The 115343-nt window shown below is 48.3% G+C and carries 97 protein-coding genes (1 of these 97 running past the window's edge); 59 read left to right on the top strand and 38 right to left on the bottom strand.

All coding sequences use genetic code 11. The annotated features are described in order from the left end of the window. The 4 genes from DFQ00_RS15020 to DFQ00_RS15005 all read left to right on the top strand — a co-directional run. Positions 1-4: the 3' end of a galactose ABC transporter substrate-binding protein gene (locus DFQ00_RS15020; RefSeq protein WP_110897314.1), read on the top strand. Its footprint begins 1070 nt before the window's first position; the window shows 4 of its 1074 coding nt (coding positions 1071-1074); its start codon lies beyond the left edge, outside the window; its stop codon occupies positions 2-4. Positions 5-79: 75 nt separating this feature from the next. Further along, positions 80-1603 carry a sugar ABC transporter ATP-binding protein gene (locus DFQ00_RS15015; protein ID WP_110897282.1) on the top strand — a complete coding sequence of 508 codons (1524 nt, stop codon included), beginning with the start codon at positions 80-82 and terminating at the stop codon, positions 1601-1603. Further along, positions 1600-2619: a galactose/methyl galactoside ABC transporter permease MglC gene (gene mglC, locus DFQ00_RS15010; RefSeq protein ID WP_110897281.1), complete on the top strand. Its 1020-nt coding sequence runs from the start codon at positions 1600-1602 to the stop codon at positions 2617-2619. The genes DFQ00_RS15015 and mglC overlap by 4 nt, the downstream gene beginning before the upstream one ends. 419 nt (positions 2620-3038) lie before the next feature. Further along, positions 3039-4505, top strand: a complete 1467-nt coding sequence (locus DFQ00_RS15005; RefSeq protein ID WP_110897313.1) for a sensor histidine kinase — start codon at positions 3039-3041, stop codon at positions 4503-4505. Between the two features lie 200 nt (positions 4506-4705). On the opposite strand, the gene DFQ00_RS15000 is transcribed toward DFQ00_RS15005, so the two are convergent. Next, the gene (locus DFQ00_RS15000) at positions 4706-5854 is read right to left on the bottom strand and encodes a DUF418 domain-containing protein (RefSeq protein WP_110897280.1); all 1149 of its coding nucleotides are present in this window, start codon (positions 5852-5854) and stop codon (positions 4706-4708) included. 198 nt (positions 5855-6052) lie between these two features. On the opposite strand from DFQ00_RS15000, the gene DFQ00_RS14995 reads away from it, so the two are divergent. The 5 genes from DFQ00_RS14995 (at position 6053) to DFQ00_RS14975 (ending at position 10349) form a co-directional block, all read left to right on the top strand. Further along, the gene (locus DFQ00_RS14995; RefSeq protein WP_110897279.1) at positions 6053-7060 is read left to right on the top strand and encodes a helveticin J family class III bacteriocin; all 1008 of its coding nucleotides are present in this window, start codon (positions 6053-6055) and stop codon (positions 7058-7060) included. Positions 7061-7392: 332 nt separating this feature from the next. Beyond that, a complete protein-coding gene (locus DFQ00_RS14990) occupies positions 7393-8280 on the top strand; it encodes an NUDIX hydrolase (RefSeq protein WP_110897278.1) in 888 nt (295 codons plus the stop codon). A gap of 187 nt (positions 8281-8467) precedes the next feature. Then, positions 8468-8776 (top strand): NADAR family protein, encoded by a 309-nt coding sequence (locus DFQ00_RS14985; RefSeq protein WP_341866268.1) that lies wholly within the window; start codon positions 8468-8470, stop codon positions 8774-8776. A gap of 61 nt (positions 8777-8837) precedes the next feature. Continuing rightward, positions 8838-9830, top strand: a complete 993-nt coding sequence (locus tag DFQ00_RS14980) for a TIGR02452 family protein (RefSeq protein WP_110897277.1) — start codon at positions 8838-8840, stop codon at positions 9828-9830. A gap of 96 nt (positions 9831-9926) precedes the next feature. Further along, complete coding sequence (locus tag DFQ00_RS14975) at positions 9927-10349, top strand: macro domain-containing protein (RefSeq protein ID WP_110897276.1); 423 nt, start codon at positions 9927-9929, stop codon at positions 10347-10349. A gap of 191 nt (positions 10350-10540) precedes the next feature. Here the strand turns inward: DFQ00_RS14975 and DFQ00_RS14970 are convergent, their stop codons facing one another. The 4 genes from DFQ00_RS14970 to DFQ00_RS14955 form a co-directional block, all read right to left on the bottom strand. Continuing rightward, positions 10541-11497, bottom strand: coding sequence for an iron-hydroxamate ABC transporter substrate-binding protein (locus DFQ00_RS14970; RefSeq protein ID WP_110897312.1), 957 nt, complete (start codon positions 11495-11497; stop codon positions 10541-10543). Positions 11498-11597: 100 nt separating this feature from the next. Next, on the bottom strand, positions 11598-12662 hold the full coding sequence (locus tag DFQ00_RS14965; RefSeq protein ID WP_425271029.1) for a FecCD family ABC transporter permease: 1065 nt from the start codon (positions 12660-12662) through the stop codon (positions 11598-11600). A 2-nt stretch (positions 12663-12664) separates the two neighbouring features. Beyond that, the gene (locus tag DFQ00_RS14960) at positions 12665-13636 is read right to left on the bottom strand and encodes a FecCD family ABC transporter permease (RefSeq protein WP_110897275.1); all 972 of its coding nucleotides are present in this window, start codon (positions 13634-13636) and stop codon (positions 12665-12667) included. A gap of 201 nt (positions 13637-13837) precedes the next feature. Then, positions 13838-15577, bottom strand: coding sequence for an AraC family transcriptional regulator (locus DFQ00_RS14955; RefSeq protein ID WP_110897274.1), 1740 nt, complete (start codon positions 15575-15577; stop codon positions 13838-13840). On the opposite strand from DFQ00_RS14955, the gene DFQ00_RS29535 reads away from it, so the two are divergent. The 4 genes from DFQ00_RS29535 (at position 15540) to DFQ00_RS29530 (ending at position 18537) form a co-directional block, all read left to right on the top strand. Continuing rightward, the gene (locus DFQ00_RS29535) at positions 15540-16151 is read left to right on the top strand and encodes a hypothetical protein (protein WP_208643787.1); all 612 of its coding nucleotides are present in this window, start codon (positions 15540-15542) and stop codon (positions 16149-16151) included. The two genes, DFQ00_RS14955 and DFQ00_RS29535, sit on opposite strands and share 38 nt — an antisense overlap. A gap of 165 nt (positions 16152-16316) precedes the next feature. Beyond that, on the top strand, positions 16317-17315 hold the full coding sequence (locus DFQ00_RS14945; protein WP_110897310.1) for a Gfo/Idh/MocA family protein: 999 nt from the start codon (positions 16317-16319) through the stop codon (positions 17313-17315). A 261-nt stretch (positions 17316-17576) separates the two neighbouring features. Continuing rightward, positions 17577-18230 carry a pyroglutamyl-peptidase I gene (locus DFQ00_RS14940; protein WP_167433736.1) on the top strand — a complete coding sequence of 218 codons (654 nt, stop codon included), beginning with the start codon at positions 17577-17579 and terminating at the stop codon, positions 18228-18230. Between the two features lie 118 nt (positions 18231-18348). After that, a complete protein-coding gene (locus tag DFQ00_RS29530) occupies positions 18349-18537 on the top strand; it encodes a hypothetical protein (RefSeq protein WP_146236180.1) in 189 nt (62 codons plus the stop codon). Between the two features lie 678 nt (positions 18538-19215). On the opposite strand, the gene DFQ00_RS14930 is transcribed toward DFQ00_RS29530, so the two are convergent. Together DFQ00_RS14930 and DFQ00_RS14925 are read right to left on the bottom strand one after the other, a co-directional pair. Further along, a complete protein-coding gene (locus tag DFQ00_RS14930) occupies positions 19216-20058 on the bottom strand; it encodes a 1,4-dihydroxy-6-naphtoate synthase (RefSeq protein WP_110897272.1) in 843 nt (280 codons plus the stop codon). After that, positions 20055-20957: a futalosine hydrolase gene (locus tag DFQ00_RS14925; protein ID WP_110897308.1), complete on the bottom strand. Its 903-nt coding sequence runs from the start codon at positions 20955-20957 to the stop codon at positions 20055-20057. Before DFQ00_RS14925 ends, DFQ00_RS14930 begins: the two co-directional genes overlap by 4 nt. Positions 20958-22743: 1786 nt before the next feature. Here DFQ00_RS14925 and DFQ00_RS14910 point away from each other — a divergent pair. The 5 genes from DFQ00_RS14910 (at position 22744) to DFQ00_RS14890 (ending at position 27184) form a co-directional block, all read left to right on the top strand. Then, on the top strand, positions 22744-23133 hold the full coding sequence (locus DFQ00_RS14910; RefSeq protein ID WP_110897269.1) for a GntR family transcriptional regulator: 390 nt from the start codon (positions 22744-22746) through the stop codon (positions 23131-23133). Then, the gene (locus DFQ00_RS14905) at positions 23126-24028 is read left to right on the top strand and encodes an ABC transporter ATP-binding protein (RefSeq protein ID WP_110897268.1); all 903 of its coding nucleotides are present in this window, start codon (positions 23126-23128) and stop codon (positions 24026-24028) included. Before DFQ00_RS14910 ends, DFQ00_RS14905 begins: the two co-directional genes overlap by 8 nt. Continuing rightward, on the top strand, positions 24003-26042 hold the full coding sequence (locus tag DFQ00_RS14900) for an ABC-2 transporter permease (RefSeq protein ID WP_110897267.1): 2040 nt from the start codon (positions 24003-24005) through the stop codon (positions 26040-26042). Before DFQ00_RS14905 ends, DFQ00_RS14900 begins: the two co-directional genes overlap by 26 nt. Before the next feature lie 249 nt (positions 26043-26291). After that, entirely contained in the window at positions 26292-26813 is a 522-nt protein-coding gene (locus DFQ00_RS14895) for a hypothetical protein (protein ID WP_110897266.1), read from the top strand. Positions 26814-26821: 8 nt separating this feature from the next. Continuing rightward, on the top strand, positions 26822-27184 hold the full coding sequence (locus DFQ00_RS14890) for a hypothetical protein (protein WP_110897265.1): 363 nt from the start codon (positions 26822-26824) through the stop codon (positions 27182-27184). Between the two features lie 150 nt (positions 27185-27334). On the opposite strand, the gene DFQ00_RS14885 is transcribed toward DFQ00_RS14890, so the two are convergent. Continuing rightward, the gene (locus tag DFQ00_RS14885) at positions 27335-28513 is read right to left on the bottom strand and encodes a MalY/PatB family protein (RefSeq protein WP_110897264.1); all 1179 of its coding nucleotides are present in this window, start codon (positions 28511-28513) and stop codon (positions 27335-27337) included. Between the two features lie 346 nt (positions 28514-28859). Here DFQ00_RS14885 and DFQ00_RS14880 point away from each other — a divergent pair, with 346 nt between their 5' ends. Continuing rightward, a complete protein-coding gene (locus tag DFQ00_RS14880) occupies positions 28860-29549 on the top strand; it encodes a stalk domain-containing protein (protein WP_167433735.1) in 690 nt (229 codons plus the stop codon). Between the two features lie 278 nt (positions 29550-29827). Here DFQ00_RS14880 and DFQ00_RS14875 read toward each other — a convergent pair whose 3' ends face one another. After that, complete coding sequence (locus DFQ00_RS14875) at positions 29828-31846, bottom strand: S9 family peptidase (RefSeq protein WP_110897262.1); 2019 nt, start codon at positions 31844-31846, stop codon at positions 29828-29830. A 233-nt stretch (positions 31847-32079) separates the two neighbouring features. Here DFQ00_RS14875 and DFQ00_RS14870 point away from each other — a divergent pair, with 233 nt between their 5' ends. The 5 genes from DFQ00_RS14870 to DFQ00_RS14850 all read left to right on the top strand — a co-directional run bounded on the left by DFQ00_RS14870 (position 32080) and on the right by DFQ00_RS14850 (position 35280). Further along, positions 32080-32625, top strand: coding sequence for an STM3941 family protein (locus DFQ00_RS14870; RefSeq protein WP_341866267.1), 546 nt, complete (start codon positions 32080-32082; stop codon positions 32623-32625). Between the two features lie 144 nt (positions 32626-32769). Continuing rightward, positions 32770-33165 carry a GntR family transcriptional regulator gene (locus tag DFQ00_RS14865; protein WP_110897260.1) on the top strand — a complete coding sequence of 132 codons (396 nt, stop codon included), beginning with the start codon at positions 32770-32772 and terminating at the stop codon, positions 33163-33165. After that, complete coding sequence (locus tag DFQ00_RS14860) at positions 33158-33856, top strand: ABC transporter ATP-binding protein (protein WP_110897259.1); 699 nt, start codon at positions 33158-33160, stop codon at positions 33854-33856. The genes DFQ00_RS14865 and DFQ00_RS14860 overlap by 8 nt, the downstream gene beginning before the upstream one ends. After that, on the top strand, positions 33853-34590 hold the full coding sequence (locus tag DFQ00_RS14855; protein ID WP_110897258.1) for a hypothetical protein: 738 nt from the start codon (positions 33853-33855) through the stop codon (positions 34588-34590). Before DFQ00_RS14860 ends, DFQ00_RS14855 begins: the two co-directional genes overlap by 4 nt. A 189-nt stretch (positions 34591-34779) precedes the next feature. After that, entirely contained in the window at positions 34780-35280 is a 501-nt protein-coding gene (locus tag DFQ00_RS14850; RefSeq protein ID WP_110897257.1) for an LURP-one-related/scramblase family protein, read from the top strand. Between the two features lie 37 nt (positions 35281-35317). On the opposite strand, the gene DFQ00_RS14845 is transcribed toward DFQ00_RS14850, so the two are convergent. Together DFQ00_RS14845 and DFQ00_RS14840 are read right to left on the bottom strand one after the other, a co-directional pair. After that, on the bottom strand, positions 35318-36178 hold the full coding sequence (locus DFQ00_RS14845; protein WP_110897256.1) for a WYL domain-containing protein: 861 nt from the start codon (positions 36176-36178) through the stop codon (positions 35318-35320). Further along, positions 36126-37481: a helix-turn-helix transcriptional regulator gene (locus DFQ00_RS14840; RefSeq protein WP_110897255.1), complete on the bottom strand. Its 1356-nt coding sequence runs from the start codon at positions 37479-37481 to the stop codon at positions 36126-36128. Before DFQ00_RS14840 ends, DFQ00_RS14845 begins: the two co-directional genes overlap by 53 nt. 331 nt (positions 37482-37812) lie before the next feature. On the opposite strand from DFQ00_RS14840, the gene DFQ00_RS14835 reads away from it, so the two are divergent. The 4 genes from DFQ00_RS14835 (at position 37813) to DFQ00_RS14820 (ending at position 40145) form a co-directional block, all read left to right on the top strand. Then, positions 37813-38607 (top strand): nucleotidyltransferase domain-containing protein, encoded by a 795-nt coding sequence (locus DFQ00_RS14835; RefSeq protein WP_110897254.1) that lies wholly within the window; start codon positions 37813-37815, stop codon positions 38605-38607. A gap of 46 nt (positions 38608-38653) precedes the next feature. After that, positions 38654-38875, top strand: coding sequence for a hypothetical protein (locus tag DFQ00_RS14830; RefSeq protein WP_110897307.1), 222 nt, complete (start codon positions 38654-38656; stop codon positions 38873-38875). Positions 38876-39089: 214 nt separating this feature from the next. Next, positions 39090-39644: a GNAT family N-acetyltransferase gene (locus DFQ00_RS14825; protein ID WP_110897253.1), complete on the top strand. Its 555-nt coding sequence runs from the start codon at positions 39090-39092 to the stop codon at positions 39642-39644. Between the two features lie 249 nt (positions 39645-39893). After that, positions 39894-40145, top strand: coding sequence for an RNA-binding protein (locus DFQ00_RS14820; protein WP_110897252.1), 252 nt, complete (start codon positions 39894-39896; stop codon positions 40143-40145). 178 nt (positions 40146-40323) lie between these two features. Here the strand turns inward: DFQ00_RS14820 and DFQ00_RS14815 are convergent, their stop codons facing one another. Beyond that, on the bottom strand, positions 40324-41244 hold the full coding sequence (locus DFQ00_RS14815; RefSeq protein ID WP_110897251.1) for an AEC family transporter: 921 nt from the start codon (positions 41242-41244) through the stop codon (positions 40324-40326). Between the two features lie 119 nt (positions 41245-41363). On the opposite strand from DFQ00_RS14815, the gene DFQ00_RS14810 reads away from it, so the two are divergent. Further along, positions 41364-41879, top strand: a complete 516-nt coding sequence (locus DFQ00_RS14810; RefSeq protein ID WP_110897250.1) for a mismatch-specific DNA-glycosylase — start codon at positions 41364-41366, stop codon at positions 41877-41879. Positions 41880-42235: 356 nt separating this feature from the next. Here DFQ00_RS14810 and DFQ00_RS14805 read toward each other — a convergent pair whose 3' ends face one another. Further along, positions 42236-43297: a LacI family DNA-binding transcriptional regulator gene (locus DFQ00_RS14805; RefSeq protein WP_110897249.1), complete on the bottom strand. Its 1062-nt coding sequence runs from the start codon at positions 43295-43297 to the stop codon at positions 42236-42238. Positions 43298-43498: 201 nt separating this feature from the next. On the opposite strand from DFQ00_RS14805, the gene DFQ00_RS14800 reads away from it, so the two are divergent. After that, entirely contained in the window at positions 43499-44818 is a 1320-nt protein-coding gene (locus tag DFQ00_RS14800; protein WP_110897248.1) for a glycoside hydrolase family 125 protein, read from the top strand. A 110-nt stretch (positions 44819-44928) separates the two neighbouring features. On the opposite strand, the gene DFQ00_RS14795 is transcribed toward DFQ00_RS14800, so the two are convergent. Further along, the gene (locus DFQ00_RS14795) at positions 44929-45279 is read right to left on the bottom strand and encodes a MerR family transcriptional regulator (protein WP_110897247.1); all 351 of its coding nucleotides are present in this window, start codon (positions 45277-45279) and stop codon (positions 44929-44931) included. Between the two features lie 133 nt (positions 45280-45412). Between DFQ00_RS14795 and DFQ00_RS14790 the strand changes: the two genes are divergently transcribed. Beyond that, positions 45413-46165 carry a hypothetical protein gene (locus DFQ00_RS14790; protein WP_110897246.1) on the top strand — a complete coding sequence of 251 codons (753 nt, stop codon included), beginning with the start codon at positions 45413-45415 and terminating at the stop codon, positions 46163-46165. Between the two features lie 103 nt (positions 46166-46268). Here the strand turns inward: DFQ00_RS14790 and DFQ00_RS14785 are convergent, their stop codons facing one another. Continuing rightward, positions 46269-47321, bottom strand: a complete 1053-nt coding sequence (locus DFQ00_RS14785) for a Gfo/Idh/MocA family protein (RefSeq protein WP_110897245.1) — start codon at positions 47319-47321, stop codon at positions 46269-46271. A gap of 54 nt (positions 47322-47375) precedes the next feature. Further along, positions 47376-48263 carry a sugar phosphate isomerase/epimerase family protein gene (locus DFQ00_RS14780; RefSeq protein ID WP_110897244.1) on the bottom strand — a complete coding sequence of 296 codons (888 nt, stop codon included), beginning with the start codon at positions 48261-48263 and terminating at the stop codon, positions 47376-47378. A gap of 129 nt (positions 48264-48392) precedes the next feature. Here DFQ00_RS14780 and DFQ00_RS14775 point away from each other — a divergent pair, with 129 nt between their 5' ends. Beyond that, entirely contained in the window at positions 48393-49289 is an 897-nt protein-coding gene (locus DFQ00_RS14775) for a helix-turn-helix transcriptional regulator (RefSeq protein WP_110897243.1), read from the top strand. A 172-nt stretch (positions 49290-49461) separates the two neighbouring features. Here DFQ00_RS14775 and DFQ00_RS14770 read toward each other — a convergent pair whose 3' ends face one another. Continuing rightward, positions 49462-50145 carry a serine/threonine protein kinase gene (locus DFQ00_RS14770; protein WP_110897242.1) on the bottom strand — a complete coding sequence of 228 codons (684 nt, stop codon included), beginning with the start codon at positions 50143-50145 and terminating at the stop codon, positions 49462-49464. A gap of 624 nt (positions 50146-50769) precedes the next feature. Here DFQ00_RS14770 and DFQ00_RS14765 point away from each other — a divergent pair. Next, positions 50770-51687: a RecB family exonuclease gene (locus DFQ00_RS14765; RefSeq protein WP_110897241.1), complete on the top strand. Its 918-nt coding sequence runs from the start codon at positions 50770-50772 to the stop codon at positions 51685-51687. A 164-nt stretch (positions 51688-51851) separates the two neighbouring features. Here the strand turns inward: DFQ00_RS14765 and ald are convergent, their stop codons facing one another. Continuing rightward, on the bottom strand, positions 51852-52985 hold the full coding sequence (ald, locus tag DFQ00_RS14760) for an alanine dehydrogenase (RefSeq protein ID WP_110897240.1): 1134 nt from the start codon (positions 52983-52985) through the stop codon (positions 51852-51854). Between the two features lie 188 nt (positions 52986-53173). Between ald and DFQ00_RS14755 the strand changes: the two genes are divergently transcribed. Further along, positions 53174-54844: a PucR family transcriptional regulator gene (locus tag DFQ00_RS14755; RefSeq protein WP_110897239.1), complete on the top strand. Its 1671-nt coding sequence runs from the start codon at positions 53174-53176 to the stop codon at positions 54842-54844. On the opposite strand, the gene DFQ00_RS14750 is transcribed toward DFQ00_RS14755, so the two are convergent. Beyond that, complete coding sequence (locus tag DFQ00_RS14750) at positions 54841-55071, bottom strand: hypothetical protein (protein WP_110897238.1); 231 nt, start codon at positions 55069-55071, stop codon at positions 54841-54843. The two genes, DFQ00_RS14755 and DFQ00_RS14750, sit on opposite strands and share 4 nt — an antisense overlap. Before the next feature lie 332 nt (positions 55072-55403). Here DFQ00_RS14750 and DFQ00_RS14745 point away from each other — a divergent pair, with 332 nt between their 5' ends. Further along, positions 55404-57476, top strand: coding sequence for an nSTAND1 domain-containing NTPase (locus tag DFQ00_RS14745; RefSeq protein ID WP_110897237.1), 2073 nt, complete (start codon positions 55404-55406; stop codon positions 57474-57476). A gap of 111 nt (positions 57477-57587) precedes the next feature. Here DFQ00_RS14745 and DFQ00_RS14740 read toward each other — a convergent pair whose 3' ends face one another. Next, entirely contained in the window at positions 57588-59447 is a 1860-nt protein-coding gene (locus tag DFQ00_RS14740) for a sigma-54 interaction domain-containing protein (RefSeq protein ID WP_244213850.1), read from the bottom strand. Between the two features lie 518 nt (positions 59448-59965). Beyond that, entirely contained in the window at positions 59966-60889 is a 924-nt protein-coding gene (locus DFQ00_RS14735) for a proline dehydrogenase family protein (RefSeq protein ID WP_110897236.1), read from the bottom strand. 196 nt (positions 60890-61085) lie between these two features. On the opposite strand from DFQ00_RS14735, the gene pruA reads away from it, so the two are divergent. Next, positions 61086-62633, top strand: a complete 1548-nt coding sequence (pruA, locus tag DFQ00_RS14730; protein WP_110897235.1) for an L-glutamate gamma-semialdehyde dehydrogenase — start codon at positions 61086-61088, stop codon at positions 62631-62633. A gap of 63 nt (positions 62634-62696) precedes the next feature. Beyond that, positions 62697-64001 carry an RNA polymerase factor sigma-54 gene (gene rpoN / locus DFQ00_RS14725; protein ID WP_110897234.1) on the top strand — a complete coding sequence of 435 codons (1305 nt, stop codon included), beginning with the start codon at positions 62697-62699 and terminating at the stop codon, positions 63999-64001. A 143-nt stretch (positions 64002-64144) separates the two neighbouring features. Here rpoN and DFQ00_RS14720 read toward each other — a convergent pair whose 3' ends face one another. Further along, the gene (locus tag DFQ00_RS14720; RefSeq protein WP_110897233.1) at positions 64145-65578 is read right to left on the bottom strand and encodes an aspartate ammonia-lyase; all 1434 of its coding nucleotides are present in this window, start codon (positions 65576-65578) and stop codon (positions 64145-64147) included. A 336-nt stretch (positions 65579-65914) separates the two neighbouring features. Between DFQ00_RS14720 and DFQ00_RS14715 the strand changes: the two genes are divergently transcribed. The 3 genes from DFQ00_RS14715 to DFQ00_RS14705 all read left to right on the top strand — a co-directional run bounded on the left by DFQ00_RS14715 (position 65915) and on the right by DFQ00_RS14705 (position 69283). After that, positions 65915-67192 (top strand): methyl-accepting chemotaxis protein, encoded by a 1278-nt coding sequence (locus tag DFQ00_RS14715; RefSeq protein WP_110897305.1) that lies wholly within the window; start codon positions 65915-65917, stop codon positions 67190-67192. 295 nt (positions 67193-67487) lie between these two features. Beyond that, positions 67488-68330, top strand: a complete 843-nt coding sequence (locus tag DFQ00_RS14710; protein ID WP_110897232.1) for a hypothetical protein — start codon at positions 67488-67490, stop codon at positions 68328-68330. Between the two features lie 245 nt (positions 68331-68575). Continuing rightward, entirely contained in the window at positions 68576-69283 is a 708-nt protein-coding gene (locus DFQ00_RS14705; RefSeq protein WP_110897231.1) for a stalk domain-containing protein, read from the top strand. 209 nt (positions 69284-69492) lie between these two features. On the opposite strand, the gene DFQ00_RS14700 is transcribed toward DFQ00_RS14705, so the two are convergent. Next, entirely contained in the window at positions 69493-70467 is a 975-nt protein-coding gene (locus DFQ00_RS14700; RefSeq protein ID WP_110897230.1) for a ring-cleaving dioxygenase, read from the bottom strand. Between the two features lie 320 nt (positions 70468-70787). Between DFQ00_RS14700 and DFQ00_RS14695 the strand changes: the two genes are divergently transcribed. Beyond that, positions 70788-71570 (top strand): YwaF family protein, encoded by a 783-nt coding sequence (locus DFQ00_RS14695; RefSeq protein ID WP_110897229.1) that lies wholly within the window; start codon positions 70788-70790, stop codon positions 71568-71570. A 172-nt stretch (positions 71571-71742) separates the two neighbouring features. Here the strand turns inward: DFQ00_RS14695 and DFQ00_RS14690 are convergent, their stop codons facing one another. Beyond that, positions 71743-72009, bottom strand: coding sequence for a YqkE family protein (locus DFQ00_RS14690; protein WP_110897228.1), 267 nt, complete (start codon positions 72007-72009; stop codon positions 71743-71745). A gap of 437 nt (positions 72010-72446) precedes the next feature. Then, on the bottom strand, positions 72447-73109 hold the full coding sequence (locus tag DFQ00_RS14685) for a peptidylprolyl isomerase (protein ID WP_110897227.1): 663 nt from the start codon (positions 73107-73109) through the stop codon (positions 72447-72449). 219 nt (positions 73110-73328) lie between these two features. On the opposite strand from DFQ00_RS14685, the gene DFQ00_RS14680 reads away from it, so the two are divergent. Beyond that, positions 73329-74540 carry an MFS transporter gene (locus DFQ00_RS14680; protein ID WP_110897226.1) on the top strand — a complete coding sequence of 404 codons (1212 nt, stop codon included), beginning with the start codon at positions 73329-73331 and terminating at the stop codon, positions 74538-74540. Positions 74541-74817: 277 nt separating this feature from the next. Here the strand turns inward: DFQ00_RS14680 and DFQ00_RS14675 are convergent, their stop codons facing one another. The 3 genes from DFQ00_RS14675 to DFQ00_RS29215 all read right to left on the bottom strand — a co-directional run bounded on the left by DFQ00_RS14675 (position 74818) and on the right by DFQ00_RS29215 (position 75553). Continuing rightward, entirely contained in the window at positions 74818-75015 is a 198-nt protein-coding gene (locus DFQ00_RS14675; RefSeq protein ID WP_110897225.1) for a hypothetical protein, read from the bottom strand. 40 nt (positions 75016-75055) lie between these two features. Further along, positions 75056-75286, bottom strand: coding sequence for a hypothetical protein (locus tag DFQ00_RS14670; RefSeq protein WP_110897224.1), 231 nt, complete (start codon positions 75284-75286; stop codon positions 75056-75058). Positions 75287-75391: 105 nt separating this feature from the next. Further along, positions 75392-75553, bottom strand: a complete 162-nt coding sequence (locus DFQ00_RS29215; RefSeq protein ID WP_017690239.1) for a hypothetical protein — start codon at positions 75551-75553, stop codon at positions 75392-75394. Between the two features lie 147 nt (positions 75554-75700). On the opposite strand from DFQ00_RS29215, the gene DFQ00_RS14665 reads away from it, so the two are divergent. Both DFQ00_RS14665 and DFQ00_RS14660 read left to right on the top strand, forming a co-directional pair. Continuing rightward, positions 75701-75982, top strand: coding sequence for a hypothetical protein (locus DFQ00_RS14665; RefSeq protein WP_110897223.1), 282 nt, complete (start codon positions 75701-75703; stop codon positions 75980-75982). A gap of 187 nt (positions 75983-76169) precedes the next feature. Further along, a complete protein-coding gene (locus tag DFQ00_RS14660; RefSeq protein ID WP_244213849.1) occupies positions 76170-78044 on the top strand; it encodes a sensor histidine kinase in 1875 nt (624 codons plus the stop codon). A gap of 94 nt (positions 78045-78138) precedes the next feature. On the opposite strand, the gene DFQ00_RS14655 is transcribed toward DFQ00_RS14660, so the two are convergent. Then, complete coding sequence (locus DFQ00_RS14655) at positions 78139-78399, bottom strand: NHLP leader peptide family RiPP precursor (protein WP_244213848.1); 261 nt, start codon at positions 78397-78399, stop codon at positions 78139-78141. A 7-nt stretch (positions 78400-78406) separates the two neighbouring features. Then, the gene (locus DFQ00_RS14650; RefSeq protein ID WP_110897220.1) at positions 78407-79384 is read right to left on the bottom strand and encodes a hypothetical protein; all 978 of its coding nucleotides are present in this window, start codon (positions 79382-79384) and stop codon (positions 78407-78409) included. Between the two features lie 307 nt (positions 79385-79691). Here DFQ00_RS14650 and DFQ00_RS14645 point away from each other — a divergent pair, with 307 nt between their 5' ends. Beyond that, a complete protein-coding gene (locus tag DFQ00_RS14645; RefSeq protein WP_110897219.1) occupies positions 79692-80402 on the top strand; it encodes a hypothetical protein in 711 nt (236 codons plus the stop codon). Positions 80403-80486: 84 nt separating this feature from the next. On the opposite strand, the gene DFQ00_RS14640 is transcribed toward DFQ00_RS14645, so the two are convergent. After that, entirely contained in the window at positions 80487-81716 is a 1230-nt protein-coding gene (locus DFQ00_RS14640) for an acyltransferase (protein ID WP_110897218.1), read from the bottom strand. Positions 81717-81851: 135 nt separating this feature from the next. After that, the gene (locus DFQ00_RS14635; protein WP_110897217.1) at positions 81852-82850 is read right to left on the bottom strand and encodes an LCP family protein; all 999 of its coding nucleotides are present in this window, start codon (positions 82848-82850) and stop codon (positions 81852-81854) included. Positions 82851-83181: 331 nt separating this feature from the next. On the opposite strand from DFQ00_RS14635, the gene DFQ00_RS14630 reads away from it, so the two are divergent. The 5 genes from DFQ00_RS14630 (at position 83182) to DFQ00_RS14615 (ending at position 92962) form a co-directional block, all read left to right on the top strand. Then, positions 83182-84918: a methyl-accepting chemotaxis protein gene (locus DFQ00_RS14630; RefSeq protein ID WP_244213847.1), complete on the top strand. Its 1737-nt coding sequence runs from the start codon at positions 83182-83184 to the stop codon at positions 84916-84918. Between the two features lie 336 nt (positions 84919-85254). Continuing rightward, complete coding sequence (locus tag DFQ00_RS14625; protein ID WP_244213846.1) at positions 85255-88176, top strand: glycoside hydrolase family 9 protein; 2922 nt, start codon at positions 85255-85257, stop codon at positions 88174-88176. Between the two features lie 151 nt (positions 88177-88327). Then, on the top strand, positions 88328-91603 hold the full coding sequence (locus DFQ00_RS14620) for a glycoside hydrolase family 48 protein (RefSeq protein ID WP_110897215.1): 3276 nt from the start codon (positions 88328-88330) through the stop codon (positions 91601-91603). 23 nt (positions 91604-91626) lie between these two features. Beyond that, positions 91627-91788: a hypothetical protein gene (locus DFQ00_RS29525; protein WP_208643786.1), complete on the top strand. Its 162-nt coding sequence runs from the start codon at positions 91627-91629 to the stop codon at positions 91786-91788. A 331-nt stretch (positions 91789-92119) separates the two neighbouring features. Next, a complete protein-coding gene (locus DFQ00_RS14615) occupies positions 92120-92962 on the top strand; it encodes a C40 family peptidase (RefSeq protein ID WP_110897214.1) in 843 nt (280 codons plus the stop codon). Positions 92963-93120: 158 nt separating this feature from the next. Here the strand turns inward: DFQ00_RS14615 and DFQ00_RS14610 are convergent, their stop codons facing one another. Further along, a complete protein-coding gene (locus DFQ00_RS14610; RefSeq protein WP_425271028.1) occupies positions 93121-94041 on the bottom strand; it encodes an ArsR/SmtB family transcription factor in 921 nt (306 codons plus the stop codon). Positions 94042-94222: 181 nt separating this feature from the next. Here DFQ00_RS14610 and arfA point away from each other — a divergent pair, with 181 nt between their 5' ends. Continuing rightward, positions 94223-95728, top strand: a complete 1506-nt coding sequence (arfA, locus tag DFQ00_RS14605; RefSeq protein ID WP_110897212.1) for an arabinosylfuranosidase ArfA — start codon at positions 94223-94225, stop codon at positions 95726-95728. Between the two features lie 608 nt (positions 95729-96336). Further along, entirely contained in the window at positions 96337-99885 is a 3549-nt protein-coding gene (locus DFQ00_RS14600; RefSeq protein WP_208643785.1) for an S-layer homology domain-containing protein, read from the top strand. 196 nt (positions 99886-100081) lie between these two features. Here the strand turns inward: DFQ00_RS14600 and DFQ00_RS14595 are convergent, their stop codons facing one another. Beyond that, a complete protein-coding gene (locus DFQ00_RS14595; protein ID WP_110897210.1) occupies positions 100082-100846 on the bottom strand; it encodes an MBL fold metallo-hydrolase in 765 nt (254 codons plus the stop codon). 131 nt (positions 100847-100977) lie between these two features. On the opposite strand from DFQ00_RS14595, the gene DFQ00_RS14590 reads away from it, so the two are divergent. Then, on the top strand, positions 100978-101412 hold the full coding sequence (locus DFQ00_RS14590; protein ID WP_110897209.1) for an Lrp/AsnC family transcriptional regulator: 435 nt from the start codon (positions 100978-100980) through the stop codon (positions 101410-101412). A 132-nt stretch (positions 101413-101544) separates the two neighbouring features. Here DFQ00_RS14590 and DFQ00_RS14585 read toward each other — a convergent pair whose 3' ends face one another. The 3 genes from DFQ00_RS14585 to DFQ00_RS14575 form a co-directional block, all read right to left on the bottom strand. Next, positions 101545-102063: a hypothetical protein gene (locus DFQ00_RS14585; RefSeq protein WP_110897208.1), complete on the bottom strand. Its 519-nt coding sequence runs from the start codon at positions 102061-102063 to the stop codon at positions 101545-101547. A gap of 121 nt (positions 102064-102184) precedes the next feature. Next, a complete protein-coding gene (locus DFQ00_RS14580) occupies positions 102185-104026 on the bottom strand; it encodes an ABC transporter ATP-binding protein (protein WP_244213854.1) in 1842 nt (613 codons plus the stop codon). A 133-nt stretch (positions 104027-104159) separates the two neighbouring features. Then, on the bottom strand, positions 104160-105902 hold the full coding sequence (locus DFQ00_RS14575; protein WP_110897207.1) for an ABC transporter ATP-binding protein: 1743 nt from the start codon (positions 105900-105902) through the stop codon (positions 104160-104162). A 450-nt stretch (positions 105903-106352) separates the two neighbouring features. Here DFQ00_RS14575 and DFQ00_RS14565 point away from each other — a divergent pair, with 450 nt between their 5' ends. Beyond that, entirely contained in the window at positions 106353-107276 is a 924-nt protein-coding gene (locus DFQ00_RS14565) for an S-layer homology domain-containing protein (protein ID WP_110897205.1), read from the top strand. Between the two features lie 521 nt (positions 107277-107797). Here the strand turns inward: DFQ00_RS14565 and DFQ00_RS14555 are convergent. Continuing rightward, positions 107798-108715: an ArsR/SmtB family transcription factor gene (locus DFQ00_RS14555; protein WP_110897203.1), complete on the bottom strand. Its 918-nt coding sequence runs from the start codon at positions 108713-108715 to the stop codon at positions 107798-107800. 334 nt (positions 108716-109049) lie between these two features. Between DFQ00_RS14555 and abnA the strand changes: the two genes are divergently transcribed. From abnA to DFQ00_RS14530, 5 genes are all read left to right on the top strand, one after another. Further along, entirely contained in the window at positions 109050-110036 is a 987-nt protein-coding gene (gene abnA / locus DFQ00_RS14550) for an arabinan endo-1,5-alpha-L-arabinosidase AbnA (RefSeq protein WP_110897202.1), read from the top strand. Positions 110037-110174: 138 nt separating this feature from the next. After that, positions 110175-111527 (top strand): ABC transporter substrate-binding protein, encoded by a 1353-nt coding sequence (locus DFQ00_RS14545; RefSeq protein WP_110897201.1) that lies wholly within the window; start codon positions 110175-110177, stop codon positions 111525-111527. 324 nt (positions 111528-111851) lie between these two features. Then, the gene (locus tag DFQ00_RS14540; RefSeq protein ID WP_110897200.1) at positions 111852-112742 is read left to right on the top strand and encodes a carbohydrate ABC transporter permease; all 891 of its coding nucleotides are present in this window, start codon (positions 111852-111854) and stop codon (positions 112740-112742) included. A 27-nt stretch (positions 112743-112769) separates the two neighbouring features. Continuing rightward, positions 112770-113612, top strand: coding sequence for a carbohydrate ABC transporter permease (locus DFQ00_RS14535; RefSeq protein ID WP_110897199.1), 843 nt, complete (start codon positions 112770-112772; stop codon positions 113610-113612). 155 nt (positions 113613-113767) lie between these two features. Continuing rightward, positions 113768-115180, top strand: a complete 1413-nt coding sequence (locus DFQ00_RS14530; protein ID WP_110897303.1) for an arabinan endo-1,5-alpha-L-arabinosidase — start codon at positions 113768-113770, stop codon at positions 115178-115180. The last annotated feature ends 163 nt before the right edge of the window (positions 115181-115343 follow it).

Genomic DNA, 115343 nt, shown 5'->3' with positions numbered 1-115343 from the left:
ATAATAGCAGCAGAGAGGGACGTATGTCATTGGGGCAGCGTCCCTTTTTGACCGGTCAGATGAAAGGGGAGAATATGAAATGCAGTCACCTTATCTGCTGGAGATGAACGGAATTTCGAAGGCTTTTCCCGGGGTGCAGGCACTCAGTGAAGTGACGCTGAAGGTGAAGCCGGGAACCGTTCATGCGCTGATGGGCGAGAATGGAGCGGGCAAATCAACCCTGATGAAATGTTTGTTCGGGATGTACCGTGCCGATGCAGGCACGATTCATATCGAAGGAAAGCATGCAGACATTCCTAATTCCAAGGTTGCTCTGGAGAAAGGAATTTCCATGATTCATCAGGAGCTGAATCCGGTTCCGCACCGTCCTGTGATGGAGAACATATGGCTGGGACGTTTCCCCATGAAGGGGTTGCTGATTGATGAGAAGCGCATGTATGCCGATACTAAGACGCTGTTTCAGGACTTGAATCTGGATATTGAGCCGAAGGCATTGGCCGGGACATTGTCTGTATCCAAAATTCAATCTATGGAAATTGCCAAAGCGGTCTCGTTTCATTCCAAAGTCATTGTCATGGATGAACCAACCTCCTCGCTGACGGGCAAGGAAGTAGAGCAGCTGTTCACGATTATCAACAAGCTGCGTAGCCGCGGTGTGTCGATTATCTACATTTCACACAAGATGGAGGAAATTTTAACGATTTCGGATGAAGTAACCATCATGCGAGATGGATGTGTGGTGGGAACCTGGGATGCCGCTGATCTGACCACGGATCTCATCATTACGCGGATGGTTGGTCGTGATCTGAGTGAACGCTTCCCCGAACGGCTCAATGTACCCGGTGAAGTCATTCTTCAGGCCGAAGGACTGACATCGAATCAGCCCAATTCGTTTCGGGATGTATCGTTTAATTTGCGTAAAGGTGAAGTGTTAGGCATTGGCGGTCTGGTGGGAGCGCAGCGTACGGAGCTGATGGAGTCGCTGTTTGGCCTGCGCGGATTTGCTTCCGGCACAATATCCATTCATGGACGCAAGGTGAAAATTAATTCGCCCGCCGCAGCGAAACGTCATAATATAGCGCTCTTGACCGAGGAGCGGCGAGTGACCGGTATATTCCCGGTGTTGTCCGTCTATGAGAACACGATTATTGCCAGCCTGGGTCGGTATCAGAATCGTCTTGGCCTGCTGGATGAAAAAAAGGGACGTGAAGAGGCAAAAGAGCAGACGCAGAAGTTCAGAACCAAAACACCTTCGGTTAACACGCTGATTCGCAACCTTTCGGGCGGTAATCAGCAGAAGGTGCTGCTGGCTCGCTGGCTGTTAACTGAACCGGAAATTTTGCTGCTGGATGAGCCTACACGGGGAATTGACGTCGGAGCCAAGTTCGAAATTTATACGATTATTATTGAACTGGCCCGTCAAGGCAAAAGCATTATTATGATTAGCTCGGAAATGCCTGAACTGCTAGGCATGTCGGACCGCATCATGGTGATGAGCGAAGGTCGTCTTACAGGCATTGTGGACGGAGCCGAGGCCACCGAGCAGCATATTATGAGGCTGGCCGCCCAACAGCGGATGGCTGGTCAGGAGGAACACAGATGAATACAACTCTAGTTAATCAAGTGAAGCAGTATGTAGCTCAGCGTGCAATCTTTATTGTGCTGATCCTGCTCGTTATCGGAATCGCGATTGCCGATCCCAACTTTCTCGCTTTTTCCACCCTGCGGGACATTTTGCAACAATCCTCAACACGGGCCATTATTGCACTGGGGGCAGCCTTCATTCTCGTGACAGGAGGCGTCGATCTGTCAGCCGGGCGTGTTGTCGGTTTGACAGCTGTTGTGTCCGCATCCATGCTGCAGATTGACACCTATGCCAACAAATTTTTTCCTGATCTGCCGCAGCTGTGGGTAGGATTGCCCATCGTCATTGGCATTGTGGCAGGCCTGCTCGTCGGATTGGTCAATGGCATTATCGTAGCGAAGCTGCATGTCCCGCCTTTTATCGCTACACTGGGTACGATGGTTGCCGTGTACGGCTTGAACTCCATCTATTTTGATACCGAACCGAACCAGTCACAGCCGATTGGAGGACTTAGACCCGATTTTACAACGATAGGCTCGGGGTACATTGATCTGGGCGGAGGGTACTCCATCCCTTACATCGTGCTGATCGCGATTGGCGTTGCGCTGATCTGCTGGGTTGTTTTCAACAAAACCCGTCTGGGTAAAAATATGTATGCAATCGGTGGAAACATCCAGGCGGCCCACGTATCCGGCATTCATGTCGCTCGCAATCTGATTGCACTGTATGCAATTGCGGGTGCACTTTACGGGTTGGGCGGTGTGCTGGAAGCGGCTCGGACCGGTGGAGCCACGAACAATTATGGCAACATGTACGAACTGGATGCTATTGCCGCTTGTGTTGTTGGTGGTGTCTCGACAGCCGGAGGCATCGGAACGGTGCCGGGGGTTATGGCCGGAGTGCTGATCTTTGGCGTCATTAACTACGGCCTCACCTTTATCGGTGTCAGTCCATACTGGCAGCTGATCATCAAAGGGTTAATCATTGTCGCCGCTGTTGCATTCGACATTCGTAAGTATATGGCCAAGAAATAACAGGCCAGTCCTATAATCTCTCTTTATCTATAGCGAAAAGCAGCAAAGAAGCCAGCCCTCAAATTAGGAGAGCTGGCTTTTGGGCATGGGCCATGACATTTCGTGGTTATGAATACATATTGACTTCGAAATGCACAATCATACATTTTAATATATTACAATTACTTCATATGCCCTATTGTTTTAGAAAATTATACATCCTTACGAATTTTGTTAGCTTCCAATAATCGACAACATCAGCTAATCATAATAGATATAATATTTGTGGATATGTTGTTAGTGTGACTTTTGTCTAAGGGGGCGAGGCTATTTTGCTAAGTTACACAATGAAAATGGTAATATTCCCGCTAGGTTGTCTGCTTGTCATAGTATCCTCATATATACTGGGACAATCATCTCATCCGATCCTGATGCTGTTCATGGGTATATTGCTTGTTGCGAGTATCTGGGGGGAGCGGCGTTATCCGGCATTCCGAGTGATCCAATGGCTTATCCTCGGTGCTTTCCATTATTTCAGTCAATTGAATTGGTGTAACATGCTCTATTATATGCTTATTCTCTCTACGATTCAGAACAAACTAAAGGTCATAGAAACGTTGCCGATATCTATGCTGCTTATGCTTCAATACACCGTCATTCGATTGTTTTATGTTTCGGTGATGGATACGTACAGCTTGCTGGTGTCTGTATTTGATCTGATAACCTCTGTTGTCATTGTTGTGTTATACCATACGTCGATGAATAGTGAGGCGGAAAAGCGCAGGCTTCGGGAAAAAAATCAATTTCTTACTCTCCACGATCCTCTCACAGGGTTGCTGAACTATGAAGGATATATGGAGGTACTTCATAAGACGATGGAGGAAGAACGTTCTTTCCTGTTAGTGCTTCTGAATGTACATAATTTCAGCGGATACAAAAAAGCTTCAGGGGACCCTTGGTGCTCGGTCATCACGGGTACAGGAAGTATGATCACGAATCAGTTCCCGGAAGCCTACGGCATCTCTCGGTATGCAGGGGATCGCTTTGCCATAGTGCTTCCACAAATAGATCATATTGAAGAACGCCTATCCTCCTTGTTTAATGAGCTTCAGGGACTGGAAATCAGTTATAGCATTTCACTTTATCCCAGATTATCACAGACATTGCAGCAATTCATGACCGTTGCGGAGGACCAGCTGTTACAGCAGCAGCGCAGCCAATGGATTAAAAATGAGGAGGAGCTATTTCGCTCCGAAAGATTGCGGGCGGTAGGGGAGCTGGCCGCAGGCATGGCTCATGAGATTCGTAATCCACTTACTGCAATTCGGGGATTCCTGCAGCTGTCACGTGGACAAGCTTTTAATATTGCACCGTGGTATGAAGTTATTATGAGTGAGGTGACCAGAGTCACCGATCTGACGGGTGAATTTTTGCAATTTTCCAAGCCGCAAGTCAATCACATGAAGCCGGAGAAGCTGGCACAGTGCCTGGAGCGTGTAATGTCTTTGACCGAATCGGACGCCGCCTCAAGAGGGCATCGGATTACCCTTGATATGAAGGATGAGTCGGTGAGTGTGAACATGGACCGGGATAAGATTGTACAGGTTCTGATCAACCTGATTCGTAATGCGTTTGAAGCAATGCCGGACCCTGGCGAGGTACGTATGGATATGCTGAAGGAAGGGGATAGGGTACTCATCTCGGTATCGGATACAGGCAGCGGAATTCCTGAAAGCTCACTTTCTTCTATTTTTAATCCGTTCTTTACCACCAAAGAGGAGGGGACAGGTCTGGGACTTGCGCTTTGTCAAAAAATAGTTCAGGATCATAACGGTAAAATTACCGTACAGAGTGAGCCTGGTACAGGATCAACGTTCACGTTGTGCCTGCCTGTTGAATCGAATTAAACGCGGGAGAAATGTGGACGCCCTCGGGCTATACAAGAGAGAAACGGTAAACGCGGTATAGTAAATAGCAGGGCCAGCGCACAAAGGAGGGATTGCAGCTTGCTGGGTTCGTTATTGAATGTTTATCAGGCAGGGCTGTCTCGCATCCATCGCGATTGTTGATCATGATGGTCCGGGACAGCCCCTCTTGGCATGGAAGGTTATATTGAGGTTTTCTGTGACTTGCCTCCAGGTGAGGGGGAGATGGACAGCTTACGCCACAGCCATTCCACCGGGCCTTGTTGATATTTTCGCAGCCAGAAGTGAGAGAAAAGCATTAACCATAGACAGATGCCAACCCACATCAACAAAATGAAGAGGGAGGATGGACGTCCGCCGAGTCCGAAGCCCCATCCGTAGAAGATTACAGAGGCGATGATGTTCTGTAATATGTAACAGCTCAGCGCCATCCTGCCAATCTCCCCGAAGCGGCGCATCAGTCGGGGGATGTTTCCTTTTTCCAGAGTCATTGCAATCATTCCGACGTAACCGAGCGTTAGCAGGGGCGCACTGATGTAGCGTACCCATAGATCCATGATGCCGCCTGGCACAAGCAGCAGCAGATTCAGAGGAATACCCGCTCCAAGCCCGATGATCATCAGCTTTCGTCGCTGGAGTCGTCCAGACTCATCGTTTGAGAATGCTCCGGTTCGCATAAGCAGTGATCCCAGCAGGAATAGAAAAACATTCAAAGGCATGATCGCGATAGATTCGGCCCGGAAAAATCCGAAATGGCTTATCCGAAACATGACCTGCTCCTGCCATGTACCCGAGGCGTACAGCCGGGTAATGATATCCATCCCGTTGAAGGCTGAGCCTGGCTCAAGTGCAAGCAGGGCTGTTATTCCTGTAACGCCAATCATATGTATGCTACCCGCAATTCCCATCATTATCAGAATAAAACGCCGGGAACGATGAATGATCAGGGCAACAATCATACCTGTGACAGCGTAGCTCATGAGCACATCATACTCCATCACAAACAGGTAGTGAATTAGACCATCCAGCAGCAGCAGTATGCATGACCAGATGTAAACTCCAGGCCAGTTGTAGCCTTCACGAACTGCTTTTTGACGTTTCAATTCGATGCCAGCACCGAATAACAGCGTAAGCATACCTAGAAATTTCCCGTTCACCAGTATAAGCATGATGGTTTGCAGCAAACGATCTCCTGAACTCCACCACGGCTCAAGTGCATGGCCGAAAACCAGATTGAGATCACCGAGATAAGCAAAAATCCAGATGTTTGTTCCTAATGTCCCCACAATGGCGAAACCTCGAAGAACATCCAGTAAGACAATACGTTTCATGAAGCCCTCCTTATTTAGTACAAATGAATTAAAAACAATATAACACGGTTGTACTAAAAAATACAGCATAAGTGATTCGGGAGTTCGATGTTTAGTAATATGGAAAATATGGTATTATTTATTGTGTGTAGTTTAATTTCAGAGCCCGTCCAACAGAGCGTATGTGTTTAAAACATAGGTAATCAAGGAGGCAATGATATGTTAAATAATCAATCTCAGCGCTTTACGGCAATGAAATGGAAAACGTTAATATCTTCTTTACTCGCATTCATCCTGTTACTGGTGTCTGTCGCGCCTGCTCTTGCCGCTTCTCCGGGAAAAACGGTTAACGCTTCGGCCAAGCTGGCGTACAATCTTAAAGGGCTCAAGTTCGATAGAGCTGTGCAAAAGGCATATATCGCAGATAAATATGTATACGTGACGCAACGAGTGAATGGGACATGTCATCTCTCCAGATTGCTGATCAAAGGAAGCGATGCACAATATGTGGATCATATGACGATTACAAACAGTGGCCACTGTCAGACACTGGATATGTACACGTACAATGGAGCCAACTATTTTTACTTCAGCTCCAAAGCTGATCCATCAACGTCTACTTATTGGTCGCTTCAGGTAGCGAGACTTCAATACTCGGCTGGCAAAACAGTCGATTATACCGATCTTCATCGTTTCACTTATATGAACTATGCAAATAAAAAGGGTTCAAAGCAGGGCACGACATATCGAGTGGATGGCGGTGGCAACAGCAGCTATACTGTATTTCGGATTCAAACGAGGGAGAACAAAAACTCCAAAACAGATAAGGTAGTATGGTCTGTATATGATACGGCTGCACTGAACAGGCTGCTTGACCAGAACAAGCAGGTTCGGATGGACAGCTCCGCAGCGATCAAAGCGGCAGTCTCCAGCTTCACACAGTCGGGCAGTGGCATTATCAGACCAAATGGTTCTTTTCAGGGTGCAGACTTGCTGGGTAAAACACAAATATTTACTTCCGGCGGGGCTGAAGGGGATACACCTCAGATTGCTAAAATCTCAAGCTCAGGCACATATCAGACTCTTGTGAAAATAACAAATGTCGGAAAGCATGAAATTGAGGGTGTGCAGACCAAGAATGGCAATGTTTACTTTACCATTGTCTCAGACCCTGGAAACAAAAAGAACGGGCAGAAAATATACTATGTCCCGGACAGCATTTTTTAATGTGAAGCCATCTCGGACGGGCCTCTGAAAGCTACGCTGTGAAGTTCTACTCATCACCAGAAAGAAAGAAAGAAAGAAAGAAAGAAAGAAAGATTGCCGTCGTGTTTGCTCTGTATGTTAAGGAGCAAGGCGACGGCTTTTTGACATTTGAATGATGAACGGCTGCTGATCAGCCTCATGAAACGGGGCATTGGCTGCCCGGAGCGCGTGCAATATGAAACGATTGCACGTGAGTTGATCTGTATATGGCGAATATGCTACATTGTTATTAACTCATTGATATTAACTATTTGTTAATAACAAAATGAGAATAATGGATTGGGGGCATTATCATGTCTCATGAAAGGATTAGCGAAGAGGAATTTCTTAGAACATACGATGCAGGAGAGTATGAACGTCCTTCGGTCACTGTCGACATGCTGGTGTTTACGATTCGCAGTGAAGAACAAGAGAATTACCGTAAGCTTGCGGAACCGGAGCTGGGGTTACTGCTGATTCGCCGAGGGGGTCACCCTTATCTCGGCCAGTGGGCATTGCCGGGGGGATTCGTATCCATGCAGGAATCATTGGAGGCTGCTGCGCGGCGAGAATTACATACGGAGACGGGGCTGGATGACATTTATCTGGAGCAGCTCTACACATGGGGAGATGTGGGCCGTGACCCGCGTACACGCGTGATCAGTTGCTCTTATATGGCATTGGTGGACAGCAGTGAGCTTGAACTTGAAGCCGGCGATGATGCCAGTGAGGCAAGCTGGTTTCGAGTGGAGCAGAGGCTGATAGAGGAGAAACGGCATATCCACGAGCAGGGACGGGTGACAGAACGCAGACTTCAACTCATGTTGAGCAATGGGACAGAGCAGTTATCGGCCATAATCGAGACGAAGGAGCAAGTGCAGGGACGTGTACGGAGCAACACTCTGAATCTGCTGCAGGCTCAGGGAATTGCTTTTGACCATGCTCAAATTATTCATTATGCGCTGGAGCGGCTGCGCTCCAAGATTGAATATACAGATATTGCATTTAATCTAATGCCTGAGAAATTCACACTGACGGCGCTGCAGAAGGTGTATGAGATCATTAGCGGCAGGAAGCTGCTGGCTGCGGCTTTTCGGCGCAAAATGGCAGATTGGGTGATCGAGACGGGCGAATATACAGCTAGTGCGGGCCACCGTCCATCCCGCTTGTATCGTTTGAACCTCGAGAGGGAGACCTTGTAGCTGGAAGCTGGACCCAAGAAGATTTGAATGAGCAATACAAAGAAGATTATTTAGACCGCAAAGAAGCAAGAGGTGATATGAGGATGGAAAAGTTTACGTTCTTCTGGCACACCGCATCACCGTTCTCGCAGTGGCATCCGGCTGATTTTATCGTGAACGGGGTTCAATACACCAGTGCGGAGCAATGATGCAACAGAAGGCACTGGTCTTTGGCGATCAGAAGATCGCAGAGCAGATCATGAGCACGAATTCGGCATCGGTACAAAAAAAGCTGGGCCGACAGGTCAAAGGATTCGACCAGACCGTATGGGAAGCCAAATGCCAGCGCATTGTTTATGAAGGCAATCAGGCAAAATTTACTCAGAACGAGGAGCTGCTGGCGGCTTTGCTGGCTACTCGTGGTACAACACTTGTGGAAGCAAGCCCGGATGACCGGATTTGGGGCGTGGGGCTTGCCGAGGACAATCCACGTATTCGCAATCGCTCGACTTGGTGAGGAACGAACTGGCTCGGAGAGATTCTGACACGTCTGAGAGAAGAGATAGGAGGTGCTTGAAATGAGTCATTCCGAGAGAAATAATAAATTCAACCAATACAATATTAAGGCTAATAGGGCTAATAGCTCTAATGTATCAGCAGGTCGAACTGGCGTAAACTCACGTTCCGGGCGCTCGCGCATTGCGCATCAAACGTTGGAGATTTTGGAAGAAGGGGTGTACGTTAACGGATATGATCGAGCCGTTCATATTCAGGAGGATATGAAGCAAGCTATTCAGAGATCAGTGCTCTATCGCCCAGCAGAGCTTTCTCTTTTGAAGGAAAAGCTGCGCAAAGGAGAGCAAGTCGACTCATCAGGAAACCAGCAGGGGGCGGTGTCTACCGTCTCCCATGGAAAAGCGGCGAGCATCGAAGTAACCGGAGAAACGACACTGGCGGCGGCTGCCCGTCTGACGCTGGAGGAAGGAAGAACGGATGTTGTGTGTCTAAATTTTGCATCGGCCAAAAATCCGGGCGGCGGATTCCTTGGCGGAAGTCAGGCTCAGGAGGAAAGTTTGGCACGTGCAACCGGGCTATACCCGTGTATTGCCCAGATGCATGAGATGTATGAGTATAATCGCAAGCAGCGCTCTTGTCTCTATTCAGACTATATGATCTACTCGCCACATGTGCCTGTGATTCGGGATGACGATGATCGACTGCTGGATCAATACTATAACAGCTCATTCATTACTGCGCCAGCGGTTAATGCAGGTGTGGTCAAGGAGCGGAACGAAGCAACGGAGGAGCAGATTCAGGGGGTGATGAAGGAACGTATTCGATATATTCTGGAGGTTGCGGCTGCTCAAGGTCATCGAACGATTGTGCTGGGGGCCTTTGGGTGTGGTGTATTTCAAAATGAGCCTGCACAGGTAGCGTCGTATTTTGCAGATGTACTGGTTGAGGAGCGATACAGTGATTATTTCGAGCGTATCATATTTGCTGTATTTGACCGAAGTGCAGGACAACAAACGCTGGAAACGTTCCGCCGAATACTATATAAGCTGAACTGAAGATTTTACACACACTAATCGAGACAGAATAACCTTCCAATCTAGGGAACGGAGTGGTAGAGCTTAATCCACATCGCAGGAAAGGATTGATATTACATGCAGTTTGATGAACGGCAGCAGGATTTGTTTGAACTGAAGGAGGACTATGCCCTGGCACACTGCATATCGGCTGATGCACGGATGGGCAAGGGGATCGCCGTGCAGTTTCGGGAGCGATTTGATCTGCAATCCCTTCAGGAGCAGGCCGGGCAGGAGCCGCTGAAGATTGGCAGATGTTATCCGGCTGGACGGACGCTGAATCTGGTTACCAAAGCAAAATTCTCTAATAAACCAACATATATATCATTAACCCAGGCAGTGGAGTCCATGCGGAAAGTCTGTGAAGAGCAGGGGATTACAAGGCTGGCCATGCCCCGAATTGGTTGTGGGCTGGACAGGTTAAAATGGGAGAAGGTTAGCAGCATTATTCAGAATACGTTTGCAGATATGGATATAGAGATCATTGTATGTACCGTGTGATGGCTATGATAAAAATAAAAAAACCTCAGCTTGGCAAGGAATACGCAAGGCACAGGGGGAGGCGACACTCCTGAGTGTTCATCCCTATGTCTATAGAGCAGGGGCATGACGATCATGCTCACTGTCTTGTTAACGTGATTCCGGTAGCCGAAGCGAGGTTTTTATTGTTTTAGCGTTGCGTGAGGCGTGGTTTATTTTTTAGAAAACATTTCTTTCGCCTCATCCATCGCCATCTTGTTGCCAATCGAGGAATAATCAAGCCAAGGCTGTGCCCCGATTGGATATACATGTCCGGCTTTGACAGCCTTCAGTCCTTGCCAGATCGGATTGTTCTGCAGCTCCTTGAACATCGTTTGCGCTTCATCGTCCGAGTTCACCACAACAAAGATGGCATCAGCATCGTAGTCCGGCAACACTTCACGTGATACGACCTGATACGGCTTGGAGGCATCCATTTCTTTGATGCCTTTGGCTGGAGTCAAACCGAGATCATCGTACAGTATAGGACCCATAGGACGGCGTGTGCTGAATACACGCAGCTCCTTGGCAGTGACACGAATCGCCATCACGCTCCCATCCCCGATCTGATTATGAATCAGAGATTTCACTTCCTTCGTTTCCGCTTCATAAGCCTGAATGTACTTCTCGGCCTGCTGCTCGCGGTTCACCAGCTTGCCAATCTCCTTCAAATGATCACGCCAAGTACCGTTGTCGAGGTTGAATACATGCACAGGTGCAATTTTCTCGAATTTGGCGACATCGTCACCGGAAAATTCTTCATCCAGATAGATCACATCAGGTTTAAGGGCAAGCAGCGCCTCCATGTCCGGGTCTTTCACCGGACCGAGCGGTGTTGTATCCTTCAGGCGGTCAGCGACATGGGACAGGAAACCCTTTGCTTCGCCGCCAATGACGGAGCCAACCGGGGTGATGCCCAGGGAAAGCAAATCATTGGTCAGGTGGATGGACATGGATGCAATCCGAGGTTCACCTGAAGAGGCGGTAGGGCTTGTACTGTCTGCCGGGGTGCTCACGTTTGTATTTTTGTTAGAATCGCCTGAGGCCGATGTGGATGTTTTGGCTGTTCCGCAGGCTGCAAGAACGAGCACAAGGCTGATGGTCAGCAATAGCATTAGATTTTTTTTCAACATATTTGTTATTCTCCTTGAGCTTCTCTTGGATTTTCATCTTGTCGATGAAATTGAATTTTTCAATTCAGGTGTATAGGTGTATGGAATGGCTCATTGATTATTTGGTCCGTACCAGCAGGTATAAAAAGTAGGGTGCGCCAATTGCGGCTACAACCACACCCGCTGGAATGGCGTTTGGTGCAAAAATCGTTCGGCCGACCGTATCGGCGGTCACCAGAATGACCATGCCGATCAGTCCGGCGGCCGGAATCAAGTGCCGATGCATTGGCCCAACCAGTCTGCGGGCCAGATGCGGGGCGGCAAGTCCGATAAAACCGATGCCTCCGGCCATGGATACACTGACTGCGGATAGGGCTACAGCACAGAGTAATAGCAGAATGCGACGTGAACGGACAGGTGTCCCAATGCTGGTTGCTGCGGCATCGCCCAGATGAAAAGCATCCAACGTTTTGGATCGACTCCAGATATAGGCGATACACAGCACCACCCACGGAAGCAAAGCCTGCACATGAATCCAGTCGCGGCCCCACACACTGCCTGCAAGCCAGCGTGCAGCAAAGGAATACGTGTCCTCGTCCAGACGCAGCGACAGATATAAGGTAAGCGCATGGAATCCGGCGGCGACAGCAATACCGACCAGAATAAGCTTAATCGGTGACACTCCACTATGTCTGTCGTAGGACAGCAGCATGATGATCAGGGCAGCAGCCACACTTCCGGCAAAAGCAAAGAGCGGGATCAACAGAGCGACAGAGGTATCCATGCTGAATGACAGGCTGACAAACACGATAAGCCCAAATGCAGCTCCGGCATGTAAACCCAGAATGCCAGGGTCAGCAAGGGCGTTCCGTGTAATTCCTTGCAGTGCAGCACCTGCGATTCCTAATCCCGCTCCGGCGAGCATGGTCACCAGTATTCGCGGCAGGCGGTAATCAAACAGGATCATCTGATCCTGTTCACTACCCTGACCGAGAAAGGTCTGTAGCACAGCCAACGGTGACATTCGCACAGTGCCCGTATTCAGGCTGATGATGATGACCAGTATCGCAAGACAGAGCAGTACAACGCTGACGATCAGTGCTCTCTTGCCACGGGAGACGGGATTGAGATGCTGATTGAACCTGCCAAGAGCTCTCGCTGCGGATGTAATTCTCCGTTTCATCACTACAAAGCCCTCCTTTCTTTACGGGCCAGATAGAGGAAGAACGGTACGCCGACAAAAGCAACCATGATCCCTACCGCCAGCTCCTGAGGTGGATTCACAATGCGTGCCCCGAGATCGGCCAGCACCAGCAGGATCGCACCGAGAAGGGAGGACATCGGGATGATCAGCCGATAATCTACCCCCACCAGTTTGCGGGACATGTGCGGGATAACGAGCCCTACAAAGCCAATGGAGCCTACTGCCGAGACAGATACCCCCGCGAGCACAACGACAGCACCCAGAGCGAGTATGCGGGTCCAGCGCAGATTAAGCCCCAGATTCAGAGCAACTTCTTCACCGAGTGACATCAGCGAGACACGTCTCGCAAGCGGCATGGTCAACAGCAGTGTAAGCAGCAGCGCGGGAAGAATCAGCCGTAGATGACGCCATTCGATACCTCCAAAACCTCCTGCGTACCAGAAGGCCAGATCCTGACTGAGGTCAAAATAAATGGCGACGCCTGTGCTTAATGAACCGAGCATCGCGGCAATGACTGCTCCGGCGACGGTCAGTCTGATGGAGCTCAGCCCTCCGGGAGCAGCCATCCCGAGCAGGAAGATGAGCAGGGTGCCCAGCACTGCCCCGATGAAGGATAGCAGCATAATCCAGCCGTATGGTAATCCCGGCCAGAAGGCAAAGCTTAGGGCTACGACAAAGGTTGCTCCGGCATTAATGCCGAGTATGCCAGTATCGGCCAGAGGATTGCGAGTAATACCTTGCATTAGCGCTCCCGCTACAGCAAAGGCTGCTCCGATTACAGCCGCAGCCAGTACGCGTGGCAGTCGCAGCTCATGAATGATCTGATGGGATGTCATAGACGGATTGTAATGAAATACGGCATTCCACACCGTTTCAAGTCTTAACCCTTTGGCTCCCAATGAGATGGCAATAAACATACTGATCAACAGGATAAAGGCGGCGGACAGAAACATCAGGCCAACCGTTACTGCGGATCGTTTAACATGAGTTGGGCGCTGGGGCAGTCCCGGATGTTGGATACGGGTCACTCCTTTATAACAAATAACATCTTTCGCTGTTATTGATTATCATTATCAATTAGTGAATATTATAAAATCTTAATCCAGGCCCGTACATGGCATAAATTAAGATTTGGGAAATGGACATTTTTTAGATTACAAAAGTATAGGCCTGCTCGTCAACATCGAGAGCGCTTCCTCGAGCTGGATGTTGATGGAATATGGCGCATAGACAACCCATGCGCTCCAGTCCACGAGATGCACACGCCCGCTGCGAACGGCAGGATGGCTGCTCCATAACGGATCATTCATTAATTGTTTGAGCAATGCTGCTCGATTATGCAGGTTGTCCACCGCAAGCACCAGCACATCAGCTTCAAGACCGTCCCATTCTCCGGGGGCAAAGGGCATCCAGTTATAGCCGATTCCAGGGGCTTTTCCTTGCAATTCAGCCTGAATACGCCGGGGAGCATTGAGCTGCAGCGTGCGATAAAACACATGACCGAAGTTGCGATGACTGTACATGCGTGGCCCTTTGGAGGTCAATGTACCTACAGCAACTGTAAGGTTGCCTGCAAGCTCCTTGATTTTCTTGCGTGCGCGTTCGGCCTTGCGCTCATGCCCGTCCAGCCAGTCTTTGGCCGCCCGCGTTCGATCCACAATGGAAGCAATGCGTTCCAGATGGCCGAAGACGTCCGTTTCGTTCCACGGAATTGTAATGATGGGAGCGACATCGCCAATATGCTCCATCGCTTTTGCTGCGGCATTATCCTTGGTCAGAATCAGCTCGGGCTGCACATCGAGGAAAGCCTGACGCCCCTGCTCCCAAGGCTCATATGCATGAAAAGGCAGCTTGAGCGAGTGAGGCAGGTGCGGCAGATGGCCTTGTATCTGAGCTGCACATGGGGTAATACCCAGGGTCATCAAATGGTCTGTATACGGATAGGAGAGGGATACAATGTTGCGATGAACCTGCTTGGCATATGCAGTTGGCGCATATCCGGCATAGTTGCGGAAGCGTCTGCTGAAATAAAACTCGTCCCTGTACCCGACCTCGCGCGCGATATCACGAATGCGGAGATTGGAGGTCAGCAGCCGCTCCTTGGCCCGGTTCATCCGCAGATGTGTAATGTACTCAATCGGATTTTTCTGCATTCGGCTTTTGAACAGCTGTGAATAGTAGGATGGATGCATGCCCGCCAGCTCGGCAAGTGTATCCAGCTTGATCTCATGCATGTAATGCTGCTGCATGTATTGAAGGGTTGTTTTTAGCCATGCCTCGGGGCTGTTTCGATTCTCTTCAGCGGCAGCAGACGTATTGTCTTCAGGCCAGAGCAGATAGAGCAGGTCGGTTAGGAGCAGCTGTGCCTTGATATCATAGGATGCGGCTTCATGATCGGATTGTGCGAGTTCAGTCAGCTGTGCAGCAATGCGCTGAATGCCGTAAAAAGGCCCCTGAATCCATCCGGTAACAGGTGAATGCAGTTCACGTTCATAGATGCGTCTGGCTTCTGTCTTCTCAATTGCCCGGAACAGATCATACTCAATAGTGTAGAGCTCAGCCTCGTGATCCGCATCAGATACAAGCTCCAAGCTTGTTCCAGGTGTGAGCAGGCAGGCTGATTTACGGATAATACGAGACGTCTCGCCGTTGACATTCAAGATGCCATTGAAGCGGTGCATGTATATAAAAGTGTGGTGTGTGAGCTTGGCTTGATGCCAGTGCAACTGCTGGCGTGTGTTGATATGCTTCGCTTGCCGCAGTTCAAGCAAGGCATCATTCAAGAAAGGTTTAAGCTCGGTATGTAAGCTCGAACTTGAAGAAGCAGACTTGCTCTGATCTGCGACCACATTTGTCTTGTTGGCCTCCGTTGATGCAGATACGGCCATAGGCATAGTAGTGGTGGTAGAGTTGGCAATGATTGCAAAGCCGGCAGAGCTGGTAGTGTTTGAAGAACTGGTAGAGTCGATAGCGCCAAAAGTGCCTGAAGTGCCTGAAGTGCCTGAAGTGCCTGAAGTGCCTGAAGTGCTTGAAGTGCCTGAAGTGCCTGAAGTGCTTGAAGTGCTTGAAGTGCCTGAAGTGCTTGAAGTGCTTGAAGTGCTTGAAGTGCCTGAAGTGCTTGAAGTACCTGAAGTGCTTGAAGTACCTGAAGTGCTTGAAGTGCCTGAAGTACCTGAAGTGCTTGAAGTGCTTGAAGTGCTTGAAGTGCTTGAAGTGCCTGAAGTGCTCGAAATGCCTGAAGTACCTGAAGTGCCTGCGAAGTCGGCAATGCAGGCAGTGCTTGCAGAGTTGGTGGTGCTGCCCGTTTGCGTTATAGCCCATTCGGCATCAGCGAGGGAGCGTTTATTTTTATTGCCGCTAGGGCGTTCAGGCAGTGTGTTGTGTGAAGGTATGCGGTTATGGTTGATATTCGTTCTGCTGCTCATGGCGTACCTTCCTTTCATATCATCTATACGAGTACGAGCTTGAACTCATCTTAGCAAATCTGTTGCGGAAATGAAATGTAATACGCGAGAGCATCATTTTCTGACGATTTTTGGTAAAATAAGAGAGATACGATGTTGGACTGGATGGAATGATCTGAAGTGATAGATTGGTAACAGCCAAATTAGCATTGGGGAGGGCGTATTTATGATGCATGCAGCGAAACGGGGAAAGGTTCGGTGGGGCATTATGGGCACAGGGTGGATCGCATCCCAGTTTGCCAAAGATCTGGAGCATGCCGGCAACGCAATAAAAGCAGCAGTTGGTTCACGAACTGCAGGTAGCGCGGAGAAGTTTGCAGCAGAATATGGTTTTGAACACGCTTACGCTTCATATGATGAACTGCTGCGAGATGCTGAGGTCGATATCATATATGTGGCAACACCGCACCCGGTGCATAAGGAAAATGTGATGGCCTGTCTGGAGGCAGGAAAAGCGGTGCTCTGTGAGAAACCGTTTACGATGAATTCTCGTCAGCTGGAGCAGCTGGTGGAAACGGCGCGGGAACGAAAGCTTTTTCTTATGGAGGGGATGTGGACCCGTTTCCTGCCTACGATTGCTCAAGCGCGTGCATGGATTGCAGAAGGCCGAATCGGACAAGTGCGGATGGTACAAGCGGATTTTGGCTTTCGTATTGGCTGGGAGCCGGAAGGACGTTTGCTTAACCCGGATCTGGGCGGCGGCGCCCTGCTGGATGCGGGGGTGTACCCGATCTCCTTTGCATCAATGATTTTTGGCGAACAGCCGCAGCATGTATGGAGTACTGCACATATCGGGGAGACCGGGGTGGATGAGCAATTCTCTGTATTGTTGTCCTATTCTGATGGGCGTTCGGCCTCGCTGAATGGTGCCATTCGCTTGAATCTGAACAATGAGGCTGTTATTTATGGCACGGAAGGCCGTATTCGTCTACCTTTTTTCCTGGCAGGTAAGGAAGCATACTTACACGTGAACGGCCAGGACGAGCCGGGAAAATATGTGGATGACCGAGCTTGTATCGGATATGCATTTGAAGCAGAGGAGGCTGGACGATGTATTCTGCAGGGACGCATGGAGAGCAGTACCATGAAGCTGGATGAATCGCTCGAAATTATGAAGCTGATGGACACCGTTCGTCGCCAGTGGGGATTGCGTTACAAATCGGAGTGATCAGGATTACGCGAGAGCGTATCGCAAGAAGGCATAGTGTAACAAGACATATTGATGTGTGATGAGCCGCCTTGTGGACGTGGTTGGATGTGAGCAGGTGCACGAGAGCGATGCATTCGCTTTTTGTGCGTTCCTGTTGCTCCTTGGCGGAGTTCAACGCTAAGATTTCGTAGCATGGGGAGAGGAAAGTCAGGAATAATGAGCGAGGATAGATGATGAGTGTCGATTGTTATTTGTACATCAGGAGGGGGAATAGGGCGAATGTTGAAATTTTTGATCTCCGGGTTTGAGCCTTTTGGCGGGGATGCCGTGAATCCAACAGGAGCGTTGATGCAGGCTTTGGAACATGAAGAAGTGGAGGGGACTGTATTCAAAACCGTGCTGCTGCCCGTGCATTTTGATGAATGTGCAGATTTGCTAATTGCGGAGATGGAGGCTTTTCAGCCGGATGTTGTTATTGCATGTGGACTGGCGAAAGGCAGAACAGCGATAACACCGGAGCGCATCGCGATTAATGTTAAAGATATACCGTCCGGCGCTTATGCGGATAATCAGGGTCAGCGTCCTGTGGACGAGCCGATTGCGGCGGGAAGTCCAGACGGGTTATTTTCCACCCTGCCGATCCGGGAGATGGTCAACGATATGATGGCTGCGGGCATCCCCGCTGCTGTTTCGAATACGGCGGGCACGTATATATGTAATAACACGATGTATCGGGTGCTGGACTACATTCGGATAGAGAACCTGCCTGTGCAGGCGGGCTTTGTACATTTTCCGGCTTCCACTGAAATGGCTGCTATGGCGCCGTCTGTACCGTCTTTGCCTCTTTCTATGATGCTCGACGCACTACATGTTATGATTCGAGCCGTAATCTCTGAATCGAAGACTGAAGCAAAAAGAAACGTGAAGTTTTAGCAGCCCATTGCCAGGGGGATCTTGAAACTGATGAAGTGCATCTTTTACCAGCTGTTCTCCCTTTGCTGTGTCACTTTGCTTTAACGTGCCCCTGCACGTCTGCGGAAAATTTCCCGGCTTGGAACGAACAGCAAGCAAAACTGCTTCCGTCAGCGTTTTCAGACACAGCGTAGTATATGGTCTGGACAAGCTGCACATTTCGATGGTTCGGATCGAGGAGCGAGGAAGACGGGAATCTTGCATAGGTGGAGGTAGAATAACGATTGCATTCATCGGATATCCCGCTGCATTTGGGGATGCAGCATAAGAGGAGGAACGAGGAACGAGGAACGAGGAACAAAGAACGAGGAACAAGGAACGAGGAACAAGGAACAAGGAACAAGGAACAAGGAACGAGGAACAAAGAACAGCTTACTCGTAGACGTGTTTGCCTTATAATCATAAACAAAGTAGCAGTCCTCTTGAAGTCGTAAGCCGACGAAAAGGACTGCTCTTTGGCATGCAGCGTATAAATAACTAGCGGTAAACAATTAGTAGTGATGCATAATGCGCAGTGTGCGCAATACGCACAATACGCACAATACGCGGCAGATGCAATAAGCTATACCAAGCTGAATATTGTCTCAAGTTCAGGCTGAGAAATTCTAACGGTCTCCAGCCACGCTATTTAGACCAATGAAGTGGTTTCGAAATTCTAACGATCCGTAGGAACGCTATTGCAATCATTTAGACCAGATCGAGGTCAAAACGAGTGATTTTCAGGCAAATAAGGTTTCTGGAGATCGTTAGCTGCGGCAGACCACGAAAAAGGGACAAATAAGGTCTGTCAGGATCGTTAGCGGTAGACACACACTACTTCGATGTTGATCCCAGGCGGGGATCCCGCAAAATCCACGGAAATATTTTTTGAATGAGTGAATACATCAGCTCTGCGAAGGAAGTAGCACTTTACATAGTAACTCTCTCACGCAGCTTAGCTCAGCAATCAAATCCGTAACAGGTTCAGGTCGAACTCGGGAACCAGCTTTTCTTTCATGGCTCGTCCGAGTAGAGCAGTAATTGCGGCGTATCCATCCTCGCCCAGATTTGCGCTGAATTCGTTGACATACAGCTCGATATGCTGAGAAGCTACAGCCGGGTCCATTTCTTGTGCATGCTTCATGACATAGGCTCTTGATTCTTCAGGATGAGCCCAGGCGTACTCGACCGAAGCGCGTGCCCAGTCAGCCAATGCGTGAGCATCCAGATCACGGCGAGCTATAATGGCACCGAGTGGAATTGGCAGCCCCGTATCACTTTCCCACCAATTGCCGAGGTCGGTCATCAGTTTGAGATCATAATGTTGATACGTAAAACGTGCTTCGTGAATGACCAGTCCGGCATCAATCTGGCCATCGCGCACGGCAGGCATAATTTTGTCAAAAGGCATAACAACAATTTCACCCACACCACCGAGTACATTTTGCGCAGCCCATAGACGGAATAACAGATAGGCTGTAGAGCGCTCGCTTGGTACGGCAACCCGGCGTCCAGACAGGTATGCGGGATCGGTAGTGCCATTAGCTGTCAACACCAGAGGGCCACAGCCTCTGCCGAGTGCGCCTCCAGCGGGTAACAAAGCGTAATTTTCCAGAACATAGGGTAGCGCAGCATAGGAGATTTTCATTACTTCCGGAATATCGGGTCCGAGTGGACTGGCGGCAAGGCCGTTGGTAATATCAATATCGGCATAGCGAACCTCAAGCTCAGGTGCACCTGGAATCAAGCCATGAACCCAGGCGTGAAAGATAAAAGTATCGTTAGGACAAGGGGAAAAAGCAATATTCATGATGTGATAACCTCCCGTAAAATAGAGCTTGCAGCCTGGAGCGCATCCAGGGCATCCTTGATGCGCCAAGCGTCGCGGTCGCGTGGACCGACCGCGTTAGATATGCCGCGCAGTTCGAGCACCGGCAGGCCGAACTGCTGCGCGGCTGTTGCGACGCCGAAGCCCTCCATGCCTTCGGCGGCAGCATCCGGCACGCGGCGCAGCAGCTCCGCGGCCGTCTCCGCAGTTCCGGTCGCCGTGGACACGGTGACCGCAGTGCCTCCGCTGACAGCGAGCCCTGCCCGCTGCAGCTCATGGCGAAGGCGCGCGGCAAGCTCCGCGTCCGCCGCCACACGGGACGAGCCGAATCCGAGCTCGTCCACAGAGAGGAAGCCGTCTGGCGTCTGCGAGCCCAGATCGGCTGCAACCATAGCGTCGGCTACCACGAGGGAGCCGACGGGCGCACGGCCGGGGAACCCGCCGCCGATGCCGGCACTGATCACCAGCCCGTAGGCTGGTGATCCGTCGCCGGTCCCGCGTGCGGGCCCCGGCCAGGATGCGGCAGATGCCTGTGCCGCATCCGATTCCACTGACGCCGCGAAGCCTGGCGCCAGTTCACGTGCACTTGCCGCTGCTGAAGCAAAAGCTAGGGCAGCGGCAGTTCCGGCAGCGGCCGAGGTAGGGCCAACGCCCGCCGCCACCACATCAAAGCGATCTGAGGCGTGATCGCCCAGCCCCCGAAGAATCGCATCCCTTTCCGCATCAACTGCGGTCACAATCAGTACGCGTGCCGAGCTACCCGATACGTTCGCAGAAACTAACGGACTTGTTTCCACCGCAGCGGATGTGCCTACAGTCGTATCTGTGTCGCTGCCAGTTGTACCAATTGTCCCCTTAACTATAGTTGTTGAGACCTTCATGTTAACGTTATGCTCTGGAAAATTGCCGCCGTCAGCGGGGGGATGAACGTGGCTGTTGTTACGTTCATCAGGATGATGCTGTTCAGTCATATTTGGAATGCTCCTTATCAAGACGTTATGATTTATCAGCTATCAGCTGCATGATTGTTACATTATAAAGATAATAAAGACTAATGATGCTATCTCCTGTCCATTGGAAAAAGACAAATCTGTTTTTTTTGTCTTTCAAAGAGTGGACACTTTTTTCAAAAGGGTACTACATGCCAGCTTATCATTACATTTCTATATATAGATATATATATTCAATATAATATACTTATTGATCTATATGTAGATTGGAGGTTGTGGTGTGTTATTTTAAAACAGTGTCCACCTTTTGATAAACAAATTGCTGAAATGTGCGCGAGAGGTGGACGGATTCGAAACGTTGTAGGATGCGGTTCAAATCTATTTCTAACTCCACTCTCAAATCGACTTTCAGATCGAGTCACAGATCGGAATTTCCAATAAAAGCTCAAAATGATTTCGAACCAAATCTTACCCAAAGGAAACCCAATATAACTCAACCCGCGGTAACTCAGCCCACGTTAGCTCAACCCGCGGTAACTCAACCCACGGTAACTCAACCCACGTTAAGTCATCCCACGTTAGCTCAACCCACGGTAACTCAACCCACGTTAAGTCATCCCACGTTAGCTCATCCCACGGTAACTCAACCCACGTTAAGTCATCCCACGTTAGCTCATCCCACGTTAAGTCATCCCACGTTAGCTCAACCCGCGGTAACTCAACCCACGGTAAGTCATCCCACGTTAGCTCAACCCGCGGTAACTCAACCCACGGTAAGTCATCCCACGTTAGCTCATCCCACATTAGCTCAACCCGCAGTAAGTCATCCCACGGTAGCTATGCCTATGCCTGCTTAACAAAGTTAGCTTCTATCATCATAACGAAGGGGTACGAGAAGGACAAGTGAGAGACGACTTACAGCATAAAATTACATTAGGACGTGTCTGGAAACGACGAAGGAAATAGAGTTGGTCGCATTTTTGTTCCAAGTCAGGAAGTTTCCCTCAGGCGTGCCGGGGGTACGTCAAGGGAAGGTGACGAAGCAGAAGGCGAAAAGGCGGTAAAAGATGCACTTCAATAGGGTTCAAGACACGCAATAGTCGCCAGACTATACCTTGGCCGAAAAAGCTGAGCTCAGCCACATAAACCAGTCTACATGTATTCCCTTTTTACCCGGTTGGCGTGAAGCGTAAATGGGAACGTTGGATCTGCCGAAGCACAGTTCTACAGAACGAATAACGTCCCCTTAGGTTACACAAAAAGCCTAACGGATCTTACAGATTCACTCGTCAAACACAGGCTTTCTTGATGTTAAATATGTAAATTATATCATAATTATTGATGCTGTATTTTTTTCTTAACCTGGCATTGAATCCATATAACATATTGACAAACTGTATCAACTGTATTATTAATGATAGTACGGTTGGTGCGGTGGTTCGATGATCTAAAACGGAATTCCAACCACGTATGCGGCAGGTGAACCAGCAACCAGCAACCAGCAACCAGCAACCAGCAACCAGCAACCAGCAACCAGCAGGAAGAAGCAGCAATGTAGGTAGCAGGTGAACCTTACTGAAGGTGATTTTCATAATGGATAGCATCCCAGCATCCCAGCAGCACCTCGACTTCACCAACGATATCACCGACCGTAATAGGCTCGACAGAAGTAATAACAGCACAGTAATTATAAACATGTTATGAGAGGAGGTGCCGGATGTTCGAATTGGATGTACGCAGCCGTAAGGCGATCTATGAGCAACTGGTGGATAAAGTCAAGGAAATGATCGTATACGGTATCCTGAAACCCGACGAGCAGCTTCCGTCCGTACGAGCCTTGTCAACGCAGCTCACTGTGAATCCGAATACGATTCAGAAGGCATACCGTGAATTGGAACGTGAAGGTTATATTTATTCCATACCGGGTAAAGGGAGCTTCGTATCATCATCTGTGGAACATCCGAATGAGGCGATGAAAGATGAGATCCGGGAGTCAATGGTGAAACTTATAGCTGAAGCTTCGTATTCCGGTTTAACCAAAGCGGAACTGACTCTTTTATTTGAAGAAGCGATGGCCCGTATAGAGAGGGAGGTGTCTCATGATTGAGCTGAATCAAGTCAGCAAAGCTTTTGAACAGGAAAAGGCTGTCGATGGTGTAACGATGCACATACATAAAGGCTCGATTTACGGCTTGCTTGGTTCCAATGGGGCAGGCAAAACATCGTTGCTCAAAATCATTGCCGGCATATATCGTCAGGACCGAGGCACGGTTCGCATTGACGGGGCTGAAATATACGAGAATCTGGACCTGAAGGGTCGCACAATTTTCATGGCAGATGCGCCTACCTTTTTCCCGCAATCGACGATTACTCACATGGCTGCATTCTACCGTTCCGTCTATCCGCGATGGAGCGATGAGCGTTTCGAGCAGCTGGCTTCTGTCTTCAAACTGGATGTAAAACGCAAGCTTCACCGCATGTCGAAAGGCATGCGCCGCCAGGCTGCGGTATGGCTGGGACTCAGCTGTATGCCGGAGATTCTGCTCATGGATGAGCCGATTGATGGTCTCGACCCTGTCATGCGCCAGCAGATCAAAAATCTGCTCTTCCAGGAATCCGCCGAGCGCCAAGTGACAATCATCATCTCCTCGCACAATTTGCGGGAGATTGAAGACCTCTGCGATCATGTTGCAATTATGCATAAGGGCAAGATAATCGTTCAGAAAGATCTGGATGACCTCAAGGCCGATACGCATAAAATTCAGGTTGCCTTTCGTCACCCGGATCATGCCGGGTTGCTGAAAGAACATATTCACATTTTGCATGAAGAAAAAAGAGGAAGTGTTTCCTTGTACATTGTTAAAGGTCATCGTGAGGATGTTACCGCCCAATTCCGTTTGCATGATCCGTATCTGCTGGATGTGCTGCCGCTGACGCTGGAGGAAATTTTTATCTATGAAATGGAGGGTGCTGGGTATGATATTCAACCGATTGTACTTTAACCGCGGCATCCTGTACCAAAACTTCAGGCAGCACGGCTGGCTTGGCCTTGTTTATTTGCTTCTCTTATTATTATCTCTTCCACTCACCATCGGTACCACATATCGGGAAAATGCAGAAGAAATCACCAGTTTGTTTCAGGTAAGAGGAGAATTACTCTGGTTCTTTGCGATAAGCATACCCGTAGTGATGGGGCTATTCCTGTTCCGATATATTCAGGCTGGCGGACCTGCCGATCTGTATCACAGTCTGCCGCTGAAGCGTAAACATCTGCTTACGATGAACCTGTTAACCGGCCTGGTCATGATTCTGGTGCCCATCTGGATTACGGCTGGAGTTACCGGGTGGGTGTCCACAATTCTGGAGGAGCCTGCCTATATTTTTGATGGCACAGCAGTCTGGATGTGGGGCGTGACCATGAGTATAATCTCCTTGTTCATGTTTACGCTGACGGTTGCGGTAGGCATGTGTATTGGACAGTCCGTTTTACAGGGACTTACAGTATACGGTATTTGCCTGATTCCGATCGTGTTCTTGGGAGTTTTTGGACTACACTTGAACCGATATCTATCAGGTTTCCCGAATGATAAATTCGAATTCGGTAGTAGAGATATATCTCCAATTCTCCGAATCAGCAATCTGGGTTATGTTCCGCCAGACTGGGGCGAACTCGGGATCTATGCTGCAATGACGGTAATCCTGGTTGTTCTGACGTACATATTCTATCGTAAACGTCATGTAGAGTCGGCAACACAGGCGATAACGTTCCGCATGGTGAAGCCGATCTTCCGTTTTGGATTTATGTTTACAGTTGTATTGATCAGCGGAGCCTATTTTACAATGATTGAACCCAACGGTTCCAAATATTGGGGTGTCGTAGGATACATCATCGGTGGCATTGCCGGATACCTGGGAGCCGAGATGATTATTCGCAAAAGCTGGCTGATCTGGGGCCGGAGCTTACTGCCAAAGTTTGCTGTATACGCGGGAGCTGTCGCACTGGTTCTGTACGTGCCTGTTGCAGACTGGAACGGTTATGCATCCAATGTGCCGACGAGCGATCGTGTGGAGAAGGTGCGGATTGGCGGGGAGCATTTCACTTATGTGGATAATCAATATATAAAGATAGACGAGGATCGATTCTACTCCACAAATACAGGATATATTGACGCTGTAGTTACACTTCATCAGAAAATCGTAGATTCGGACCTGTCTTTGCGTCCAATGGGTGTGAACCGGGTTGTACATGATGAAGAAGAAGTCAGGATTGATTATCAGCTGAAAAATGGTGAAAAACTATCACGGCAATATTTCATTCCTACGTCCCGGTTCCAGGAAGAGCTGATGAATATGAAAAACTGGGAAGATTACAAAACGACCAGGTACGAGACATATTTCCTGGACGGTGATGTGCGTAATATCGGTATCCGGTCGGGTTACCACCGCGATCGAACTGTGTTTATTACGAATCTGCAGCTGATTCGTGAATTCAAGGCTTTGTTGAAGGAAGAAATTCTGGAACAATCGTACGAAGATCAGCTGTCACCTTGGGAGACATTTGCGTCCGTTGAAGTTTATATGAATTTCCCGGAATCTTCGTCCAAACTGTTGCTGGATGGTGTCAATCGCAGCGCAACGTATGAGATCAAGCCGAGCTATAGTCGATTGATTGAATGGCTAAAACAAAACAAACTTTACGATCAGCTGCGGGTGTCTGCAGACGAGATCACCACTGCCCAATTCATCAAACAGGAGATCAACAGTCCGGGCAACCTCAAAATGGTCTATGCTGATCCACAGTTTATAGATGGTAATCCCCAAAGCAAGAAAATGATCGTGACCAAAAACAAAAAAATTATTAGTGAGCTGCTCCAGCGCCAAAGAGCCGATTTTTACACAGAGAACGACACGGTCTATCAGATCAAACTCAATTTTATCAGAGGTCAGAACACGTATATGATGTTAAGAGAGGACGACTTGACTGAGGACATGAGAGCCATTTTGCTGGATAATTAGTGATGTGTGAGTGGTGTGAGAATTTAGCTTGACCAGATGCTTTTAGTGGAATATATTAGAAAAAGTAAAGCTCCAGGCGATTCGTTATTTCACTGAATCTCATATGACATGTATTGATGGGGAAGCACCCGTAGGAACAGGCAAAAGCCTGACTTACGGGTGCTTTTTTGTCATGATCAGAATGGTTCAGTACGCATAGCGACGCTGGTTTATTCACTATTTTTGATGAAATGAGGGGGAGAAACTAAGATGAATAAACAACGACGTGTATCCGAAACAGACCAGCGATTATATGCAATTGGAACACAGAAAAAACCGCGCTTGCTTCATTGGGTTATCTTATTCATGTTTATGTTCGGAGTAGGAATAATCTGGGATGTAGCAACTGTGCATGGAGAGGGAATTGAACTGAATGTCAATGCACAGAAAGCTTGGGATACCCTGTTAAACAAGGCTGATGCAGCAACCAAGCGTTCTCTGCTGCAAGCATATGAAAGCGTCGGGAAATGGAAGACGCAGGAGGGGCAGTGGCAGCAAAAAATCAAGCAGCTTCACAAAGCCAACACCGATGAACTTATGCGGCTTCGAAGGTTAATCCGGGAGACGGATGCAGCCAAGCTGGCCGCCCTTCAGGAGTCGCTTGATCACACGCAGGCGCGTTATGAGCCTTTATTCAACCTCTACAGCTCCTTAAACAGACAGCTGTCTGCCGCCAAGGGACTCAGAACAAGGAGTGGAGGGCTGCCCTTCAATCCCAGGCCGAGGCGCTGAAGCCGCTGATGAAGCTGGCAAGGGAGGATATTCGAACGAGGAAGGCAAACCTGGCTGAGGCCCGAAAGCGGAAGAATGCTGAAATCAAGCGTCTGAGAACGATGTTAAATGCAGCGAATGCTGTGAAGAAGCAGATACAGACAGCCCAAAAGCAAGTCAGCTTGACCAGAGAGCGATATTCCAATGGATTGCGGAGCTTCAAGCAAAGCTTGAAAAAGGATAGTCCGGCACGTACATTGACTGCTGTGAATTCACTCGCAGCTGCGGCTGAGAAATGGGCGAGTGCGAGACAATCCATCTATACACTAGAGCAGAGGATATCTGCAATTTACGTTAAGGTCGGTCAGGAGGTTAACACTCGTCCCAAGTAAACGGGCAGGACTACCCTTGTATGGATTTGAAACATGGGATGCAGCTTGTTTGAACCGTTCGTGCAGCTTTTCAGGGTATTGATAAACGATAAGGTGCTCCTGCCGTCCATCCATGAAGCTACATGGCGAGACGGCAGGAGCAGCTTTGGGTTACTTGTTGGACAGTACAGATAACCTGCGCAGCGCCTCTTCAATCGTAGCGCGTGAACAGGCAACATTCATACGCATAAACCCGGAACTTTCTGCCCCGAATACAGTGCCATCGTTGAAAGCAAGCTTGGCCTCATGCAGCAGTTTGTGGGTTAATTCCGCATGAGTCATGCCTAATCCGCGGAAATCCAGCCATAACAAGTAGGTTGCTTCTGGCAGAAGCACGCTGATGCCAGGCATATGCGCTGTAACGTATTGCTGCACATATTCCATATTGCCGCGAATGTATGTTAGACACTGGTCGAGCCATTGCTCGCCTTCATCGTATGCAGCCTCGGTTGCGGTAGCACCGAATGTGCTGATGCTGGACAGACCCATCGTACGTACACCCAGAGCGAAGCGTTCTCGCAATTCAGCGTTTGCAATAATAATGTTGGATGTACACAAGCCGGGAATGTTAAACGTTTTGCTTGGTGCTGTGCAGATGAGGCTGTGATTTGCAATTTCCTCCGAGATCAGACTCAGGGGTGTATGAGCCCCGCGCTCATATACAAGATCAGCATGAATCTCATCCGATACGATGAGCACATTATATTTCAGACACAGCGAAGCGAGTGCCTCCAGTTCCTCTCGAGTCCACACCCGTCCAACCGGGTTGTGAGGGCTACAGAGAATCAGCATTTTGACCTTGCCGGTCTGCAGGCTTGTCTCCAACTGCTCCAAATCCATCGTGTACTGCCCTTGCTTTTCGATCAGTGGATTCGTGATCAGCTCCCGGCCCTGGCCTCTTACCACTTCATAAAAGGGAGGATATACCGGGGTTTGGATCACTACGGCATCGCCAGGTGAAGTGAATTGCTGTACGGCTATACTGAGCGCAGGTACGATCCCTGGTGTAAACACAATCCAGTCTGATTGAATTTTCCAGCTGTGGCGGCGCTCCATCCAGTTGATGACTGCGGCATGATAGGCATCGGTCCGCTGGGTGTATCCAAAAACACCGTGCTCCACCCGTGTCTGCAGGGCCTTAATTACAGAAGGGGGAGCGGCAAAATCCATATCAGCAACCCACATCGGGAGTGCGTCCGTCACACCAAAGATGTGCTCCAGCCCGTCCCATTTTTCGGAAGCGGTGGATAAGCGGCCAATGGGGGTATTGAATGTGCTCTGATTTATCATAACTAGAATTCCTCCTTGAGTTGGGATTGCATTGTGTTTTCTAGAAAAATATCTAAAACAGCATCACATATATCATCCGATACATGATCTATTTTCGCAACTTCCAAACCATTTTTATGTGTCCCAAGTCCTGATTTGGCGAGATAACGTTTACAACGTCCAAGCATGTGCTTATGATATGGCTAAATGAAATACAAACAATCATGTGCTCCCGGATTGTTGGATAAATCACACTGTTAGATGAATTGAAGTATACGGTTCTATAAGAATTGAGCTTGTCATTAAATGTATTGAATCAATGTCTTTATACGTATATATCTATATTGGACTTGGAGGCGACATGAATATGAAGAACAAAAAGTGGCTGATTGGAGCAAGTGTATTTGGCATGGTGCTGACAGGATCAGCGGGTGTGTATGCTGGAACCAAATTGGAGACAATCAAGGCTTATTTGAACCATGGGCTTGCAATAGAAGTCAACGGACAAGCCTTCACGCCGACAGGTGATCAGGGCAAGAAGCTCGCGCCGATTACATATCAAGGCAGTACCTATCTGCCGGTTCGTTCCATTGCCGAGGCGTTGAAGACCGAAGTCAAGTATGATGCCAAGGCGAATAAGGTAAGCATCGGTTCTTCAAGTTCTTCGGGCGGCTCGTCCTCAACGGGTGGGGGTGAATCAACCTCTCCTTCAACAGGAACCAACACACAAGCAACAGGAGTAAAGTCCAAATATCTACCGGCGGATTTTCCATTGCCAAAGGATGCAAAAGCAACCAGCCTGATTGAGAGCACCGTGGACGGCAACAAAAAGGTATCGCTTACCTACACAACCAAGGAGAGCTTGACGACGATTGGAACATCCTACAAAAACTATTATCAGACCAAAAATCTGACCCAGAAGAGTGAGGATATTCAGGCTGATGAATTCAGCATTATCGGCCGTGAAGAAGGAAAGTATGCGGTTACGATTACAGGCAATGTGTCTGCGGAAAATAAGGATCTGAATGAGATCACGGTGATCTGGGGAGAAGAATAGGCGTGTACTGACGTCTCAGCCAGTCAATAAAAGAGTATAAGCCGTTTGCCTGTGAGGAGGAGCAATTACAGGCAAACGGCTTTTCGTATGATCAGGTTAGCTGACTTTTAGCTGACCTTCTTGTGGTCAATTTACGATCGTTGAAGCGAGACTCGCTAGAGTGTGTTTCTTCGTATTTTTAGTTAAATCTCAGGCGTGTACCTGCTCTATCCTTTCATTCTCAAAGTATGCATGATACATGTCCTTAGCTGGAATTGTATCGCTGCTCACGTGGCGAATTACAGGTATTCGTTAAACCAGCCTGCGATGTGCTCTAACCGCCGAACCCTCAGATATGGGTGGCCGCCCCGAGATAGCTCATGATTGGCCCCAGGGAAACGAACGAGACGTGTCGTCTGTTTGCGACGTTTCAAGGCAACGTAGAGCTGCTCGGCCTGCTCAATCGGACAGCGAAGATCCTGTTCCCCATGGAGAATGAGCAATGGCGTCTGCACGTTTCCAACATATGCAAGCGGCGAATGCTTCCACAGCTTTTCGGGTTCATCCCACGCATTACCGCCAATCTGATCCTCCGTGAAGAAATACCCGATATCACTGACACCGTAGAACGACAGCCAGTTGCAGATGGAACGCTGAGTGACAGCCGCTTTGAAGCGATGGGTATGTCCTACGATCCAGTTGGTCATAAAGCCGCCGTAGCTGCCACCCGTGACACCAAGTCGGGTGGGGTCAATAAACGAATAACGGGATATAGCGTAATCTACACTTTCCATCAGATCACGATAATCTCCGCCGCCATAATCTCCGCGACATGCATTCACAAATTGCTGTCCGTATCCCAGCCCTCCGCGTGGATTGATATATACTACAGCATAACCTTGTGCAACCAGCAGCTGGAACTCATGCATAAATGTGAAGCCGTACATCATATGAGGTCCGCCATGAATCTCAAGAATGGTCGGGACCTTGACCCCATCCACCACACCATGAGGTTTCATGATCCATCCTTGCACACGCAGCCCATCCGTGGTATCGAACCAGAAGGTTTCCGGTGTACACAGCCGGATGTCCTGCTCAAGCTGCGGATTACTCAACGTAAGACGTACCGCTTTGCGTTCAGGATCATCCGGGCTTTCATACCAATACAGATCACCAGGATGCTGTGTGTCTGCTGCAGCGGCTATAATCTGTCCCTGTTCCAGTTCAGCAAACTGGTACACCTCGCACTCATCAGGTGACAGATATTCGGCATGGCCTCCATCTAATGGAAACCTGGCAATGCGTACACTGCCATGGATACTGGCCAGACAGAGAATAGATAAGCCGTCTCGCGAATACACCGGGCCAGTAGGCACGAGATGGGAGCGCATGTCACCCACAAGGCTGTGATTCAACTGCACGTCCCAATGTGAACTTAAACATACAGGCTCTCCACCTGAGATAGGCAGTGTATACAGCTTCGCAAGGGTAGCATTGCCATAAGTGCGATCGCTGGCAAGAAGGGCCAGCGATTGTGCATCAGGTGCAAAACATAGCCGATAGAATGTATACCCTTCAGCGGTTAATTGCTGTATGCTGGTTCCGTCGGGTCTGGAGATATACACATGATTGGTCAATGAAAAATCGCTGTGATGCTCGCCCTCTTCGGGGATATGAGTAATCCATGCAATGTGTTTGCCGTCTGGTGACCAGGCATAATCTCCAATATCATACGGACCTGATGTTACAGCTATAGCCTCTGCTCTTACAGGAGCAATTACAAAAAGATGAGCATATCTGCCATTCCACAATCCACGCTCATCCGATTTCATACGAATACGATCAACGATTAATTCTTGAGGAAGCAGGTTCTCTACGCTGCCTTCCTCGCGTACATCCGCTAAGTTCATCTGCTGCTTTGGAGAATCATCCACGGTAGACTTTACAAGCAAATTGCTGCCATCAGGCGACCATAAAAAAGAACTCACCCCATGCTGCAGCTCACTGATCTGTTGAGCTTCTCCGCCATCCGCAGGCATTAGCCATACTTGGGATTGTCCGTCAATCTTACGGATAAAAGCAAGCTGAGAGCCATCCGGTGACCAGGCAGGGGAATAATCCTGTTCCCCGAAAGTGAAGGGCTTGTCTTTTTGAGTGCCAAGGTCAAGCATTCGCAAGTGGGAACGATAACCGTCATGTGTGTTATTGGTTTGCCGGCTAACATAGATCAGCTTCCCACCCTGAGGAGACGGAACCGGATCGTTAACCCATGTCATCTGATACAGATCTTCCGAAGTTATGCCTCGTTGTCCGTTCATCAATTGTCCTCCTGCTCTTCTTGAAAGATTGAATAATTTCCTGAGCTTTCCATTTATATTAACGGAAAGATAGGTGGAGGACAACACACTGCTCCTGCTAAACAGAGAATGGACAACTATTTTTATCATTCACAAAAAAACGGAAAGGAAATGTTTAAGAGCAGCACGAATGGTTTAATGTACTATGCAATTTCGGTTTTGATCTGCGTATGTATTGAGTCGCAAAAGAGAGGATGTTACGCTTGAATACACCTTATGAACAGCATGTAGAATATCCGAGCAGAAAACGGATGGCTTGGCTTACCGCAGGGGCAGCACTTTTTGTGTGCGCAGGTTTTTTTCTGATATTCGACCAATCTTCAAAGCCGGGTGCTTCAATCATGTCCATTGTAATAGGCCTTGTAGCTATTCTCTTTTTTGGAATATGCTTCTGCTACAGTCTGATCAAGATGATCAGGAAGGAGCCCTCCCTTGTCATTAACGAGCATGGCTTTATTGATCTTTCTTCTTATGCTTCGGGCGGAGAAGTCGCCTGGAAGGATGTTGAACATATTTTTATGTATGAGTTGATGGGACAACAGATGATTGGTGTGAAACTGCGAGACGAAAAAGCGTTTCTTGAGCGGCAGAACGGCATGAAGCGCAAGCTGATGATAGCTAACAGCAACATGGTTGATGCAACGATCAGTATAGCTCAGAACAGTATTACGCTGCCGCTGGATCAGCTATATCTTATGATGATGAGTAATTGGCGGCATGCCAGGGCCAGCAAGGGATAATTTTAAATGATCGAAACGGAGCAGGTCCTTTGGGTCTGCTTTTTTTGCGTTGTATTGAGATCACATAAAAATGGTGCTTTACAGTGTTTGATTACTAGTGTACTATGTAACTAGAACACCGACACGGAAAGGAGAGAAATCAACGTGCCTATAGAATTTGATAACAATTTACCGATCTATTTGCAGATTATGCAATACATTAAACGTCAGATTGTAACCGGCACACTCAAGGCAGGAGATAAAATTCCTTCGGTACGTGAGCTGGCTGCCGAATTGCAGATTAATCCGAATACAGTGCAACGTACATTTCAGGAGCTTGAGCGGGAAGAAGTAGTGGAAACGAGGCGTGGATTGGGCAGATATGTCACAAGTGAGGAGAGGAAAATCATGCAGATCAAGAAAGAAATGGCTGGCGAACTGCTGGAGCGCTTCCTGACTGGAATGCAGGAGCTTGGAATAGAGGAGCAGGATATTGTGTCGATTGTAACGGACGCTTTGGCAGAAGGAAGTCAGGGGAAGGGGGAGCATACACATGAGTAACATACTTGAAATGAATCAGGTGAACAAGACATATGGCCGCAAGCAGGCGCTGCACAACGTTTCGCTGACGGTTGCTCCTGGCCGAATTGTTGGTTTGCTCGGAAGCAATGGCAGCGGGAAAAGCACATTGATGAAGCTGGTTGCAGGTTTGCTGCATCCGGCGAGCGGAAGCATTCAGGTCACAGGCAAGCCGATTGGCCTGGTGACGAAGTCGCTTGTTTCCTTCATGCCGGATCGTCCTTTAACCGAGAAATGGATGAAGGTGCGGGATGCGATTGCGTACTATCGGGATTTCTATGATGATTTTGATGAGAGTAAGGCGCAGGAGATGCTGGATTTTATGAGTCTCGCAGAGAATGACCGTGTGAGTCATCTGTCGAAAGGCATGAATGAACGGCTGCAGTTAACATTGGCGATGTCTCGCAAGGCCAGATTATATTTGCTGGATGAACCGATTGGCGGAGTAGACCCGGTAGCCAGGGGCAAAATTCTGGATGCTATCGTTAAATTTTACGATGAAGACAGCAGTCTGATCATATCCACACATCTGGTGAATGATATTGAACGTATTTTTGATGAAGTGATTTTTATCCGCGAAGGTAAGCTGGTCATGCATGAGGAAGTTGAGACGATCCGGCTACAGCATGGAAAAAGTGTGGATGAGATGTTTAAGGAGGTCTTTGCAGAATGATGACATTGTTGAAGTATGATTTTAGGAGAAACTGGAATACATTGCTGGCAGGACTTGTGATTCTGATTCTTGTTCAAGTGGCACAGACGCTATTTCTGTCTAATGTTACGGGCAATGTGCTAGGCATTATGGCGTATGTTGGAGCAGGTGTAGGGATTTTTGTGAAAATGATTAAAACCTATACTGCCAACATCCGCTCGTATAATCGTCGTCTTATTCCTGTAACAGGGCTATCGCAAGTGTTGTCACCTTTAATTTTTGGCGCGCTTTGCAGCTTGGGCCTTCTATTGATTGGATTCATACACGTCTACCTGTATACCACGATGAAGCTCGGACTCGGCTTGGCGGATATCAATATGACGAATATCAGTGTTGGGGAAATTATTAGTATATTGTTGTTTGCAGGCTGGGTTGTGTTGTTTATGACGATCATCATCTTTTTCTCCATTAGTGTGGCAGGTGCTTTCCGCTGGAAAACAGGTCCATGGATCGGGATTGTTACGTTCCTCGTGCTGGTTAACCTCCTTAGCTGGCTGGAAAACGTGATTTTCTCCGGGAAGTTTAGCCCGAATGATCTGTTCCAGTTCACCGAGGAAAGCACAGGGATCTCCTTTACCTCGAATGGTGTAATATGGGCAGACGGTCATTGGGGAAGCACGTTGTTTGAAATCGGGCTGGCTGCACTGCTGGTGTGGGGAATGATCTATATAAACAATAAAAAGGTGGAAGTCTGATCACTACGTCAGCAAAAGAATACGGCACTCAAGTAACGGGCAGTCAAGCTGCTCGTTTATCTTTTTTTGGTAGAGATTAATAGATATGTGCACCCTGTTCCAGCTTGGATACGTAAATATAGGTATAACTGATGCGGGTAAAAGGCGTGTCTCCCCATATCAAGATTTGCAAGGGAAGGAGCAGGAAATATGCAACTGTACTTCAGAGATAATTTTTTTAATGCCGGATATACCGAAATTATGAATGCCAATCAGGAGCGGGCAGGGAACCTGGATTTGAAAAGTATTTTCGGATCATCGCTGGATGTCTCGGATGAAACAGGACTGGTCTGTAGCGGCAAGTTCCGCATGTTGACGAATCGTTGGGATGTAACCGCAGCGGACGGCTCACATTGGGGGCTACTGAGAGCAAGATTCAGCTTTTTTAGTAAAAAATATGAATACGATGCAGGCTCGCGCGGCATTTATAATGTATCTGCTCCCGCCTTTTTACAGGAATATGAGGTGACCGACGGGGCCGGACGTATTGTGGCAAGCTTCCGCCGCACAAGCAGCTGGTTTAGCTCGGGTGCGTTTGTGCTGGATAACCAGTCGGAATACCTGGACACCTACGAATTGGTTGCTGTAGTCATGGGCGTACATGCGATTAACAAAAGACGGAATGCAGCGAACAGCAGCAGTTCTTCTTAACTGCTGGCATCGTTCGCTGCATTCCGTCTTGTTTGGCTTATTTCGGTTTAGAGGGGTTATCCGCTTGTGCAGCCGCAGTTTCCTCCATATAGGTGGATTCGGAGCGTGCGTACCGTGCCAGCACTTTGGCAGCTGTCTCGGACATTCGTTCGCGCAGCGCAGTGCTATCTGTGATGCGAACACGTTTGCCGAGAAAGCGCATTTTGGACAGCACGTAATCCAACTCGTTCCGCGGCACCGTCAGCACAATCCGGTACACATGATTTTCTTCATTATATTTGACCTGTCTCTCGAAGCAGGAGAAGGCATACAGAATACGGGATAATTCTGCATTAAACGCTGGTAACACCTCAACGGTGAGGGTTGTTTTGCGTTTCTCAGTTAACAGGGCGATGCTTGCTTTATATCGGTCCGCTGCTCCGGGTTGGATGGACCTGGGCTCCAGCTTTGTGATGCTGTGCAGCTTGGTAGACATTAATCTGGCAAAGTGCGGGGCATACCAGAGCACATACCATTCCTTTTTGACCATGGAATATTCAAGCTTATACGGAAAACCGAATTGCTCCTGGCTGGCACGACCATGGCGAATGCGACCTGTCATTTGAAAGCCTTGCCCCTCCAGTATCATCTGCCGTAACGGTCTGAGCAGCGCATGAGAGACACTGTTTTCTTCACTTTTGGCCTTCTCGGTCAGGTACTCCTGTAGATTCAATTGTTGCTCGTCGTGCAGCATGTTGTTCAGCCTTGCCCATGTATTCGGACGAAGTGCCTCCTGTGCAGCCTGATGTTTCATCATCATGCGCAGCCAGGCCCGTTCCTGTGAAGTCCAGGTGAACAGCCCGGTTTCATTCAGCCTTGTCATCATCTGATAATTGAACATCTTCTCGAACAGGTTCATAATATGCCGCGATCTCCTTCCATTCCTCGATCATCTCTTCACGCAGCCTGAGCGGAGCCAGAATCTCACAGCTTGAGCCGAAGCTGCGCAGCCAAGGTTTGATTTCCGTAATGCCGTTCACCCGAATTTCATAGAGAAAGGTATGATCCGTCTCCGGCGTAATCGTTCCCCACTGTCCTTGCAGCCGGACTCGATCCAGAATAAAGTTGTGCTCACCGTCCTGTGGATGGAAAAAACGTGCTTGCACCGTGACGGGGTGGCCTGTATCGACAAGCCAGCTGTACCGGCTAATCTCGGCCCATTCCTTTTTCAACGCCTGCATATGCTCTTCTTCGACGGGATGAAGCTCTTCGAGTTGGGTGATGCCCTCCATCCTGAACTTTACAAATCTCCGGCGGTGCTGATAGCCAATCACATACCAGCGTCCATATTGATGATCATACACAACTTCAATCGGGATGATCCTGTTGGGGCTTCCTCCAGCTTCGCGTTCGAAATTTGGATTTGTATTTTGCGAGCTGTAGCTGGACGGTTTTTTCGGTGAGAAATACTGAAACTGCACGCGTTTTCGTTGACGAATAGCCCCAAGCAAAGGATAGAGATGGGCCTCATCCAAAATACGTGAATAATAGTGGTATTTATAAATATAAGGCTCAGTCGCTTCTTCTTGCGGGAAATGAGGTGTGATGACTTTTTTCAGACTGTCCCGCAGTAAATATCCCTGTACCGATGGAACTTGTGTGTTCGCCATCATGTCAACAAAGTCGTATAACTCCAGCTGTTCCTCCGGAGTGAGCTGTGTCAGCACATCCTGCTGCAAGGCATAGCGATAGGGGCGCCCGCCCGGCTCTTTGCGAATGACACCGACTTCCTCCAGATATTTCAGATCGGTACGTATAGTCTTCTCATCTGGTAGACTCAGTTCCTCAGGCAGATCAGCGCAACAGGCATCCAGCAATTCCATCGCTGTCAGCGTAGCATCTTGAAGGGCATGTAAAATGACGGACAAGCGTTCGATCTCGGTTTCCTTCATGGATTTGGCGCGAAAAAGAAAGAGCAGCAGCGGCTCGGCAGACTCTCCGTACTGAAAGCGTACAAGATCAGTCATTTCCGACCCGACTTCCGGCGCAGCTGCATGATCCGTCACGCTCTGACGAATGTCCTTGAGCTTGCGCTGGGTTTTATCAAAAGTATGTACGGATATGCCAAGCCGCTTGGCATACTGCTTGCGATTATATGCGCCGCTGGTCAGAGACAGCATACGCAGGAACTGAATTTCTTTATCAAAGCTTTCTTTTGCCATGGATTTCACTCCCGGTTGGACTGTGATTCTCTAATTGTATCAAGTTAAACGTCTGCTTTCATTGCAAAGTTGCTTATATTTGCACCAAGTCGCGCAGATTTGTTCCAAGTCGTTATACTTTCACCATGTTCGTGTATGACGGTATGAAGCATAATATGGAGGTGAAGCGGGGCGGTCAACAAACAAACCAAGGGCAATTCTCCGTTCTGGTTATTTGATCATGAGGTTGAGAATGCCATCTCAGACTGGGTGAGGGGATTCTTGCACAGGCATACCGGATTCGGTTACATAGGAAGTTTTGGATACAGGAAAGTGAAGGAGGCGAGAAGTCATGTCGAGTGTTGATCAAACGATGAGAGAAATCATTGCGGGGCAGCTCGCGCAGATCGAACAGGAGGAGCAGGTTCGTATTGTATATGCTTGTGAGTCAGGCAGCCGAGCATGGGGATTTCCTTCACAGGATAGTGATTACGATGTGCGTTTCATCTATGTCAGGCCCCTTGCATGGTATCTGTCGATTGAAGATCAGCGGGATGTTATTGAACGACCAATCAGTGATCAGCTGGATATTAACGGATGGGATATACGCAAGGCGCTGAAGCTGTTCCGCAAGTCCAACCCGCCGCTGCTGGAGTGGCTGCAGTCTCCGATCCAGTATGATGAGCGATATGATGTGGTCAAGCAGATTCGGTCGTTGTCACCACTGACATTTTCACCGAAATCATGTATGTATCATTATCTCAACATGGCAAAAGGCAATTTTCGGGATTACTTGCTAGGAGAGCAGGTGAAGATCAAGAAATACTTCTATGTGCTTCGTCCGCTGCTGGCATGTTGCTGGATTGAGCGTTATGATAGCATGCCGCCGATGGACTTTGAGGAGCTGGTACAGACGTTGATCCCCGCAGATACATCGCTGTATGCAGAGATTCATGAGCTGTTACGCAGGAAAAAAGCCGGAGCTGAATTGGACCTGGAGCCGCAGCTTCCAGCCATTCAAGCGTATCTCACTGCCCGGATTGCACATACGGATAAGCTTGCTGTCGAAATGTCAGGTCATGATGATGTAGAAGTTGAAGTGTTAAACCACATTTTTCGAACGGCTGTACAGGAGGTCTGGCAGTGAATGAAGATGCCAAAGCTTGCAGAAGGGATACGATATTACGCAATATATGAATGACCGGGAGCTTGTGACGAGCAGCCTGTTTTGCTCCAACATACGTGCGGCTCTGGGAACTGCCTTGAATCGCAATCCGAAGGAAGAATATACGCAGTGGGTGGAGCATGTTTTTGAACTGGAGTTGGCATTTGGCCCGGTAGCTTCTGATCTGCTCGATCACGCTTGCGGGGATTCGCAAATGAACCAGAATCAGGGCTGGGAATCTCGGATATAGTCTAAATGTGAGAAGGAATGTACTGGATGATTTTTCATTCAAGTCATTCCTTTTTTTGCTGTTTTCAGTGGGTAAAATAAACTTGTTATTTGTCGCTTTTCTTCCTTGTTTATTGCAATTTTGGTTGGTATTTTTTTCTAAATCTCATCTTTGTATGCATGAATACTAACGGTGGGATTTTCAACCTAATTGACTTGGAAAGGAAGCGAAGCGAATGTTTAAAAGTGTGGAGAATGAATTGGAGTTTGCCATGTTTAATGGCATCTGGACAACCGTGTGGACTGAAAAGGGATTTGAGCTTGAGTTTTCAGAGGAATTTCTGGAAAGATATGTGGTGGTTACAGAGGAAGGCCACTATGTTGGCTCGATTGAGATCAAACCTTACACGACAGAAAGTCTCATTAACGAAATCGGTCCATTTCCGCAGCATCCCTTGATGCAGGAAGAGACAGGCCGCGTTGCAGAGATTGATAAATTGGCTATTCTGTCTAGCTTTCGGGGGCGATATGTTGCAGATTTATTGTCGGCGATTGTGCACTATGCCGAACAGAAGCAGATCAGTTATTACGTCATGTTACTGGAACCTGTACTGATGAGAGCTTTGCGAATTTCCTATCATGTGCCTATTGAGAAGGTAGCAGGCAGAGTATTTTATAAGGGGGAGGATGTGATTCCTTCCATTGTAAACGCCAGAGAAGTATATACGCATAAGGAACGATATCCCTGGCTTATTCATTTGGAAAAAAAATCAATAAAATCATTTGATTAACTTCTTATATCAACCGATTAATAACAATTTTAAATATATGACATTTACTGTTGTTCATCAGAACAGAAGCAGGGAGCACCACCGCTATGACGAGATTGGGGCCTAAAGGGCCCCATTTTTTTATGGTGAAGATGGGAGGTTTGAATCATGCTAATGAACCAAAGGCCTATATCCAATCCTTTTATTGTGGGTAATAATTATATAGGGAAGCATTGGAATCTCACAAAGTAACGATAGGGGGTAACCTGTATGGCGTCAATGATTTTTCTGGTGAAGCAGGCGGAGGACGAGGAAAAGGTTATTTATCGATTCGGACCGGATGAGCGGAAGATGGGCCTTATTGAGATGAACAAGATCAAGGAAAGTGTGAAGGAGCTGGAGCCTGTTCAGGTGGACGGGGTGAGTCCAAGTTTCTTTTTTAACCGTGCGGCTCAGTGGCTGGTGCGATGTTTATTCAGAGAAGGTGGCAAGTTTCCGGAACGAACCATCGTGGAGACGTAGCTTATTGCAGCTCCTCACATCGGTTTTAGAAGCCCGGGCCTGTACCGAGAAGAATGAAGCCGAATGAAAAAAGCCCACAAATCCTGATTAGGAATGTGGGCTTACTTTAAGCTGTAATAAGGTTTATTGTAAAACCAAAACGGTGAGTGTGTTCCTTTTTTAATAGAACAGATCCAATTCAGAACGTTCTGGCATACGAGATCAGAGCTGTAATGGTTATAATGTTAAGCAAAGTTGAGATCAGTACCGTCTGGGCGGCAAAATCAGGCTCGTTATCATATTCCTCTGCAAGAATGGAGGAGTTGACCCCGGTAGGCATGCCGGAGGCAATAATGAGCGCCTGAGCCGCTATACCTTCAAGTCCGAGCAGCAGCACGATGCTGATTCCAATTGCCGGGCCAACCAGCAGACGCAGCAATGTGCTAATATACACATCAAGACGGTATAAGCGGATCGGATATTTCACAATTTGCGCCCCGAGTGTCAGCAGGGCGACGGCGACCATACTTTGCTGTGCATAGGTGAGCGGCATGGACAGAAACGTAGGCAAGGGCAGCTTCCAGGCTTGAAACAAAATGCCGAGCAGCAGCGCATACGGTACAGGCATTTTCAGAAAGCCGATAATTACCGCACGGTAGTTTCCTTTGAGCTTGGCCCCTTGGATCGACAACACGCCATAGGTGAAGGTAAGCAAAGCCTGCAAAGACATGACGAGTGCCTGAATGGATGAGGCGAGCGGATCACCTCTGAACACCAGGGCATTGATAGGCAGACCATAGTTACCTGCGTTGTCCAGCATGATGCTGTTGTTAAAGGCGGCCTTCATGCCTTTGTTCATACGGAATGAGCGGGCAACGACAGAACCTATAATATAGAGAACAAGTACATAAATCGCGTAGAATAGAGTGACCGTACCTAACAGCTCGCCGGACATATTCGAATGATACATGCTCATAAAGACGGCTGCGGGGGTAATACAATAGAAATTGATCTTGGCGAGGGTGTACAAGTCCAGCTTGAATACCTTCTGCATCCAGGACCCGACAGCAATCAGGAGAAAGACGGGCAGGACGACTTCTAACATGATGTCTGCAATCATCGGTTCAACTTCCTTTTTCATGAAAATTTCAGATCTTTGCGAAAAATACTTCACCCATTATATCATTTTATACACAGCAGCAAGATAATTTGGTCAAAAAAGTTCAGGAGGTGCTGAGTATGATCCCGGATCATCTGGATAACGGTTTATCCATTCTGTTTATTGGCTTTAATCCGAGCATTACCTCAGGAGAGACAGGCCATCATTATGCGTATAAAGGCAATCGCTTCTGGCGTATTCTGGAGCGTTCCGGGCTAACGCCACGTCTGTATGATGCAACGGAGGATGGGGAACTGCTGAAGCTTGGCTATGGGTTCACCAACATTGTGGCTCGTCCAACCAAAGGCATTGAGGATATTACGAAGGAAGAGTATGCGGAGGGGCGGCAGATTTTGCGTGAAAAGCTGGAGACATACCGGCCGGATATCGCTTGTTTTGTAGGGAAGGGCGTGTACGCTCAGTACAGCAAACGAACTAAAGTGCAATGGGGATTTCAGAACGATCCAGTGGTCAAGGAAATTCAGGAGTTCGTTGCACCTTCGTCGAGCGGATTGGTACGCATGTCGATGGAGGAGATTGTGGATCTATATGCGCAGCTAGCGGACTTTGTGGCGGAGAAGAGCGGCGAAGAATGAGAAGTGTCTCTGTATGACTGGAAAAGGCTTCGTATATGTGAGTTCACCTCGTAGAAAGCTACACTAGACTGGATCGGTACAACACTGACATTCTGACATTTAAAAGATAAACAATGAAGCAGTATGTGACCATTCCATAACAGCCAGAACGCTGTGTTTATTGGTTCGGACGACTTGGTGAGTCATTTGGTGAATGACAAGGATTAAATATGAGAAGAGCCCTGCATATTGGATTGCGGGGCTCTTTCGAATGTGGAAATGGATAGACGCAGACACGTCATTCTAGCACCTCCTTCATCTCAGGTGGTTCTAAAATGATGTGTTCGACATATATGCTGATCGTCCTGATCCTACACCTATGCTGATTCCCGTGGAATCAATGTGGTCGATAACATGACAGTCTCCTTCGGAGTGCCAGGTCGCTCGATTCGGCGTTGCAGAGCCTCAACTGCACGTTGTCCAAGCTCCTCTTTGCACAGATGTACCGTGGTCAGAGGGGGAGATGAGGTGGCTGCTGTGTATACATTGTCTATGCCGATCACTAGACAATCCTGTGGCACGGAGAGGCCTGTCTGTCTTAGCTTATGCATCCACTGAAGAGCAATGTCGTCATTGGCGCCAATCCATGCATCAGGGCGATCTTCGACCGGGAGTTGCTGGATAACAGCGGCAAGCTTGTCAATCCACTCCCCGTTTTCATAGTCAACTTTCCAGGTTTGAAAGCTGAATTTTTCCTTTGCTTCAGTATGAAAATGATTCAAAGCCAGCTCAATGCCAATCTTCCGCTGTGCAAAACTGGCGGCACGTCCATCATCGGTAATGAAACCGATGCGTCTGCATTGCTTCGACATGAGATATCTGGCCGCCGTAATGCCTGCTTCCAGATTATCGTGGCTAATCGTATCGCAGTTCAGCAGAGGCTCCTGATGATCAACGAGAATCATTGGTCGCCCGGTCTGCACCAGTGTTTGTAACACTGTATGCGGAAAAGCACCCATCACGATAATTCCGGCACAGCGTGTCCAATCGAGATGAGGGGCAATCGCTTTTTCAGGGGGGATGTTCTTGCCCGGCATGTCCAGCGAAGGCGACACAATAACGTGATGCCAGCCTTGCTCATTACAGCCAGAGATGATACCAGACAACACGCGCTGCCAATAGTGCGGCTCACCACGATTAAGCTGATTCATACAGATGAGGGCAAATGGCGGCTCGACAGCATGGGACTCATTCATGTTCGTGGAATGGTTTGCCGATCCAGGTGTATTCTGACGATACCCGAGTGCACGGGCCAGCTCCAATACGCGTGTACGTGTGGAGTCACTGACACCTGTTTTGCCGCTGAGTGCGCGGGATACGGCGTATTTGGACAATCCGAGCTGGTCAGCCAGCGTCTGAATGGATACTTTTCGAGACATAACGTTGCTCCTTTTATGAACAAATGGGTTAGAAGTGTTTGCAGGTGTTCAAGTGAATTTGTGAATTGACGTGCATACACGAAACAGGTACACTTACTGATAATAACGTTATTATAAATAACAATAACAAAAATAACAATATACTTTTAGGAAATCTATATAAGTTGATCGAAAGATTACATAGAAACGGAGAGGACTCCCATCGAACAATTCAGATTACCGAAAATCTTGATGCCTGAGCTAGAGCTGCCTCAAGCTGTCTGTGATATTTTAACTGAAGCGAATGTGCAATTACAGCACAGGCCAAGACTGCTGGAACAGTTTCGCCATTGCTTCCCGAATACCTTGGAGACAACCACCAAGCTGTTAGATGACGGTACAACCTTTGTCATTACAGGAGATATTCCCGCCATGTGGCTGCGCGATTCGGTGGAGCAGGTCATGCATTATGTGCCGCTGGCGAAGCATGATGCACAGTTGCAGCGTATCATCGGGGGGCTGATCAAACGGCATACGTTTTATGCCGAAATGGATATGTATGCGAATGCCTTTAATGAAACAGCCAATGGCTGGCACTGGGATGCCAATGATGAGACACAGATATCCCCTTGGGTGTGGGAGCGAAAGTTTGAGCTGGATTCTCTGTGTTTCTCCATGAAGCTGGCATATGCCTACTGGCGTGAGACTGAATTCACAGACGTCTTTGATGAACGTTTTAAAAAGGTGATGGAGCAGATCGTGCACCTGTGGGAGACAGAACAGCGACATAGCGAGCAATCCCCGTATCGTTTCATGCGGCGTAACTGCCCGGCTCACGATACGCTGCGCAATGAAGGGCTCGGGATGCCGGTAAACTATACGGGCATGATCTGGTCCGGCTTTCGCCCAAGTGATGATGCCTGTGATTTTCACTATAACATCCCGGCGAATATGTTCGCCGCAGTGACGCTCAGCCAGATGGGGGAGATTGCAAAATGGGTGTTCCGGGACGAACAGCTGGTGAGCCGTATGGCGAAGCTGGAAGAGGAAATCCGGCATGGCATCGCTCTATATGGCACATATCGTCATTCGGTATATGGACTCATCTATGCGTATGAAACCGACGGTTACGGCAACGTCTGTCTCATGGATGATGCGGGTACACCGGGTCTGATGTCGATCCCGTATATTGGGTATGTCTCCGCGGAGGATGAGGTGTATCAGAACACACGGCGGTTTATTTTGAGTAAAGAAAATCCGTATTACTATGAGGGTACAGCTGCCAAAGGCATCGGTAGTCCGCACACTCCTCCAGGGTATATCTGGCACATGGCACTGTCCATGCAAGGGTTAACGGCAGACAATGATGAGGAGATGCTGGCGATGATTGATATGCTGGAGAACACGGATGCGGGTACAGGATACATGCATGAAGGCTTCCATGCGGATGATCCAGAGACGTTTACACGACCTTGGTTTGCGTGGTCTAACAGCTTGTTTGCACAGCTGGTGTATAAGGCGATGAGGAAAGGGATTTTGTAAGTTGTGATTCCAACAATAAATTAATATAAAACATAAAACCCAACTGCAGAGAATTACGGCAGTTTGGGTTTTATTGATATAGAAAGCCTATAGGTAGCGTTAGAATGTGCCTATTCTTTTTTTCCTGTGTTGTAATCAATCCATTTATCTAAATTTGTTTTAGTAAAAATAAGTTTTCCATTTAAATTAGCATACGGAATGAACTGATATGTATCAAAAATTGCCATGTTTTGTTTTCGATCAATGTCTTTGTTGATGATATCATCTAATTCTGAAATAGAAATCTGAAAATATTTAGCGGCTTCTTCCTTGGTTAGAAGAGTTGAGTTTTCTTGTGTTTGCAATGTTTGAGGATTGTCAAATTTTTGTTTAGACTCAAAATAGCCGTTTATTAAGCTGGATAAAATCAATGAAACCCCAATAATTATTGAAGGAATAATTAACTTTGTATCTTTAAACATATCTATCACTCCTTGGTAGTTATAAAATTATTATACATATTATTCTTATTATTGTAAAAATAAAGAAGGAAAAAGGGAGAAAATGTCTTATATAGTATATTGTACTTAATAATTCAGAAGGAAGGTTGAAATTTTGAAGAAAATAACATCAGTATTATTGTCTTTATCTACAGCTTTATCAATCCTTGCTCCAATGGCTACAGCAGAAAGTGGGATAGATGGTGAAATCCATTTAAATCCTAATCCAATTATTGATTTAACTACTCCTGCTACAGATTTCATTGTTAGTCAAGATTTAGAAGGTGCAAAAAAGTATGAAACAGTTGGCAATCCTAATGCTACATATGAATTTGTTGATCCTAAACTTGCTAGAAAAAATAATAGTGAAGTTACACCGCAGGCAGGTGATCGTCGAGTTTATGTGAAATCTGCTTACGTAGTTAGCAAATCGGTTATTACTGGATATTCTGTAGGTCCTATGGAGCAACAAACACTCTTAATAAGTGTCCCTAAGGGAAAAACATCATCCAAGACATCACAATCGTCCATAAGTGGAACGGTTAAAAATACTGCAAAGGCGGATGTAGGGATTAAATATGTCGTTAATCAGAGTTTAACAGGCGAAGTTAGTGGTACCATATCTAAAAGCTGGGGAACTACAGAAGTTTATTCTGGTCCACCTGAGAGCTCTGCATTTAACACAAGAAATTACTACGCAGCTATAAATTATGATCAGTATAACATTGTAGTAGTAAAATACGATTATTATGATGAGTATGTTGGCTCAGTATTTCAGGAAAGAGTAGCTGTTAATGCTGGATACACCTATTTAGATGGTACGAAAAAACCTATTATTATTGAATATCCAGTAGATGTAAAGTATTAATCGAATATTCAATAAGAGAAAAAAATTCACTTATCAGCACCTGCCGATAAGTGAATTTTTTCTTGTTTTAGAACTTTTAATTGAATCTTTGAAATAACAATATTCAAATCTTCAACAGATCAGCGATCATCACCTTTTGCCCGGTACGTGCGCTTTCGAGGGACGCCAGAACCATAGCCATGCTGTACTGGTTGTCACTGCAATCTGTCTCAGGCAGACGTCCTTCTTCAAGTGCAGTAAACATTTCCTCCAGACAGCCGTGGTGTCCGGTTTGGTCCATCACCGGCAGCTCGGCTTCGATTCGTTCACTACGCTGGAGGAAGGATAACTTGCCATCGTCCTCCAGTGTAGGTGTGTTTACCACTTCAGCATAGATGTCGTCGTGCCCATCCCAGATGGCGGTTCCTTTTTCACCCGTCACACGCCAGCTTGCTTCCCAGGATGTCGGTACTCCCTCTGTACACCAGGACCCGCGATAATCAAATACAGACCCGTCAGACATCTCGAAAATGCATAACGCCATGGCATTCCCCGTATACCACGAGCCTGGGGGATTGAATTCGTGGCAGTAAACCGACACTGGATCAGCACCAAGGATATAACGTGCCTGGTCAAAGGTATGGATCGCCATATCCAGCAAGAGCGGACTGTCCATCAGGTCACGGAAGCCGCCAAAGTGCGGTCCGAGGAAGAAATCTGCGCCTGCATATCCCGGCTGACCAATCGTTCCGCTGCAGATCAGCTGCCGATAGGCACGAATGCGCGGATCGAACCGGCGGTTCTGCATCACCGCCTGAACGCGTCCTGTACTGCGGGCGGTTTGCACAATGTCGGCGCAGTCCGAGAACGATTCGGCCAGCGGTTTTTCGCCAAAGACGTGACAGCCCGCTTGAAGTGCGGTCGTCGCTACATCATGATGGCTGGAAGGAATGGTTACATCAAAGACGATGTTCGCATCTGTGGCATCAAGCGCATCTCGTATATTAGTGAACGTAGGACATTCGAGGTCATGCCGCTTGGCAAATGCCACGGCGTTTTGTTCATAGAGGTCAACGAGTCCCACGATGGCGGTATCTGGTCGTGCTTTAGCGTAATCGGCCCAAGTGTTTGCCATGGCTCCGCAGCCTGCGATGATAACCCGATACGTGTTGGTCATGTGTTCAACTCCTCGCGTAGATGTTCATGTTCATATGGTGGATAGTTTGTGTCTCTACACCGGGTTCGGAACAAAGCTGCCGCCGCGGCAGTGCTTCAGATAGTTGAGTGCATGCACCTGTCCAGTCATTTCAAGCTCGTCGCGATACACGGGATCATGCCAGCCTTCAATATCAATCGTGCCCTGATATCCGTTCTGGCGCAAAATCGTGATAATATCGGTCCAGTTGCTGTCTCCGAAGCCCGGAGTGCGATGCCATACAAATTCATGCGGACCATGTACACCGTGTTCCTTCACGATATCCCAAGCGATGGTGGCATCCTTGCCGTGTACGTGGAATACTTTTGGAGCCCATTTGCGGAGCTGCGGAATCGGGTCGATCAGACTGACCATCTGGTGGCAAGGCTCCCACTCCAGCCCGATATTTTCATCAGGCACAGCATTAAACATCATCTCCCAGGCGGTCGGATTATGTGCAATATTCCAGTCGCCCGTCTGCCACGTTCCACCCATGTCACAATTTTCAAAAGCAATTCGTACACCCCGGTCTGCTGCCCGTCGTGCCAGTTCACCAAATACTTCCTTAAATCTAGGAATGGATTCGTCAATCGGCTGGTTGGTCAAACGGCCCGTGAAGCCTGAAACGATATCTGCGCCAAAGAGCTGTGCGTGGTCAATCACACGTTCCCAGCTTGCCAGGGTGTCGGCATTATCTCCGGTCCCGGTAAGCGGATTACCAAACACACTGACAGCAGAGATGACGATGCCTTGTTCATCAACGATGTCGCGCACACGTTTGGCCGTCTCGGCGAGATCAAGGTCGCCTGTGGTTTGCCAGAACGTCAGGTTAAAGGATTCGAAGCCATGCTGCATAATTTGCGGAATCACTCGAACGGCATCCTGGCCGCCGACAAGGGTTCCAACGCGTATCAATGAATTCATGGTTGTATTTCACTCCAATATTGGCTTATAGTCTTCGTGACACACTCATTATAGCCGTGTATCTACGGGATGGCTCTAAACAATTTTGTGCTTTATTAGTCGGATTTTGTGGTGAGGGGGAAGAACGCTGTGTTGGACTTGAAAGCGCTTCATGAAGATACTCGAATTGATCATAAATCCTATCCGTTTCAGCTCTTCCAGAATCGTTGTACGGGTAAAAAAGTAGAAGAATGCATCTTGTATTTGCATTGGCATGAGCATTTTGAATGGATTATTATGCGCAAAGGAAAAGCGGTTTTTCATATTGATAGCCGCCCTTATGAGGCCGAGACGGGTGAGGTAATTATCATTCCGGGCGGCGCACTGCATGTCGGATACGCACTGGAGGAGGGGGATGTGCATTATGATTCGGTTGTTGTGAATCGTGCCTTGTTCCAGGATTTTGCCAATGACCCTGTGCATGAGCAGTATGTGGCACCGTATCTGGAAGGCAGTGTGAGGTTTCCGGTTAAACCGGCCGCAGAGAATGCGGCCTGTGCGGACTATTATTCTTTATTAAATGAAGCGGTGGAAGAGATGGCGGCACAGCTTCCCGCCTATCAGCTTGTGGTGAAATCCAAGCTGCATGCGCTGTTTACTCTGATGGCCCGAACGTTTATGCCGCATCTGCTGCGGGACAGGTCGGGCGGAGCCTATTTTCCCAACCGTGAGCGGTTCAAGCAGTTAATTGCAAGGATCGAGGCTGATCCGCAGGAGAAATTGACGGTGAGTGAGGCGGCCAGCCAGGTAGGGCTGAATGTGTATCATTTTTGCAAAATGTTCAAAAAACTCACCGGACGTACTCTGGTGGAATACGTGAATGGATGCAGAATGAGTGAAGCCGAGCGATTGCTGCAGGGCAGCAGCCTTACAGTGACGGAGATTGCCGCCCAGGTTGGCTGCGATAATGCAAACTATTTTACCAAGCTGTTCAAGCAGTACAAGGGCATGACCCCGTCACAGGCAAGAGGCACAAAGGCAGAGTAAACGGCAGTGGTGATGGAGTTGGGGAGGGAACAAGCGTAAGCGGTAGGGCAGCAGAAGTTGGAGAGGGCCCCCGAGTCCAGCCCTTGGTAAGCTAACCCAGGGGGGGGATTGTCACGATGGATTTGAATCTGCGATCAAAGCAGATTGGCGTGATCTTCAGTGGTCCGCCAGTTTACTTCAAAAATCTGGAGAGCAGTCGGTTCGCCTTTTTCGAAAGGTCCTCCATTTTGAGATTGGCTTGATCCAGTTGGTTATACGTCCATTTGATCGTTTGCAGCATCCGGGGGGAGATGGGTGTGCCTTTGATACGTGGATAGATGTTGTGGTAGGCCCACACGAGATGCTCCCAGCGATGATCGTTGCCCTCCTGAATATACTCCGATACGTCGAGCACTTTGCCACGTCCATGCTGGAGCAGGACGTTTTTGAGATGAATGTCGCGTGGATTCATTCCGCGCTGACGAACAGCTTCTCGCGCTGCGTCCACATCGAGCATGACCTGCTCAGGGACGGGGATTCCTTTTTCCAAACATTCCAGCAGGGTGTCTCCGGGTTCGTAACTAATAACTAACATGTTCCGGCCACTGCCATAATACGTCGGGAAATAGGGCAGACCCTGGAGCTGCGCGTAGACGTGCTTTTCGTTATTTAATTTATCTAAAGCATGATCCGAGTACACTTTGAAGGCATACTGCGGCAAATGATCATACGTAAAGACAGCCGCATCCGTACCAACACCAATGCAGTGAATTCCTGCTGCCTCGCCGATGATATTGACCAGCTCATTCCGATCGCTTCCGATGACTTGAATCTGTTGTAATGCTGCTTCCGCCTGGAACCAATCCGGCTGCTTCATGGGTGGCGCCTCCTTTGGGATATGCCTGTACATATTTTGAGTGGTATATGAGATTTAATGTTTGTGACCGTAATCGAAATCAACCTTCTGTGATAAGGACGAAGGAGGTAGCTGAAATCCAGCCGAATAGCGTCTCTGGTGATCGCTAACGTTGCTTGGAGAGCTGATTTCCTGATGTGGCCCAACCATACATGCCTTCTTAATTTACAGGGCGAAAGGCTCCTCCTTGAATCCTGCTCATCATCCTGATGTAACTATATAAACGATACGGATCGCACCTTAAACGGTTGCGGGCAGATGAAAATAACGGAAGCCGGGTTGCGGCATGCTCGCGGGGGCTTTATACTGTGAGCATTATAGAGCTATATAAATTGAACTATTTATTTGCACGTGAACGGAGAGGACAGAAAAAAAACTAAAAAAGCGGAGCGGTCGCCTGAAAGCTTTCTGCACGAAAGCTGCATCGGAAGCATACGCTGTTCACCGGCGATTCCCCTTTGGAAAAGGGAATCGAAACATCTGGGAATAACAGCGGGTGGAAGGTTATTCTGTCATTGGAGTGGAGGGTGTGCAATCTGTAGTTTAACTTATATAGATTCAGATAAAAAGAAAGGCAGAATTCATATGGCACAATACCCGCAGTGGTCTTATTCGCAGTCGCGGGCCAACATGTTCGATGAGTGCCTGCGCAAATATTATTATCATTACTATGGTGCCCACAATGGCTGGAAAACAGAATCCGCTGACGAGATGCAGGTGCGTTTGTACCGTTTGAAGCAGCTGAGCAACTTGTATCTGGTCTTTGGTGATCTTGCACACCGGATGTGTGAGTCGGCAGTACGGAGCAGGGAGGATGGCAAGCCGAAGCCGCGTGAAGCTTTTTTGGAGCAAACGATGCGTGATCTGCTGAACCAGGCGTACAAGGAGTCGATGGACACCGAGCAGTGGCGCCTTAACCCGAAGAATCGAACGATGCTGTCCGAAATTTATTATGGGGATGATACGTTAAGTGACCGGGTCGCAACGATCAAGGAGCGTGCCGGGGCGTGCACCCGCAATCTGTATCAGACGCTGACGTGGGAAGACCTGTCCCGTGCAAGCACATCCATTCTGGAGATTGAAAAATGGGATACGATGCTGCTGCACGACACACGCGTGTATGTGAAGATGGACTTATTGTACAGACGCAGCAACGGCAATATTGTCATTGTGGATTGGAAGACGGGCAAGGAGGATGATTTCTCCGACCAGTTAATGCTGTACGCTGCCTATGTGAGAGAGCATTACCGGGTTCCACTGGAGCAGATCGAGATTCGGGTGGAGTACCTGTTGACTGGCAAACATAAGGAGTTTATCGCCACGGAGGAGGATATTCGCAAGGTGGACGAGAACGTGGGGCGTTACATTGAGGAGATGCGCTCCTGTGTGGCCGATGAATATTACAACCGTCCGAAGGACATGTCCTATTTCACCCCGATGCCCTCGCACCGAGTCTGCCGGGATTGCAATTTTCGAGAGGTATGCAGTGAACGGATCGTCTAGTCTAATAGGTGAGCTCATCGTGAGCTACATCCTGATCCCTTTTTTTTCCTTTCTTTTATGCAAAAAAAGAAGCGCAGCGCCCGGAGAGCTCTCCTTCAGGCGCTGCGCTTCTATGCGTTCCACAGGCTGGACACGTTGTATCCAGGTGGAACGGCCACAAGAGCCTACTGGACGGCGGCGGCATTCTCCAGCGCCTGTCCCGCAGGAACATAAGCGTGCCCGAGATCACGGGCAACCGCCTCATACGTGATATGTCCATTCAGCGCATTCACTGCGCTGCGAATGGACGAACTGCCGCGGATCGCGGTGGCTGCACCGTGGTTCGCCAGCTGCAGCGCATAAGGCAGCGTGGCGTTGGTCAGCGCCACCGTAGACGTGCGCGGTACGGCGCCAGGCATGTTCGCCACCGCGTAATGCACGACACCATGCTTCACATAGGTGGGTTCATCGTGGGTGGTGATATGATCAATGGTCTCGACGATCCCGCCCTGATCAATCGCCACATCCACGATGACCGACCCTGGTGCCATCGTCATCACCACTTGCTCGCTGACAAGCTTCGGTGCTTTTGCACCCGGAATCAGCACCGCACAGATCAGCAGGTCCGCTCCGGCGACAGCGGACGCAATATTGGAAGGGCTGGATACCAGCGTCTGGATCTGGTTGCCAAAAATATCGTCCAGCTGGCGCAGCCGATGCAGATTCAGATCCAGAATCGTCACATCCGCCCCAAGGCCAATCGCGATTTTGGCAGCATTGGTACCTACCGTCCCGCCGCCAATAATAACCACCCTGCCACGGCTGACGCCAGGCACACCGGATAACAGAATGCCTTTGCCCCCTTCTGTTTTCTCCAGAAGCTGCGCACCGATCTGTGCAGCCATACGCCCTGCTACTTCGCTCATTGGCGTAAGCAGCGGGAGAGAGCCGCCGACTTCAAGCGTTTCATAGGCAATAGCGGTAACGCGGTTATCGACGAGAGCCTGAGCAAGCGCGGGCTCTGCGGCCAGGTGAAGATAGGTGAACAGCATCAGCCCTGGCCGGAAATAGCCATATTCACTGGCAAGAGGCTCCTTAACCTTGAGAATCATATCGGCATCATGCCAGACGCGGGCGGCCTGCGCTATGATCAACGCACCAGCCTTTTCATATTCCTGATCCATAAATCCACTGCCTAGTCCGGCACCTTGCTCTACAAGGACCTGATGCCCGGCTCGTACGAAATCAGCCGCCCCGGCAGGCGTCATCGCTACACGATTTTCATTGTTTTTAATTTCTTTGGGTAAACCGATTCTCATCGCCATGCACCTCGTCCATTTAATGGTTGTTAGCTTATACTACAAGTTTATGACTCCATGTCTCGTTTTGCACCTTACATAATGTCTAACTTTTGAAATGATAACTCAACATATTGTCGAAAAAATCTGTTCAGGACATCTGTCTATGGATTATAATGTAAGAAAAAATGACACTAAGAGGGATTACTTTGCGAAATGATCGTGTATTTACCGTCAGAGATATTCTGGAACGTCCGGTGTTCGGAAGAGCGCGGCTTGCAGCAGGACAAGAAGGGCTGCATCGGCAGGTGGGTTGGGTTCATGTTCTGGAGATTACCAATGTATCTCCTTTTGTAAGTCCCCATGATCTTATTTTATCCACAGGGTTATGGCTTCAGTCGGAGGATGGACGCGAAGCCTATTTGATGCAGCTGATTCATCGTGAAGCGGCAGGATTATGTGTGGAATTTGGAACGAGCATTGATGGTATTCCTGAAGCCTTAATCGAGCTTGCCAACGAATATCAGTTTCCGCTGATCGTATTTGAGCAGCCGGTAAGGTTTGTGGAGATCACACAAGATATTCACTCTTTACTTATTAACCACCAGCACCAGCTGTTGAAGAGCCTCGAGACCTATTCCCGTGAACTGCAGCAACGGACACTGCAAAGCACAGATATGTCGGCGGTGCTGGAGCTGCTGCATCTGTACGCGTCCAAGCCAATTGTGTACATTTCGTCCATGGAGGCGGGCAGCTTTGTGCCCGGACTTGCCCCGGAGATGGAGCAGGCCATCTACAGCTGGTACAGCCAGGAGGTGGAGCAGCTTAATCTGAACGATTCGGCTACCGAGCTTTGGTTCCACATGGATGAGGAGCATGCGCTGCTTTGTTATCCGGTAGTCTGTTTTGGTCAGGTATTCTCAGCGATCGGCATGGTGGTGCACCCTGCGACAGCGGTGGAATACTTGAAGCTGCTGCTGGATTATACAGCCAAGGCTGCGGCAGCACTAACCCTTCGTTCCCAATTCCTTGAAGAGAAGATGGTTCGCAGCCAGAATGAACTGATACAGGATCTCATGAACGGTCACATTCAGCAGGAGGAGCAGGCGCGAACACGAATGGGGCTTCGCTTGCTGGTGAAGGGACAATACTGGTTTGCAGGAGGGGTGCTGGAGATCGAGCATCGGATGAAGGGAACAGGGCGGGAGCGAATGGAAGCGAATCATCAGGATGTTCTGGTTCTGCTGCGTTCGCTGCTGAAGAAAAACCATCTGACCAGCCTGCTCATGCTGAAAAATAACCAGATCTATCTCTGCTGCGCCAAGGAGGAGTCACGGACCTCCTCGCGTCAGCAGCTGATGCAGATGCTGGAAGGCATTACGCAGCATATCAAGCGCTTTGCCGGGACCAATCTGAAGCAAGTCGAAATTCATGCCGGCTTTGGCAAGCTACGTAATCAATTAACCCGTCTGAAGGACAGCCTTCAGGAGGCTTATCAGGTTATTGAGGTGGCAAGGTCGGTCAAACCGATGAAACATGTTCATTTCTATGATCGTATGGGTATATATCAAATGTTAAAAGCGATGCCGACGTCTTTATTGCAAACCTTTGCAATGGACCATCTGGGAGTGCTTATGGAGCATGATCGGAATCATCAGTTGAGATTGGTCGAGACCCTCCATGCCTATCTCTCTAATTTTGGAAGCAAACGAGATGCTGCTGCCCAGCTCTTCGTTCATCGGCAAACCTTGTACAATCGTCTGGAAAAGCTGGAAGAACTGTTGGGGCCGGACTACATGCAGCAGGACAAACGCTTGTGCCTGGAGATGGCCTTGCTTGCTAACGCCATGATCGAGGGCGGAGAAGGCCAGTCCTCTTAATTCGAGAAGCGTCCACGGTAACGAATGGATTGGTTCGTAGAAGGAGCCAGAGATAACGAAGCGGGTGCTGTGAGACGATACGGAGACGTCATACGCCCGGAGCGCTGCTGGGGTTCCAGCTCTTGGTCCGGGGTGTTGGATGCGTGATGATTGAGCCACGCCTCAAGGCGTTTGGGATCAATGTTAAGTTGTCCGCTCAAGTAACAGATATCGAGATGTTTTTTCACACAAATCCGCCTTTCCTGAATTATCGGCTGAGAGGTAGCGTACGAAAGGGAAGCACGAGAGAGAAGCATGAAACCAAATCGGTAAACGTTGGGTACAGGTTTGCTCAGGGTCATCGGCGGTGTGTTCTATATTCTATATGTTAAGAAGCAGTCAGGCTGCTAACGTATGTTATGTCATAAACCTGATTTGACCGCTTATGTATCTTTTTTCTATAAATTGGCTTTTATCAAGATTCTAACATTTCATATGCTTATGCGCGTCTCAATCTAGTCTCAAGTTTATAAGAAAACAACGACACTTCGAGTGCCAGAATCTAGTACGGAGGGCATATATGGGAAATGGTAGTGAGGCTCAAAAAGAAACATATGTCAGGGACGGCAAACGTTTCGTCGCTCGAACCAGAGAGCTGATGATGCTGGAGCAGTGGTTTGAGCATGCTCAAGCACCCATGACTATATTTTCGGTTACCGGAATGGGTGGAATCGGAAAATCCTCCCTTTTATCGGAAATGCTGACGATATCGAGGGATCGGGGAGCTACAGCAATCTGGATGGATGGTCGCTCCTGCGGCACAACACCCTCGGTGTTTATGGATTATTTTTTGTCCACGTTGGGACTGGAGCTGGAGCTGATGGGAAGAGAGGCCGTGCATCCGCTGTCTCTTGTAAAAGAAACGTCCAAGAAGAAGCGACTGGTGATCGCTGTTGATAATTACGAGGAGCTTGCGCTGCTCGAAAGCTGGTTTATGGAGGTGTTCATTGCCAAACTTCATCTAAGCGGGATACTTATCCTACTAGCATCCCGTCCGGAACTGGCCGCAGCTTGGCGGACACACCCGCGGCTGTCTGAGCGGCTGGTGCATATGCCACTTCAGCATTTTACTGCGGAGGAGATTACAGAGTATATCTCCATTGCCGGACGACTGAAGCCAAATATGGCGGGAACGATCACTAGAATGACCGATGGACATCCGCTGGGACTGGCACTTGCGGTCGAGGCTGCGGATCACGGCAGGAATCTGCCTTATAGCGAGTGGGCCGAACTGTCACATATGATCAGTGCCCGGCTCCTGCTGGAGCTTACCACCCCCCGTTTGCATCCAATGGTGGAGGTGTTAACCTTGCTGGAGGCAGCAAATCAGGAGCTGTTATCTGCCGTATTGGATATGACCGTGCAGCAGGAGGAATATCATATGCTGAGACGAATGTCCTTCATTCGTTCGGTGCCGGATGGTCTTGCTCTCCACGATATGGCGAGAGTACATCTGATGCGTGATTTTCGGCAGCGTGAGCCGCATCGCATGCAAGCTCTGCGTATTCGCATTGCTGAGCTGCTGAAGCCGCTCCATGAACAGGCTGGTCCCCATGGGCGGCGTCAGATTGCAAGAAAGATGCTGATGCTCTGTCAGGAGTCGATGCTTCAGTTCCGCAAGTATGCCGATGTATCCAACGATTCGTTGTTCTCACCGCTGGAGCCGATGGACAGGGCGGACCTGCCTTCGCTGCGCAAGCTGCTGAAGCAATGGAGTGAATACAGTGTTGAACCCTGGCAGGCTGTGAACTATGTACCTTTTCTGGATGAATTGGCTCAGCGTTATCCGGACGGTATTGTTCTGAAGCGGGACAAGCAAGGAGAGGTCATCGCGATGTTTATTACCGTGCTCGTACACCGGGAGACCAGCGGTTTGCTTTTAACGTATTTTCCCAACGAAATGAATGAATGCTTCGCTCCTGAGGAGCTGAGCCAGCACCCGGACGAGAGCGATACACATTTTGCGGTGCTGGCTGCGGCGAGGAATGATGTACCTGGGTATACACGTGAAGAGCTGGTCGGATATATGATTCTGGATCGCTTGTCTTTACTGGGAGATGGAGCAAGAGCCATATTGGTTGCAACCAATCCGCATCTGAAGCTGTTTCTGAGAAGTATTGGATTTCAGATGAGGGCAACTTCTACGCGTGCATGTGATCATTATGAGGATCGGGCAGATGTGCTTGAGCTGGATCTTCGCAGCGGACAGTTCGGTGCCTGGGTGATGTCACTCCTGCATCCGGGAATACCTGTGAGTTCATCAAAGGTCGGGAGCACAGGATCAGGTCATAACCTGTGGTCTGAACAGGAGGTTCGCAAGATGCTTGGACAGCTCCGCTCACCGGGCGAATTACAGAAGTATGCTGACAAGCTTACGGGTGTGAAGGGCGGCATTCAGGTGCAATTATATGTTCTGGACTTGCTGGAAGGCAGAATACATGGCGTATCCCCTCAGGATCAGAAGCTGCTCCATGCCGCGTACTGGACTCATGCTGGCAATCCAACTGCCGCAGCACAGGCTTGTTCTATGAGTCGGGCCACCTTCTATCGTCATCTCGGAAAGGCACTCATTCGCTTGGCGAGAATATTGTAAAGGGACTAGTGCGCATAACAGAGCGGAAGTCCAGTAGCAGCATGAAACATATGAAACGCAAAAATCCGCAGGAGAACGGCAGACGCTCGTAACTGCGGATTTTCGTTGTTTCTACACACTTTTTAATCCAAGCCGCTTCATTCGGTTGTACAGTGTAGCTCTGGAGATACCCAGCTGCTTCGCCAGGGTTCGTTTGTTTCCTCCGGCGGCCTCAAGATACTGCAGCAGAAGCTGCCCCTCATACGCATCTACCTGTTGCTGATACGAAGCAGGAGGATGCTGAGCGGGTGCAGCGTCACTCCGGGTGGTATTTTCCCGTTTCCCTGCAACACTGATGAGTACGCTCTCGTCATGGTGTATTTCCGCGGACGGGGTGAGTGATTCTGGCAAATACTCCGGCTTCACTTCACCATCCATCGTCAGAATTGTCAAGCGTTCAATGACGTTGCGCAGCTCACGCACGTTACCAGGCCAGTCGTATTGGAACAACAGCTTGAATACCTCCGGCGGAATCACTTCAATGTGCCGGTTATAGAGCAGGGAGAATTCCTGCAGAAAGGTCTGTGTTAACTCGTAGATGTCCTCTTTACGCAGCCTAAGCGGCGGGATGATGAGATTGATGACATTCAGCCGATAATACAGGTCCTCCCGGAATTGATTGCGGGCAATCATCGCGGGCAGGTCCTGATTGGTCGCGGCGATAATTCGGCAGTTGGCCTGTTTGATCCGCGTTCCGCCAACCGGAAAATAACTCCGCTCCTGTAACACACGAAGCAGCTTTACCTGCAGCTCCGAGGGCATCTCCCCAATTTCGTCCAGAAAAAGGGTTCCTCCATCAGCCAGCTCAATCTTGCCCTTTTTTCCCTTGGGATCAGCACCGGAGAAGGCACCTTTCTCATAACCGAACAGCTCGCTTTCAAACAGGGAGGCAGGAATAGCCCCGCAATTAATGGCGATAAAAGGAGCGGTCTGCGGCTCACGCAGATCATGTATCGCTTTGGCGAACAGCTCCTTGCCGGTGCCGCTTTCACCAAGAATGAGCACCGTGGCAGGGGTTGTGCTTATTTTGCGGATCGTCTCCTGACATTGCCGGATCGTCGGACTGCTGCCCTTGATACGGGCAAAGGGATCGGTCTCGGGACGAAGTCGTGCCACAGCTTTTTCCAGATGCTGAACCTTGGAGGTCATGTGCAGCAGCTCCTGGTGCAGACGAATTTCAGTGGTAATGTCAACCTCTGCCGCTACAGCGCCAACGATGCGACCATCCAGTCTGACCGGGCGTGCATTAATCAGAGCGAACAGATCAGGTCTCGGCTGGTGCTGCTTGCGGTAGACCGTTTCGCCAGTGTATAAGGTTTTGAGGGATTGAAGTCGTTCTGGCGGAAAAAAGTTGGCGGCAGGCTGACCGATAATATCAGTTTTGCTAATTGAGAATATATGCTCAGCGCCGGAAGTCCAGTAGGCTACATTGGCTTCTTCATTGATCAAAGACAGCGCAGAGCCGGCGGTTTCCAGTGTGGTTTCGAGATATGCCTCCATCAAGCGATGGGCCTGATGCATGGATTTCATGATATCGGATGCGGAGAGATAACCGCTCCATTCGTCACGATCATTTGTGACAATCAGATAAGGGCTCTTGGAGAACATTGGAATGATTTGCACAAGTTCTAGAGTTGGCGGGATCATAGGGACGGGTAACATGATGTGGTGTGGCAGACTACGGGACGATGGTGCAGATGTACTGGACGACATAGAAGTTGAGCCACCCTCGGATAGAGAGCCTGGCTGATCAAAGGATACAGGATAGAGATAAGCCTTACCCGCAGCAGAGCGAACAAATACCGGGCGGTCCGCCATGGTGTCGGAATCAGGATGTACAGGTAAAGGAGGAAGTCCGCTAACGGAAAAATCATCGTAGATCAGCATGTCTGTTCGTGTTAGCTCTTTCAGAGTGGGAAGTAAATGTCTCATCAGGATCACCTCGATTACAACATACAGATTAGTGAAATTTAAATTATAACTATTATATCGTTTGTATGGAGCTGTGTATACATTTTTTGACATCGCTTGTTTGGATCGGTCAGGAGGGAGCCCTGTTCTATGAATGTTATTTTTGTATGCGTTATCAAAATGAAATCATGAACAAAAATGTTGGTATTACTGAGAAAAATAACTTTATATAGAAGTTCGCATAGTTATTCGTGTTAATTTATTTTACATGTAGAACGGGAGAAAACGAGTCTACAGGCATAGCCAGAGAACAGGTGGGAGCATCCATCGGGAGTAGGAATACAACGGAAAGTTTAAATATTGTCTAATTTTATGAACATAAAATTCAATGAATCTTGATTTTTAGACATCAACGAAGATGAAAAAACCATCCTATCCCGTATGGGCTAAGGATGGCATGGTATGGATCGGTGTTTGTGTTAGACACAGCATGTATCGCTATGGGGAGGGCATGGGGTACAGGTCGGATCGGTACAGGGTTAGCGAAACATGTTTCTGAGCACCATCCAGAGGTTGGCCGGTTTCTCAGCCAGACGGCGGGTGTAATACGGGTACCACATCGTTCCATACGGTACGTAACAGCGGATGCGATAGCCTTCCTGCGCGAGACGCTCCTGTTCACTCATTCGCAAGCCGTACAACATCTGAAATTCGAAGGCTTCTGGAGAGATGTCCCGATCCTTGGCGTACTGTTTCGTCCAGTTGATGATGTGATCATCATGTGTGGCAACAGCTGTATATGCACCTTGATCAAGATGGTGCCGAATCATCGTTTTGAACTGATGCATCACTTCGGCTGTACTTTGATATGCAACAGCAGCAGGCTCCTTGTAGGCTCCTTTAACCAGACGCAGCCGGATGCCTTCTCGAATCAAGTCACGTGTATCCTCTTCTGTCCGATGTAAATAAGCTTGTAGCACAGTGCCCGTATTATCCAGCCCTTCTGCATGAAGTCTTCGTACCATATCGAGTGTGGCCTGTGTGAACGGACTATCTTCCATATCAATGCGTACGAACAGATTATAACTCTTCGCTTTGGCGGCAACGGTCCGAATATTCTGATAACCTGCTTCGGGGTCGAGTGCCAGCCCCATCTGGGTCGGCTTCAGTGAAACGTTCGAGTCTGCTCCGCGATGTGCGATGCCCTCGACCAGCCTTACATACTCATCTCTATAGAGGGCCGCTTCGTTCAGATGGGTGATGCCCTCCCCCAGATGATCGAGTGTCGCCATAATGCCCTTGCTGTTTAATATGCGAATTTCCTTCAGCGCCTCTTCCAGCGTGCTGCCTGCGATAAATTTGCCTGCGAGCTTCTTGCCGTATTTAAGGGACAGGCTTTCTACAGCTTTGTTGCCAGCCACGGTTAACAACGTTTTGCGGTATAGTTCTGTTCCGACACTCATCATGCTTCCTCCTTCATCAATTTGTGATTGTGTATTCATATATCTAGCAAAAAACGTGCCAAAAGCTGCTGTATGCAATCCTAAAAAAATATTTCATTCTCAAGCGGAGTTGGCACGCTTCTTGCTTCATATATTTGAATGAGACGTAAGTGCTGCATGAGTCCGAGCAACCCACATCCTGAAGGAGGAATCATTGATGAACATTCCATTTGTTAACGAACCTTTTACAGCTTTTGCGGTGCAGGAGAACCGGGAAGCCTTTGAAGACGCGCTCCGCAAGGTGCAATCCGAGCTTGGACGGGAATATCCAATTATTATTGGTGGTCAAAAAATAACTGGCAGCCAAACGTTACATTCTGTGAACCCGGCTGCGAAGGATCAGGTGATTGGAACAGTTCATCAAGCCGATCGGGAGCTGGCCGAGAAGGCCATCCAGACAGCGGCGGAAACGTTCCACACCTGGAAGCACACGGACCCGAACGAGCGGGCCCGTTATCTGTACAAAGCGGCTGCTATGATGCGCCGCCGCAAGCATGAATTTTCCGCCTGGATGGTCTATGAGGCGGGCAAAACCTGGCCTGAGGCGGACGCAGATACCGCAGAGGCAATTGATTTTATGGAATTTTATGCGCGGGAAATGCAGCGTCTCAGTGAACCTCAGCCACTCGTACGGATTGCGGGGGAAGATAATGAGCTGACCTACATTCCGCTCGGCGTGGGTATCGTAATTCCGCCGTGGAATTTCCCGCTTGCGATTATGGCGGGCATGACCTCGGCAGCATTGGTGTCAGGCAACACGGTGGTTCTAAAGCCGGCGAGCACTACACCAGTCATTGCAGCCAAATTCATGGAATTGCTTGCAGAAGCAGGGCTGCCGGACGGCGTGGTGAATTTCTTGCCCGGACCAGGTAGCGATGTGGGGGATTATCTTGTGGATCATGCACTAACACGATTTGTTAGCTTCACGGGTTCACGGGATGTCGGTCTGCGAATCAATGAACGTGCTGCAAAAACCGCTCCGGGGCAAAAATGGATCAAACGTGTTATCGCCGAGATGGGCGGCAAAGATTCCATCGTTGTGGACAATGACAGTGATCTGGAGCTGGCTGCTGAATCCATTACTGCATCAGCCTTCGGTTTCTCGGGACAAAAATGTTCGGCGTGCTCCCGTGCCATTATTCATAAGGATGTATATGATGAAGTATTACAGAAGGTGCTTGAGCGTACACAGAAGCTGACGTTGGGCAGTCCACTTGAAATGCAAAGTTACATGGGGCCGGTCATTGACGATAAAGCCTATGCGAAGATTACTGAATATATCGAAATTGGCAAACGGGAAGGCCGTTTGGTTCACGGTGGAGGTACAGGCGATCCTCAAGGATATTTCGTTGAACCAACGATCATTGCGGATGTGGACCCGCAGGCCCGGATTGCCCAGGAGGAGATTTTTGGCCCGGTGCTGGCTTTTATCAAGGCCAATTCATTCCAGGAGGCACTGGAGATTGCCAACAATACGGATTATGGCTTGACGGGTGCGGTGATCTCGCGTAATCGGGCACATCTGGAGCAGGCGAGACGCGAATATTTTGCAGGCAATCTGTACTTCAACCGTAAATGTACCGGGGCCTTGGTCGGTACGCATCCGTTCGGCGGTTTTAACATGTCGGGTACGGATTCCAAAGCAGGCGGGCGAGATTATCTGCTGCTTTTTACACAGGCGAAGCTGGTATCGGAAAAGTATTGACCAAGACGAGGTACAGAGGTAATATCTCATCAAAAGTCCAGCGAGACAGAAGGAGGGCCACGGATGTTGGATGTTCAGTTGGTGCAGGAGCAGCGGTTCCGGCTGTCCATCACGCCGGAGATCAAGCAGTCCTTTCATCTGCTGACCTTGTCGGGTCAGGAGTTGATTCGTTATTTGCAGGATGCTGTAGCGGATAATCCACTGCTCGAGCTGGAGGAAATATCATTTTCCCCATACAGGTCAGCTCGAGTAACCGAGCAATTATGGCATGGTGCGTATGATCCTCTGCTTCAGGCCAGAGGGGCAGAGCCTACACTGGAGCAGGTGCTGGCTTCCCAGATTCGCATCACGCTTGCCCCGGAAGAACAGAAAAAAGCTGCAGTTTATTTGGCAGGATCTCTGAATGACAATGGATATCTGAAAATGGAGCTGGACGAGGTGCGAGCAGAGCTGGGCATGTCGATGGATCAGGTGACGGCAGGCTTGAAGCTGCTGCAGTCACTGGAGCCTGTTGGCGTCGGTGCACGGAATCTGCAGGAGTGTCTGCTGTTACAGATTCAGCGTGATGCTTCGGCTGTGCAGCATGCGGAACAGATGGTGCTGATGGGGCTTGAAGCACTTGTTCCTTTTCATCCGGGACGTATGGCAGGCAAGCTTGGTATAACCGCCCAGGCAGCACAGCAGGCGTATGACTATATCACCCGATTAGACCCGAAGCCATGCCGCTCGATCGGCTGCGATGAATCTTTGCATTATGTTACTCCAGATGCGGCTGTGGAGCTGGTGAACGGCGAGATGATGCTCAGCTTGTATACGGCGGGTAACTTTCGGGTATCCCTGAACGAAGCCTGTAAAAGCTGGATCAGGGAGACATCTCCCGGTGAACGCTGGGGGCGCCGGGCAGCCGAGGCGCGGTCGATCCTGCGCAGTGTGCAGCTGCGACGCAGAACACTGCTTCGTGTCATTACAGCGGTCATGGATGAGCAGAAGCGTTTCCTGAGCGAGGGGCCTGATGCACTGGTGCCGCTGAATCTGGCGGTCATTGCAGAGAGAATTAACATGCATGAATCTACGGTGAGCCGCGCTGTAAATGGTAAAACTATACGTACCCCGTTCGGGATGTATAGCCTGAAAGCTTTTTTTGATACAGGTCTGAAAACCTTGTCTGGTCATGAGACCTCCTCATTGGCAGTGAAACGGAGGCTGAGGGAAATCATCCGTTCCGAATCGCTGAGCAGGCCCTACTCCGATAGCCAGCTCGCTGCTATTCTGGCTGGAGAAGGCATCGTAATCTCTCGAAGAACGGTTGCAAAGTACAGAGACGAGCTGCGGATTCTCCCATCTCTGGAACGGAAACGCTGGGTCTGAGCAAGGAGTGAAATCGCAGCCGAACATGTGCACATGTTCGTGAAATAACAGCATGGATACCTGAAAAGCCCCTGTTATCCGAACGAACGGACAACAGGGGTTTTTGGGTGTTTGTGCTGATGTGCAGCTTAATGAGCTTACGCTTACAAACGCTCCATATTGCGCAGGAAATGCTCTCCGGCAATACCAGGGGTGGTCATCTGCTCTGGATGCAAAATCTCTTCCAATTCCTCCGGTGTCAGCAAACCTCGCTCAAGGATGATTTCTTGCAGGGTCATACCGGTTTTCAGCGCTTCCTTGACGATAGAGGCAGCTACGTTATAACCGAGATGCGGGTTTAAGGCAGTTACAACGCTGAAGCTTTGCTTCATAATCAACTCGCAGCGCTCACGGTTCGCTTCCATCTCTTCAACAGCATATCTTGTGAAGACATCAATGCCGTTATTCATGATTTTGAGAGATTGCAGCAGGTTAAAGGCAATGACTGGTCCCATCACATTCAGCTCGAATTGGCCGGCTTCACAAGCCATGCAGATCGTATGATCATTCCCCATCACCTGGAAGGACACCTGATTGATCACTTCTGCCATAACCGGATTCACTTTTCCTGGCATGATGGAAGAGCCTGGCTGACGAGGAGGCAAACGCAGCTCGTTAAGTCCGGCACGAGGTCCTGAGGCCATCATTCGAATGTCATTACAAATTTTAGACAAGCTGACTGCACATACTTTTAGAGCAGCCGACAGTTCCAGATAAGCATCGGTGTTCTGGGTAGCATCCACCAGATCATCTGCGGTCTGAAGGGGCAGCCCGGTTACTTCGGACAAATATTCGGTCACCTTTACAATATACTCCGGCTTGGCATTAAGTCCTGTGCCTACAGCGGTTGCACCCATGTTAATGGTAAGCATACGTTTGTTAGCATATTCAAGACGTTCAATATCTCGTCCGATTACGCGCGCATACGCTCCGAACTCTTGTCCAAGACGAATCGGCACGGCATCCTGAAGATGGGTACGTCCCACTTTAACGACATCGTTGAACTCGATTTCTTTTTTGCGGAAGGCGTCCTGCAGTTTTTTCATCGTAACAAGAAGTGTCTCCGAGAGACGATAGGCTGCAATACGCAGTGCTGTTGGTACAACATCATTTGTAGACTGGGACATGTTCACATGATTGTTCGGATTACAGTGGAAGTAATCGCCTTTGTTTTTGGTTAACAGCTCAAGTCCGCGATTGGCCAAAATTTCGTTCATATTCATATTCATGGAGGTGCCTGCACCACCCTGAATGGAGTCTACAATAAAATGATCCAGATGATGGCCCTTCATCATTTCATCCGCCGCCATAATAATGACTTCACCGATTTTGTTAGGCAGCATCTTCAGCTCCATGTTAGCCATAGCCGCTGCTTTTTTGACCGCAGCCAGCGCTGTAATCAGTTCGCGGTGAACCGGAACGCCGGTAATCGGGAAGTTCTCTACAGCCCGCACCGTCTGAATTCCATAGTACGCGTAAGCCGGGATTTCTTTCTCACCGATAAAATCTTTCTCCGTCCGAGTGGACATAGTAGACATCTCGTTCGCCTCCAGTGGCATCATAGAAATAATTCCGCTCCAGCACTGCTGAAGCGCACTCAGTATATCATTTAAGCAAAATAGATGCCAAGCTAAATGATTCTTTTGCTTTAACCGATAATAATTAAAATTGGGAAAATTAAAATTTCATATCGAGAATAACACATAAGCAGGGGTGGGAAAGCCAAGCTTGTCTTATCATTATGAGCTATATGGTATGAAAGTCATGCATGGATAGGTGATAAGGGCAAAATAGAGCGTTTTCAGTGATATATGTCACAAGAAAATTAGTACATGATTGGTAAAATAGGAAAAAAGGACTACGAGGTGCAGAAAATGAAGTGGAATATAGGAGCGAAGACAATTGCAGGTTTAATACTTATTTCGATTATTACATACGGCACAAGTGGCTTTTTTATTTTTTTTGTTAAGGATTGGGTGTCACTGGATATCCCAAACTGGCTGTATATTACGATTATTTTAGTAATGGGTGTGTGCTGGAACGGCATTCTTGGATGGATGGCTTCCCGTTATCTGACTCGTCCCATTGTAAAGCTGTCTCAAGTGGCGCAGCAGGTATCTTCTGGTGACCTGACGGCTGAAGTTCCTGCAAGGCGTGCACAGGATGAGCTTACCGTATTATATGATGCGTTTCGCATAATGGTTTCTAACCTGCGTGGAATTGTGAACGATATCACGGATAGCACAAGAACGACATCGCAGAATGCTCAGTCTCTCAGTGAGGCGATTACACAGGCTGCCGAGCAGATCGAGATGATGTCAGATGCGGTTGAACACATTGCTACAGGGGTTGAGGATCAGAAGCATACATCGCAGCAATCCCTGATGACCGCAGACGAGATGTTGCAGGATTTCCAGCGGATGCAGAAGCAATCTGTGGGCATGACGGAATTGTCCGGTCAGATGGAGCAATCGGTGGAGCAGACGAAAGAGACTTTTTCTTCACTGATGAAGGGAATGGACGAGCTTGCGGTATCTCATAATCGCTCCCGTGATATTATGCTACTGCTGGAGAAGGAAGCGTCTGATATTGAAGTGATTACACAGTCCGTTAAAAATATTGCTGAAGAGACAGGACTTCTTGCCTTGAACGCTTCTATAGAAGCAGCACGGGCAGGAGAAGAGGGGGCAGGCTTTGCCGTTGTGGCGCAGCAGATTCGCAAGCTTGCTGACGAGAGTAAAGATTCCGTACATCGCATTAATGAGCTGATCAGTCGTGTGCAGCAACGAATTCGGGAGACGGTGCAGCTGAGTCATGAACAGCATGGTCTGGTGGTCAACGAATCAGAGCGCACGATAACGGTGGATCAAACACTTCATGTGCTGACAGGTGCAGTTGAAGTCTTTATGCAGGGTGCGCATGAGATCGGTTCCAAAATCTCAGAGCAGACGGGCCGTGTTGAGCTGACGCATGGTCATGTGAAACAGATCCAAGGAAAAGCAGGCTCATTCTCGGATGAGACGAGACGTATTATGGATGCGGCACATGAAGAGACAGCCATTATGCAGGAGATTTCCTCCTCGGCAGAAGAGCTGAGACAATTGACAGATCGTTTGCTTGAAAAAACGAAAGCATTTCGGATGCAGCCTTGAGCTGTTTCCGAAATGCTTTTTCTTTTTTTGAATAGATACTATTGGAAAGGGAAGCGAAAAAATCGGGGGATCACCGCTACTCTCCAGCTTATTCTGTCATCGGAGTGGATTGTGTGAAATTTTTAGTTCAACTTATATAGATATGAGAATTAGCTTATTATGGTTAAAGCCGAACGTTTTTTCGTGAATTTTAGGATTTGTAAAGTTTTTTTAAGAAAGATTAACAAAAATGCAACGCGCGGGCGATAAATGAAGATATAATAGGTTTATCACGACAAAGAAGGAGCTTAGTATATTGAAAACTTGGACAGGTATCCTGCTGATGATTATTTTGGCGGTGGCTACACTTTCAGTAACCTCAACTGCCAAAACGACCAATGAGTCGAAACAACAGCTTACTATAAATGAATCGTCAAGCCAGGCCGTAACGGTCGAGGCTTCCTATATAGATGGAATGAAAGATACACAAAACAATCAGGAAATGATGCCGGCTAAGGCGGATGATGTATCAGTTGCACCAGAGAATGAGCATGTGCGCGTATACCCCATGAATGTGGAGGGCTCGGGCTATATATATAACGGTCTTGTTGTAGAGGTCAATGGAATGAAACGCGAGTTCAGTGATTGGCGGTCAGAAGGAGGTTCCTACAAACCTGAAGTACATGAGCTGGATTTGAATGGAGATGGCAAAAAAGAAATCGTTGTGCTGTACTCGGAAGGACATGGCACAGGCATTTATTTGGGGCAGGCGCATATCCTCGATCCCGAATCGCTGGAGGAGATGAAGCTGCAGTCTCTGGATGACATTGTGAAGGAGCATGTCCATTCCAAAGTTGAATCTGGCTCGAACAAAATCAAGGTTGAAGTTGCTGTGGATGGGATTCCTGCCAAAGTCTCAACTCTCGACAAAGCGGTTGGAGAAGGCGCTTATTATAATCAGTTACAGTTCGGACGCGTGACATATTATAGTGTGGAACATGGCAAACTTGTTGCGGCTACCTCGGGTGCGTATGGCGAAGGTCTGTATGCCGGTGATTTGACGTTTGCTTATACGTATCAGAACGGAGAGTGGAAGGCAGCTGATCTGAAATATAGTATGGAAGTATATGAAGAGGAGTTCTATGAATCATTTGACTGAGTGACGTATGAATCTGTGCTGCAGCATGGGGGCATAGATACGAATACCTAATGCAATAAGGAATAGATCATGTGGGTGTATGACCATAGAATGGGGCTGAAAAAAAAGCAGGAACTTCAGCCTCATTTCGTGCTGTCCTGCAATAAAAAATGTTTGATAAATTTAAGAAAACACATTGACTTTTCCACTTTAGTCGTTTAAATGTATAAAGGACAACTCATTTTAAACGTCTGGGAGGGAATTTGATGAAGAAAAAGGTCGTACTTGGTTTAATGGTGGGAACATTGACGCTAGGAATTGGTACAGGTGCGCTGGCAGCCACAGGGTTGGAGCAGATCAAAGCGTATTTGAATAGCAAAATCACGTTGAAGCTGAATGGTGAGACGGTGACAGCGAAGGACGCCAATGGCAAGACGGTATTGCCGATTACGTATAATGGAACTACGTATTTGCCGGTTCGCGCGGTGGGTACATTGCTAGGAACCGAGATCTCATATGATGGGGCAACTTCATCCGTCCTGATCGGTGGAACAAATGGGTCAACGCCAGTTACAAACAATAAATCAACATTAAGCTCATTGGGAACATCCGTGCTTGGCTCTATCGCTTGGCATACCAAGGATCCTGCTGAAACTTCATACAAAGGCAAGGATTACAAAGATGTGTATCTGCATAATGATCCCTCGAAACAGGGAAAGGATATTCAGATCAACACGGGCAAAAAGTATTCATCCCTGCATCTGGAGCTGGCAGCTCTGAAAGGAAATCAGGAGATTCAAATCCATGATCAGGATCTCGCCGTTCTTAAAAAGCTGAGCATTACGCCAGAAGACGGTATGGTAAGTCTGGACGTGGATGTAAAAGGCACGGAAGCAGTCTATGTCGAGATCGTATCTGAAGATCCGGGTTCAGCTTTGTTTGTACCGCTCACTACATCTTATCTGACGAAGTAACATAGAACATTTACATGAATGCTCAACTAGGGCGTGTCTTGGAACGAAAATTCAGCAAAATCTGCTTCCTTCAGCGTTAACAGACACGTCCTGAGTGCCTAATAAACGATTATTCACGATGCATCTCCGTTTGTTCAGAGATGCATCGTGGCAATAATCGTTTTTTATTTGGTTTTAAGCTGCATGTGTGAGTGCTTGTTGGTCTCTGCTTAACGAACCACCGTATCCAGCGGTTTGAGATTGGCTTCGATCTCTGCGCGGCGTCCTTCAAGGAAAGGCGGCAGAGCCAGTGACTCACCAAGAGTGGCAAAGTCCTCATCGGTATCAAACCCCGGGCCGTCTGTAGCAAGCTCGAACAAGATGCCGTTAGCTTCCCGGAAGTACAGGGAACGGAAGTAGAAGCGATCTACAAAACCGGAGCTTGGGAATTGGAACTGGCGTACCCGGTCCACCCATTGTCTTAGTTCTGCTTCATTATCTACACGGAATGCCACATGGTGCACACTTCCGCGTCCAGGGCGTTCCTGCTCCAGATCATTGCGCTCTTCCAGGTGAACTTCGGAACCGCTGCCGCCTTCGCCAGATTCAAATACAAGCACATCAGGTTGTCCGGGTGTAAAGGCGGGATAGCTTCCTTTGGCTCTGAAGCCAAGCAGCTCCGTGAGAACAGGCGCGGTGAGTGAAGCGTCTTGTACAGTCAGATGGATGGGGCCCAGTCCAATAATGCCGTATTCTGCTGGCACGGGGCTTTGATCCCATGGTTTGCCGCCAGCAACGCCTGAGTTATGCTCATCCGAGACGAGAATCAACCGCATGCCCTCGAAGTCTGTGAAAGCCAGTGTTGCACATCCTCCACGTTCAACAATCTCGCCATGAGGAACTTCGTATTCGTCAAAGCGCTCTACCCAATACTGGAGAGCGTCATCGTTTGGTACACGAAGTGAAGTAGCGGAGATGCTATTCACTCCTTCGCGTGTGCGGCCAGCCATCGGAATTTCGAAGAAGGTCAGCTCGGTACCCGGATTGCCTTTCTCGTCACCATAGAACAAGTGATACACGGAGACGTCATCCTGGTTAACCGTTTTTTTGATCAGGCGAAGGCCCATAACGTCGGTGTAGAAGCGGTAGTTCTGGTCGGCATGTGCGGTAAGTGCAGAGACGTGGTGAAGTCCTTTAATTAACATCGTAGATTCCTCCTGAGAATTACAAATTTAGTTTAAAACTGAATCGTGAACGAATTGATATGAATTACGTCTGTCTCTATACATATAGAGAGCGGATAATAGTGAAAATAATCGAGCAAATAAGTTGTTGATATTAAAGTAACTAACTTTTAGTATGTTTATTTCTTGTTTTTATCTTAACATAAAGATATTTAAAATACAATGCTTAATTCAAATGAAACTGGACAGCTGCATCGTTCGGTGGCAAAATGAAAAAAGTTACCATCCCAGTGATGAAATGCACATCTCTGTCAACCTGATCCAAAGGAGAGAAGAAAGGCATGCTTTATCCACCTTGGCTTGATCCATATGATGCAGCACCCTTTATCGCATTCTCGACTTCACATATGATATCTATCATAATTATTGCTGCACTTGTGTTGCTGTTATTCCTGTTTCGTCATTCGCTTCGCAGGCTGTCAGAACGTTCAAGCCGGCTCATGCGCATTGCACTGGCAGCCCTGATGATCGGCTGTGAGATCGTGCTGCAGCTCTGGTATGTGTATGGAGGCATATGGAGCCTTCAGACCTCGCTGCCCCTAGAGCTGTGCAGCCTGACATTACTGTTATCAGCCTTGTTATTATTAACACGTACACGCTGGCTATATTCTGCTGTGCTTTTTGCAGGCATTGCAGGTGCTTTAATGGCCATTGTAACACCGAATCTGGGGTATGCTTTTGCTCATTTTCGCTTTATTCAATTTTTCACTGCACATGCGATGATTATTCTGGCTTTGCTGTATATGACGTGGGTGGAGCAATTCCGGCCGGGATGGCGTTCTGTGGCAGGCTCGATGATTTTTGTGAACGTAGCAGCCGTGATGGTGTACGTTGCTGATGTGCTGTTGGGTGCAAATTATATGTTTCTGAGACATAAACCCAATACACCATCCGTGCTTGACATGCTGGGACCTTACCCTGTCTACATTCTTGGAGAAGAGATACTGGCTCTTGTTTTATTTACGCTTTTATATATTGTGCTCTTTGCCATCCCTGATCGTCTGAGACGACATCAAAACAAAAGAAAGACGAAGTCTCATCAGGTGCATTCCAAAATAGGCTGATGACTTCTGTCTGTGGAGCCAGCTCATCGTCGCGATAGGAGCCATTGTGTCATTGATTCCGGCATGGGGGAGGTGAATCATAGATATACATATTCAAAAAGGAGCCGCACCCGGCTCCTTTGGTTACAAATCATCCGATAAACGGACCCTGTAATTTGTTTCAATCCTTCCCTTACTTGTGCTTCTTCCAGTCCATCGAACTGTTATTCAGCAAGTATTCAAAATCATTATCCCGCCGCCTCTGCTCAGCCTTGCGGGCTTCTTCTGCTTGTAACCGCTCTTGCTCCTTACGCGCAGCCTCGGCTGCTTTGGCTTCATCGGCCTGGGCTTTGAGCTTCGCCAGCACATCACTGCTGAGCAGATCCTTCAGTGTAGCAGGCTGGTCTTGTGCCTGAGCTTGGGCTTTGGGAGCAGGTGCGCGTCTTTTGGATTTTGCCATAGGAAAATCTCCTTTCGAACATAGATCACATTGCACATGCAATAATAGGGCTAGTATATCAGGTTCACGCATTTCATTCCATGAAGTATGGCGGTAATGCAGGGGATTGGGGAATACACGGCGAATGAGCACAGGTATAAAATCATATAATGATACCTAGACTGCGACTATTCCCTGGAGAAAGGAGTCGTTGTTCGTGCATGTGAATCGTAATATGTTGAAAGGGCTTGCATGGGGAGTGATCTTCAGTGTACCACTATGGATTGCAATTATTGGCTGGCTGCGTCTGTTCGGGTGGATACATTGAGGAGGTTGTTGTTTTGCGGAAGGAAACGTATGTATGTAAAAGTTATAATGTAAACGTTATCATTGAATAAGCTCTGTTCTGCGCCAAGTGCACAGAACAGAGCATTTGTTTTGTTCAAGAGTACCCGTGTTTACTTTGTATCGTCTGTAATCTTCACGGGTTCCGGATATTCAATGCCGTGGGTATCCACTGTTACTTTTTTCATCACCTGATCAGTAACGGGCTTGTCTCTTTCACCGATCTGCTGTGCAGCTATACCGTCAACAACGTCCATTCCTTCGGTTACTTTGCCGAAAGTAGCATAGGAGTTATCCAAATAATCGGCATCGGCCAGCATGATGAAGAATTGAGAACCGGCGGAATCCAGATCTTTGTCTTGTCGTGCCATGGAGATGACTCCACGCGTATGCTTCAAATGATTTTTATGACCGTTCGAGGTAAACTCACCTTTGATCGCATAACCTGGCCCGCCTGAACCGTTCCCGTTCGGATCACCGCCCTGAATCATAAAGCCTGGAATGACCCGGTGAAAGATCAGACCATCGTAGAACCCTTTGTTTGCAAGGGAGATGAAGTTATACACCGTATTGGGTGCAATGTTGGGATACAGCTCAATCACAATCTTCTGCCCATCCTGCATCTCAATAGTTGCTACCGGGTCTGGTCCTTCTGGCACAGCCGGAACCGGCGTTTGATAAGCATTGTTTGCAGGGCGTCCGCACCCGCTCATAACGATCAGCAGCATCGCCAGCATAAGCGAAACTGCGGTAGCTTTTTTCCACCGTAAAGACATGAATAGGATCCTCCTTGATTCGATCTTCAACTATCATACCGTTTTCAGATGCAGAATGGCAATGCAAGGCTTGTTAATCTGGTGAACGGGGATGGTTTTCATAGAAGCATAGGTGTAAAATAAGGAAAATGCTTCCGCATCAGGGGGACGTACGGGTCTGTTCCGTCCGCTCCATACACGGCAGTCCCGGCGTCGGATTCGGAAAGGACGTGCGGGTATATGAACTTCTCGTGGAAGCGAAATCTGATCATTCTGTGGATCGGTGTCTTTTTTTGCAGCACGGCATATTCAATCTCTATTCCGTTTTTGCCTTTATTTCTGAGCAGTGAACTGGGTGTTCGGGCCCATCTGGAGTTGTGGTCGGGTCTGGCCTTCGGCATTACGTTTCTGGCCAGTGCTCTTGTATCCCCTTTCTGGGGATCGCTGGCTGATAAATATGGGCGCAAGCCGATGTTAATTCGTTCAGGATACAGCCTGGCTGTCCTGTATTTGATTAATTTTTTTGTGCAGGACCCATATTCACTCATTGTTGTTCGTTTATTTCAGGGATTGCTTGCCGGTTTTGTGCCTGCGGCAATAGCACTGGTTGGTACGAACACACCCGAAGAGAAGACGGGGTATGCCTTGGGCATTATGTCAACGGCTGGAGCAACTGGCGGGATTATCGGTCCGCTGATTGGCGGCCTTGTCAGCCATTATTATGGCAATCGGAGTGCGTTTCTATTTTCGGCGATCGTTGTGCTGGTGTCTGCGGTTATCGCGACCTTCTGGGTCAAGGAAGAGAACTTTAATCGCAACAAGGCTCGTTCGCATGTCATGGATGATATTCGGGAAGCCAGAGCAAACCGTGTGTTCATTACTGTGCTCATCATGATGGGGATTTGCACCTTTTCAGTCATGATTTTGGAACCGCTCTTAACCGTGTATGTGATGGAGATGGGAATACAAGCGGATCGTGCTTCTTTAAGCTCAGGCATTATTTTCTCGGCAGTGGGCGTAGCGACAGTTATTATGGCTCCGCGCTGGGGCAGGCTTGGATCAAGGATTGGTTTTGGGAAAGTGATGGTGATTGGACTTGTTGGTGGAGCAGTAGGTAATCTGCTGCAGTTTTTCACCACAGGCTATGTTGCGTTTGGCATCCTGAGATTTGTCTATGGACTTTTCTTTGCGGCGGTGTTCCCTGCAATCAATGCGATGATTGTACAGGTTACGGAACCGGCATTTCGAGGCCGTGCGTTTAGTTTGAACCAGTCTGCAGCCCAGATTGGCACGATGGCGGGACCGATTATCGGAGGAGTCCTTGGCGGCTGGCTTCCAATACGCTGGATATTTATTATTAATGGTGTTGCACTTCTGGCCACCGCGATTGCAGTGAAATGGACCAGGCTGGAGCATAAGCTTCCTGGACCAGGTACAATTGTTGAAAAATAATGATGGCTTTAAGTGATACATTCAAGATGGGAATGAACAAATAAAGCTGTGCAACTTGAAGCAAGATGAGACATACAAGCACGAAGGAGATGACGCTGGACAGGCAGTGGTCATCTTTTTTTGCTGTATCAATGAGGGATGGCTTGTAATCAAACCAAAACCAAAGAAGAAACCCCATGTAGTGAGGTTCCTTCGGTTTGGTCTGAACTTGCAGCGTGATTTAACCGCGCGTATATTTTTTTGCTCATATGAAGAGGATGTGACGTGCAATGCAAGTTTAGCCTTGATCCGAAGCCGGCTTGCCTGAAGGCGTTTCTTTTGGAAGGGCATGCTCAATGGCATCTCGCTGTACTTTATCCTCCAGTCCGCCCGGAAAGGAGGCTTCCGTGAATAGTCCAAAGTCGGGATCAATATCTCGCTCCGTGATCAGGTTATCCGGTTTATGGACTTGTCGTTCCTCGGCATGTTTGCTCACGATAACACCTCCCTGTTTCAGATCTTGTGCAGGCTGGCTTCTAGCGCGGCGGCAAAATGTTTCTTTCAGGCTTGGCATCAGCTCCGGCGCCATTCAAAAGATCTGTCCCGTGCAGGGCATCCGGGTCGGGTGCAGCCGGGTCCACCGGGCTGCCTGGCTGAAGCAGGTCTGCATCAGGTACAGATTCCAGCGGAGGCTCAGCCAGGCGGGATTCCAGATATTGTTCATCCATACGATCACGTTCTTCGTTGCTGATTGGCTTATCAGACATCAAGAGCACTTCCTTTCCTTTGAATGAATGGCTTGAACGATATGTTTTCAGTAATATCAAGCATGATATTATTCCCGAGAATGATATGTCTTATGTCAGTGTTAGCTAAAATTTGGGAAACACATACTTCACGAGGAAGTAGAGAAATCCAAAAAAGATAATGATATAGGCAGCATATTTAATAAAAGTGGAAGCAACCATGCTTGAATCCGATTTGTGCTGCACATCCTTATGTTCAACTTCTACCGTACGATGAGGCTCGTTCATCATAATCATCTCCTTGTTTGGTGAGAGTTTGCTTTGAGAAACCATTACACATGATGCAGCGGATTGAATCGTCTGACGTTGTTTTTAGAGCCATTGGTGATTGGGCTATGGTATGATGAAGTTTGGATATACAAGGAGGGGGAGCTTGTGGATTGGTTTACACTCGGTAATATGATTACACGTATTCGAATCGGACAAAAGGCCTCTACTCCCGGGTTCTCACGTACTGTTATTCGTCGACCGGATGGGCTGTTCTGGGTTGGGGGAATATGGTCCGGCCAGGTAGTCCAGTTACGTGATTTTCTGTTCTCTGATATATGGACCATCTATGATGATGAAGAGACGGAGCAGTGGCTTGAGTTCCGCACGAAAGTGGAGCAGATGGAACGTGAGATGATTGTGAATCAATATGAGGACCTGCGTGAGTAGTTTGTTTATATAACAATAAAATGGAAAAAAAACTATAAATCTACTTTAATGTGAATTTTGGAATCTAATAAGAAGGTGACATGATCAACCGTGGCGAATCCTATAGAAGGGATGCACGAGAGTAGAAAATAAACACTTTGAGGTGCTGTGAATGAGAAATGTGCCCAAAGCTATCATCATCCTGTGGATGACGATATGGATCATTCTGTTGCCACATGGGTTAGTGCTTGCTGCAACGGATCAGATTCAGCAGCCTGAAGCTATCACAGGATGGGAAGTAAAATGGGGAAATGCAAACGATCAGGGCTTCATCAGCGAAGTAATGGGCGAGGACGAGATTTGGGAGAAGCAGAGCGCTGACAGAGGTACAATCAGAAGCCTGGACAGGACCAAGCAACATGCCGGCTCCTTGTGGACGCGTCTAAAGCTCCCCACATTACAGGATGAAAGTTCAGCGATTCGTTTTGAGAATATTAAAGGGACGCATATCGTAATCTATCTTGAAGCTCGGAAAATATATGAGAACTATCATTATAATTACGATAATAATGCTGTATTTTTACCCTTATCTGTTGAAAATTCTGGGGATACACTCTACATATGGTCGCAAAACGAGAAAGGCTGGCTCGGCATACAAGGTGCTGTTGAGATTGGACCCTATGCCATGTTGCAGGAGAAATATATTCATAACGGTTTAATTGATGTTATTTTGGGTGCTACGTTTGTATTCACCTCACTTATTATGGTCAGCTGTACATTTTTCCTGGGTCAATTTCATAAAGGCTTGTGGATATCATTATGTGTAGTGATGGGTTCAATAGGAGTCATGGTGATAACGTACTCTCAGTTCCTGTATACATTCTATCAAGTTTATGGCGATCTGTATTCCCTTCTCTTTGATCTGTCCATGTTGCTGGGCATGCCTGCACTCTGTTATTTCTTTGAACAAATTATTGGTCCAGGGGTGTATGGCATATTTACCAAGCTACGCAAAATTCAATGGGCTTATTCTACTGTGGCCGTGCTCTCTTTGTTTATATACGTCATAACAGGCGGTCAATGGGACGGGTTATACAATTTGTTTGTGCAGCATGTCGTGGGCGTTGTGCTGGTAATCTTACTAACCATTCTGCTCGTTGGTACGATTGCCAAGGCATTGCAACGCAACCGTGAAGCTATCCTGTTAGCCTCCGGTTTTGGCACATTTTCTTTGATTAGTGTGCTTGAGCTGTTGTGGTACTATCAGCGCAATGGCACGTATCATCTGTTCTGGTGGAAGTGGTCTATGGTTGCATTTGTAATATCGTTGATTGCGATTTTGGGAAGTCGTTTTGCAGAAAAGCATAATAAAGTGCTGCAGTATTCCAAAGAGCTGGAATTGTTCAACAATGAGTTGCAACGATCTGAGAAAATGGAGATCATTAGTGAGCTTGCCGCTTCGGTAGCTCATGAGGTGCGTAATCCGCTTCAAGTAACGCGAGGCTTCCTTCAGCTTATGACCGAGCAGGAGGATAACAAAAATAAAGGATATGTGCGAATTGCACTGGAGGAACTTGATCGGGCTTCAGGTATTATTACTGATTTTCTGACCTTCGCAAAGCCTGAATTCGATCATATTGTATCGTTGAATATTTCGAATGAATTCGATCATATCGAAGGTATACTTGTACCGATGGCGAATCTGGAGGGCGGGAAAATAACGACGGATATTCCGCCAAACCTTCATATTCGAGGCAATTCCTCGAAATTCAAGCAGGCTTTTATCAATATTATTAAGAATAGCATCGAGGCCCTTCAGGGTGGGCAAGGTCAGATTGATATCTGGGCATACTCGCAGGAAGGCAAAGTCAAAGTACATGTTCGGGATAACGGAGAAGGCATGAGTGAGGAAGCTTTATCCCGTCTGGGAGAGCCTTACTTCTCTAATAAAATTAAAGGTACCGGATTAGGCATGATGGTGACCTTCCGTATCGTTGAAGCAATGAATGGACAGATCAGCTTTACAAGCACCAAAGGGGTAGGAACAGAAGCTGTGGTATCTTTTCCCGAGTTTATCGAATGATGAACTCGTCTGGGATACCCGGCTTAATGTTCTACCCCTGTTTTCTTTTATTACTATTAAATGTACTGCTAACAGAACTGTGAATCAGGTAAGGCTAGTCTCTCCACGGACCACAATTGACATCATAGTTTACTTTGGAAGGGTTGGGTGGAATGACCAGCACATAATCATTTTGTTGCTCCTCTACGGTACGGACCCTGATATGATCAGGAATCATGATACCGAATGCCTCGCGAAGCGCTTGCTTTGGATTGGAATGCAGTTGTTGTCTGAAGTTTTCGTCTGCCCAAGCCTTCTCAATAATGTCCTCGTGCAATGTTTTCTCTAATACCATCATAACCAACATTCCCTTCATATTTGAATTAAACCGAATCAGCATTCCCTTTATCGGGAAACTTAGATGAGGCTTCGCTGATCCAGTAGTGAAACCCGCCTTGATAAAGTCTTTTTTTGCGTTGCTTTATATCTAGAACAGCTTGTATTAATGCGCTGTGCAGATAAGAATTTAATACAATATATTGTGGTAATGCTGAGTTAGAAGATGTTAATACGCTTTTGAAATGAGATGCAATTTCGGCGTAGCTGTCCATGAAGTGTGAGTGATATACATGGTCGAGTATGGAATCGTGAACTGGGTGAGTAAGATAATCTTGATGGAGCGCAGCGGATATATGTGAGAGGTAGCTGTTGTAATTGCCATGCACAGCATCTTGTTTCATATCTGTGAAGTCATCCGTCATCTGAAGCGTCATCAGCACAATATTAAGTGCATCACAGATCGTAGAGATACGACCCGGTTGTTCTAACAGAAGTTGTGAGCCAATGGCACCAAGCTGTGAGGGTGAAGCTTTTTGGGCAATGAGAAGAGGGTTTAACTGAAAATAGTCGATGTGTCGTTCACCATTCACACTTACAGCCCATTCTTGAATAACTCGTCGGAAATGTACCCAGAATTCAGATGTGGGTTCAAATAACAAACTATAGAGCTGAAGAGCATCAAGATAATAGAGATTACCCACGGTAAGCTTGGCTACTGCATTCTCCTCAGGCTCATCCATAACATCGTCCATGTTCAGAAAATACAACATATGTAACAGACAGGCCGTGCTAAGCAGATGTGCTTTTTCCAAGGGCAGTCCATCCGTGTGGTGCATCCATAACGGCGTGATATAGCCGATGCAGCTCAGCCCAGAATCTTTTCTGACAGGATGAAGCTGATGGAGCTGTTCAAGTGCGTGCCTTGTCAATGACTCAGGGTATTGTCGAAGCTTGTCTTCTGCCGCAGCGAATACGGCTTCTATATCAGGGGTATACGGATCTAACCATTCTCGCCGTATCATCGAGCAACGTCCTTCCTGCCACGAAATAGGAATCGTATGTTGAGCTCCAGAAGTTACATCCAGTATAGCTCAAACGATTTGAAAAATATAGGATTTTTTGTGATCATTTGTGAAAAATTTGATGACATTTCGTATGATATAGCATAAAAAGCAGGAATTTAGGACCAAACTAGGATGTGTCTGAAAAATTTGAAGAAAGCGGCTACTGCTGAACTCTTCAGTAGATTTCAAGACATGCCCTAGGAAGGCAGAGAATATTTGACATAGGAAAGGCGGACGAAAGATGAGAACGAATTGGAGGATAGGAGTGGCAGCTGCAGTGGCTGCTATAATCATAACTGTAGTACCTGCACAGCATGTATTGGCTAGTCCTGCCGTGCCTGTGGAGCAGGGGAATGCAGCATCGACTGAATCAGCCATGCAGCATAAGAAGCCTTGTATTCATGCAGGTCATGGCCTGTTTATGATCGGTGAAACCGCAGAGCTGCTTGGCATCGGTCTTCGGGATCTGAAGCAGGAGATGCAGCTTGGACATACGCTTGCCCAGATAGCCAAGGAACACAAAGGGCTTACTGAACAGCAATTACTGCAAAAATTGAAACCTACGCTATCTGAGCGTCTGGATCAAGCTGTAGCAGATGGCTGTTTGACCAAAGAACAAGCGGCAGCCGCGAAAGCGGATATGGATGTGAAGCTGAAAAAAGTGGTGAACACTCCGCTTCGTGAATTACGACGAGAATTTGTGCGTCACGGTAAACATTCGATGGTGGATAAGGGAGCTATCGCACGTTATATCGGAATAACCCCAGAAGAGTTACAAAACGAGCTGCATGCCGGCAAATCGCTTGCTGAGATCGCTAAGACAAAGGGCATCAGTGAAGCACAGCTTGTGAATCAGCTAAAAGAGCAGCTGACGGGTGATTTGCAAAGGTTTGTTCGCCAAAAGCATCTGGAGCATCCGGTTCCGGTTCGGCCAGGTCATGTACCTGGAAGACCAGCAACAACCGATGTGAAATAGGAGCTGCGTATAGATTAACTTGAATGAAAATCTGCTGCTAATGCAAAGAGCACTCTACTAGGAATTCGTGGAGTGCTCTTTGCATTAGCCTGAATGGGAAGCCTGTCTTTTTATATGTGTCTGTGTGCCGCTAAGAGTATGGGATTCCTTGGATTTATTACGGATGCGTGATAACCCGACTGTAAAACGGGAGCCGGGAAGTTTGGACAGCCCCCGGCTGATGCCAAGCGCAGTAACAACTGTAACCGCAAATGACAATATCGTGATGGGTAAATGCCATCCGCTAAGGTGCAAAGGCCTTGTAAAGTATGCAATAACATAGATCACCAGAGCGTGCACCAGATAACCGCCAAAGGAATAACGTCCAATCCAGGCAAGCAGGCGTCTGAACCTCAGGTCTCTATCGCGTGATAGTGCCAGCAGACCATAGAACATAAGCATTTGAGCCATAATGATAATGAAAGTGCTCGGTTTAAGATAGGTCGAAATGTTAAGATTCATTGTATCTTCCGAACCGCGCAGTACATCATATCCAAGCCAGATATACATGACGATAAAAACGGTAATAGTCCAAGGTAGAGCCTTGGCAGTCCAGCTTCTCCAGCCTTCAACAGCCCAGGCGCATACGGCTCCAAGCAAAAAATAAAACCAATACATGATCCACGAATACGACCGATATTCTAGCAGACTAGACCAAGGCTCAGATAGTAGATCAGTCCAGCCGGACATATCATAATACGACCATTTCATAAGCAAGATGTACACTATGGCTGCGGAAAAAATGATGGCTAGTGTGATCTGCTTAGGAGAAAGATGGTCAGAGCGGTTGCTTTCCAACCGTTTACGAACAGCATGAGCCCCTGTTAAAAATAACGGGAACAGAATATAAAACTGGAATACCATCAGTACAAACCAAAGGTGATATGCCGTTTGCGGTAAAAACAGTTCCCTTATGAAGCTACCGAGGTCCGGCATGCCGGAGGACCAGAATGCAGGCGTGAACACACGAACAGCTAACCAATAGATCAGTGTCCATATGATAAAAGGCATATAAATATCACCAAACCGTTTTCTGATGAAGCGCACATAATTCGGCTTGGCATGGCGGTGATGATAGAACAACAGCACACCCGATAGAAAAACAAAGGTGGGTGTACCGAATCTTGTCAGGTGATAGATCATCGTTAACATGACGGCGTCGGGCTGTGCGATATCCGCCCGATAAATATATTCGGCAATGTTATGCTGCATGACGATTGCCAGAAAAGCTAATCCGCGTAGCTCAGTCCATTCGGCTATTTTAGGTTGTTTCATATCCATTCCTCCCTTATGGAGCCAGGGCCATCATATAAGACTACCCTTCAAACATTAAGGGAACATTAAATGACGAGATTAGAGGAACTAAAAAAAACGGCACAAGGCCGTCTCTTTAGTAGTGTTAAAGCATGATCATTCGTGTGCTGCAGATGCAGGTTCTTCGGCAGGCTGGAGGTCCTCCTCAAACAGCCTTTGAATGTAAGCTTGCAATTTGGGGACGTTCACACCAAGCACTTGGGCGTTGCCGGCACGTTCATTGGTCAAGAGTCTGTTTGGCGGAATCTGCTGCTGATGCATTTCGTTAACACGAATATCAAAGCCGAGTGAAGCAAGTTTCAGCATCTGTGTCGGGCTGAGATCGGTTTGAATATAAGGAGCTACGGCTTCCAGTATCTCCGGGATTTTGAAGAGCGAGGTGCTGCTCTGCATTTTTTTCGCCAGCTCGGTCATAAAGATGCGTTGTCGCTGTGTTCTTGTAAAATCGGATGTGGCATCATGCCGGAAGCGTACATATTGAAGGGCTGTGTTGCCGTCCATATGCTGCAATCCTTTTTTCAGGTCAATGTCATACATATGTTTATCCGCCTTGCTGGTATAGTACATATCTTTTTCAACATCAATATCAACCCCGCCCAGTGCATCAACTAGCGCCATGAAGCCGGTAAAGTCAGTGTAGACGTAATGCTGGATGGGAATGCCTAGCAGGTTGCTTACTGTTTGTTTGGTTAATTCGGCTCCCCCGTAGGAAAAAGCGGCGTTAAGACGGCTTTTGTGATGGCCCGGAATTTCAACATATGTATCACGCAGCACGGAGAACAGATGCGCTTTTTTGGAAACCGGATCAATGGAAGCGATCATCACCGAGTCTGAGCGCCCCGCATCATCACCTCGGGAATCACCGCCAATTAGTAAAATGTTGACCCGTTCTTGTCCCTCCCACTTAGGGATTTCGACCAGGGACGCATTCGAGTTTCCATCCTTGTCTGAACCAGCGTTGGAGGACGATGAAGCACTGGACATCGTTGAGATGCTATTGGCAAAATGAACAATGGAATATCCGTAGTAGATTATGATACCTGTTACAGCGAGTGCCAAGGTCAGAGCTGTTCCCCACAACCATCTTTTAAACATTATCTTCACCTTTCTTATGTAAAAACTGATTAATATCCAAACTAGTTTAACAAAAAGAAAGTGAAATGTCCTCTTTAATTCCGAAAAATAGACAATAGTATGGTTTAACCGACAATTTGTTTTCAATGGAATGGCATTACATACAATGCGATATTTTAGTTCATATTTTCACCTTCCCATTCCTGTATTTTATCTCCTTTGTTTCGCTTAATTATCCTTGTTATACGAAATTTTGTAGCTTGCCGATGTCATGTATTCAATTGTGGAACATACATGTCGATATATTATATAGATGTATTAGTTTAACGCGTCAAGTTGGAGGAGTGGGAAGATGGAGAAGGTACGGGGGAACGTCAGGGGTAAAATAAAGTTTACTATTAGGGGGAAGTTGTTAACTGGTTTTTCAATTGTTTTAGTATTGCTTATCTTTCTTAGTGTGTACACCTTAGTTTCAGTTTTCACAATGGCTGATCGCTCTCGCGAGATCAACAAAACTTCGATGCCGAGTGTGAGTCTGCTTGGGATTATGAATGGTGATGTCTCGGACGTAGAACGGCTGGCACTTGCAGTAATCGTAGAGCAGGATACAAACCAAACCGAGAAGCTGAAAGAGTCGTTAGACGTGGTGCTTGCCAAAATTGAGGATGAGCGTAAAGAATTGGTTACCTTAGTAAAGGGAGATACTGAGGCGGAGAAGTTGTATGCGCAGTTCTCCACGAATTATGATAGTTATTTACAGAAGCTGTCGTCATTCATCGAATATGGTCTGAAAAATGACTATCTTGCAGCCAGCAAGCTGCACACAGAGGCATACCCGCTATGGTATAGCGCTAATGACAGCATTACAAAGCTGATTAACCTTGGCAATAATGGAGCAAAAGAACTGGCAACTGAATCTGTTCACCTTGCCGAGAATACATTTAATGTCATTTTGAGTGTGGCGATTGTCGCAACACTGCTTGCAGTGATTATTGCATTCTTCATTGCAGGTATGATCTCACGTCCGATCAAAAAGATGACGGAAGCTGCTTCGGCAATTGCTGAAGGCGATCTTACAGGTGAGAGCATTGTATTGAAAAACAGAGATGAGCTAGGCATTCTTGCTACAGCGTTTAATACGATGAGTGCGAATCTTCGTTCCATGATTCAGTCCGTATCGGAGACATCCGAACAGGTTGCAGCTTCATCTGAAGAACTGTTAGCCAGCGCTGAGCAGAATACGAGAGCTTCGGAGCAGATCACCGAGACGGTTGAAGAATTATCTGTGGGCACAACCAATCAGGTGGACATCGTGAAGCGTTCATCCCAGGCGATGAACGAGATGGCTCTTGGCTCTGAACAGATTGCGGAGCTGGCTCAAAGTGTATCGGTGTCTGCTGTGGACGCAGCGAATCAATCTGCGGAAGGCAACAGAATTATTCAGCAGGCAGTGGAGCAGATGGGAACCGTTCGTAACTCCATCGCATCACTGAGAGAGCTGGTTACAGGGCTCGGTGAGCGTTCAGCCGAGATCGGCACGATTACTGAAGTGATCAATAACATTGCGCGGCAAACCAATCTGCTTGCCTTGAATGCTGCGATTGAAGCTGCGCGTGCAGGCGAGCATGGACGAGGTTTTGCTGTCGTTGCGGGAGAAGTACGCAAGCTGGCTGAAGAATCTTCAGCTTCGGCTCAACAAATTTCAGAGATTGTTGGTCTGATCCAGCAGGATACAAACCATGCTGTTGAGGCTGTGAAGGTGAACAGTAATGAAACAGAAGCAGGAATCGAGCTGGTTGCTGCAGCCGGACAAGCCTTTGAACAGATCTCAGGAGCCGCCAATAAGGTAGCAGGAGAGATTGAAGAAGTATCAGCTGGTTCTGAGGAAATGTCAGCAAGTACGAATGAGGTCGTAAGTTATGTGAGCCAGATTTCGAACATTGCGGGAGAAGCGGCAGGCTCCGCGCACAACGTATCTGCTGCAACACAAGAGCAGCTTGCATCCATGGAAGAGATTGCTTCTTCCGCCAGCCTGTTGTCCAAGATGGCTGAGGAATTGCAGGGTCAAGTCAACAAATTCAGAGTATAGCTTTCAAATACAAAGAAGAAAAGAGCTGTTTCTCCCGAAACTTTCGGTGAAGAAACAGCTTTTTTGTCATAACACGCAATCCGAAGGTCACAACAATGTTATTTCAGAAGTCACCAATGTTGATATTGCAAGTTACACAAAAGACTATAATGGTAATTAATGGTGGAAGTTATATAGAGTTACCACCATAGAGAGGAGCGCATGTACTTCGTCAATTACAGGTATTCAAGCGGAACTTTCAAGAAAAGGAGATGAATAGTAACAATGAAAGGGAGCTGGTGGAGACGAGTTGCTATAGTGACATTATCGGCAGGGCTGCTGGCAGGGAGCTTTTCTATGAATACAGGATTACGTCAGGCGGATGCGGCCGCTGGAGATCATAATTATGCCGAAGCTCTTCAGAAGGCAATTTATTTCTATGAAGCGCAGCGGTCAGGCCCATTACCTGCGAATAATCGGGTTGAATGGCGTGGTGACTCAGGAATGCAGGACGGGGCGGATGTTGGCGTAGATCTTACCGGCGGTTGGTATGATGCGGGGGATCACGTGAAATTTGGTTTTCCGATGGCCGCTTCAGCCACGATGCTTGCATGGTCTGTAGTGGAATACGCGGATGGTTATGAACAAGCCGGACAATTGGAGGAGATCAAGGATAATATACGCTGGGCAACCGACTATTTTATGAAAGCGCATACGAAGCCAAACGAATTATGGGGACAAGTCGGAGCAGGTAATACGGATCATGCCTGGTGGGGACCTGCGGAGGTCATGCAAATGAACCGTCCTTCGTTCAAGATTGATGCGTCCTGTCCGGGAAGTGATTTGGCGGCAGAAACGGCTGCTGCACTTGCGGCTTCCTCCATCGTGTTTGCAGATAGTGACCCGGTATACTCGGCGAAGCTGCTCCAGCATGCGAAAGAATTGTACAACTTTGCAGATACATATCGGGGAAAATATACCGATTGTATTACCGATGCTGCTGCGTTCTATAATTCCTGGACCGGGTATGAGGATGAGCTGGCATGGGGCGGAGCATGGCTTTATTTAGCGACAAATGATAACGCTTACTTGTCCAAAGCGCTTTCTGCTGCAGATCGCTGGTCTACGAGTGGTGGCTCGGCTAACTGGCCGTATACCTGGACACAGGGCTGGGATAGCAAGCATTATGGTGCCCAGATTCTTCTTGCCCGGATAACTTCCAATCTGAATATGCCGGAAGCAACAAAGTTCATTCAGTCTACCGAACGAAATCTGGATTACTGGACGGTGGGTACGAATGGAGGGCGTGTCAAATATACCCCTGGAGGTTTGGCTTGGCTTGACCAATGGGGTTCACTCCGATATGCGGCGAATGCAGCCTTTATCTCATTTGTATATTCCGATTGGGTCAGTGACCCTGTGAAAAAATCCAGATATCAAAATTTTGCTACTTCACAGATCAATTACATTTTAGGGGATAACCCTCGTCAGAGCAGCTACGTTGTCGGGTATGGGCAAAATTCACCGCAGCATCCCCATCACCGTACCGCTCATAGCTCATGGATGAATAATGAGGACATCCCGGCAAATCACCGCCATATTTTATACGGTGCGATGGTGGGAGGACCGAATGCGTCAGATCAATATACCGATGATATCGGAGATTATGTGAGCAATGAGGTAGCAACGGATTACAATGCAGGATTTACCGGAGCACTTGCGAAGATGAATCTGCTGTACGGACAGAATCATCAGCCGCTTGCGAACTTCCCTGCACCGGAGGTCAAAGGTGACGAGTATTTTGTGGAGGCCGCTGTACGCTCATCCGGCTCCAATTATACGGAAATTCGCGCATTGCTTAACAACCGTTCAGGTTGGCCTGCACGTATGGGCGATCAGCTTTCGTTCAAATATTTCCTGGATTTGAGCGAGGTATATGCTGCGGGACGCACCGTATCTGATGTTCAGGTTACTGTCTCGTCTAGCGAAGGGGCAACCGTGTCACAGCCTGTTGTGGTGGATGCCGCCAAGCGGATCTATGCCATTACGGCCAATTTCAGCAACACCAAAATCTACCCTGGCGGGGAAGGGAATTATCGCAAAGAAGTTCAGTTCCGAATTACAGGACCACAGGGGGCATGGAATCCAGCTAATGATCCGTCCTACCAGAACCTTACGACAGGCAATCCGGTGAAAAGTAATTACATTCCTGTCTACGATGCCGGAGTGAAGGTGTCTGGACAGGAGCCGGGAGTAACACCTGTTGCTGTTCCAGCTGCTCCTGCCGGTGTGCAGGCGGTAGCCGGGAATAGCCAAGTTGCGCTGAACTGGTCAGCTTCTGCAGGAGCTGTATCGTATACAGTAAAGCGTGCCGAGGTTAGCGGAGGTCCTTACACTACCGTGGCAGCTGGGGTGAACGGACTGACTTACACCAATACAGGACTAACGAATGGCAAAACGTATTATTACGTAGTGACCGCCGTGAATTCCGCCGGGGAATCCCCAGCTTCTGTTCAGGTGTCAGGTATGCCTCAAGCGGCAACGACTGTGCCTGGAGCAGTGACATTAAGCGGAACAGCGGGCAATAACCAAAACATGTTGTCCTGGACCGCAGCATCAGGGGCATCGAGCTACACGGTGCAACGTGCTGTTGCAGGCGGTACGTATACTGATGTGGCAACTGGATTGGCTGTGCTGAACTACAACGACACGACCGCCCTTAATGGAACGTCATACAGTTATCGCGTGGCTGCTGTAAACGCAAGCGGGCAGACGTTGTCCAACGTAGTTATGCTGACACCATCCGGGCCACCTGTCTCGACAGGTACGCTTGAGGTGCAGTATCGAAGCGGGGGTTCAGGCAATTCCAGCAATGCAGTTACTCCGCAATTCAATCTGAAGAATACCGGCACACAGGCGATTGATCTGAGTACGGTGAAAATTCGTTATTACTTTACCAAAGACGGCACGGAGGAGCTGTCCTTCTGGTGTGATTATGCGCAGGTGGGCTCAGCGAACGTACAAGGAATGTTTGTAGCAGTGAATCCGGCGAAAGGTACAGCGGATACGTATGTGGAGATCAGCTTCACCTCTGGAGCAGGAAGTTTGGCTGCGGGGGCAGAGACAGGCGTTATTCAGACACGTTTTTCCAAAAACAACTGGAGTGCGTTTGATCAAAGCAATGACTATTCCTATGATGCTTCCAAAACGGCTTTTGCTGCCTGGAACAAGGTGACGGCGTATCAGGGCAATACCCAGGTATGGGGGCTGGAGCCATAAACCAATGCATACAGGTGCAAGTGCAGGTGCAGGTGCAGGTGCGAAAGGCTGAACAATATTTCAAAATTGAATAGCTCAAAGGTGGAGCAATCAAAAGAACAGACGACCAGCATTGATATTATTTTTCACTATTCCAGGGAGGTATATATTCATGTTGAAAACAGCTGCAAAAAAGAGTTTAACTGCCATGCTGGCGGGAACTGTTATGCTGACCGGTTACACGGGACTCTGGACCGGCTCTCAAACGGCGCATGCTTCCGATCAGGCGATTGAAATTCAGGCAGATGGCATTAACGAAGCACGCTTTCTGCAATTATATGCACAGTTGAAGGACCCGGCGAACGGGTACTTCTCTGCCGAAGGGATTCCGTATCACTCCATTGAAACGCTGCTGAGTGAGGCCCCGGATTACGGACATATGTCTACTTCAGAAGCATACAGCTACTGGTTATGGCTTGAAACGATGTATGGTCACTACACGGGAGACTGGTCTAAACTTGAAGCAGCCTGGGATAACATGGAGAAGTATATTATCCCGGTCAATGAAGGCGACGGTAATGAAGAACAGCCAACAATGAGCAAGTACAATCCGAACAGTCCTGCAACCTATGCAGCGGAGAAACCATTCCCTGATCAATATCCATCCAATCTCAATGGTCAATATGCGGCAGGGAAGGACCCGTTAGATGCCGAGCTCAAGGCAACCTATGGCAACAACCAGACGTATCTGATGCACTGGCTGATTGACGTGGATAACTGGTATGGGTACGGCAATCTGCTGAATCCTTCCCATACGTCAACATATGTGAATACATTCCAGCGCGGTGAGCAGGAGTCGGTGTGGGAAGCAATCCCTCATCCGTCACAGGATGATAAGTCCTTCGGAAAAGCAGGGGAAGGTTTCATGAGCTTGTTTACGAAGGAAAGCCAGGCACCATCAGCACAGTGGCGTTATACGAACGCAACGGATGCAGATGCACGTGCAGTTCAAGTGCTGTATTGGGCAAAAGAGATGGGCTACAACAATTCGGAGTATCTGGATAAAGCGAAAAAGATGGGCGATTTTCTGCGGTATGGCATGTACGATAAGTATTTCCAGAAGGTTGGAAGTGCTAAAAATGGTACACCTACGCCGGGTACTGGCAAGGATTCCAACATGTATCTGATGGCTTGGTACACGTCATGGGGCGGTGGTCTGGGCCAAGGTGGAGACTGGGCTTGGCGTATCGGAGCGAGCCATACTCACCAGGCTTATCAAAACCCGGTTGCAGCTTATGCATTGTCTGATCCGGCAGGAGGTCTGATCCCGGATTCACCTACAGCAAAAGCGGACTGGAATGCTACGCTGAAGCGCCAGCTGGAATTCTACACATGGCTGCAATCCCATGAAGGTGCTGTCGGCGGCGGGGCAACAAACAGTATCGGTGGTTCCTACGCAGCATATCCGGCAGGGGTCAGCACATTCTATGACATGGCCTATCAGGAAGCACCTGTATATCGTGACCCGGACTCCAATACGTGGTTTGGATTCCAGGCATGGCCGCTGGAGCGTGTAGCGGAAATGTATTATATCCTGGCAGAGAGCGGCGACCTGACTTCAGAGAATTTCCAGATGGCCAAGAAGGTTATTACGAAGTGGGTTGACTGGACGAAGGATTATGTGTTTGTCGGGGAGCGTCCTGTAACGGATGCCCAAGGGTACTATTTAAACGCGGCTGGGCAGCGGATTCTTGGTGGAACGAATGCTCAGGTAGCAACGACACCGGCTCCAGGTGAGTTCTGGATTCCAGGTGGCCAGGAATGGCAAGGGCAGCCGGATAAATGGAATGGATTCAGCACCTACACAAATAACCCTAACTTCCATGCCATAACCAAAGATCCGGTGCAGGATACCGGCGTACTGGGCAGTTATATCAAAGCGTTGACGTTCTTCGCCGCTGGAACTGAAGCAGAGAACGGTACGCTGAGCGCGAAAGGGCAGGAAGCGAAGGACCTGGCTCAGAGCTTGCTGGATACTGCTTGGGATTACAATGATGGTGTGGGGATTGTGACAGAGGAGGAGCGTAAGGATTACTTCCGCTACTTTGCGAAAGAGATCTATCTCCCTGCAAACTGGTCGGGTACGTTTGGTCAAGGAAACACCATTCCGGGTACAGCAGGTGTACCTTCTGATCCGGCCAAAGGCGGAAACGGTGTGTACATCGGCTATTCCGATCTGCGTCCAGCGATCAAACAAGACCCGGCATGGGCTTATCTGGATAACAAGTACAAAACATCTTACAACCCAACCACGAAGCAGTGGGAAAATGGTGCACCGACCTTTACGTATCACCGTTTCTGGTCACAGGTCGATATGGCTACCGCTTATGGTGAATTCGATCGACTCCTTGGCGACAGCAGCACGCCAGGAGTTCAGGTGCCAGCCGCGCCTGCCGGGGTAACCGCTGCTGGCGGGGATAAGCAGGTTGTGTTGAGCTGGAATGCAGCTGCAGGAGCGACTTCATACAGTGTGAAACGCGCAACAGTAAACGGTGGTCCTTACACCTCCGTAGCGACTGGAGTTACAGGCTCTACCTTTACTGACACCGGACTGACGAATGGAACAGCATATTATTATGTAATTACAGCAGTCAACAGTGCTGGGGAATCTGCACCATCAGCACAGGTTACGGCAACACCGCAGGCTGGCGTGACCGTGCCGGGTGTATTTACCCTGAGTGGAATGGCTGGAGATGCACAGGCTGTGCTGAACTGGACGGCCTCGACCGGAGCAGCAACGTATACGGTGCAGCGCTCGACAGGCACGGGGGCATATGCCAACCTTGCAACAGGTTTGACGGCATTAACCTATACCGATACAACGGCAGTGAACGGCACAGCCTACAATTATAGAGTTGTTGCGACCAATGCGAGTGGTCAGACCAACTCCAACGTCGTTGTGCTGACACCGATGGCTGCTCCGATCTCAACGGGAACGCTGGAAGTGCAGTATCGCAATGGAGGGTCCAGTGCTTCAGGTAATGCAATTACGCCGCAATTTAATCTGAAAAATACAGGTACAACGGCAATTGATCTGAGTAAGGTGAAGGTTCGTTATTATTTCACGAAGGACAGCGCAGCGGACATGAGCTTCTGGTGTGACTATGCACAGCTTGGCAGTGCCAATGTGCAGGGCAGCTTTGTCGCTGTAAATCCGGCGAAGGGCACGGCAGATACGTATCTGGAGCTTAGTTTCTCCGCAGGGGCTGGCAGCTTGGCAGCCGGTGCAGAGACTGGCATCATCCAGACCCGTTTCTCAAAGAACAACTGGACGAATTTTGATCAATCGAATGACTATTCCTTCAATGCTACTCAAACTGCATTTGGTGCCTGGACCAAAGTGACAGCGTATCAGGACGGTGCGAAAGTGTGGGGAATGGAGCCATAATCAGCAATAGATGATGAAGTGCCGTGCTGGTTTCAGGAATTGGGGACGGGAACCGTCAGGCCCATGATTACAATCTTTATGGAGATGAGCAAGCTGAAGGCCGGGGAGAAATCCCCGGTTTTTCATGCATGAAAATACTTATATTTTCAAATGTGAAGGAGATATTCCAGTTAGAAGTGAAATGAAACGTAGTAATGTTTTCCAATTGGGCTGAAGTGAAATATTAAAATCTAGTTCGCAGGTTGCATAACCGGGCGACAGAAGGAGCGCTAGACCGAAACGTAGAAATCTAAGGTATATCAATTGGTTACAATAATTTAACCTTTGAATCCGGGTGGTGTGTGTTCTATTTTTCCAGTGAAAGAACGTTTTCCCTGATGCTATGTGCTCAAGCCTGGTTAAATCCTTGCAGGACTTTGGGCTGATGAACGTTATGGAATGCCCGTTTACAATAAGGCGAGCCGGAAGGATGCCTTCCTGGTTAAAATTCTGTAACATCCGGAGGGACACGACATCATGAACTGGAAGAATACCATTGTTACGGCAAGTGTAACGGCAGCTATGCTGATGGGAAGTCTAACAACGGCAGCACTCACAGGACAGGTATCCGCAGCAGCGGCAGATCAATCCAAAGCACAAGTCATCTGGGGTGTAAACCTTCGAATCTCACCAACGACATCCGCAAAAGTTATTCGTATGGTTTCCAAAGGAGAAACGGTAACTGTGCTGGAGCAATCCGGTTCAGATTGGTATAAAATCAAAGATTCAGCTAATCGGACAGGCTATATCTCATCCTCCTCCAAATACACACAGCCGGTCAGTAAGGATGCAGCAACAGTGAACAAGGGGACCGTTAGCGACTCGAGCAACTCAGGTTCCAGCATTGCTAATGCAAATAATGGTACAGCAATCAAAGGGAATGCGGCCGTAGAGAAGGTAATTGCGGCAGGCATGAAATATATGGGAACGCCTTATAAGTACGCAGCGGACCGCAATAGCACGGCGGTGTTTGACTGCTCCAGCTTTGTACGTCGGGCTTTCATTGATGGACTGGGCATCACACTTCCTGCTGATTCACGCCAGCAAGGAGAGTATGTGAAGAAGAAAGGTAAGGTTACGACCCATTGGAAGAACCTGAAGCGCGGTGATCTGATGTACTTTATGTCTTATAAAGGCACCTCGGCTTCAGCTTACAAAGGGATCAACAAATCAAAGGAAACGATCACACATACGGGTATTTATCTGGGTAACGGTAAAATACTGCATACATATTCCAACGCTGGCGGTGGTGTGACGATTAGTGATATTGCCGGCAAGCATTGGGAATACCGTTTCCTGTATGGCGGAAGTGCGCTGTAGGACAAGCTCACAGGCCTGTCTGCTGGGTGTCTGCTACGAGAGAATGTATGGCAGAGCTCGAACCGAATGAAGCGGGCTGCTAAGCTCATAGCATTATAAAAAACACCTTTCATTACCCTGGAATAAGGGCAAATGAAAGGTGTTTTTGTGCTTTCTTTTTACAGGGCTGGAATGCCATCGTGATAGAAGAGTCGGAATAAAATATCCTGATTGTAGTTGCCAAATCCCTCACCGTATAGCGTCATACCGCCTACATGACGGGCATCCTCTTCTACAGAAAGCCGCAAGGTCCACTGATTGCGTTCTACGGGAATATCTGCGAGTGTAATGCTTGATAGATGCTGTCCATCAATAAAGGTGCCTTCATGAGTTATACGTAGCACTTTAAGCATGCCGTACTGATTGACAATATCACTCCACCAGTCAGGTGTGAAGATACCACGTCCATTGCCGGAGTCACCCGGACTGGTCCACTCACCCAACCGAATGCCGTTCAGTGTGAACGTAATGTCGGAGGGCCAGTTGGGATTGACTGAGGGGGCCTCTGAGCCAATCTCCAGTGATATTTCAATAGCATCTATCAGCTGTCCGGTCAGCATATAGTTCGGAATTTTATATTCGACAAACCCATGGCCAAACCACAGGATGTGGGCGTGCATGCGGTCGGGGTCCAGAAAGTAGCGAGCATCATCATACTGTCCGATTACATGGGTGGAGGTAGCTAAGCCGCATGTAGGATACACGTCAAAATGGGTGTAATGTCCGACAGGAATGGAAACCTCGTGAAACTTGCGCGTGATGCCGCTCTCTTGTGGCATGGAGATGCCAATCCAGTCCACAGCCAGGCTGTTCATTTTATGCGTGCCGCCGTCCTTGCGAACCATTTTGGATTGAATGATGCCAACGTCCTGAAGCTTGCGGACATGCATGGTGACAATAGCACTGCTTAGCCCCAGCGAGGCTGCAAGGTCTTTCACATTCATTGGCGTCTCCGCGACAAGACGGATAATCTGCAAACGGACTTCACTTGCCAGTGCTTCATATAGTGGGAGCCATTCGGCGTCGGTATTTGCTCTAATCACAGGTGTTCCTCCAATTTTATTTATAGAATTAAGTTAAACATAAATTCATGAAAAAGAATAATGTTTTCTGATTTTTTGGTTGAAATATGTGGTGTTATAGACTTTAATATAAATATGAACGTTGATCCATAGAATATCAATTAATTTTTTTATTAATCTTGAGGGGATGAGATCATTCATGGAAAAAGCGAAAATGACGGTAGATAAAGATTTTACGATTGGCGAAGTCGACAAGCGATTGTATGGATCATTTATTGAACATCTCGGACGTGCGGTGTATGGCGGGATTTACGAGCCGGGCCATGGCTCAGCGGACATGCAGGGGTTCCGTACAGATGTACTGGAGATGGTGAAGGAGCTGCAAGTGCCTATTGTGCGCTATCCGGGTGGTAATTTTGTATCCGGTTACAATTGGGAGGACAGCGTTGGACCTGTGTCTGAGCGCAAACGCAGGCTGGAGCTGGCCTGGAGAACGATTGAAACGAATGAATTTGGTTTTAACGAATTTGTGGATTGGGCGAAAAAGGCAAACTCAGAAGTGATGATGGCGGTGAACCTTGGAACACGCGGGGTAGATGCTGCGCGAAATATTGTAGAATACAGCAATCATCCGGAAGGCTCATATTACAGTGATCTTCGAATCAAGCACGGATACAAGCAGCCGCATGGGGTGAAGACCTGGTGTCTGGGGAACGAGATGGACGGTCCTTGGCAGATCGGGCATAAAACAGCTGAGGAATACGGGCGTACAGCTGCGGAAGCAGCTAAAGTCATGAAATGGACGGACCCAACGATTGAACTCGTTGCCTGCGGAAGCTCGCATCTGGGCATGCCTTCCTTCCCGGACTGGGAAGCAACGGTGCTGGATCATACGTATGATCATGTCGAATATCTCTCTTTGCACCAATATTACGGCAACCCGGATCATGATACCCCAACGTTCCTTGCGCGTTCATTGGAAATGGATCGTTTCATTGATACGGTAAAAGCGACTTGTGATTACATGAAAGCAAAGAAACGCAGCAAAAAGACAATGTATTTGTCCTTTGATGAGTGGAATGTATGGTATCACTCCCATGAGAACGACTCCAAAATGGACCCGTGGCAGATCGCTCCTCCGCAGCTGGAAGACATCTATAATCATGAAGATGCGCTTCTGGTAGGCTGTATGCTGATTAGCATGCTGAAACATGCGGATCGGGTCAAAATGGCTTGTCTGGCCCAACTCGTCAATGTTATTGCTCCAATTATGACCGAAACAGGCGGAGCATCATGGAGGCAGACGATCTTCTATCCATTTATGCATGCATCCGTCTACGGTCGTGGAACGGCGTTGGTACCGTTGATTCAGTCACCGAAATATGACACCAAACAAATTACGGATGTTCCTTATCTGGAAGGTATTGCAGTGCATAATGAGGAGCAGGGTGAAGTCACTGTATTTGCAGTTAACCGTCACTTGGAGGAATCTCTGCCGCTTGAGGTCGATCTGCGCAGCTTCGGTAAATGTAGCCTGATCGAGCATATCGTGCTGGAAGCAGATGATCTCAAAGCAAGCAACACAGCAACTCAACCTGATCGCGTCGTTCCGCATAGACGTGGCGGGGCTTCGGTATCGGATACACTGATCACAGCCAGTCTGGCGAAAGCGTCCTGGAATGTGATTCGTTTGAAGGTGCAGTGAGGGGTGGCAAGATCCTTGAAGCATCCCGAGTACACTCAAATGTGTGCTGAGACTAGCAGCAATACAGTTGAATTGCAATCAAAAAAGGATGCGATTAATTCGCATCCTTTTTTTGATGGTACGCCGCGAGTGAGAACCGTTAAGTGTGCATCGGCTCTAACGATCACAGAAAACCTTATGTAGGCGTTCAACGCTACATTTCAAACCTAACGATCATGAGAGACACTATTCCGATGAAAAGAGTTGATATCTCAGGAAAAAGTGGGCATTTCACAATAATAGCGTTTCCTCGGATCGTTAGAGTTTCAAAGTGGAAGAAAACCTTCAAATAGCGTCTCCTGAGATCGTTAGAGCTCAATATAACAGGCTACATATCAAACATTCTCGTTTTGATTTTCGTGTGACTCTTCTTGAAGAAAAAAATGGCGAAAAAAGTCGAATTATATCAACTGATACAATATGTTTTGTGATAGTATAGCAGTATATTCCAGACGAAATCGTGCGATACGGGAGTGTTATGTGCGTAAGTCGTCCAGGGGTACACACAAGTGAAAAGGGAGAGCGATGCTATGGACCGAAGGCTGATTTTGAGATTTACTGCAATTTGCATGATTGTAAGCTTGGTGATGACGATGTGGGGGAGAGTGCCTGTTGTGCTTGCAGCTCCAGCTGCGCCGATGGTTACCTCCAAGCTGGAAAGCATTGAGGTATCCAACGTTGAAAGTGGTGCAACATTAAACCTCTATCGTGCCTCAGGCGGGGCGCCAATATCTACTGTGCACAATGTTGCAGGCCCCACATACCTGTTTGATTCCGTTGTTCCTCACAAGGATCAGTACTATGTGACGCAAACGGTGAATGGGGAAGTAAGTGGAGGTTCAACCTTTGTCAATTCCAGCCTGCGTCAGCCTCAAGCATCAGGTGGTATAGAGCAAGTAGTGATCAGCAATGTTTACACAGGAGCGGAAGTGAGGCTCTATGAATCCAGCGGAATCCAGGTCACCATCGCAGGGGAAGTACAACTCGATGGCACAGTGCTGTTCAAAAATGTACCAGCTGGTCAGGGCTACTATGCTGATCAGAGAATCAATGAGGTAGTAAGCCTGGGTTCTAATCAGGTTACGGTGACCCCCGAAAGACCTAAAGCTGAAGGAGAACCGGGAAAGATCAAGGTCAGTGAATTCCATTCGGGGGCCATTCTGAATCTGTACCAGGTGAATGGTGGTACATTGGAAGCTACTTCACCTCCCGTAACAGATCCTACGTATACGTTTGAGTCTGTTGTGCCCCGCAAGAGCCAATATTATGTCACTCAAACCTTTAACAATCTAGAAAGTAAAAATTCCGATTTTACGAGTTCTAGTTTGCCACAACCACAGGCCAGTGTGGACGGTGACTCAGTCAAGGTCAGCAGCATTTATCCCGGAGCAGCCGTTTCTCTGTACAAAGGGGATGGGAGTTTCGTTTCCAATACACCTGATGTACGGCTGGATGACAAGGCCACCTTTTCCCATCTGAACCGTCGTACCTACTACTACGTGAAGCAAACGATTAATGAAGTCATTAGTGAATCAGAAGCTGTTTATGTTGAACCGAATATACCGGCGCGACCTGTGGCTCAGGGCAAGCTGGAAAGCATCGAGGTCAGTGGGTTCACATCAGGTGCAACCCTGAAGCTTTACCAGCAATCGGATAACTCATTGGTATCCACTTCAGATGCTGTCACGCAGAGTCCGTATCTGTTTGAGCATGTCGAGCCTAAAACTGGAGGGTATTATGTCACACAGACAGTGAACGGGGAGCAAAGTGAGAATTCTGAATTTGTAAATTCCGAGTTGCGACACCTTGAAGCTAGTGCGGATTCCAGTTCAATCACGATCAGCAATGTATATCCAGGAGCCATCGTTTCTTTGTATAAAAAGGATGGAGGTCTTGTTTATTCAGATACGCCGAACTTGCAGCCGCCGTACAAGGTTATTTTCACCGGTTTGCAGAAACGAACCCAATATTATGCTCAACAGCAGATTAACGGCGTAGTTAGTGTAACGACGAGCTTCATCGAGCTATCTATTAATACGCCCGGCAGGCCGATAGCGGTAAAGGGAACGGAATATATTGATGTCAGCGGCTTCACTTCAGGTGCTGTTCTGAAGCTCTATGAGGCGGAAACCGATACCCTGAAGGCTACCTCTGAGCCGGTTACAGAGAGCACGTATCGTTTTGAGAACGTAATACCGGACAGCAGAGAGTACTATGTCACTCAAACGGTAAATGGGGAAGAAAGTAACAATTCCGATTTCATTGGCGTGGACCTGCGGAAACCTGTAGGCAGTGTGGGTATCGGGTATCTGGATGTGGATCAAGTCCACCCGAAAGCAACTGTCAGCTTATATTTGACGAACGGGTTTCTTGTTTCCAGTAGTCCTCCACCACAACTCGATGGCAAACTGCGATTTGACAATCTGCCAGCTGGCAGTGAGTATTATGTTGTGCAGAGCGTAAATGGTGTAATCAGTGAGGCAACGCCTTGGCTGATGATTCCTACCGTTCCTCATGCGCCCAAGAATGTAAAAGCAACCACCGGCAACGGCCAGGCCACCATTGCATTTGATATTCCACGTCAGGATGGAGGCAGTCCGATCACGGAATATGAAGTAACAGCTTCACCAGGCAATATTCAGGTCAAGGGAACCTCAAGTCCAATAACAATAACAGGTTTGACGAATGGCACAAGTTATACGTTCACGGTTAAGGCGATTAATGCGGTAGGCAGCAGTTTGGCATCGACGCCTTCCAATGCAGTGATTCCAGCGTTACCTTCAAGTGGAGGTGGTTCAGACGGTAGCTCCGGTTCAGGCAGCACAACAGGGGGGACATCATCACCATCTACACAGACAACGGTCAGCCAAGGTGTTAATGTTCTGGTTAATGGTGTATCTGAACAGATTGGCTTCTTAACTCAAACCACCAAAGAGGGTCAAGTTGTAAGCAAGGTGGGGGTTGATCCCGAAAAGTTAAAACAGAAGCTGGCTGCTGAAGGGCCGGGCGCTTTGGTCACGATTTTGGTACCTTCAGGTGCGGACGTTTTGATCGGAGAGCTGGACAGCTCCATGATTCGGGATATGCAGCAGTCGAAAGCCGTATTGAAGCTGCAGACCGACTTCGCAACGTACAGCCTCCCTGTACAGCAGATTCCACTCCAGTCTCTTGCTCAAGGCTTGGGGGGTGACAAAGCTCTGCAAGACATGAAACTCCAAGTGGAGATGGGCAAACCCTCTCAGGCAGAGAGTGATGCCGTGAATCGCTCGCTTCAACAGAACCAGTTCACACTTCAAGGGGTGCCAGTTGAGTTTAAGGTGAGGGTGACATACGGTGATCAATCTGTAGATATCCATCAGTTTAATACTTATGTTGAACGAACGATCACTCTCGAAAAAGGGAAAACACCATCCGGCATCACAACAGGCGTTGTTGTGAACCCGGGCGGAACGGTAAGACATGTACCTACTCGTATTGTCCTGAGAGATGGAAGATATGAGGCAGTCATCAACAGTTTAAGCAACAGCACCTATGCACTTATCCTCAATCCGGTTCAATTTGACGATGTAGTGGGGCATTGGGCACAGAATGCAGTAGATGATATGGCTTCCAGAAAAATCATTGAAGGGACAGACAACGGAAGCTTCAGTCCTGATAAGTATATGACTCGTGCTGAGTTGGCCGTAATCATCACCCGAGCATTGGGCATAGCACCAAGAGCCTTGAACAGCACGTACTCTGATGTGCCACAGAATGTATGGTATGCAGCAGCTGTTGGCAGTGCGCGCGAGTATAATCTGGTTCAAGGCTATGCAGACGGAAGCTATCAACCGGATCGTAATGTAACTCGGGAGGAAGCGATGCTTCTTTTAGCCAGAGCGATGGAACTTAGAACAGGCCCGGCTTCCATGACAGAACAGCAAGCTTGGCAGATTGTCGCGGACCGTGGTTTGGAAAAAGGCATATCCTCATGGGCCATCAAGGGCGCAGCCCAGATGGTTGAAGCAGGAATTGTCACAGGTCGAAGCAAAGGTAATCTGGCCCCTGATGCGTTCGTTACCCGTGCCGAGGTTACACAGATGGTAGCACGTTTACTGGCGAAGATTGGTCTGATCTAGGGATCTAGTCCGTTACTTTATCACTTTTCATCTAGGTCACTGCTTTATCGGTTTGATCCAATCTATTGAATCTATTGTTTTAATGGATCTTTTGACTATGGCACGAAACGAATAAGGCAAGACGTAAAGACCGCATAGCCCTGATGACAGGGGATGCGGTCTTTGCTGATAACGTATATTTTATGCAGCTTCAATTTCAAGCCTTCCCACCAAACTCCAGGCTTTCACCATCCTGTGGAATAAACACGTTCCCATCCAACTGCACGGATGCCAGATAAGCGGCAAGTTCAACACGCGATGTCATACAGTGATTAATGGCATCCATGTGAACAGCGATAAGGTGGGCCGAAGGTGCAGCGCGTTTCACAGCGGCGACGTCGGGCCCGTGCATCGTGATGGGATCACCTTGCAGGAAGCGGGCGCCTCCGGCATTAACAACAATAACCTCGGGATGATACGTTCTAATGGCTTCCGCAGGCTCATCACACCAGATTGTATCCCCGGCAATATAAGTTACGGGTTCCCCGGCGGCTTCAAGCACAAAGCCGGATACATTCCCCATGCGTTTGCCGATCTCTCCTGTACCGTGATGCCCCGAAGTGCGAGCGAACCGTATCGAATGGTGCTTATGCTGAACCTCAACAGGGGTTACGTTTGTAAATCCTGCTTCGATGAAAACATGCTCATCCCCAGGCTGGCATATGAGCGGGATATCTTTGCGCAGCTGTCTTGCAGCGGCTTCATCCCAATGATCAGGGTGCGTGTGCGTTACAAGTAGCAGATCGGGGTTCAGAATATCGGTCTCGATATCGGGCAAGCTCACGAGGGGGTTCCGCAGAGCATTCGGTGTATTTTGAAAAGCAGGCATGCTTCCCTTGTCCATCAGCATCGGATCAACCAGAATGTTCAAACCTGCGTATTCCAGCCACAGTGTAGCATTCCTAATCAATTGAATGTTCATTTCATTTGCACTCCTTCATATTCTCTCTTAGTATTATCCTATATGTTAAACAAACCGCTTCACGTCGTATATAACCTGCTGAATGCAGATCGGCCTGACGATTTTCAAGGTGAAAGGAATGCTGAATATCCATGAACGAAACGATAGATGCGACAGATTTACGTATTCTACAGCTCCTCATTCAGGATGCCAAACGGTCGAACAAGGAGATCGGGGAAGAGGTGCATCTTACGGGGCAGGCGGTCGGAGCAAGAGTACGCAAGCTGCAGGATATGGGGGTCATTGAAGGGTATACGGTAAAATGGAACCCGGAACGCATAGGCCTGGGCCTGGAGGCGTTTGTCACGGTATTTCTGAACTCGGGCGACAGACATCCTGCCTTTCGTGCGTTTGTGGCAACGCGTGAGGACATCGTTGAGGTCCACCGCGTAAGCGGAGAGGGCTGTTACCTGATGAGGGTACAGACCGGAACGACCGAGCAGCTGGGTGAACTGCTGGAGGCGCTGCTGCCCTTGGGCAATTATAGGGTGAGCCTGTCCCTTGGTGTAGAAAAGTCCAGGAAATAAGAGGGAGCGCAGGTGACTATGGAGGCTTGTGGAGCTTGCTTGCAACGTCCTGTCCTTCTCTTCCATAATCCGTATGCTGCCGAGCCCAAGGCTCCTCCCGGAAGTTTCAGGGTTAGGGGCCCAGCAGCTGGATCAGTCCCGATTCAGCTGCCGAGCTTCACTTAACGACTGCTGAAGCATAGCCAAAGAGTGATGAAGTCTCTTTTTTCCAAGCAGGTGATCGGAGTGGATATGGACGCGTGTGCCGTCCTTCAGATATATGGCATACATGGGGGAGCGGGATAGCTGCCACTTGCTCTGAGCCGGAGTGGTCAGCTCTATCTTGCGAATCTGGTCCCACGGGAGCTTACGTTGCCCGGCGCGGAGCTGCTGCTGATCCCATGACAAGAGCACGGTAGAACGCTGAAGGGAACGATTCAGGAACATAAAGAAAAAGGGTCCCACCATCCACATACCGAGTATGGCAGCCATAGGATAATAGATTTTCTCTACACTTTCTGTCTGCCCGGCCGCGATAATCCATAAGAGCAGTACACACAGGACAAGGAACAGGAAGCAGAGGCTTCCTTTCCAGATGGCTGTGATGCGACGATAACGAATTTCTCCGATTTCTCCGTGCTGATGTTCGGATGAGGCAGCGTGCATATGCATAGTTCATTCCTCCTTGTAATCCCTGGAGCCATATGTAAAATTGCCGCCTGCATCAGCAAAGCGGCATGTTTGACGTGTGTAGCCTATAGTGTAAGTTGACGTGTGTAACCTATAGTGTAGTTTACGAGTTCAGGCGGCAGTTAGGTGCAGGAGTTATGCACATTTGGCATGTTCTTGTATCCGTATTGTCTTGATCACAGTGTTGATAAGGCGTTTTACTAGCCAAGCTGCTCGATTGTTGCCCGGCTTCCCGTGCGTGCTGGTATAAGTCCGCATACACTCCTTGCGCTGCAACCAGCTCCTGATGTGATCCTTCCTCTACAATAGCACCCTGCTCCATGACCAGAATTCGATCGGCATGCATTACCGTGGAGAGACGATGTGCAATTACAATCGTAGTCCTGCCTTGGGAGACAGACTCCAGTGCATGCTGCACAAGCTGCTCGGTGTGTGAGTCCAGATTTGCGGTAGCTTCATCCAGGATGAGTACACGGGGCTGGAAGACAACGATCCGGGCAAAAGAAATCAACTGCCGTTCCCCGGCAGACAGTCCGCTTCCACGCTCCGAAAGGCGGGTGTCATAGCCTTGTGGCAAACGATTAATCATCGCATGTGCTCCAACAAATCGGCAAGCGTCCATCGCCTGCGCTCGCGTAGTATCCTCCCTGAACATTCGTACATTATCAATAATGGTACCCGAGAACAGGAAAGGCTCCTGCTGAATCAGACCGACAATACGGTGGAGTGTAGCTTGTGGAATATGGCGAATATCGGTGCCATCAATCTGAATGCTGCCCTGATTCACATCATAGAAACGATTGAGCAGGGAAATCAGCGTGCTTTTGCCGGCCCCGGTGGTTCCCACAATGCCGACCATTTCACCCGGATACAGGTGCAGGTTCATATTTTGAATAATAGGTCGATCTGCGCGATAACCAAAGGACACGTCATTAAAGTCAATCTGGCCCATAACGTGCTGCGGCACCAGAGCTGAAATTTTGCCTGGTTCGGGATCATGCACTTCAGGTTTGGTATTTAAAATGTTCCAGATCCGATCCATAGAAACGGTTGTGGACTGAAAGGTGTTCCACTGCATCGTAATCTGGTTGATGGGCTGAAAGAACTGACGAATATAGCTGATAAATGCGTACAGTACCCCGACTTGCAACGATTCTCCAAGCACAGCGCGACCTCCAAGCCAGACCATCATGACCAGAGCTGCGTTACCCAGAATGTCAAACGTCCGGTTAAATATAACATTTGAACGGGCCTGCGCAATGTTGGCTTGCAGATGTAGGGCGTTCTGCTCCTTGAATCGTTTGTTCTGTTCTTCCTCCTGATGAAATGCCTGAATCAGAAACATCCCGGACAGGTTCTCCGCAGTGAACGCAATGAGACGTGAAAGCCGGGTACGAGCATTCTGGTATGCTCTCCGCAGCCTGCGGCGAAATAATGCAGCTACAACCGCAATGACAGGCAGCACGAAAAGTGAATAACCGGCAAGCACGGGATCAAGCTGAAACATAAAAAAGATAATAAGCACCAGCATCATGCCATCCCGGATCAGACTCAGCAGCACCTGTGTGAAAAAACTGCTGATCGTTTCCGTGTCACTGGATACATTGGTCACTAGACTGCCGATATGGAAGCGGTCGAAGAAGGACATGGACATTTTGGAGATGTGCCGGAACAGGTCTTTACGAATGCGTGAGACGATGCTCTGACCGACATGCTGTAACAGATTGTTTTGCACATAGGTGAAAATAAAACTGATCACAGCCAGCCCGAGAAAAACGGCAGCAAGCTGAATCAGAAAGCTGATGCTTGTTTGCCCCACAGCCAGATGGTCGTCGATGGCGATTTTCACCAGATAAGGCTGTAGCAAATCTGCCGAGATGCCTAGCAGGGAGCAACAGAAAATACCGGCGAATGCCCAGCGATGTGGCTTGGCATATCCCATCATGGCTTGAAACGAAGCGCGTTTACGGTGGTGATCTGCGGAGGACGCTTCAGAATTGGGTTCGGCGTGATGAATTGTATCATTGGTTTCGTTTGGAGGATGCATTTTGTTCTTGTGCTTTGCCTTGCCATCCGTGTCAGACATGATGTAATCCCTCCTCCTGCAAGCGATAGGTCGCTGCATACAGGCCCTTGGCGGCCATTAGCTCAGCATGTGTTCCCTGTTCAGTAATTTGTCCTTCATCCAGCACAATAATGTGATCTGCATGACGAACCGCGCTGATACGATGGGAGATGATCAACGTGGTCTTCCCTTTGCCCAGCTTGCGCAGACTGCCCAGAATGCCCGTCTCGGTAACCGCATCTACGGCGCTCATACTGTCGTCCAGAATCAGCATCCGGGCTTGCTTGATCAGCCCGCGGGCGAGGCTTGTGCGTTGCCGCTGTCCACCCGATAACGTAAGTCCGCGCTCGCCAAGCAGCGTATCGAAACGGTCGGGGAACCGTACAATATTTTCATAAATCATTGCTTGTTTGGCGCTGTCCTCCACATCTCCAAGCGGTGCTTCCCGATTGCTGAAGGCAATATTGTCACGAATGGTGGTGCTGAACAGAAATCCATCCTGGGGAACATAAGCGATTTGTGATCTCAGACTGTCCAGTGACAGTTCACGAATGTCTGTACCATTGATGAAAATAGTGCCTTGCGGCGGCTCGTATGTACGAAGCAGCAGCTTGACCAGTGTGCTTTTACCCGACCCGGTTTTACCGACAATGCCAACCGTACGACCTGCTTTAATCTGGAGCTGAATGTGCTTTAAGGCAGGAGCTGCGCTGCCCGGATAATGGAATGTCAGATTCTGAATCGTAATGTCCTGCACCTGCTGAAGAGCCTCTGCCTCCGAAATTTCACGCACATCCGGTACTTCGCTGAGCAAATCATGCACTCGTTCGAGCGAGGCCCCTGAGCGTTGCATCGTATTAATAACGTTGCCAATCTGCTGCAGCGGGCCCATAATCATTCGCAAATACAAGGTTAGGGCGACAAAGCTGCCCAGCGTAATTGAATGCTGCATCGTCAGGATGCCGCCAACCAGCAAGGACACCACGAGTGAGAGTGCGCCCAGAAAAGGAAGTGTAGCCTGAAAAAGGGAAGACAGACGAACAAGCCGAAGCTGCTTGTGTTTGATATCATCAACGGTTGCACCAAAACGTGAACGAGCGTTGTCCTCAATAGCAAAGGTTTTGATCACACGAATACCGCCGAGCTGTTCTTCCGCAGACTCCGTCATCGTGGCGAGAGCTTCCTGCACATCCCGGGAGCGCTTTCGAATTCGCGGGCCGAAGAATACAACCAGAAAGGGAATCGCGAGCAAGGGCACAATGCTGATCAGGATAAGCGTAAGCGGAATCCCGCTCAGCAGCATCATCACGATACAGGACAACAGCAGAAAGGTTGCGTTGGTTGTCATCGTGACCCCGTTTGATATGGCTTCACGGACGGAGGTGACATCGTTCATGAAATAGCTGAGCAGCTTGCCGTTGCCCTGTTTGGAAAAATAATACTCGCTGAGCTCGGAAAATTTGCGAAATATGCGCTCACGCGTTATAAATTCAAACCGCCGACCCAGCTTCATAATCATGAATTGGCCGCTGCCAAACAGCAGATTGTATGCAATTGCAATCGCGAGCAGTGATAGGCTGTAACGGATCACTGTCTGCATTTGAAGTGTATTTTGCATTAATTGATCTGTGAAGCTGCCCAGAATACGGGGCAAGGAGGCCTGACCGATATTGGACGCAATGATTAAAAGTATAGCCAGAAGATAGTTGGGCCAATGGGATAACACATAACCGCGCAGTAAACCTTTTTTGGACATGGGTGTAGGTTCTCCTTTGGTTGGTTAAAGCTTAGTAGAACGATGGAAGAGACTTTTCACACAAACGAAGTCAAGAAAAGGGCAGACACCGCTATGTTAGCGTGTCATGCCCTCTTACTGTATGCGAATCTGTTTATGATTTATCCGTCATGTGATGCAATCTCTATTTATATTTTCGCGCTAATCTGGATAGATGTCAACGGAAGCCGGCTTATTCTGGACGAGCGAAAAGCGAATGATAACATGTGCGAAGTATACGCTCTGCATACGGCTGGACAAGCGATCATGCATTGTAAGAGAGGTACCGGGCATACAGCATTTTGTATGCGTGATTATGGTGTTTTATTCACCAAATGCCAAATAAACTGAAACATTTTCCGGGGGGGCACCGTCTGAAGGGATGAAAAGGTGAAAAAAAGGTTTTACTAAATATGATGGAGGTAATCGGAAATGAAACATAAAAAAGGTTTGGCTGCAACACTTGCGCTTTGCGTGTCTTTGACAGCAGGAGGTGCTTCGGTATTTGCATTTTCCGACATCAAGGATGAGGGTCAAAAGACCGTTGTCGACTCATTAAAATCAAAGGGGATCATTAACGGTATGACAGCGGATTTGTTCCGTCCAGATGTTGTTTTGTCCGAACCGCAGGGCATCCAAATGATTGTCAAGGCGTTTGGTTTGAAAAATGCATATGCGGAAGCTTCCGCTCAGACTAAAATCAGTCCGAACACCTGGTATGCGGATGCTGTGCAAGCAGCTACTCAGAACGGCCTGTCCATTCCGGTAGAAGTGAATCCGCAGGGCAAGATGACGCGTGAGCAGTTTGTTATTTTGCTGCATGAGGGAATTAACACAACCGGGAACTATCCCGTAATCATGAAGTATAATGAAGTGAAGGATGAAAATAAATTAAGTAAGGATGCCATATCTGCGGTTCAGAACCTGCTGAATATGAACATCATTGAGCTGGACAAGGACGGGAATTTCCGCCCGGATCAGTCCCTTACGCGTATGGAGGCAGCAAGCATGATTTTCAAGGCAATTGAATTTGTGGATCAGCATAGCGGCGGCGGTTCAACGGAGCCCGCTCCAACGAACCCTGGTGAAGGCCAACAAGGCATCGTACCTGAGGTAACGATCAGCAAGGTGGATGACCAAACAAGCAAAGTGACTCTGACAGCCGAAATGCCGCATCCGGGATACGGATTGAAGATTGATGAAGTTAAGCTGGAGAAGGACAAACGGGCAATCGTCAAATATTCTATCCTGCAGCCTGATCCAGACAAGATGTATCCGATGGTTATTACCAAAGTGACCGCAGAAGCCGAAATTCCAACAGGCTACACGGCTGAAGCACAGCCTTCCGGTAAGTGAATCGGCGTGCGTAGGTTGTCCGTATCACCTGTTGCTTGAGCAGCAGGCAGATTAGCTAACTAGAAGAACGTTAGGAAACCAGAAACCAGAAAACCATCTAGCGGACCGTATTCTCTGAGGAAGTATGTTAAACAAATCCCAATTGCGGGATCTGTTTAACACTGAACTAGGATGTGTCTGAAAATGCTGAAGTAAAGGATACACTCCAGTCTATTTTCGAGACACGCCCCAGGGAGAACGGGAGGCCAGATGGTTTTTTTGCGGTTGATTCATGAAGATCGTCTCCTTTATTTTGGCGAATAGTTGAAAGAGATAATGCTCTCTTGCTGAAAAAAAATTAAAAAAAGAAGTATGACAACAGCGCGTCATACTTCTTCTTCGATTGTACCGAATATTATATTCATCGACTTCAAAAGAATCCCACCCGTTATTCCTTTTCTTTAACCTTCCAATCACTGTTGTACTAACATTCTTGATTCCCTTCTCCAAAGGAAACATGTTATGGTAGATCGTTTAGAAGGCTAGTCCTCCTGTACGTTATATAACACCCGTGCCAGCAGCCCCTGACCGTAATTGCCAAAGCTTTTGCCGAAAATGGTCAGGCCGCGTTTATTTACAGGGCCGTCAGTGACTGCGATTCGAAAATGAATATCACTTTTGTAATCCAGTCCGATATCATCCAGCGTGACATCCGAAATCCGGCATCCGTCAATATAGCTGCCTTCCTTCGTAATACGAATGAGCTTCAGCATGCCATATTGATTGAGATGCGGTGGCCACCAGTCTGGATTAAACGTACCGCGTGTATCGCCAAAATCGCCTGGACTTGTCCAGAGTCCGATCTCTTTGCCATTGATATAAAAGTAAATATCCGAAGGATAGTTATCGCAGAAACCAGGGGCTTCGGAGCCGAGCTCCATGGATAGCTGAATTTCGCTAAACGTCTGATTAGGCTTGAGGTAGTTAGGGATTCGATATTCCAGATAACCCTCTGCCAGCCAGATCATCTCCGCATCAATCCGAAGCGGGTCGGCAAAATAACGGGGGTCATCGAACTCCCCGATAATGCTGTCTTTTGTCGCAATGCCACACGTTGGCGCTGCCTGATAGTCGCTGTAATGCCCGACCTGAATCTCAACCTCATACCGATTGTGAATCTCCTGTGAGCGAAGATCAACCATTAATTTTTCCTCGTTAAGGTAACAGATCTTCTGGATGCCATGTTTGCCAACCGCTGTATTAATCTCGATTAATCCGCTCTCCTCAAGCTTCTTGATATGCATTGTAATTGCGCCGTTGCTAAGTCCGAGCTTGGTTGCGAGGTCATTCAGATTGAGGCTTTGGTTTTTGGCCAGCAGCTCAATAATCTGAATGCGAATTTCGGAACTGAGTGCTTTGAAAATATTCACACCTGACATCAGATCTTTAATATAAATCATAGGTGGATGTCCTTTCCCCGTTCTGAACAAAGCCTGTTACGCAGACTGTTGCACATTTGACTGTTTTATTTCAGATAATTATAAATCATTATATGCTGGAAAGAAAGGGTGGACAAAATTGATATATTCCCTATGTGTACGTATGAAAAGTGGGGGAATCGTTCCTGTATTTCATTCCTAATTACTTGAAATAAAACATTGAATTAATTTATATATATTTGAAATATACCATTGAATTGTAATGTAACCGCTTTTATAATCCTATTATACTTAAATTGATTTAATACTTCATGAATCAAAGCAACCATTCAATCAGGAGAGGCGGCGCTGTGTTATGGAGAAATTTAACTTAAAGAAGAGTTTGAAGGTTTCGGCGAAAAGGCGTTGGGCACTGCCGGCATTGCTGGTATTGGTGCTGGTGCTTGCAGGACAGTCCAGAGCGTTAGCTGCGTTCTGGAATCTATCGGGAGATATTGCCGTACATGATCCAACGATGATTAAAGAGGGCAATTCATGGTACACCTTCTCCACTGGGCCTGGCATTCAGGTGCTGAAATCAGATAACGGAACGTCGTGGTATCGTGTACCGCAAATTTTTTTGAATGAGCCAACCTGGTGGAATACCGCTGTTCCTGCACAGGCTAATCTGGATGTGTGGGCTCCTGACGTGCAGCGGTATAACGGCAAAGTGTGGCTGTATTACTCCATCTCAACCTTTGGCTCCAACAGATCTGCTATTGGGCTTGCATCCGCAAACAGCGTCGGCGCAGGGCAGTGGAAGGACGAGGGACTGGTGCTGCAATCTACAACATCGAATAATTACAACGTGATTGATCCTGAACTGGTCATTGATGCTTCGGGCGATCCTTGGCTGGCCTTTGGTTCGTTCTGGAGTGGTCTGAAGATTGTGAAGCTGAATAAAAGCACGATGAAACCGACAGGCAGCATCTCTTCAATTGCAGCACGTCCCAATAATGGGGGAGCGATCGAGGCGCCAAGCATCGTGTACCGCAATGGATATTATTATTTATTTGCTTCCATTGATTCCTGCTGCAAAGGTGTAAACAGCACCTACAAAATGGTCTATGGGCGCTCGGCCAGCATCACGGGACCTTATGTCGATAAGAATGGCGTTAATATGATGAATGGCGGCGGTACGATTCTGGATACAGGCAATGTGAGATGGAAGGGACCAGGGGGGCAGGACGTGGTTAACGGCAATGTGATTGTGCGCCATGCTTACGATGCAGAGGATAACGGCAATCCGAAATTGCTGATTAATGATCTGTTGTGGGACGCAAACGGATGGCCAACGTACTAGCGAATATTTACTTTAAATAAATATAAAATGTTTTAATAAAGTGTTGACTAAATGGATCTGGATTTGATAAATTTAACAACAGAAATGCTGATTCATCATCATGAATACGTTTACAAGTCCAGATCAGGAGGGGTTCATATGGTCAAGAGAAAGAGTTGGGTTACGTTCATGCTGTTAATGCTGGTGAGTGCGCTGGTGCTGGCAGGCTGCGGAGGGGGAAGTGGGGGCTCCGGTTCAGCCAGCGGAGATAAAGAGCTGACGTTTATGTTCCGCGGAGGAACGGATGAGCAGAAGGCGTATCAGGCTGTGGTGAAGAAATTTGAAGAAGAGCACCCTGGCGTCAAAGTTAAAATCATCGTGACCGCTGCCGATCAGTATGCAACCAAGCTTCGTGCAGCGATTACAGGCAACAGCATGCCCGACGTATTTTATTTCGCTCCAGGCGATATGAAGGCTTACGTAAACAGCAATGTGCTGATGAATCTGACACCTTATATTGAGAAGAGCAAGGATATCCATCTCGATAACATTTGGAAATACGGAATAGACTTGTATCGTTACGATGGCAAGATGGCGGGACAAGGCGATCTATATGGTATGCCTAAGGATGTAGGGCCGTTTGCACTCGGTTATAACAAGACGTTGTTTGAAAAAGAAGGCATTCCATTCCCGGATAAGGATAAGCCGTATACATGGGAAGAGTTCATCAAGGTGAACCAGCAAGCGACCAAGGATACCAATGGTGACGGTAAACCTGACGTGTTTGGAACAGGCTTTAACGTACAATGGGCACTGCAGGCTTTCGTGTGGAGCAACGGGGCTGACTGGCTGGATGAGAGCAAAACAAAAGTGACGATTGATGATCCCAAATTTGCGGAAGCGCTGCAATTTTTTGCGGATATGCAGAACAAATACAAAGTCACACCTTCCATTGAGGAGGCACAAACGCTTGATACGTACCAGCGCTGGATGAAAGGAGAGATGGCTTTCTTCCCTGTAGGTCCGTGGGATATGAGTACATTCGAAAAGCTTCCATTCGATTATGATCTGCTGCCTTTCCCGGCAGGATCGACGGGGAAATCGGCAACATGGATCGGCTCCCTCGGTATCGGTGTCTCGGCCAAAACGAAGCACCCGGAGGAAGCGGCTGAGCTGGTAAACTATCTTACTGCTTCAAAGGATGGCATGAAACAACTGGTAGACGCGAAGGTTCAGATTCCGAACTTGCTTGATATGGCCGATGAGTGGGCTAAAGACACCTCGACGAAACCGGCAAACAAACAGGAATTTATTGATATCGTGAAGGATTATGGACGGGCGCTGCCAGGAAACTACACCTACAATGCGGAGTGGTATGACATGTTCTTCACCGACATTCAGCCGGTGCTTGATGGCAAGATGACCGCTGCAGATTACGTAAAGCAGCAGCAGCCGAAGATGCAGAAGCTGCTGGATAAAGCGGTAGAGCAGGAGAAGAAATCCCAGAAATAGATAGGAAGAGAGGATGCCAGCAGCCTGAACCGATGCTGCTGGCATCTTGCTTCGTTAGAGGATACAAATTGAACTATGTTTTACATGTTGTAACGTAGAGGACAGAAAAAACCTGGAAAAGCGAATTCAAAAAATCTGGGGATAACCGCTACTCTCCAGGTTATTCTGTCATCGGAGTGAACGATGTAAACGTTTAGTTTAATTTTATCACCAGATTCCATACGGGCATGTGGCATGTATTGACCGGAGCGGAGCAGAAGCAGATTTTTCAAAAAGGCCAATCAATGTATGCCACATGCTGATCTTAGAAACAGGGGTGAACACGTGAATACGAAATCAAGTTTGTATCGCAAAGAGATGCTGTATGGATATTTGTTTATTTTGCCTCCTCTACTGGGGCTTCTGATCTTTGTGTTGTTCCCGTTCCTCTACTCCCTCTATGGTTCGTTCACCGATTGGGACGGACTTGGACAGATGAACTTTATCGGACTTGCCAATTTTAAGGATTTGCTGACTGACGATCTGTTTTACAAAGCGATGTTTAATACGTTTTACCTGATGCTTGGCATTCCGATTGGCCTGCTGCTTGCGTTACTGCTCGCGATGGGCCTGAATCGTAAAATTCCGGGTACTACAACATTTCGTGTGATCTATTACATCCCGGTGATCTCTTCTCTGGCGGCTGTCTCCATCATGTGGAACTGGGCGTACAACGGAGATTATGGTCTGGTGAACCAGTTCCTCGACCTGTTTGGCATTAAAGGCCCGAACTGGCTGGCGAACAAAGATACGGTCAAACCGGCCCTGATCATGATGACGGTGTGGAAAGGGCTTGGCTACACGATGCTGTTATATCTGGCAGCACTGCAAAGTGTATCCCGCACGTATTACGAGGCGGCAGAGCTGGACGGCGCCAATGGATTTCAGATTTTCCGCAATATCACCTGGCCGATGGTGAAGCCTGTAACCTTTTTCCTCGTGGTGACCAATATTATCGGGGGCTCGCAGATTTTTACCGAGATGAACATTATGACGCCTACAGGCGGCCCTGAATATGCATCGGCTTCAATTGTGTTTTACATCTGGCAAAAGGCCTTCAGTAATCTACAGATGGGCTATGCGTCAGCGATGGCCATGATTCTCGGATTGTTTATCTTTGTCATTACGCTTGTGCAATTCAAACTTAATGAAAGATCAGCCTACGACGGGGATTAATGGGCGAGGAGAGGAGCTGAACGGGAGATGTCTTATAGTCAAAGAAGGAAGGTAACCAATTCTATCATATTTATCGTTCTGTCCATCGGTGCGATTGCGATGATTGCGCCTTTGCTCTGGATGCTGTCCACCTCGCTCAAGGAGAAGCAGGATGTATTCGCGCTGCCGCCGGTATGGATTCCGGAAGTGTTTCAGTTTGATAAATATAAAGAGATTTGGGAAGCGGGGCCGCTGCTCAGCGGCATCAAAAACAGTCTTATTGTAGCGCTCAGTGTGACGGTGGTGGGTACATTTACGTCGAGTCTCGCTGCATTTGCTTTTGCCAAGCTGAGATTTCCGCATAAAAACAAACTGTTTCTCACTTTGCTGGCGTCCATGATGATTCCATATCCAACGGTGATGATTCCGCAATTCATGATGTTCTCCAAGCTCGGCTGGGTGGACACCTTGCTGCCGCTCATTGTTCCTGGGCTGTTCGGGAACGTGATTATGATCTTTTTCCTGCGGCAATATCTGCTCAGTGTACCGGATGCGATCATCGAAGCGGCGAAGATTGACGGAAGCTCTTACTTCCGCTTGTATTCCAGCATTACGTTTCCGCTGATCAAACCGGCCGTGGCGGCACAGCTGATTCTGTGGTTTATGGGCATCTGGAATGACTATCTGGCACCGATTATTTATTTGAATTCACCAGAAAAGCAGACGTTGCAGCTCGTTATTGCAAACTTTAACGCGACATATGCGATACAAACGGACTATCCGCTTATTATGGCTGCGTCCATCGTAGCTCTGCTGCCTGTTTTGATTATCTTCTTGATCTTCCAGAAGCAGATTATCGAGTCGGTGGCGATCTCAGGAGTCAAAGGATGATGGTGATGAAAGCACGGAGAGCATGGAAGAAATGGATGGAACGGAAGGAACCACGCGAACGAAAAGAGTGGAAAGAGTCGGAGAGACGAGAAGAATGGAGAGATTGCAGAGAAGCAAAGGGGCCGCACATGGCGAGGAAGGGAGTTATGGCTTTTATGTTACTGATGCTGCTGGGTACGACAGGCTGTGCGGATGGGGGGAATACGGCGAATCCACCCGTTTTTCCTGAAGCTCCGCAGGATACGAAGCTGTATGATCTTTCCATACTTGAGGATGAATCCAAATGGACAGTGAATAATGCGCATGACCCTGCTATTATCAAAACAGAGCAAGGCTACTACGTCTATTCCACGGACGTACGTGTGGCAGGAGAGCCTAAACCGGGTGTGATGGTCCGCAAGTCAAACGACCTGATGAACTGGACATGGGTGGGGCAGGCGTTGCCGGGCATCCCGAAGGAGGCGCTGGAATGGACGGGAGCGACGAACCTGTGGGCGCCGGATATTATCAAGGCCGGGGATACGTACCGATTGTATTATTCTGCCTCCAGCTTTGGCAGCACGCAGTCTGCAATTGGCTTGCAGACCTCCAAATCTCCCGAGGGACCCTGGAAGGATGAGGGACTGGTGGTGAAGTCGGCCGGTCAGGAGAAGGACGGTATGAATGCAATTGATGCCAACCCGGTGCTGGATGCCTTGGGCAAGCCATGGATGGTATACGGTTCATTTTTCGACGGGATTTATATTGCTCCACTTGACCCGGATACGGGCAAGTTTAAGGAAGAGGGATACGGTACCCGCATCGCCGCAAGAGATCGGGCGACCGAAGAGGGCGCAGTTGAGGGACCCTATATTGTCTACAATCCTGAGTTTCAAAAATATTATCTGTTCGTCTCTTATGATTCCCTGTTCGAGGATTATAACGTGCGTGTAGCTCGTGCTGATTCCATTACAGGGCCTTATACGGACATGAACGGGAATAACATGTTGGACACGGAGCATTTGCCGCAGTATGAGATTGGCACTAAAATTCTGGGAGGATACCGCTTTACCGAAGGGGAGGGCTGGGTTGCGCCGGGGCATAATTCAGTGCTGAAAGATGGCGACGATTATTATATCGTGCACCATGCCCGTGGAGAGACGGACAAAAACTGGCCGTACCTGCATGTGCGTAAAATGCTGTGGACGAAGGACGGCTGGCCTGTCGTGTCGCCGGAACGTTATGCGGGTGAGACAACGCAGGATATTCCCGAGTCGATGATTGCCGGGACGTGGGAAGGCATGGCGCTTGATCCGGCTGTGAATGGACAGGTGCAGGCCGTGCCTTATACGCTAACCGCGAAAGGTAAAATCGAAAGCGAGAACGGTTCAGGCACCTGGACATTTGATGGCAAGCAAACGTTAACGCTGACGTGGAAGGAGAGCCCTGCGGGCGGCGCTTCCACGGAAGAGCTGAAGCTGCTCCCATCCTGGGATTGGGAGCGAAGTCAGCCTGCGCTGGTGGTAACTGGCCTGAATGACCGCGGCATCGCGGTCTGGGGCAAGCAAATCAGCGCAGCCGAGAAGTAGATCGCTGACCTTGCATGAGGGTCAGCAACGTGAGAGGGAGGAAGGAGCCGCATGTGCGAGTTTGTCCTCCGATTTCCACCGCTGGGAGCGGTGAATGAAGAAATCGGAGGACAAGGAGAGCGACCAAGGCCCTACCACCCGCGAACGTCAGCAGTGCCCCAAG

The organism is Paenibacillus barcinonensis, from assembly GCF_003217495.1.
In the GTDB taxonomy this organism is placed as follows: domain Bacteria; phylum Bacillota; class Bacilli; order Paenibacillales; family Paenibacillaceae; genus Paenibacillus; species Paenibacillus barcinonensis.
This window is presented reverse-complemented; position numbering and strand designations above follow the sequence as displayed.

Bases quoted from the DNA above. Each gene is read 5' to 3' on its own strand.
- DFQ00_RS14585 (WP_110897208.1), bottom strand. From the start codon at position 102,063: ATGCATATGCACGCTGCCTCATCCGAACATCAGCACGGAGAAATCGGA.
- DFQ00_RS14655 (WP_244213848.1), bottom strand. From the start codon at position 78,399: ATGAAGGGAATGTTGGTTATGATGGTATTAGAGAAAACATTGCACGAG.
- DFQ00_RS14985 (WP_341866268.1), top strand. From the start codon at position 8,468: ATGCAACAGAAGGCACTGGTCTTTGGCGATCAGAAGATCGCAGAGCAG.
- DFQ00_RS14945 (WP_110897310.1), top strand. From the start codon at position 16,317: ATGCATGCAGCGAAACGGGGAAAGGTTCGGTGGGGCATTATGGGCACA.
- abnA (WP_110897202.1), top strand. From the start codon at position 109,050: ATGGAGAAATTTAACTTAAAGAAGAGTTTGAAGGTTTCGGCGAAAAGG.
- DFQ00_RS14705 (WP_110897231.1), top strand. From the start codon at position 68,576: ATGAAGAAAAAGGTCGTACTTGGTTTAATGGTGGGAACATTGACGCTA.
- DFQ00_RS14740 (WP_244213850.1), bottom strand. From the start codon at position 59,447: ATGAGACATTTACTTCCCACTCTGAAAGAGCTAACACGAACAGACATG.
- DFQ00_RS15005 (WP_110897313.1), top strand. From the start codon at position 3,039: ATGGGTATATTGCTTGTTGCGAGTATCTGGGGGGAGCGGCGTTATCCG.
- DFQ00_RS14940 (WP_167433736.1), top strand. From the start codon at position 17,577: ATGTTGAAATTTTTGATCTCCGGGTTTGAGCCTTTTGGCGGGGATGCC.
- rpoN (WP_110897234.1), top strand. From the start codon at position 62,697: ATGTTGGATGTTCAGTTGGTGCAGGAGCAGCGGTTCCGGCTGTCCATC.
- DFQ00_RS14670 (WP_110897224.1), bottom strand. From the start codon at position 75,286: ATGTCTGATAAGCCAATCAGCAACGAAGAACGTGATCGTATGGATGAA.
- DFQ00_RS14765 (WP_110897241.1), top strand. From the start codon at position 50,770: ATGGCACAATACCCGCAGTGGTCTTATTCGCAGTCGCGGGCCAACATG.
- DFQ00_RS29215 (WP_017690239.1), bottom strand. From the start codon at position 75,553: ATGAACGAGCCTCATCGTACGGTAGAAGTTGAACATAAGGATGTGCAG.
- DFQ00_RS14695 (WP_110897229.1), top strand. From the start codon at position 70,788: ATGCTTTATCCACCTTGGCTTGATCCATATGATGCAGCACCCTTTATC.
- DFQ00_RS14530 (WP_110897303.1), top strand. From the start codon at position 113,768: ATGTTACTGATGCTGCTGGGTACGACAGGCTGTGCGGATGGGGGGAAT.
- DFQ00_RS14885 (WP_110897264.1), bottom strand. From the start codon at position 28,513: ATGATAAATCAGAGCACATTCAATACCCCCATTGGCCGCTTATCCACC.
- DFQ00_RS14615 (WP_110897214.1), top strand. From the start codon at position 92,120: ATGAACTGGAAGAATACCATTGTTACGGCAAGTGTAACGGCAGCTATG.
- DFQ00_RS14735 (WP_110897236.1), bottom strand. From the start codon at position 60,889: ATGAGTGTCGGAACAGAACTATACCGCAAAACGTTGTTAACCGTGGCT.
- DFQ00_RS14625 (WP_244213846.1), top strand. From the start codon at position 85,255: ATGAATACAGGATTACGTCAGGCGGATGCGGCCGCTGGAGATCATAAT.
- DFQ00_RS14880 (WP_167433735.1), top strand. From the start codon at position 28,860: ATGAAGAACAAAAAGTGGCTGATTGGAGCAAGTGTATTTGGCATGGTG.
- DFQ00_RS14785 (WP_110897245.1), bottom strand. From the start codon at position 47,321: ATGACCAACACGTATCGGGTTATCATCGCAGGCTGCGGAGCCATGGCA.
- DFQ00_RS14980 (WP_110897277.1), top strand. From the start codon at position 8,838: ATGAGTCATTCCGAGAGAAATAATAAATTCAACCAATACAATATTAAG.
- DFQ00_RS14930 (WP_110897272.1), bottom strand. From the start codon at position 20,058: ATGAATATTGCTTTTTCCCCTTGTCCTAACGATACTTTTATCTTTCAC.
- DFQ00_RS14715 (WP_110897305.1), top strand. From the start codon at position 65,915: ATGAAGTGGAATATAGGAGCGAAGACAATTGCAGGTTTAATACTTATT.
- DFQ00_RS14870 (WP_341866267.1), top strand. From the start codon at position 32,080: ATGTTACGCTTGAATACACCTTATGAACAGCATGTAGAATATCCGAGC.
- DFQ00_RS15015 (WP_110897282.1), top strand. From the start codon at position 80: ATGCAGTCACCTTATCTGCTGGAGATGAACGGAATTTCGAAGGCTTTT.
- DFQ00_RS15000 (WP_110897280.1), bottom strand. From the start codon at position 5,854: ATGAAACGTATTGTCTTACTGGATGTTCTTCGAGGTTTCGCCATTGTG.
- DFQ00_RS14825 (WP_110897253.1), top strand. From the start codon at position 39,090: ATGTTTAAAAGTGTGGAGAATGAATTGGAGTTTGCCATGTTTAATGGC.
- DFQ00_RS14860 (WP_110897259.1), top strand. From the start codon at position 33,158: ATGAGTAACATACTTGAAATGAATCAGGTGAACAAGACATATGGCCGC.
- DFQ00_RS14955 (WP_110897274.1), bottom strand. From the start codon at position 15,577: ATGCCTATGGCCGTATCTGCATCAACGGAGGCCAACAAGACAAATGTG.
- DFQ00_RS14580 (WP_244213854.1), bottom strand. From the start codon at position 104,026: ATGATGGGATATGCCAAGCCACATCGCTGGGCATTCGCCGGTATTTTC.
- DFQ00_RS14965 (WP_425271029.1), bottom strand. From the start codon at position 12,662: ATGAAACGGAGAATTACATCCGCAGCGAGAGCTCTTGGCAGGTTCAAT.
- DFQ00_RS14600 (WP_208643785.1), top strand. From the start codon at position 96,337: ATGATTGTAAGCTTGGTGATGACGATGTGGGGGAGAGTGCCTGTTGTG.
- DFQ00_RS14905 (WP_110897268.1), top strand. From the start codon at position 23,126: ATGATTGAGCTGAATCAAGTCAGCAAAGCTTTTGAACAGGAAAAGGCT.
- DFQ00_RS14595 (WP_110897210.1), bottom strand. From the start codon at position 100,846: ATGAACATTCAATTGATTAGGAATGCTACACTGTGGCTGGAATACGCA.
- DFQ00_RS14590 (WP_110897209.1), top strand. From the start codon at position 100,978: ATGAACGAAACGATAGATGCGACAGATTTACGTATTCTACAGCTCCTC.
- DFQ00_RS14640 (WP_110897218.1), bottom strand. From the start codon at position 81,716: ATGAAACAACCTAAAATAGCCGAATGGACTGAGCTACGCGGATTAGCT.
- DFQ00_RS14845 (WP_110897256.1), bottom strand. From the start codon at position 36,178: ATGAACCTGTTCGAGAAGATGTTCAATTATCAGATGATGACAAGGCTG.
- DFQ00_RS14690 (WP_110897228.1), bottom strand. From the start codon at position 72,009: ATGGCAAAATCCAAAAGACGCGCACCTGCTCCCAAAGCCCAAGCTCAG.
- DFQ00_RS14650 (WP_110897220.1), bottom strand. From the start codon at position 79,384: ATGATACGGCGAGAATGGTTAGATCCGTATACCCCTGATATAGAAGCC.
- DFQ00_RS14835 (WP_110897254.1), top strand. From the start codon at position 37,813: ATGTCGAGTGTTGATCAAACGATGAGAGAAATCATTGCGGGGCAGCTC.
- DFQ00_RS14830 (WP_110897307.1), top strand. From the start codon at position 38,654: ATGAATGACCGGGAGCTTGTGACGAGCAGCCTGTTTTGCTCCAACATA.
- DFQ00_RS14620 (WP_110897215.1), top strand. From the start codon at position 88,328: ATGTTGAAAACAGCTGCAAAAAAGAGTTTAACTGCCATGCTGGCGGGA.
- DFQ00_RS14720 (WP_110897233.1), bottom strand. From the start codon at position 65,578: ATGTCTACTATGTCCACTCGGACGGAGAAAGATTTTATCGGTGAGAAA.
- DFQ00_RS14895 (WP_110897266.1), top strand. From the start codon at position 26,292: ATGAATAAACAACGACGTGTATCCGAAACAGACCAGCGATTATATGCA.
- mglC (WP_110897281.1), top strand. From the start codon at position 1,600: ATGAATACAACTCTAGTTAATCAAGTGAAGCAGTATGTAGCTCAGCGT.
- DFQ00_RS14700 (WP_110897230.1), bottom strand. From the start codon at position 70,467: ATGTTAATTAAAGGACTTCACCACGTCTCTGCACTTACCGCACATGCC.
- DFQ00_RS14975 (WP_110897276.1), top strand. From the start codon at position 9,927: ATGCAGTTTGATGAACGGCAGCAGGATTTGTTTGAACTGAAGGAGGAC.
- DFQ00_RS14555 (WP_110897203.1), bottom strand. From the start codon at position 108,715: ATGATTTATATTAAAGATCTGATGTCAGGTGTGAATATTTTCAAAGCA.
- DFQ00_RS14575 (WP_110897207.1), bottom strand. From the start codon at position 105,902: ATGTCCAAAAAAGGTTTACTGCGCGGTTATGTGTTATCCCATTGGCCC.
- arfA (WP_110897212.1), top strand. From the start codon at position 94,223: ATGGAAAAAGCGAAAATGACGGTAGATAAAGATTTTACGATTGGCGAA.
- DFQ00_RS14745 (WP_110897237.1), top strand. From the start codon at position 55,404: ATGGGAAATGGTAGTGAGGCTCAAAAAGAAACATATGTCAGGGACGGC.
- DFQ00_RS14810 (WP_110897250.1), top strand. From the start codon at position 41,364: ATGATCCCGGATCATCTGGATAACGGTTTATCCATTCTGTTTATTGGC.
- DFQ00_RS14820 (WP_110897252.1), top strand. From the start codon at position 39,894: ATGGCGTCAATGATTTTTCTGGTGAAGCAGGCGGAGGACGAGGAAAAG.
- DFQ00_RS14535 (WP_110897199.1), top strand. From the start codon at position 112,770: ATGTCTTATAGTCAAAGAAGGAAGGTAACCAATTCTATCATATTTATC.
- pruA (WP_110897235.1), top strand. From the start codon at position 61,086: ATGAACATTCCATTTGTTAACGAACCTTTTACAGCTTTTGCGGTGCAG.
- DFQ00_RS14990 (WP_110897278.1), top strand. From the start codon at position 7,393: ATGTCTCATGAAAGGATTAGCGAAGAGGAATTTCTTAGAACATACGAT.
- DFQ00_RS14890 (WP_110897265.1), top strand. From the start codon at position 26,822: ATGAAGCTGGCAAGGGAGGATATTCGAACGAGGAAGGCAAACCTGGCT.
- DFQ00_RS14815 (WP_110897251.1), bottom strand. From the start codon at position 41,244: ATGATTGCAGACATCATGTTAGAAGTCGTCCTGCCCGTCTTTCTCCTG.
- DFQ00_RS14780 (WP_110897244.1), bottom strand. From the start codon at position 48,263: ATGAATTCATTGATACGCGTTGGAACCCTTGTCGGCGGCCAGGATGCC.
- DFQ00_RS14795 (WP_110897247.1), bottom strand. From the start codon at position 45,279: ATGTTTAAAGATACAAAGTTAATTATTCCTTCAATAATTATTGGGGTT.
- DFQ00_RS14995 (WP_110897279.1), top strand. From the start codon at position 6,053: ATGTTAAATAATCAATCTCAGCGCTTTACGGCAATGAAATGGAAAACG.
- DFQ00_RS14685 (WP_110897227.1), bottom strand. From the start codon at position 73,109: ATGTCTTTACGGTGGAAAAAAGCTACCGCAGTTTCGCTTATGCTGGCG.
- DFQ00_RS14910 (WP_110897269.1), top strand. From the start codon at position 22,744: ATGTTCGAATTGGATGTACGCAGCCGTAAGGCGATCTATGAGCAACTG.
- DFQ00_RS14960 (WP_110897275.1), bottom strand. From the start codon at position 13,636: ATGTTTCTGTCCGCCGCCTTTATCCTGTTGATCAGTATGTTTATTGCC.
- DFQ00_RS14840 (WP_110897255.1), bottom strand. From the start codon at position 37,481: ATGGCAAAAGAAAGCTTTGATAAAGAAATTCAGTTCCTGCGTATGCTG.
- DFQ00_RS14900 (WP_110897267.1), top strand. From the start codon at position 24,003: ATGATATTCAACCGATTGTACTTTAACCGCGGCATCCTGTACCAAAAC.
- DFQ00_RS14680 (WP_110897226.1), top strand. From the start codon at position 73,329: ATGAACTTCTCGTGGAAGCGAAATCTGATCATTCTGTGGATCGGTGTC.
- DFQ00_RS14660 (WP_244213849.1), top strand. From the start codon at position 76,170: ATGACGATATGGATCATTCTGTTGCCACATGGGTTAGTGCTTGCTGCA.
- DFQ00_RS14635 (WP_110897217.1), bottom strand. From the start codon at position 82,850: ATGTTTAAAAGATGGTTGTGGGGAACAGCTCTGACCTTGGCACTCGCT.
- DFQ00_RS14565 (WP_110897205.1), top strand. From the start codon at position 106,353: ATGAAACATAAAAAAGGTTTGGCTGCAACACTTGCGCTTTGCGTGTCT.
- DFQ00_RS14805 (WP_110897249.1), bottom strand. From the start codon at position 43,297: ATGTCTCGAAAAGTATCCATTCAGACGCTGGCTGACCAGCTCGGATTG.
- DFQ00_RS14770 (WP_110897242.1), bottom strand. From the start codon at position 50,145: ATGAAGCAGCCGGATTGGTTCCAGGCGGAAGCAGCATTACAACAGATT.
- DFQ00_RS14875 (WP_110897262.1), bottom strand. From the start codon at position 31,846: ATGAACGGACAACGAGGCATAACTTCGGAAGATCTGTATCAGATGACA.
- DFQ00_RS14630 (WP_244213847.1), top strand. From the start codon at position 83,182: ATGGAGAAGGTACGGGGGAACGTCAGGGGTAAAATAAAGTTTACTATT.
- DFQ00_RS14925 (WP_110897308.1), bottom strand. From the start codon at position 20,957: ATGAAGGTCTCAACAACTATAGTTAAGGGGACAATTGGTACAACTGGC.
- DFQ00_RS14855 (WP_110897258.1), top strand. From the start codon at position 33,853: ATGATGACATTGTTGAAGTATGATTTTAGGAGAAACTGGAATACATTG.
- DFQ00_RS14850 (WP_110897257.1), top strand. From the start codon at position 34,780: ATGCAACTGTACTTCAGAGATAATTTTTTTAATGCCGGATATACCGAA.
- ald (WP_110897240.1), bottom strand. From the start codon at position 52,985: ATGAGAATCGGTTTACCCAAAGAAATTAAAAACAATGAAAATCGTGTA.
- DFQ00_RS14545 (WP_110897201.1), top strand. From the start codon at position 110,175: ATGGTCAAGAGAAAGAGTTGGGTTACGTTCATGCTGTTAATGCTGGTG.